The sequence below is a fragment of the Mycolicibacter senuensis genome (assembly GCF_002101885.1).
In the GTDB taxonomy this organism is placed as follows: domain Bacteria; phylum Actinomycetota; class Actinomycetes; order Mycobacteriales; family Mycobacteriaceae; genus Mycobacterium; species Mycobacterium senuense.
The window spans coordinates 1-94,934 of record NZ_LQPS01000051.1 but is presented as its reverse complement, the minus strand read 5'-3'; the positions used below and the strand labels follow the sequence as shown (position 1 = coordinate 94,934).

General features: G+C 68.7%; 86 protein-coding genes, 4 tRNA genes and 1 pseudogene. 25 read left to right on the top strand and 66 right to left on the bottom strand.

What is annotated here, in order from left to right; genetic code table 11:
• From AWC24_RS19760 to AWC24_RS19745, 4 genes and pseudogenes are all read left to right on the top strand, one after another.
• A pseudogene (locus AWC24_RS19760) lies at positions 1–438 on the top strand (transglycosylase family protein); the annotation flags it as partial.
• Positions 439–669: 231 nt separating this feature from the next.
• The gene (locus AWC24_RS19755; RefSeq protein ID WP_163705400.1) at positions 670–1,275 is read left to right on the top strand and encodes a TetR/AcrR family transcriptional regulator; all 606 of its coding nucleotides are present in this window, start codon (positions 670–672) and stop codon (positions 1,273–1,275) included.
• Positions 1,272–1,553, top strand: a complete 282-nt coding sequence (locus tag AWC24_RS19750; protein WP_085088430.1) for a hypothetical protein — start codon at positions 1,272–1,274, stop codon at positions 1,551–1,553. The genes AWC24_RS19755 and AWC24_RS19750 overlap by 4 nt, the downstream gene beginning before the upstream one ends.
• Positions 1,550–3,073, top strand: a complete 1,524-nt coding sequence (locus AWC24_RS19745) for an acyl-CoA dehydrogenase family protein (protein ID WP_085088427.1) — start codon at positions 1,550–1,552, stop codon at positions 3,071–3,073. The genes AWC24_RS19750 and AWC24_RS19745 overlap by 4 nt, the downstream gene beginning before the upstream one ends.
• Before the next feature lie 57 nt (positions 3,074–3,130).
• Here the strand turns inward: AWC24_RS19745 and AWC24_RS19740 are convergent, their stop codons facing one another.
• From AWC24_RS19740 to AWC24_RS19725, 4 genes are read right to left on the bottom strand one after another with little or no spacing between them, the layout of a single operon-like run.
• The gene (locus AWC24_RS19740) at positions 3,131–3,568 is read right to left on the bottom strand and encodes a molybdenum cofactor biosynthesis protein MoaE (RefSeq protein ID WP_085088424.1); all 438 of its coding nucleotides are present in this window, start codon (positions 3,566–3,568) and stop codon (positions 3,131–3,133) included.
• The gene (locus tag AWC24_RS19735) at positions 3,565–4,047 is read right to left on the bottom strand and encodes a MogA/MoaB family molybdenum cofactor biosynthesis protein (RefSeq protein WP_085088421.1); all 483 of its coding nucleotides are present in this window, start codon (positions 4,045–4,047) and stop codon (positions 3,565–3,567) included. Before AWC24_RS19735 ends, AWC24_RS19740 begins: the two co-directional genes overlap by 4 nt.
• A complete protein-coding gene (gene moaC, locus AWC24_RS19730) occupies positions 4,044–4,517 on the bottom strand; it encodes a cyclic pyranopterin monophosphate synthase MoaC (protein ID WP_085088418.1) in 474 nt (157 codons plus the stop codon). The genes AWC24_RS19735 and moaC overlap by 4 nt, the downstream gene beginning before the upstream one ends.
• A gap of 6 nt (positions 4,518–4,523) precedes the next feature.
• Positions 4,524–4,721, bottom strand: a complete 198-nt coding sequence (locus tag AWC24_RS19725) for a hypothetical protein (protein ID WP_041317158.1) — start codon at positions 4,719–4,721, stop codon at positions 4,524–4,526.
• Between the two features lie 54 nt (positions 4,722–4,775).
• On the opposite strand from AWC24_RS19725, the gene AWC24_RS19720 reads away from it, so the two are divergent.
• Positions 4,776–7,058, top strand: coding sequence for a helicase-associated domain-containing protein (locus tag AWC24_RS19720; RefSeq protein WP_085088415.1), 2,283 nt, complete (start codon positions 4,776–4,778; stop codon positions 7,056–7,058).
• 30 nt (positions 7,059–7,088) lie between these two features.
• Positions 7,089–8,741 (top strand): DNA repair helicase XPB, encoded by a 1,653-nt coding sequence (locus tag AWC24_RS19715; protein WP_085088412.1) that lies wholly within the window; start codon positions 7,089–7,091, stop codon positions 8,739–8,741.
• A 6-nt stretch (positions 8,742–8,747) separates the two neighbouring features.
• Here the strand turns inward: AWC24_RS19715 and AWC24_RS19710 are convergent, their stop codons facing one another.
• The 3 genes from AWC24_RS19710 to AWC24_RS19700 are packed head-to-tail and all read right to left on the bottom strand — an operon-like array spanning position 8,748 to position 12,411.
• Positions 8,748–9,038 carry a hypothetical protein gene (locus AWC24_RS19710; protein ID WP_085088455.1) on the bottom strand — a complete coding sequence of 97 codons (291 nt, stop codon included), beginning with the start codon at positions 9,036–9,038 and terminating at the stop codon, positions 8,748–8,750.
• 14 nt (positions 9,039–9,052) lie between these two features.
• The gene (locus AWC24_RS19705) at positions 9,053–11,185 is read right to left on the bottom strand and encodes a 3-hydroxyacyl-CoA dehydrogenase NAD-binding domain-containing protein (RefSeq protein WP_085088410.1); all 2,133 of its coding nucleotides are present in this window, start codon (positions 11,183–11,185) and stop codon (positions 9,053–9,055) included.
• Positions 11,186–11,199: 14 nt separating this feature from the next.
• The gene (locus AWC24_RS19700) at positions 11,200–12,411 is read right to left on the bottom strand and encodes an acetyl-CoA C-acetyltransferase (RefSeq protein WP_085088407.1); all 1,212 of its coding nucleotides are present in this window, start codon (positions 12,409–12,411) and stop codon (positions 11,200–11,202) included.
• 194 nt (positions 12,412–12,605) lie between these two features.
• Between AWC24_RS19700 and AWC24_RS19695 the strand changes: the two genes are divergently transcribed.
• Positions 12,606–13,808 (top strand): pyridoxal phosphate-dependent aminotransferase, encoded by a 1,203-nt coding sequence (locus AWC24_RS19695; RefSeq protein WP_085088403.1) that lies wholly within the window; start codon positions 12,606–12,608, stop codon positions 13,806–13,808.
• Here AWC24_RS19695 and AWC24_RS19690 read toward each other — a convergent pair.
• Together AWC24_RS19690 and AWC24_RS19685 are read right to left on the bottom strand one after the other, a co-directional pair.
• Entirely contained in the window at positions 13,795–14,247 is a 453-nt protein-coding gene (locus tag AWC24_RS19690; RefSeq protein ID WP_085088401.1) for an SRPBCC family protein, read from the bottom strand. The genes AWC24_RS19695 and AWC24_RS19690 overlap by 14 nt on opposite strands.
• A gap of 55 nt (positions 14,248–14,302) precedes the next feature.
• On the bottom strand, positions 14,303–14,746 hold the full coding sequence (locus AWC24_RS19685) for an SRPBCC family protein (protein ID WP_085088398.1): 444 nt from the start codon (positions 14,744–14,746) through the stop codon (positions 14,303–14,305).
• Between AWC24_RS19685 and AWC24_RS19680 the strand changes: the two genes are divergently transcribed.
• Positions 14,745–15,176: a DUF732 domain-containing protein gene (locus AWC24_RS19680; protein WP_234807446.1), complete on the top strand. Its 432-nt coding sequence runs from the start codon at positions 14,745–14,747 to the stop codon at positions 15,174–15,176. The two genes, AWC24_RS19685 and AWC24_RS19680, sit on opposite strands and share 2 nt — an antisense overlap.
• Positions 15,177–15,187: 11 nt before the next feature.
• On the opposite strand, the gene AWC24_RS19675 is transcribed toward AWC24_RS19680, so the two are convergent.
• The 4 genes from AWC24_RS19675 to AWC24_RS19660 form a co-directional block, all read right to left on the bottom strand.
• Positions 15,188–15,976, bottom strand: a complete 789-nt coding sequence (locus tag AWC24_RS19675) for a chymotrypsin family serine protease (RefSeq protein ID WP_085088392.1) — start codon at positions 15,974–15,976, stop codon at positions 15,188–15,190.
• Between the two features lie 81 nt (positions 15,977–16,057).
• A tRNA-Phe gene (locus AWC24_RS19670) sits at positions 16,058–16,131 on the bottom strand.
• Between the two features lie 29 nt (positions 16,132–16,160).
• Positions 16,161–16,234, bottom strand: a tRNA-Asp gene (locus AWC24_RS19665).
• Positions 16,235–16,266: 32 nt separating this feature from the next.
• A tRNA-Glu gene (locus AWC24_RS19660) sits at positions 16,267–16,339 on the bottom strand.
• Between the two features lie 134 nt (positions 16,340–16,473).
• Here AWC24_RS19660 and AWC24_RS19655 point away from each other — a divergent pair.
• Positions 16,474–16,546: transfer RNA gene (locus AWC24_RS19655), tRNA-Lys, on the top strand.
• A gap of 62 nt (positions 16,547–16,608) precedes the next feature.
• On the opposite strand, the gene AWC24_RS19650 is transcribed toward AWC24_RS19655, so the two are convergent.
• The 4 genes from AWC24_RS19650 to AWC24_RS19635 are packed head-to-tail and all read right to left on the bottom strand — an operon-like array spanning position 16,609 to position 21,065.
• Positions 16,609–17,523 carry a class I SAM-dependent methyltransferase gene (locus AWC24_RS19650; protein ID WP_085088389.1) on the bottom strand — a complete coding sequence of 305 codons (915 nt, stop codon included), beginning with the start codon at positions 17,521–17,523 and terminating at the stop codon, positions 16,609–16,611.
• Positions 17,524–17,566: 43 nt separating this feature from the next.
• Entirely contained in the window at positions 17,567–18,907 is a 1,341-nt protein-coding gene (locus AWC24_RS19645) for an amidohydrolase family protein (RefSeq protein ID WP_085088386.1), read from the bottom strand.
• On the bottom strand, positions 18,901–20,121 hold the full coding sequence (locus tag AWC24_RS19640; RefSeq protein ID WP_085088383.1) for a CoA transferase: 1,221 nt from the start codon (positions 20,119–20,121) through the stop codon (positions 18,901–18,903). Before AWC24_RS19640 ends, AWC24_RS19645 begins: the two co-directional genes overlap by 7 nt.
• A complete protein-coding gene (locus tag AWC24_RS19635; RefSeq protein ID WP_085088380.1) occupies positions 20,121–21,065 on the bottom strand; it encodes an enoyl-CoA hydratase/isomerase family protein in 945 nt (314 codons plus the stop codon). The genes AWC24_RS19640 and AWC24_RS19635 overlap by 1 nt, the downstream gene beginning before the upstream one ends.
• 112 nt (positions 21,066–21,177) lie before the next feature.
• Between AWC24_RS19635 and AWC24_RS19630 the strand changes: the two genes are divergently transcribed.
• A complete protein-coding gene (locus AWC24_RS19630; RefSeq protein WP_085088377.1) occupies positions 21,178–22,677 on the top strand; it encodes a class I adenylate-forming enzyme family protein in 1,500 nt (499 codons plus the stop codon).
• Positions 22,678–22,708: 31 nt separating this feature from the next.
• Complete coding sequence (locus AWC24_RS19625) at positions 22,709–23,011, top strand: hypothetical protein (RefSeq protein WP_085088374.1); 303 nt, start codon at positions 22,709–22,711, stop codon at positions 23,009–23,011.
• Positions 23,012–23,020: 9 nt separating this feature from the next.
• Here AWC24_RS19625 and AWC24_RS19620 read toward each other — a convergent pair whose 3' ends face one another.
• The 15 genes from AWC24_RS19620 to AWC24_RS19550 form a co-directional block, all read right to left on the bottom strand.
• Entirely contained in the window at positions 23,021–23,527 is a 507-nt protein-coding gene (locus AWC24_RS19620) for a DoxX family protein (RefSeq protein ID WP_085088372.1), read from the bottom strand.
• The gene (locus AWC24_RS19615; protein WP_085088369.1) at positions 23,524–24,222 is read right to left on the bottom strand and encodes a fatty-acid--CoA ligase; all 699 of its coding nucleotides are present in this window, start codon (positions 24,220–24,222) and stop codon (positions 23,524–23,526) included. The genes AWC24_RS19620 and AWC24_RS19615 overlap by 4 nt, the downstream gene beginning before the upstream one ends.
• A gap of 16 nt (positions 24,223–24,238) precedes the next feature.
• A complete protein-coding gene (locus tag AWC24_RS19610; protein ID WP_085088366.1) occupies positions 24,239–24,775 on the bottom strand; it encodes a hypothetical protein in 537 nt (178 codons plus the stop codon).
• Entirely contained in the window at positions 24,772–25,386 is a 615-nt protein-coding gene (locus tag AWC24_RS19605) for a TetR/AcrR family transcriptional regulator (protein WP_085088363.1), read from the bottom strand. The genes AWC24_RS19610 and AWC24_RS19605 overlap by 4 nt, the downstream gene beginning before the upstream one ends.
• A 118-nt stretch (positions 25,387–25,504) precedes the next feature.
• Positions 25,505–26,653 (bottom strand): acyl-CoA dehydrogenase family protein, encoded by a 1,149-nt coding sequence (locus AWC24_RS19600; RefSeq protein ID WP_085088359.1) that lies wholly within the window; start codon positions 26,651–26,653, stop codon positions 25,505–25,507.
• A gap of 30 nt (positions 26,654–26,683) precedes the next feature.
• Positions 26,684–27,829, bottom strand: a complete 1,146-nt coding sequence (locus tag AWC24_RS19595) for a thiolase family protein (protein ID WP_085088356.1) — start codon at positions 27,827–27,829, stop codon at positions 26,684–26,686.
• A 13-nt stretch (positions 27,830–27,842) separates the two neighbouring features.
• Complete coding sequence (locus tag AWC24_RS19590; RefSeq protein WP_085088354.1) at positions 27,843–28,631, bottom strand: enoyl-CoA hydratase/isomerase family protein; 789 nt, start codon at positions 28,629–28,631, stop codon at positions 27,843–27,845.
• Positions 28,631–29,845, bottom strand: a complete 1,215-nt coding sequence (locus AWC24_RS19585) for a CaiB/BaiF CoA transferase family protein (RefSeq protein WP_085088351.1) — start codon at positions 29,843–29,845, stop codon at positions 28,631–28,633. The genes AWC24_RS19590 and AWC24_RS19585 overlap by 1 nt, the downstream gene beginning before the upstream one ends.
• Positions 29,845–31,035 carry an acyl-CoA dehydrogenase family protein gene (locus tag AWC24_RS19580; RefSeq protein WP_085088348.1) on the bottom strand — a complete coding sequence of 397 codons (1,191 nt, stop codon included), beginning with the start codon at positions 31,033–31,035 and terminating at the stop codon, positions 29,845–29,847. The genes AWC24_RS19585 and AWC24_RS19580 overlap by 1 nt, the downstream gene beginning before the upstream one ends.
• 66 nt (positions 31,036–31,101) lie before the next feature.
• The gene (locus tag AWC24_RS19575; RefSeq protein ID WP_085088345.1) at positions 31,102–32,817 is read right to left on the bottom strand and encodes a thiamine pyrophosphate-binding protein; all 1,716 of its coding nucleotides are present in this window, start codon (positions 32,815–32,817) and stop codon (positions 31,102–31,104) included.
• A 24-nt stretch (positions 32,818–32,841) separates the two neighbouring features.
• A complete protein-coding gene (locus AWC24_RS19570; RefSeq protein ID WP_085088342.1) occupies positions 32,842–33,855 on the bottom strand; it encodes an acyl-CoA dehydrogenase family protein in 1,014 nt (337 codons plus the stop codon).
• Positions 33,852–35,075 (bottom strand): acyl-CoA dehydrogenase family protein, encoded by a 1,224-nt coding sequence (locus tag AWC24_RS19565; RefSeq protein WP_234807445.1) that lies wholly within the window; start codon positions 35,073–35,075, stop codon positions 33,852–33,854. The genes AWC24_RS19570 and AWC24_RS19565 overlap by 4 nt, the downstream gene beginning before the upstream one ends.
• Positions 35,072–35,989 carry an acyl-CoA dehydrogenase family protein gene (locus AWC24_RS19560; protein ID WP_085088339.1) on the bottom strand — a complete coding sequence of 306 codons (918 nt, stop codon included), beginning with the start codon at positions 35,987–35,989 and terminating at the stop codon, positions 35,072–35,074. Before AWC24_RS19560 ends, AWC24_RS19565 begins: the two co-directional genes overlap by 4 nt.
• A complete protein-coding gene (locus tag AWC24_RS19555; protein ID WP_085088336.1) occupies positions 35,986–37,158 on the bottom strand; it encodes an acyl-CoA dehydrogenase family protein in 1,173 nt (390 codons plus the stop codon). Before AWC24_RS19555 ends, AWC24_RS19560 begins: the two co-directional genes overlap by 4 nt.
• The gene (locus tag AWC24_RS19550; protein ID WP_085088453.1) at positions 37,155–38,285 is read right to left on the bottom strand and encodes a CaiB/BaiF CoA transferase family protein; all 1,131 of its coding nucleotides are present in this window, start codon (positions 38,283–38,285) and stop codon (positions 37,155–37,157) included. The genes AWC24_RS19555 and AWC24_RS19550 overlap by 4 nt, the downstream gene beginning before the upstream one ends.
• A 175-nt stretch (positions 38,286–38,460) precedes the next feature.
• On the opposite strand from AWC24_RS19550, the gene AWC24_RS19545 reads away from it, so the two are divergent.
• The 5 genes from AWC24_RS19545 to AWC24_RS19525 are packed head-to-tail and all read left to right on the top strand — an operon-like array spanning position 38,461 to position 44,618.
• Entirely contained in the window at positions 38,461–40,077 is a 1,617-nt protein-coding gene (locus AWC24_RS19545; protein ID WP_085088333.1) for an SMP-30/gluconolactonase/LRE family protein, read from the top strand.
• Entirely contained in the window at positions 40,074–40,811 is a 738-nt protein-coding gene (locus AWC24_RS19540) for a GntR family transcriptional regulator (protein ID WP_085088330.1), read from the top strand. Before AWC24_RS19545 ends, AWC24_RS19540 begins: the two co-directional genes overlap by 4 nt.
• Positions 40,808–42,358: an AMP-binding protein gene (locus AWC24_RS19535; RefSeq protein ID WP_085088326.1), complete on the top strand. Its 1,551-nt coding sequence runs from the start codon at positions 40,808–40,810 to the stop codon at positions 42,356–42,358. The genes AWC24_RS19540 and AWC24_RS19535 overlap by 4 nt, the downstream gene beginning before the upstream one ends.
• 2 nt (positions 42,359–42,360) lie before the next feature.
• Positions 42,361–43,134: an SDR family NAD(P)-dependent oxidoreductase gene (locus AWC24_RS19530; RefSeq protein ID WP_085088323.1), complete on the top strand. Its 774-nt coding sequence runs from the start codon at positions 42,361–42,363 to the stop codon at positions 43,132–43,134.
• Positions 43,131–44,618: an AMP-binding protein gene (locus tag AWC24_RS19525; protein ID WP_085088321.1), complete on the top strand. Its 1,488-nt coding sequence runs from the start codon at positions 43,131–43,133 to the stop codon at positions 44,616–44,618. Before AWC24_RS19530 ends, AWC24_RS19525 begins: the two co-directional genes overlap by 4 nt.
• A gap of 11 nt (positions 44,619–44,629) precedes the next feature.
• On the opposite strand, the gene AWC24_RS19520 is transcribed toward AWC24_RS19525, so the two are convergent.
• Together AWC24_RS19520 and AWC24_RS19515 are read right to left on the bottom strand one after the other, a co-directional pair.
• Positions 44,630–45,523: a macrolide 2'-phosphotransferase gene (locus tag AWC24_RS19520; RefSeq protein ID WP_085088318.1), complete on the bottom strand. Its 894-nt coding sequence runs from the start codon at positions 45,521–45,523 to the stop codon at positions 44,630–44,632.
• Positions 45,524–45,629: 106 nt separating this feature from the next.
• Positions 45,630–46,412 carry an enoyl-CoA hydratase gene (locus tag AWC24_RS19515; protein WP_013827663.1) on the bottom strand — a complete coding sequence of 261 codons (783 nt, stop codon included), beginning with the start codon at positions 46,410–46,412 and terminating at the stop codon, positions 45,630–45,632.
• Positions 46,413–46,587: 175 nt separating this feature from the next.
• On the opposite strand from AWC24_RS19515, the gene AWC24_RS19510 reads away from it, so the two are divergent.
• The 4 genes from AWC24_RS19510 to AWC24_RS19495 all read left to right on the top strand — a co-directional run bounded on the left by AWC24_RS19510 (position 46,588) and on the right by AWC24_RS19495 (position 49,259).
• Positions 46,588–47,238, top strand: coding sequence for a TetR/AcrR family transcriptional regulator (locus AWC24_RS19510; RefSeq protein WP_174813679.1), 651 nt, complete (start codon positions 46,588–46,590; stop codon positions 47,236–47,238).
• 126 nt (positions 47,239–47,364) lie between these two features.
• Positions 47,365–47,781 (top strand): Zn-ribbon domain-containing OB-fold protein, encoded by a 417-nt coding sequence (locus AWC24_RS19505; protein ID WP_085088311.1) that lies wholly within the window; start codon positions 47,365–47,367, stop codon positions 47,779–47,781.
• Positions 47,782–47,794: 13 nt separating this feature from the next.
• Positions 47,795–48,949, top strand: a complete 1,155-nt coding sequence (locus AWC24_RS19500) for a thiolase family protein (protein WP_085088308.1) — start codon at positions 47,795–47,797, stop codon at positions 48,947–48,949.
• A gap of 40 nt (positions 48,950–48,989) precedes the next feature.
• Positions 48,990–49,259 carry a type II toxin-antitoxin system VapC family toxin gene (locus AWC24_RS19495; RefSeq protein ID WP_133055741.1) on the top strand — a complete coding sequence of 90 codons (270 nt, stop codon included), beginning with the start codon at positions 48,990–48,992 and terminating at the stop codon, positions 49,257–49,259.
• A gap of 50 nt (positions 49,260–49,309) precedes the next feature.
• On the opposite strand, the gene AWC24_RS19490 is transcribed toward AWC24_RS19495, so the two are convergent.
• The 8 genes from AWC24_RS19490 to AWC24_RS19455 form a co-directional block, all read right to left on the bottom strand.
• The gene (locus AWC24_RS19490; protein WP_085088303.1) at positions 49,310–50,332 is read right to left on the bottom strand and encodes a CaiB/BaiF CoA transferase family protein; all 1,023 of its coding nucleotides are present in this window, start codon (positions 50,330–50,332) and stop codon (positions 49,310–49,312) included.
• Positions 50,329–51,285 (bottom strand): LLM class F420-dependent oxidoreductase, encoded by a 957-nt coding sequence (locus AWC24_RS19485; RefSeq protein ID WP_085088300.1) that lies wholly within the window; start codon positions 51,283–51,285, stop codon positions 50,329–50,331. The genes AWC24_RS19490 and AWC24_RS19485 overlap by 4 nt, the downstream gene beginning before the upstream one ends.
• 1 nt (position 51,286) lies before the next feature.
• Positions 51,287–51,718 (bottom strand): cobalamin B12-binding domain-containing protein, encoded by a 432-nt coding sequence (locus AWC24_RS19480; protein ID WP_085088298.1) that lies wholly within the window; start codon positions 51,716–51,718, stop codon positions 51,287–51,289.
• Positions 51,718–53,295 carry a methylmalonyl-CoA mutase family protein gene (locus tag AWC24_RS19475; RefSeq protein WP_085088295.1) on the bottom strand — a complete coding sequence of 526 codons (1,578 nt, stop codon included), beginning with the start codon at positions 53,293–53,295 and terminating at the stop codon, positions 51,718–51,720. Before AWC24_RS19475 ends, AWC24_RS19480 begins: the two co-directional genes overlap by 1 nt.
• Before the next feature lie 79 nt (positions 53,296–53,374).
• Positions 53,375–54,193: an MlaE family ABC transporter permease gene (locus AWC24_RS19470; protein ID WP_085088449.1), complete on the bottom strand. Its 819-nt coding sequence runs from the start codon at positions 54,191–54,193 to the stop codon at positions 53,375–53,377.
• Positions 54,194–54,235: 42 nt separating this feature from the next.
• Positions 54,236–55,042, bottom strand: coding sequence for an MlaE family ABC transporter permease (locus AWC24_RS19465; protein WP_085088292.1), 807 nt, complete (start codon positions 55,040–55,042; stop codon positions 54,236–54,238).
• A gap of 136 nt (positions 55,043–55,178) precedes the next feature.
• The gene (locus tag AWC24_RS19460; protein ID WP_085088289.1) at positions 55,179–55,997 is read right to left on the bottom strand and encodes an enoyl-CoA hydratase/isomerase family protein; all 819 of its coding nucleotides are present in this window, start codon (positions 55,995–55,997) and stop codon (positions 55,179–55,181) included.
• Positions 55,987–57,126 carry a phosphotransferase family protein gene (locus tag AWC24_RS19455; RefSeq protein ID WP_085088287.1) on the bottom strand — a complete coding sequence of 380 codons (1,140 nt, stop codon included), beginning with the start codon at positions 57,124–57,126 and terminating at the stop codon, positions 55,987–55,989. Before AWC24_RS19455 ends, AWC24_RS19460 begins: the two co-directional genes overlap by 11 nt.
• Positions 57,127–57,204: 78 nt before the next feature.
• Between AWC24_RS19455 and AWC24_RS19450 the strand changes: the two genes are divergently transcribed.
• Positions 57,205–58,701: an acyl-CoA carboxylase subunit beta gene (locus AWC24_RS19450; RefSeq protein WP_085088445.1), complete on the top strand. Its 1,497-nt coding sequence runs from the start codon at positions 57,205–57,207 to the stop codon at positions 58,699–58,701.
• Positions 58,701–59,090, top strand: a complete 390-nt coding sequence (locus AWC24_RS19445) for a lipocalin-like domain-containing protein (protein WP_085088284.1) — start codon at positions 58,701–58,703, stop codon at positions 59,088–59,090. Before AWC24_RS19450 ends, AWC24_RS19445 begins: the two co-directional genes overlap by 1 nt.
• On the opposite strand, the gene AWC24_RS19440 is transcribed toward AWC24_RS19445, so the two are convergent.
• From AWC24_RS19440 to AWC24_RS19385, 12 genes are all read right to left on the bottom strand, one after another.
• Positions 59,077–60,045 (bottom strand): NADPH:quinone oxidoreductase family protein, encoded by a 969-nt coding sequence (locus tag AWC24_RS19440; protein ID WP_085088281.1) that lies wholly within the window; start codon positions 60,043–60,045, stop codon positions 59,077–59,079. The two genes, AWC24_RS19445 and AWC24_RS19440, sit on opposite strands and share 14 nt — an antisense overlap.
• Positions 60,045–60,644: a TetR/AcrR family transcriptional regulator gene (locus AWC24_RS19435; RefSeq protein WP_085088279.1), complete on the bottom strand. Its 600-nt coding sequence runs from the start codon at positions 60,642–60,644 to the stop codon at positions 60,045–60,047. The genes AWC24_RS19440 and AWC24_RS19435 overlap by 1 nt, the downstream gene beginning before the upstream one ends.
• On the bottom strand, positions 60,641–61,945 hold the full coding sequence (locus tag AWC24_RS19430) for an acyl-CoA dehydrogenase family protein (RefSeq protein WP_085088276.1): 1,305 nt from the start codon (positions 61,943–61,945) through the stop codon (positions 60,641–60,643). The genes AWC24_RS19435 and AWC24_RS19430 overlap by 4 nt, the downstream gene beginning before the upstream one ends.
• 37 nt (positions 61,946–61,982) lie before the next feature.
• Complete coding sequence (locus AWC24_RS19425; RefSeq protein ID WP_085088273.1) at positions 61,983–62,741, bottom strand: SDR family NAD(P)-dependent oxidoreductase; 759 nt, start codon at positions 62,739–62,741, stop codon at positions 61,983–61,985.
• 1 nt (position 62,742) lies between these two features.
• A complete protein-coding gene (locus tag AWC24_RS19420) occupies positions 62,743–63,783 on the bottom strand; it encodes a phosphotransferase family protein (protein WP_085088270.1) in 1,041 nt (346 codons plus the stop codon).
• Positions 63,784–63,874: 91 nt separating this feature from the next.
• A complete protein-coding gene (locus AWC24_RS19415) occupies positions 63,875–65,050 on the bottom strand; it encodes an NAD(P)/FAD-dependent oxidoreductase (protein ID WP_085088267.1) in 1,176 nt (391 codons plus the stop codon).
• Positions 65,051–65,084: 34 nt separating this feature from the next.
• Entirely contained in the window at positions 65,085–65,915 is an 831-nt protein-coding gene (locus AWC24_RS19410) for a mycofactocin-coupled SDR family oxidoreductase (RefSeq protein WP_085088264.1), read from the bottom strand.
• Positions 65,916–66,101: 186 nt separating this feature from the next.
• A complete protein-coding gene (gene tuf, locus AWC24_RS19405) occupies positions 66,102–67,292 on the bottom strand; it encodes an elongation factor Tu (RefSeq protein ID WP_085088260.1) in 1,191 nt (396 codons plus the stop codon).
• A gap of 90 nt (positions 67,293–67,382) precedes the next feature.
• Positions 67,383–69,485: an elongation factor G gene (fusA, locus tag AWC24_RS19400; protein WP_085088257.1), complete on the bottom strand. Its 2,103-nt coding sequence runs from the start codon at positions 69,483–69,485 to the stop codon at positions 67,383–67,385.
• 81 nt (positions 69,486–69,566) lie between these two features.
• Entirely contained in the window at positions 69,567–70,037 is a 471-nt protein-coding gene (rpsG, locus tag AWC24_RS19395) for a 30S ribosomal protein S7 (RefSeq protein ID WP_085088254.1), read from the bottom strand.
• Positions 70,037–70,411 carry a 30S ribosomal protein S12 gene (gene rpsL / locus AWC24_RS19390; protein WP_013827636.1) on the bottom strand — a complete coding sequence of 125 codons (375 nt, stop codon included), beginning with the start codon at positions 70,409–70,411 and terminating at the stop codon, positions 70,037–70,039. The genes rpsG and rpsL overlap by 1 nt, the downstream gene beginning before the upstream one ends.
• A gap of 264 nt (positions 70,412–70,675) precedes the next feature.
• Positions 70,676–71,305, bottom strand: a complete 630-nt coding sequence (locus AWC24_RS19385) for a TetR/AcrR family transcriptional regulator (RefSeq protein WP_085088251.1) — start codon at positions 71,303–71,305, stop codon at positions 70,676–70,678.
• Positions 71,306–71,459: 154 nt separating this feature from the next.
• On the opposite strand from AWC24_RS19385, the gene AWC24_RS19380 reads away from it, so the two are divergent.
• Positions 71,460–71,837 carry a DUF3060 domain-containing protein gene (locus AWC24_RS19380; RefSeq protein ID WP_085088248.1) on the top strand — a complete coding sequence of 126 codons (378 nt, stop codon included), beginning with the start codon at positions 71,460–71,462 and terminating at the stop codon, positions 71,835–71,837.
• On the top strand, positions 71,834–72,232 hold the full coding sequence (locus AWC24_RS19375) for a DUF3060 domain-containing protein (protein ID WP_085088245.1): 399 nt from the start codon (positions 71,834–71,836) through the stop codon (positions 72,230–72,232). Before AWC24_RS19380 ends, AWC24_RS19375 begins: the two co-directional genes overlap by 4 nt.
• A 30-nt stretch (positions 72,233–72,262) precedes the next feature.
• On the opposite strand, the gene AWC24_RS19370 is transcribed toward AWC24_RS19375, so the two are convergent.
• From AWC24_RS19370 to AWC24_RS19325, 10 genes are all read right to left on the bottom strand, one after another.
• Positions 72,263–73,021 carry a crotonase/enoyl-CoA hydratase family protein gene (locus tag AWC24_RS19370; RefSeq protein ID WP_085088242.1) on the bottom strand — a complete coding sequence of 253 codons (759 nt, stop codon included), beginning with the start codon at positions 73,019–73,021 and terminating at the stop codon, positions 72,263–72,265.
• On the bottom strand, positions 73,018–73,752 hold the full coding sequence (locus AWC24_RS19365) for a PaaX family transcriptional regulator C-terminal domain-containing protein (RefSeq protein WP_085088238.1): 735 nt from the start codon (positions 73,750–73,752) through the stop codon (positions 73,018–73,020). The genes AWC24_RS19370 and AWC24_RS19365 overlap by 4 nt, the downstream gene beginning before the upstream one ends.
• A gap of 5 nt (positions 73,753–73,757) precedes the next feature.
• On the bottom strand, positions 73,758–74,693 hold the full coding sequence (locus AWC24_RS19360) for a crotonase/enoyl-CoA hydratase family protein (protein WP_085088234.1): 936 nt from the start codon (positions 74,691–74,693) through the stop codon (positions 73,758–73,760).
• A 15-nt stretch (positions 74,694–74,708) separates the two neighbouring features.
• On the bottom strand, positions 74,709–76,358 hold the full coding sequence (locus AWC24_RS19355) for an acyl-CoA dehydrogenase family protein (protein ID WP_085088231.1): 1,650 nt from the start codon (positions 76,356–76,358) through the stop codon (positions 74,709–74,711).
• A gap of 342 nt (positions 76,359–76,700) precedes the next feature.
• Entirely contained in the window at positions 76,701–77,459 is a 759-nt protein-coding gene (locus tag AWC24_RS19350; RefSeq protein WP_085088229.1) for a deoxyribonuclease IV, read from the bottom strand.
• Between the two features lie 125 nt (positions 77,460–77,584).
• A complete protein-coding gene (locus AWC24_RS19345; protein WP_085088442.1) occupies positions 77,585–79,054 on the bottom strand; it encodes a glutamate-cysteine ligase family protein in 1,470 nt (489 codons plus the stop codon).
• A gap of 134 nt (positions 79,055–79,188) precedes the next feature.
• Positions 79,189–83,139, bottom strand: a complete 3,951-nt coding sequence (locus AWC24_RS19340) for a DNA-directed RNA polymerase subunit beta' (protein ID WP_085088226.1) — start codon at positions 83,137–83,139, stop codon at positions 79,189–79,191.
• 38 nt (positions 83,140–83,177) lie between these two features.
• Positions 83,178–86,726 (bottom strand): DNA-directed RNA polymerase subunit beta, encoded by a 3,549-nt coding sequence (gene rpoB / locus AWC24_RS19335; protein WP_085088223.1) that lies wholly within the window; start codon positions 86,724–86,726, stop codon positions 83,178–83,180.
• A 379-nt stretch (positions 86,727–87,105) separates the two neighbouring features.
• Positions 87,106–88,158 (bottom strand): ABC transporter ATP-binding protein, encoded by a 1,053-nt coding sequence (locus tag AWC24_RS19330; protein ID WP_085088221.1) that lies wholly within the window; start codon positions 88,156–88,158, stop codon positions 87,106–87,108.
• Positions 88,159–88,252: 94 nt separating this feature from the next.
• The gene (locus AWC24_RS19325; protein ID WP_085088439.1) at positions 88,253–89,755 is read right to left on the bottom strand and encodes a carotenoid oxygenase family protein; all 1,503 of its coding nucleotides are present in this window, start codon (positions 89,753–89,755) and stop codon (positions 88,253–88,255) included.
• Positions 89,756–90,393: 638 nt separating this feature from the next.
• Here AWC24_RS19325 and AWC24_RS19320 point away from each other — a divergent pair.
• Positions 90,394–91,455, top strand: coding sequence for an IS110 family RNA-guided transposase (locus tag AWC24_RS19320; RefSeq protein WP_085088436.1), 1,062 nt, complete (start codon positions 90,394–90,396; stop codon positions 91,453–91,455).
• 38 nt (positions 91,456–91,493) lie between these two features.
• Here AWC24_RS19320 and AWC24_RS19315 read toward each other — a convergent pair.
• Positions 91,494–92,764 (bottom strand): IS3 family transposase gene (locus AWC24_RS19315; protein WP_109560572.1). Its coding sequence is split into 2 segments (ribosomal slippage): positions 91,494–92,491 and positions 92,491–92,764, totalling 1,272 coding nucleotides; the frame shifts between segments, so codons are not numbered across the junction.
• A 224-nt stretch (positions 92,765–92,988) separates the two neighbouring features.
• Positions 92,989–94,934: PE family protein (locus AWC24_RS22600; protein ID WP_165757769.1), on the bottom strand; the 1,946-nt coding region annotated here is incomplete at its 5' end.

Here is a 94,934-nt window from a genome sequence, read left to right as displayed (position 1 = left end):
CCCGCCGAGGACGCCCCTGCGGCGGCTCCCGCGGGATGGTTGCCGCCCGCTCCGGAGGCTCCCGCTCCCGAGGCCCCGGCACCCGAGGCTCCCCCGATCGCCGAGGACCTGCCGCCGGCACCCGAGGCACCGGCCCCCGAGGCGCCCGCCCCCGAGGCACCGGCACCCGAGGCCCCGGCACCCGAGGCTCCCCCGGTTGCCGAGGATGTCCCCCCGCCGGCACCCGAGGCACCCTGGTGGATGCCGCAACCGCCGGAGGCTCCCGCTCCCGAGGCGCCCGCGCCCGGCGACGAGCCGGGCCCGGCCCCCGAGGGTGAGAAGGCGCAGGCTGTCTCGGTCGGCTTCCACCAGCAGCTGTGGCAGGCCATCCGGGCGGAGAACGTCAGCGGCAACGAGGCGCTGGCCGCCTTCGCCCAGCAGCCCACGCGCGTCGTCTAGCGACTACACGACAAGAGGGGGCCGGTTCGCCGGCCTCCTCTTTCGTATCTGCGGGTCGCCCCCGTCTGACCGGCGCCCTGAGCGGCGCTGACCGATACACCGCTCAACAGTGCAATCAGCACTTCCCGGGTCACGATCGGTCGCAGGTTGAAAACCCGGCCAGCCGCGACGGTTGAAGAATGAGATTTGTATGGTAGACAAACAACTATGGTTAGAATCGACTCTGCTCGGGTGCCGCTTATTGATGCGCGTCACCGAGTACGAGCGACCCGAGAATCGGGCGCCCAGACCCGCGGGACGTTGCTCGACGCGGCTTGGCGTCTGTTCGAGGTACGCGGGTTTGCCGCCGTATCGCTCGGTGCGATCGCCGCTGCCGCTGATTGTTTCCCGAGTCAGATCACCTACTACTTCGGGACGAAGGATGCGTTGTTCGCCGAGGCGGCTTGCCGCGAGATCGTGCGCTTAGCCGAACGCATCGAGGAGGTGGGCGCCCAGGCGCGGTCGCCGCAGAGCTACTCCCGGGCGATGGCGACCGAGGCGCCGGCGTCACCGGCACTACCGGCGTTCTGCGAGACCCTGTTGATCGCACGGCGCAATCCCGATGTGCAGCAATTGGTGTCAGCCACGCTCGAGCAGCTCCGCCAGGAAGGCGCCCGCGCAATCGAGGAATTATGGTCGCGCAAGGGCTGGCGGCTGACCACACCTCCCCAGGCGATCTCCCGGGTCATGTGGGCGACCGCGCTGGGGCTCGCTCTCGAGCAGGCCGGTACCGGCATCCCCATTGATCCCGTCGCAGCCGAATCCGCGATCGCCGCTGCACTGGGGAGCGATCGATGATCCCTGGCACCGACCCGGGCGTGGCGCATATTCCCGATACCAAAGCCGACGACTGGTACGCCCCCGACAGGCACGCGCAGTTTTTACTTGGACGCAGCCTCCATGGCGCCGAGGCGGCCGTCGCCTCGGCCGCGCTGGCCGAACTGGGGCGGTTGGTGCCGACCGTCATCGAGCTGCTGGTGGTGGCGGCCGACCGTCATCCGCCGCGTCTGCATCAGTACAACCGGCGCGGCGAGCGGATCGACGAGGTCGAGTCCATCCTGCCTACCACGAGGTGATCCGCATTGTGCTCGGGTTCGGCGTCGTCCGGGCCGCGCACCTGCCAGGCTGGCGCGGGCTGGAGCGGCCGGTGTCGAAAACCCTGCTGCTGTTGATGTTCTACGAGTTGTTCCAATCCGACCTCGCGATCACCGGTTGCCCGATCGGCGCGATCAGCGGCCTGGCCGGCACCTTGAAACGCCACGACCCACAGCTGGCGGAGCGATTCGTGCCGGGTCTGTGCGACGAGACCGGCAAGCACCTCACCGCGGCAATGTTTCTCAGCGAGAAGGCCGGAGGTTCTGACGTCGGCGCAAACGAAACGATCGCCGTGGCAACCGGTGACGGAACCTGGCGCCTGTTCGGCGAGAAGTGGTTCGCCTCCTGTCCGCACAGCGATCTCGCACTGGTGTCGGCGCGACCCGAAGGTGCCGGACCCGGCAGCCGGGGGCTGGGGTTCTTCCTCGTGCCCCGCACGACACCGGACGGTGAGCGCAACGCGATCCGGATCCATCGCCTCAAGGACAAGTTCGCCAGTAGGTCCATGGCGACCGGCGAGGTCGGCCTCGACGGTGCGTTCGCCTGGCCGGTCGGCGACATCTCGCAAGGAATGAAGCAGGCACTGGACTTCGTGAACATGAACCGGGCAGGCGTCGTAGCCGCCTGCGCAGGCGCGATGCGCCGGGGAGTATTCGAAGCTCTCGAATACAGCAGGCACCGAATCGCGTTCGGTCGGCCGCTGATTGAGCAGCCCCTGATGTGTGACATGCTCGCCGAACTCGTCGTCGACAGCGTCGCCGGGCTCAGTTCGCTGGTCTACCTCGGCGAAATCCTCGACCGTGCCGAGACCGGCGACACTACTGCGGCGAGCCTGGCCCGAGTGCTCACGGGGCTGTTCAAGATGGACAGCTGCGAGCGGGCCCGCCGGCACGCCAGCGACGCCGCCGAGGTGCGCGGAGCCAACGGCCTGGTCGAGGACTGGCCCGACGCTCGCATGATCCGCGATGTCCACTACCACTCGATCGGTGAAGGCCCAGCAAACGTGATGGCGCTCAGCACGCTGGGGGCCATCGCAGGCGGTCACGCCGCGGCGTTCTTCGCAGACGTGACGACCCGCGCCGAAAACGCTTACGGCTCCATTCCGCTTGCGCCGCTGGCCGCATTCATCTTGGACGAATCACATCGGGTGGCCGCCGATATCGCCGCGCTTGCCGGTATCGATCCCGACGCGGCGCAACTGGGAGCGCGGCGCCTTACCCGGCGAATGGCCGAAATCGCGATCGGTGCGCGTCTGCTTGAGGAGGCACGAGCCCAGGCGGACGAGAACGGCAGCGGCCGATTGACCTGGATCGCCGCCCGCTACATCGCTCGGGTCGGTGGTGGCGAGGTGATCAGGGCCGTCGCCGACGACCCCGGCTGGCTGCCCCACGCTGAGGCACTGCTGGAAGGCAGGCACGTCCCGTTGCATGTCGGCGAGCAGGCCGCCACGCTGGTGGCCGACGCGTTGCGGCAGGTGCGTCGGACGCAACCAGCTGACTGATGCGCCCCGCGCTGCGGGAGCGAATCGCCACGGTATGTGCGAGATGCCCATCCGAGCTCAGGCCGAACCGACCCACTCCTCGGTGCCGTCGGCGAAGAACTGGTGCTTCCAGACCGGCAGCCGTTCCTTGACGGTGTCGACCAGTCGCGCGCAGGCCTCGAACGCCTCCCGGCGATGATCGGCGGCCACCGCGGCGACCAGCGCGGCATCGCCGATGTGCAGCACGCCGACCCGGTGGCTGGCCGCGACCGCGCGGATCCCACGGGCCTGTTCGGCGATCTCGCCGAGCACCTCGGCCATCACCTGTTGCGCCGACGGGTGCGCGGAATACTCCAGCCTCCTCACCTGCCGGCCGTGGTCGTGGTCGCGGATCATGCCGACGAACCCCACGATCGCGCCGGCGGCCCGGTGGCCCACCAGGTCCTCGTGTTCGCTCAGCACGATGGGCTCCTCGGTGACCGCCGCCCGCAGCACCAACACGCCGGTGGATGTCATCGGTCGTGGTCCCCGCCGGCGAGTTGGTCCAGGGCGTGGTCGAGCACGTCGGCGAGCACACCGAGCCCGTCGCGCACTCCCCCGGTCGATCCGGGCAGGTTGACGATCAGCGTCCGCCCGGCCACCCCGCACACGCCGCGGGACAACACCGACGTCGGCACTTTGGGCAGCCCGGACCGGCGGATGGCGTCGGACAGGCCGGGAATCTCGTAGTCGAGCACCGCGGCAGACTGCTCCGGGGTGTCGTCGGTCGGCGAGATACCGGTCCCCCCGGAGGTGATGACCAGATCGACCGGCGCTGCCACCGCGGCCCGCAATGCCGCGCCAACGGCTTCACCGTCGGGCACGACCTCCGGTTGCGCCGGCGCGAAGCCGCGCTGCGTCAGCCATTCGGCGATGATCGGCCCGGTGCGGTCGGTGTACACCCCGGCCGAGGCGCGGGTGGAGGCGATGATGACGTGGGCGGTCCGGGCGCTCATCCGCGTTCCCAGGAGCCGGTGCGGCCGCCGTCCTTGCTCAGCACCCGGATGTCGTCGATCACGGCGGCGCGATCGACGGCCTTGATCATGTCGTAGAGGGTCAGTGCCGCCACGCTCACCGCGGTCAGCGCCTCCATCTCGACCCCGGTGCGGTCGGTGGTGCGTACCGCGGCGGTGATGTCAATCCGGGATTCGCCGATGGTGAAGTCGACGTCGACCCCGGTGAGGGCCAGTTGGTGGCAGAGCGGGACGAGGTCACTGGTGCGTTTGGCCGCCATGATTCCCGCCACCCGGGCGGTGGCCAGCGCGTCACCTTTGGGCAGCCCCCCGGCCGAGATCAGCTGCACCACGTCGGCGGTGGTGCGCAACACGCCGCCGGCGACCGCAACGCGCTTGGTGGTCGCCTTGGCGCTGACGTCAACCATGTGGGCCGCGCCCCGTTCGTCGAGGTGTGAGAGCGGCCCGGTCATCCTCGCCTACCGGTTGACGACGGTGACCGGATGCAGGTAGGGCAGCTCCTCGGACGGGAGCGGGAAGACCAAGCTCCCGAACGGCGACAGGGCACCGGCCCGGTCGGTGCGCAGCTCGCTCACGGCGGGTTCCCCGTCGGTCTCGGGCCACCCGTTGTCGACGTACCGATTCTTCTTGTCCTGGTTTGCAGCCACGGCGTCCATTCTGACAGGTCGCGATCGGCGACGCTCACCGGTCGGGCCTTACGCTGGTCGTCGATGACCGAACACGCCCGGGGTGTGCCGCTGGGATCGTGGCTGGCCGACCTGCCCGACGAGGGTCTGATCCGGCTACTGGAGCTGCGGCCCGACCTCGCCCAACCGCCGCCGGGCAGTATCGCCGCCCTGGCGGCGCGAGCGCAGGCCCGCCAGTCGATGCGGGCGGCTACCGACGAGCTGGATTTTTTGCGGCTCGCGATCATCGACGCGCTGCTCGTGCTGGAGGCCGACACCGCCGCGGTGCCGGTGGCCGACCTGCTGGCGCTGATCCGCGACCGGGCACCCGCCGACAAGGTGCACGAGGCGTTGAACGACCTGATCGAGCGGGCATTGTGTTGGGGGTCGGGGCAGCCCGACGGTGCGCTGCGGGTGGCCGCCGAGGCCGGTGCGGGCCTGCCGTGGCACCCGGGCCAGGTCACCCAGGAAGATCCCACCCGACGCGGCGACCAGATCGCCGAGGCCGTCGCGGCCCTCGACGCACCGCAACGCGACCTGCTGGACAAGCTACTGGCGGGCTCTCCGATCGGCCGCACCCGCGACGCCGCCCCCGGGGCACCTCCGGAGCATCCGGTGCCGCGGCTGCTGGCGGCGGGCCTGCTGCGTCGTGTCGACGACGAAACGGTGATCCTGCCGCGGTTGGTCGGGCAGGTGCTGCGCGGCGAGCAACCCGGCCCGGCGGCTCTGCGAGCACCCGATCCGGTGGTGTCGCAGACCACCGCGGCCGACGTCGACGCGACCGCTGCCGGCGCGGTGATCGACCTACTGCGCGAGCTCGACGTCATCCTGGCCAGCCTGGGCGAGATGGCGGTGCCGGAGTTGCGCAGCGGCGGGTTGGGCGTCCGCGAGGTCAAGCGACTGGCCAAGACCACCGGCGTCGATGAGACCCGGCTGGGTCTGCTGCTCGAACTGGCGGCCACCGCCCGGCTGATCGCCTCCGACTACCCCGACCCGGCGACGGTCGACCAGCGGGAGTGGCCCGACGCCGACGGCCCCTACTGGGCGCCGACGGTGCTCGCCGACCGGTTCGCCGAACAACCGACCGCCGAGCGCTGGCAGCTGCTGGCCGCCACCTGGCTGGAGCTGCCGGCCCGGCCCGGCCTGATCGGCAGCCGCGGCGCGGACGGTAAGCCCCGGGCGGCACTGTCCACGCCGCTGTTCTCCACCGCCGCCCCGCTGGATCGCCGGCTGCTGCTGGACATGCTCGCCGAGCTGCCCGAAGGCGCCGGGGTCGACGCCGTCTCGGCATCGCAGGCACTGGTCTGGCGCCGGCCGCGCTGGGCCAACCGGCTGCAGCCCGGGCCGCTGGGGGAACTGCTCGATGAGGCCCACGCGCTGGGGGTGCTGGGCCGCGGCGCGATCAGCACTCCGGGACGGGTGCTGCTGGCGGGGCCGACCGACGACCCCGCACCCGCCGTCACCGCGATGACCCGAGCGCTGCCCGAGCCGATCGACCACTTCCTGGTACAGGCAGATCTGACCGTAGTGGTTCCCGGGCCGCTGAAACGGGGGCTCGCCGAGGAACTGGCCGTCGTCGCCACCGTCGAATCAGCCGGCGCCGCGATGGTGTACCGGGTCTCCGAACAGACCATCCGGGCCGCCATGGACGTGGGCCGGACCGGCGCAGGGCTGCAGGCGTTCTTCGAGAAGCACTCGAAGACGCCGGTGCCGCAAGGACTCCGCTATCTGATCGACGACGTCGCGCGTCGGCACGGTCAGCTGCGGATCGGGATGGCGGCGTCGTTCGTGCGCTGCGAGGATCCGGCCCTGCTGGCCCAGGCGGCCGCGGCCGCCGAGGCACTCGGTCTGCGGGTGCTGGCCCCGACGGTGGCGGTGGCCCAAGCCCCGATCGCCGACGTGCTGGCGGCATTGCGTGACGCCGGTTTCGCGCCGGCCGCCGAAGACGCCACCGGGGCCATCGTCGATATCCGGCCGCGCGGCGTGCGGGTGCCGACGCCGGCCGAGCGCCGCGGCCATCGGCCGGTAGCCGGGCCCAGCAGCGAAAGCCTCACGTCGCTGGTCCGGGTGCTGCGCACGGTGACGTCGGCGCCGTTCGACAACATCCGGCTGGAGCCGGTCACCGCGATGATCATGTTGAAGCGGGCCGCGTCGGAGGGCTCCACGGTGCTGATCGGCTACGTCGACGCCGCCGGGGTGGCCACCCAGCGGGAGGTCTCCCCCGTGCTGGTCCGCGGCGGCCAACTGGTGGCGTTCGATTCAACCTCCGGCCAGATGCGGGACTTCACCATCCACCGCATCACGTCGATCTCCTCGACCGAACAGTGAGTTTGTCGGGCCCTTCCGGATAATGGCCGCATGAGCACTAACGGGCCGTTGATCGTCCAATCCGACAAGACCGTGCTGCTCGAGGTCGACCATGAGCAGGCCGGCGCGGCCCGCGCCGCGATCGCGCCGTTCGCCGAACTGGAGCGAGCCCCCGAGCACATCCACACTTACCGCATCACCCCGCTGGCATTGTGGAACGCCCGCGCCGCCGGGCACGACGCCGAGCAGGTAGTCGACGCGCTGGTCTCCCACTCCCGCTACGCGGTCCCGCAGCCGCTGCTGGTCGACATCGTCGACACCATGGCCCGCTACGGGCGGCTGCAGCTGACGAAGAGTCCGGTGCACGGCCTGACCCTGGTGAGCCTGGACCGCGCGGTACTCGAGGAGGTGCTGCGCAACAAGAAGATCGCCCCGATGCTCGGCGCCCGCATCGATGACGACACCGTGGTCGTGCATCCCAGCGAGCGCGGCCGGGTCAAGCAGATGCTGCTCAAAATCGGTTGGCCCGCAGAGGATCTGGCCGGCTACGTCGACGGCGAGGCGCACTCGATCGAGCTGTGTCAGAACGGCTGGCAGCTGCGCGACTATCAGGAGATGGCGGCCGACTCGTTCTGGTCGGGTGGTTCGGGGGTGGTGGTGCTGCCGTGCGGCGCCGGCAAGACGCTGGTCGGCGCCGCCGCCATGGCCAAAGCGGGTGCGACCACCCTGATCCTGGTCACCAACACCGTCGCCGGCCGGCAGTGGAAACGCGAGCTGATCGCGCGGACCTCGCTGACCGAGGACGAGATCGGCGAGTACTCCGGCGAACGCAAGGAGATCCGGCCGGTCACCATCGCCACCTACCAGGTGATCACCCGGCGCACCAAGGGCGAATACCGGCATCTGGAGCTGTTCGACAGCCGCGACTGGGGGCTGATCATCTACGACGAGGTGCATCTGCTCCCGGCGCCGGTGTTCCGGATGACCGCCGACCTGCAGTCGCGGCGCCGGCTGGGGCTGACCGCCACACTGATCCGGGAGGACGGCCGCGAGGGTGACGTGTTCAGCCTGATCGGGCCCAAGCGCTACGACGCGCCGTGGAAGGACATCGAGGCCCAGGGCTGGATCGCGCCGGCCGAATGCATCGAGGTGCGGGTCACCATGACCGAGAGCGAGCGGATGACCTACGCGATCGCCGAGCCGGAGGAACGCTACAAACTGTGCTCGACGGTGCACTCCAAGATCGCGGTGGTGCGCTCGATCCTCAAACAGCATCCCGGCGAGCAGACCCTGGTGATCGGCGCCTACCTCGATCAGCTCGAAGAACTGGGCGAGCAGCTCGACGCCCCGGTGATCCAGGGCTCGACGCGCACCGCCGAGCGCGAGAAGCTGTTCGACGCGTTCCGCAAGGGCGAGGTCTCCACCCTGGTGGTGTCCAAGGTCGCCAATTTCTCCATCGACCTGCCCGAGGCCTCGGTGGCCGTGCAGGTCTCTGGCACCTTCGGGTCTCGACAGGAGGAGGCCCAGCGGCTGGGCCGGCTGCTGCGCCCCAAGGCCGACGGCGGTGGCGCGGTGTTCTATTCGGTGGTCGCCCGCGACAGCCTGGACGCCGAGTACGCCGCGCACCGGCAGCGGTTCCTGGCCGAGCAGGGCTACGGCTACATCATCCGCGACGCCGACGATCTATTGGGACCGGCGATCTAGTGTCCGTCAGCCCCCACAAGGGTTGGCCGGCAGCAACATCATCAGCGGCCACAGCAGCACTCCGGCCACCGTCGCCACCTCGTAGAGACTGTTGGGCGGTATGCCGAACTGGTCCTCGGCCCGTGTCTGCAGGATCTCCACACCGTCGGGGCGCAGGAACAGGCACACCACCCCGATGATCACGTAGACCAGGCCCAGCCACAGCGCCGTCTCCAGCAGCTTCCCGACGGTGATGCTCAGCCGGTAGTCCAACAGACGCGAAATCCCCCGAAGCCAAGAGGGTTCGGGGGATGTCACGACCAACAGACTAACTACAGCAGCGAGGACGGCGGGTTGAACCGGTCGCCGTAGCGGGCGGCCAGTTCCTTGGCCCGTGCCACGAAGCCGGCCTTGCCGCCGGGATAGCCGACGATGAACTGGTGGGTGCCGCCGGTCCACGGCGGGAACCCGATGCCCATGATCGCGCCGATGTTGGCGTCGGCGGTCGAGGTCAGCACACGTTCGTCAAGGCACTTCTGGGTCTCGAGCGCCTCGGCGAACAGCATCCGGTCGATCATGTCCTGCAGCGGCGGGGTGGAGCTGCCCGAGTTGAAGGTCTCCCGCAGCCCCGGCCACAGCCCGGTGCGCTTGCCGTCGACGTATTCGTAGAAGCCGGCACCCGACAGGCGCGACGGGCGACCGATCTCGATCATCTTGTCGACGACCTCTTCGTTGCGCTGCTTGTCGAGCGTGCCGCCGGCCGCCTCGATGCCCTCGCGGGTGGCGTTGGCGATCTTCTGCATGAGCTCCAGGTTGAGCTCGTCGCAGAGCTGCAGCGGAGCTGCCGGGTAGCCGGCCTGCAGACCGGCCTGCTCGATGCTGGCCGGCTCGACACCCTCACCGAGCATCATCAGCGCCTCGTTGACGAAGGTGCCGATGACGCGGCTGGTGTAGAAGCCGCGGCTGTCATTGACCACGATCGGGGTCTTCTTGATGGCCAGCACGTAGTCGAACACCCGGGCCAGTGCCTCGTCGGAGGTCTTCTCGCCCTTGATGATCTCCACCAGCGGCATCTTGTCGACCGGCGAGAAGAAGTGGATGCCGATGAAGTCCTCCTGGCGCTTCACGCCGGTCGCCAGACCGGTGATCGGCAGTGTGGAGGTGTTGGACCCCAGCAGCGCGTTCGGCTCGACGATGTCCTCGATCTCCTGGAATACCTTGTGCTTGAGGTCCTGGCTCTCGAACACCGCCTCGATCACGAAGTCGACGCCCTTGAGGTCGGCCGGGTCACCGGTCGGGGTGATCTTGTCCAGCAGCGCCTTCGAGCGCTCCGCAGTGGTGCGACCCCGCTCGACGGCCTTGGCCTCCAGCTTCTCCGAGTAGCCCTTGCCCTTCTGCGCTGCCTCCAGGGAGACGTCCTTGAGCACCACGTCGTAGCCGGCCTTGGCCGACACGTAGGCGATGCCGGCGCCCATCATCCCGGCGCCGAGCACACCGATCTTCTTGATCGGGGTCTGCCCGATGCCGTCGGGCCGGCTGCCGCCGCCGTTGATGTGCTGCAGGTCGAAGAAGAACGCCTGGATCATGTTCTTGGCGACGTGGCCGGTCACCAGCGACACGAAGTAGCGGGTCTCGATGCGGCTGGCGGTGTCGAAGTCCACCGCCGCACCTTCGACCGCGGCGGACAGGATGGCCCGCGGCGCGGGCATCGGAGCACCCTTGAGCTGCTTGCGCAGCAGCGCCGGGAACGACGGCAGGATTGCCGCCAGCGACGGGGTCGACGGGGTGCCGCCGGGCATCTTGTAACCCTTGACATCCCAGGGCTGCACACCGGCGTCGGGGTTGGCCTTGATCCACGCCTTGGCGGCGGGCACCAACTCCTCAACGGTCGGCAGCACCTCGTCCACCAGGCCGATCTCCTTGGCCTTGGCGGGTTTGAAGCGGGTGCCTTGGGCCAGCACGTTCATGAAGGCGTTCTGGATGCCCAGCATGCGCACCGTGCGGGCGACGCCGCCACCGCCGGGCAGCAGGCCCAGGGTGACCTCGGGCAGGCCGAGTTGGCTGCCCTTGGCGTCGGCGGCGATGCGCCTGTGACAGGCCAGCGCGATCTCCAGCCCGCCACCGAGAGCGGCGCCGTTGATGGCGGCGACAACCGGCTTGCCCAGGGTCTCCAGGGCTCGCAGGTCGGCCTTGATGCCCTCGCACTGCTCGAAGACCGCCTGGGCGTCGTCCGGGCCGACGTGGATCATCGCCTTGAGGTCGCCACCGGCGAAGAAGGTCTTCTTCGCGCTGGTGATGACCACACCGGTGACGGAGTCCTTCTCCGCGACAAGGCGTTCCACGGCGTTGTGCATGGATTCGCGGTAGTGCTCGTTCATCACGTTGGCCGACCCGGTCGGGTCGTCCAGGGTCAGCGTGACGATGCCGTCAGCGTCCTTGTCCCACTGGATGGTGTTCTCTGCCATTTTCAAAAACCCTCTCAGACGCGCTCGATGATGGTGGCGACGCCCATGCCACCGCCGATGCAGAGTGTGATCAGCGCGCGGCGGGCACCCCGGCGCTCCAGTTCGTCGACCATGGTGCCGGTGATCATCGCGCCGGTGGCGCCCAGCGGGTGGCCCATGGCGATCGCGCCGCCGTTGACGTTGAGCTTCTCGTCCGGGATGTTCAGGTCCTTCTGGAACTTCAGCACCACGGAGGCGAAGGCCTCGTTGAGCTCGAACAGGTCGATGTCATCGACGGTCAGCCCGGCGCGGTCGAGCACTCGCTGGGTGGCCGGGGTGGGGCCGGTGAGCATGATGACCGGGTCGGCGCCGCTGGTGGCGGCCGCCACGATGCGCGCCCGCGGGGTCAGCCCCTGCTCCTTGCCGACCTTCTCGGAACCGACGAGCACCAGGGCGGCGCCGTCGACGATTCCGGAGCTGTTGCCGCCGGTGTGCACGTGGTTGATCTTCTCGACGAAGTGGTACTTCTGCAGCGCCACGTCGTCGAAGCCGCCCATGGCGCCGACCCCGTCGAACGCGGTCTTCAGCTGACTCAGGCTCTCCACCGTGGTGCCGGGCCGCATGTGCTCGTCGTGGTCGAGGACGACCAGGCCGTTCTGGTCGCGCACCGGGACCACGGACTTGGCGAAGTAGCCACCCGACCAGGCCGCGGCCGCCAGCTCCTGGGAGCGCGCCGCGTAGCGGTCGACGTCCTCGCGGGAGAAGCCCTCGATGGTCGCGATCAGGTCGGCGCCGATGCCCTGCGGCACGAATCCGATCTCGTAGTTGGTGTCAGGGTCAGACGCCCAGGCGCCGCCGTCAGAACCCATCGGCACCCGGCTCATCGACTCCACACCGCCGGCCAGCACCAGGTCATCGAACCCGGCCTTGACCTTGGCGGCGGCGGTATTGATCGCCTCCAGACCCGACGCGCAGAACCGGTTGAGCTGTACGCCACCGGTGGTCTCGGGCATCCCGGCGGCCAGCATCGCGGTGCGGGCGATGCAACCGCCCTGGTCGCCGACCGGCGACACCACGCCGAACACGGAGTCGCTGATCTGGTTGACGTCCAGGTCGGGGTAGCGGCTACGCAGTTCGTTCACCAGGCCGACAGCCAGGCTGACCGGCTTGATCTCGTTCAGCGACCCGTTGCGCTGCTTACCGCGCGGAGTGCGAATGGCCTCGTAGATGAAGGCTTCTTCGGACATGGCTGGAATTCCTCTTCGGTTGGGATTCGACACGGATTTTCGATTGCGTCTGCTCGGAGCGTAGACCTCTGATCGCCACCCTAACAGGACGGCCTATCAACCGGATGGTTGGGCCGCGCGCGACGGTGGCGCACCGCGACGGCGACGTGCGGATACCGCGGCCGAACACACCGCGGCTTCTAAGCTGGCTGGTTATGACGGTGTCGCGGTTACGGCCCTATGCCACCACGATCTTCGCCGAGATGTCGGCGCTGGCCTCGCGGATCGGCGCGGTCAACCTCGGTCAGGGTTTCCCCGACGAGGACGGGCCGCCGGCCATGCTCGAGGCCGCCCGGTCCGCGATCGCCGACGGCGTCAACCAGTACCCTCCCGGCCCCGGCATCGCCGCCCTGCGGGACGCCGTCGCCGGCCAGCGCAAGCGGCACTTCGGCATCGACTACGACCCGGAGACCGAAGTCCTGGTGACCGTGGGAGCCACCGAGGCCATCGCGGCGGCGGTGTTCGGCCTGGTCGAGCCGGGCTCGGAGGTGCTGTTGATCGAGCCGTTCTACGACTCCTACTCACCGGTGGTGGCGATGGCCGGGGCGCGGCGGGTCAGTGTGCCGCTGGTTCCCGACGGCCGCGGCTTCGCCTTGGACGTCGACCGGTTGCGCCAGTCCATCACTCCGGCGACCCGGGCGCTGATCGTCAACTCGCCGCACAACCCGACCGGCGTGGTGTTCACCGAATCCGAGCTGGCCGCGATCGCACGCATCGCGGTGGAGGCCGATCTGCTGGTCATCGCCGACGAGGTCTACGAGCACCTGGTCTACCCGGGTTCTGAGGGCCGGACGCATCAGCCGCTGGCCGGTTTCGAGGGGATGGCCCAGCGCACCGTCACCATCTCCAGTGCGGCGAAGATGTTCAACTGCACCGGCTGGAAGATCGGCTGGGCCTGCGGGCCCGCGGAGCTGCTGGCCGGGGTGCGAGCCGCCAAACAATATCTGAGCTATGTCGGCGGTGCGCCGTTCCAGCCGGCGGTGGCGCTGGCGCTGAACACCGAGGACGCCTGGGTGGCGAACTTGCGCGCGACGATGCAGACCCGCCGGGACCGGCTCGCCGCCGGGTTGGCAGGGATCGGCTTCGAGGTGCACGACAGTTTCGGCACCTACTTCCTGTGCGCCGATCCGCGTCCGCTGGGCTATGACGACAGCACGGCGTTCTGCGCCGAACTGCCGCACCGGGCCGGGGTCGCGGCGATTCCACTGTCGGCGTTCTGCCCGCCCCCGGGCGAGGCGACCGCACCTGACGTGTGGAATCACTTGGTGCGGTTCACCTTTGTCAAGCGCGAGGACACCCTCGACGAGGCGCTGCGGCGTCTGGAGGTGCTGCGCGAGGGGCCGGTCAGGACTCGGTAGGCGCCCGGGCGCCCATCACCTGCTGCCGCAACCCCTCGGTCGCGGTATCCAATACCAGCTTGCTGGCGCGCCGGACCAGGAACGCCGGGATCGGCCCGGACGGTTCGACGGTGATGTCGAAGCGCACCCGGGTGGTGTCCGGGCCCTCCTTGGTGAGGGTGTACTCGACGTGCTGGGCGCGCTGCTGGATTGTCGCCTTGGCATCCCAGACCACCCAGTCCGGCCCCCAGTGGTATTCCAGGATTTCCTTGTCCACCAACCCCAGAACCTTGATGGTGGCGCGCACATGGTGCGGGCGGCCGTCCGCGTAGGTGTCGAGGATCTCCACCCGCTTGTGCACCGGTGACCACGCCACCAGGTCGGCAACATTGGCGAGCGCGTCGAGGATCTTCTCCGGCGGCGCGTCAATCACAATTTCCCGCGATGCTCGAACAGCCACTACATCGAGCCTAGCCCGGCAATCGATCCCGGGCGGGCTTTGGACGAAACGGGGGTCAGCCGCCCTTTTTGATCTTGAGCACCTGCGTGCGCAACCCGTCGGTGGCGGTCTTCATGCCGCCCTTGAGGGTGTTCTTGAGCAGGAAGCCCGGGATCGGGATCGACGGGTCGACCGCCATGTCGAACCGAACCTTGGTCGCCTCGCCCTGCGGCGTCAGGGTGTACTTGGCGTCCTGCGCCTTGAGCTGGCCGGCCGACACCAGCGTCCAGCCGACACTGTCGGCGGTCCAGCTGTATTCGACCACCTGCTCGTCGGTCAGACCGGCCGCCTTGATCCGCATCCGAACCCGGCGGGGCCGGCCGTCGTCATGGGTGTCGAGCACCTCGGCGCTTTGGTACTGCGGCGACCAGGACGGCACGGACTCGACGTCGGCGAGGACGTCGAAGATCTCCTCCGGGCTGGCTTCGATGACCACTTCGCGGGAATCCTTGACTGCCATGGCTGGCACGATAGCCAGCCGTGCGGTGGCGCGCGGGGATTTACGCCGTACCCGGATGTGTCTCGTCCGGCGAGCCCGCGGTGGCACCATGGAGGTCATGCATGTGACCGCGCGCGTCGCCGCGCCCCTGCTCGCCGCCACGGCGCTGGTCGCGGCGCCCGCCGCCCACGCCGACGACGCCAGTTATCTGGCGAAGGTCAACGCCTCGCCGGTGGCGATCCCGATCGCCGATGACGTCAAGGTGACGTCGGGCCACTACGTCTGCGCCCTATTGCGGATGTACGGGCACACCGGCACCTACCGGTCCGGGCTCTCGCCGGGAGACGTGGTGCGCCAGCTGACCAACACGTTCTATTACAGCCCCGAGGCGGCCGACGTCCAGATCGCCGCGGCGCAGTCCGAGCTCTGCCCGGAGACGTTGCGGCCCTGAGGTTTTGAGCGCTAGCCGAGGCCGAAACCGGCACCCGGGCCGCCCTTGGCATTGACGTCGTCGAGGATCTCCTTGAACATCACGACCCCCGGGCCGGACTGGTCCAGCGGTGCGACCGGGACGGATCCGTCGCGGACCATGCCGACGAGCAGGTTGTCGATGGTGATCGGTGAGCCGTCGTCACCGCGTTGCCACCACTCCTCGCCGACGGAATCCAGGCCGGCGGGAACGACGTCGAAGCAATTGAGCCCGGACCCCCGGCCGAGTTTGCAGGCCCGTTTGGCCGCGACGGCTTCGGGCACGGCGGGTTCCGGGCTCGCGGGTGCTGGGTCGGCAGGTTCCGGGCTCGCGGCTGCCGGGTCGGCAGGTTCCGGGTCGGCGGGCGGCGGCTCGGCAGGTTCCGGACCGGCGGGTTCCGGGTCTGGCTGCCAGAGACCGAAGATCCCGAAACCTTCGTAGTCGGCGATCGGCTTCACCTTGGCCGGCTCGAAGTCGATCACGGCATAGACGAGCGTGTCGTCGGCGGCCACGACCGTGCCGACAACCCCGCGCTCTTCTGCGCCCTCGGCGACCACCGGCGATCCGGGCCCGCCGCAGTGGGCCGAGGTGAAGCCGATCAGCCGGCCGGCGCTGTCGTGGCCGATGGCGGCCAGGGTGCACAGCGTGTCGTCGTTGAGCACGATCGCCGCGCCGCCGCCGAGCAGAATCTTCTCCCCCGCTGCGGCGCTCATCGGCGGTGCGGCCACGGCGATCAGTGCGGCGGCGACCGCGACGGTCAGCCGGGGGGATGCGCGGTGCACGGTGGCACAGTCTATGGCCCGGCGACTGTTCGGCCAGTAGTACCGCGGCGAGTCGGCTTAGTATGAGCAGCCAAACTGAAGTGGCCAGGGCCGGGATCGAACCGGCGACCTTCCGCTTTTCAGGCGGACGCTCGTACCAACTGAGCTACCTGGCCGGAAGGCACGTATGCCTCGCCGTATAAAGCGACCCTGACGGGACTTGAACCCGCGACCTCCGCCGTGACAGGGCGGCGCGCTAACCAACTGCGCCACAGGGCCTTGCTCTTCGCTCCGCGTCGCCGCGATACGAGTACCCCCTACGGGATTCGAACCCGCGCTACCGCCTTGAAAGGGCGGCGTCCTAGGCCGCTAGACGAAGGGGGCCAGAACCGAATCTCTCCGGGGACTCGCAACGTGGTCACGTTGGGAGCTTCGCTAGCTTAGGGCACGGTGGGTCCTTTCCTCAAACGCGGCCCCCATCGGCAACGGCCGGCAAGGCAGTATTCTGTTCCGGCACGGCCCCTATAGCTCAGTTGGTAGAGCTACGGACTTTTAATCCGCAGGTCGCAGGTTCGAGCCCTGCTGGGGGCACCGTCGCGCCGCTTGTCGGTGGCGTCACCGTCGTATCGCCGCGTCGTCCGCTGTGACGTTTTTCATACCCCCGCGCCGGGCAGCACGGCGCTCAGATAGGTCAGATCGCCGAACGCCACCGCAAGGGCGTCATCGCCGTACTCCAAGCCGGCCTCGGAGTAGAGCTCGGTGACCTGCCGGCCCGACACCGTCCAGCCGGCGTGGGTCAGGTAGTCGACGATGTGATTGCGCTCGCCGTGGTAGATCAACTCACCGAAATCCACGTCGCACCCCACGGTCTGCATCTTCTCCCGGTGCTCGCGCCACTCCGGGCCGGCGAACACCGAGGTGTCCCGGATGAACTCACAGGCCAGCCTGCTGCCCGGAGCACTGAGCGCGGTGACGGTGTCGAACAAGGCGTCCTGGGCCTCTGGCTGCAAATAGATCAGCAGGCCCTCAGCGCTCCACACGGTGGGCGCGGCCGGGTCGAATCCGGCGGCCTTGAGCGCGGCCGGCCAGTCCTCGCGTAGGTCGATGGCGACGGTGCGGCGCTCCGCGGTCGGTTCGGCACCCAGGCCGGCCAGGGTGTTGGTCTTGAAGTCGATCACCTGCGGCAGGTCGACCTCGTAGACCACGGTGCCCGCCGGCCAGTCCAGCCGGTAGGCACGCGAGTCCAGCCCGGCGGCGAGGATGACCGCCTGGCGGATGCCGCTCTGCGTCCCGGCCTGGAAGTGCTGGTCGAAGAACCGGGTCCGGATCCCCATGCCGTGTCCCATCCGGACCGGGTCGAAGTCGTCGCCTTCGGGCAGCGTGACGTCGCCGTCGATCAGCCGGGTGAAGAAGTCGATGCCGACGGCGCGCACCAGTGGCGCCGCGAACGGGTCGTTGATCAGCTTGTCGGGCCCGTCGGTGGCCAGCGCGCGCTGCGCCGCCACCATGGTCGCGGTCGCCCCCACACTGCTGGCCAGGTCCCAGCTGTCACTGTCCGTACGTGTCATCTCGTGCCTTCCGAATTCTCAACCGACAAACTATCTAGATAGGCTACCGAATGTTGTGGTGCGCGTGCACCACGGTGCCGGCGACGATCGTCGCCGCGACCAGGCCGGCGTCCAGCGCGGCCGGATCGCCGTCGAGCACACACAGGTCACCGGGCTCGCCCGGGCTGACCGTGCGCGGTATCGCGGGCCGGTCGGGACGACCGGTGAACATGGCCAGCGCGGCGCGAGCCGTGACGCGCTCGGCCGGACCCAACACGGCGCCGCCGGCAGTGGTCCGGTGCACCGCGGCCCGCATGGCCGCCCACGGGTCACCGTCGCCGAACGGGGTGTCGGTGGAGAGCGCCACCGGAATACCGTTGTCCCGCAACGACGCCAGCCGCCACAACTCATGGTGCCGGTCGGGTTCGATCTCGGCCAGGTAGTCGTCGCCGCGTTCGGCGATGAAGTTGGGCTGGGTGACCACGATGATGCCGAGCGCGGCGAGGTCGGCCAGCCGGTCGTCGGGCACCACCGCGGCGTGCTCGATCCGATCGTCGCGGTGGGCGCCGGCGGACTGCCATGCCGCGATCGCGACGGTGAGCTGGGCGTCGGTGACGCAGTGCAGCGCCACACCGTGATCGCGACCGTGGTAGTCGCACAAGGCTTTCACCAAGGCATCCAGGTTCAGCCGGGCGTCGTCGAGGATGATCTTGGCCGGCCCAAATGTGATGCCGGGCGCCGGGGCGGTTCCGGCCGGCGCCATGCAGTGCAGTCGCTGCAGCAGCTCCCCGCTGCGGTGGGCGGCGGCGAACGCGGCGATGTCGGCGTCGGTGTGACCCGGGGTGGCGTCGGTGATCCCGGTGACGCCGCGGGCGGCCAGCTGCCGGCTCAGTCGCCGCAGCGACGGCTCCCGGCGCAAAAGCTCCGGCCCCGGATCACCGTGGGCCCGCAGCAGCCTGCCGTCGGGGTGATCGGCCCGATCGATGCGGGCCAGCCCGGCGGAGTTGAGCACCCACAGCGCGCCGCTGCGATGCGCCACCCGCACCGGCACCTCGGGCGAGAGCCGGTCCAGCAGTGCGGCGTTGAGTTCTCCGGCCACCGATTCGTGGTAGCCGTAGCCACGCACCCAGCCGTCGCGATCGGCCGTCGCGGCCCGTAGCGCGGCGGCCAGCTCGTCGAGCGTGCTCACCTGCGGCGGACCCAGGCACACCGAGTCCAGCGCGGCGGCCGCCGACCGCAGATGCAGGTGGTGATCGTGCAGCCCGGGAATCACGGTGGCGTGGCGCGCGTCCAGCACGTCTTCACCGGGGCGGTCCGCCAGACCCGGCGCGACCTGTTCGATGGTGTCGCCGAGCCGGATGTCGACCAGCGAGCCGTCGAGCAGCACCGCCCGCTGGATCAGCACCGCGACGCCGCATTCACCAGTTCGCCGACCCGGGCGTTGTCGGCTCCCAGCCGGGGGCCGGGGCCGGCGATGCGCGGGCGGGCGGGCGGTGACACCGGGTGGTCGCCGGCGCGATGCAGCGGCAGCGCGGCGTAGCGGGCGGCGACGGCGGCCAGCGACAGCGTGATCACCTCGCCGCCGCCGCGGGCCAGCGAGTCGAGCACCGCGGCGGCGGCTTCGATGCCGGTCAGCGGGTCGGCGATGGCGTCGGCGCAGAACACCGGGTCCGCGGCCCCGTCGAAGCCCACCAGCCCGCCGGCGACCGCCGTGTCGTCGCCGAACCCCGGCGGTTCAGCGAGGCTCGACGAAGGAGAGGCGAAGCTGGGACCGCCGTATGAACCGGGCGCCTCGCCGCCGTGCGCGGTGGTCTGCAGCCACACCCGCCCCGGCCGGCCCGCCACGTCGAACGGCCCGAGACCCCGGCGGTTCAATGCCGCCGGACGTGAACCTTCCAGCACCACGTCGGCGGCCCCCAGTAAGCCGGCAAGAACAGCAGCATCGCGATCGAAATCGACTGCACAGGAAAGCTTTCCATGGTTCATCCAGTCGAAGAACGCACCCGGCCCCGCGCGGGTGCCGTCCGGGCGGGACGGGCTTTCCACCTTGATGACGGTGGCGCCGGCCTGCGCCAGCAGCTGCCCGCACAGCGGGCCGGCCCACAGTGAGGTCAGGTCGACGACCAGGGCACCGTGCGCGCCGCGGGCCGGACCGCTAGGTCCGACCCGGCGGATCAACGGCGGCGCGGGCGCGGTCTCCCCCAGTGCGGCGGCGGGCAGATCGAGCAACCGCGCCCGCTCGACGACCTCGGCCACCGGTCGCCGCGAAGCCCACCCGGCAACGGCCGCCCACGGCTCCGGGCACTCGGCCTCGACGAGGGCGGGTACGGCGTCGATGTCGTCGGCGCGCGACAGCGTGATCGCCCACCAGCCGTCGGCGGCGGCCAGCAACCGGGAGGCGCCCCCGGCCGAGACGCGCCCGGCGCGGCGGAAGCCCAGCAGCCCGGCGCGCCCGGCGAGCAGCGTCGCGGCGTCGGCGTCGACACCGGTGGCGTCGGTCAAGCGGCCCAGCACCTGCGTGGCGTGCTGCAGCACCGCGGCGCGGGAGAGATCCGGGGGGCCGTCGGGCTGCCCGGTCAGCCAGGCCAGTCCCGACGCAGCCCAGGCCGCGCCGCTCATCAGGGGCTCCCGACCTCGTCGACCAGCCCCCATCGCAGCGCGGTCGGCGCGTCGATGGTGCGTCCCGACAGGATCAGATAACCGGTGCGCCACCGTCCGATGCGGCGGGTGATGCTGACGGTGCCCCCGGCGCCCGGGATCAGCCCGAGGTTGAGTTCGGGCAGACCCAGCACCGTCTCGGGGTGTGCCCGCACTCGGCCGCAGAAGGCCGCCATCTCCAGTCCGCTGCCCAGCACCTGACCGTGCACCTGGGCGCGGCAGCGCGCGCCGAGCCGGGCGGTCAGCGCGTCCAGCGCCAGCGCCGGGCTGTAGCGGGTGCGGGCCAGGTGCGCACTGGCCACATCGGTGAAGCCGCCGAACTCCGCCAGGTCGCCGCCGCTGCAGAAGGAGCGGCCGGCCCCCGAGAGCACCACCTCGTCGATCGAGGTGTCGGCTTCGGCGACGGCCAGCCCGTCGAGCAACGCGGCGCGCATCGTGTTACTGAAGGCGTTGTGGCGCTGTGGCCGGTTGAACCGCAGCAGCAGCGTGTCGCCGTCCCGGTCGATCAGCACCGGCTCGCTGGTGTCGGGCACGGTGGCCGGGCCGCGCTCGGCCAGCCAGCCGGCGAACTCCGGGCCGGCCTGCAGCACCGAGTAGGCCAGTGATTCGGTGATCACGCCGGGCCGCGCCGGCGCCGCCGGGTCCACCGCGCGCAGCACGTCGTCGCAGATCGTGGCCGCGTGCGGCCGGCGCCGGCAGTGATCGGCGATGCCGGCGAGCGCCTCGGCCACCGATCCGACGGTGATGACCCGGCGATCCGTCGCCTCGGCCTCGGAGAGGGTGAAGGTGGCGCGCTGCAGCCAGTGTTCGGCGTGCGCGGTGTCGAAGCGGCTGCCCGTCGCGATGATGATCCCGGCGCCGGGCTCGGCGTCGGGGTTGCCATCGAGGTCGACCACGCTGATCATGACGCACGTCAGCGTACCGATGGCGGCACCCGATCCGGCTGCTGGCGGTAGCGCAACTACCAGAAAATGATAATGTCGTTCTCATTCACGACGGATTACGGGGAGCCGAGCGGTGAGCATTTCGTTGTTGCTGGAAATGGCGGTGTCGGCCGGCCCCGACCGGGTGACCGTCGTCTCGGAGACCACCCGCTACACCACCGCCGAACTCAACGCCCTCGCTGACGCCGGCGCCGGGGTGATCAGCGAGACCGGCGCCAACAGTGTGGCCTACATCGGGATGGGCGGCGACATGCTGCCCCTGCTGTTGTTCTCCGCGGCGCGGGCCGGCCGGCCCTTCGCCCCGCTCAACTACCGGCTCAGCGGCCCGGCGCTGCGCGAGCTGATCGGCCGGCTGCCGCAACCGCTGGTCGTCGTCGACAAGGAATACCTCGACCTGGTCGGCGAGGTGGGCGACATCGGGATCGGCCCGATCGATTCGGCCACCTTCTGCGCCCGGGCCCGCACCACCACCCCGGAGGTGCAGTGGCCCGACCCCGACGACGTGGCGGTGGTGCTGTTCACCTCGGGCACCACCTCGGCGCCCAAAGCCGTTGAGCTGACCCACAACAACCTGACCAGCTACATCACTCAGACCGTCGAGTTCGGTTCGGCGGACACCGCGGACGCGGCGCTGATCTGCGTTCCGCCGTATCACATCGCCGGTGTCGGAGCGGCGTTGAGCAATCTCTACGCCGGCCGCAAGGCGGTCTATCTGCGTCGCTTCAGCGCCCCCGAGTGGATCCGGTTGGTCAAAGACGAGGCGGTGACCACCGCGACCGTCGTCCCGACGATGCTGGAGCGCATCGTGACCGAACTGGAAGCCCACCCGGCTCCGCTGCCGACGCTGCGCAACCTGGCCTACGGCGGCTCCAAGGTTGCGCTGCCGTTGGTGCGCCGGGCGCTGGACCTGCTGCCCGACGTCGGCTTCGTCAACGCCTACGGCCTGACCGAGACCAGTTCGACGGTCGCGGTGCTCACCCCCGACGACCACCGCACGGCGTATGCGTCCACCGACGAAGCCGTCCGCAAGCGGTTGGGGTCGGTCGGCCGGCCGGTGCCCGGCATCGAGGTCGTCATCCGCGACGACGAGGGCCGGCCGGTGGCGGCCGGAGAGCCCGGCGAATTGTTCCTCCGGGGCGAGCAGGTCTCCGGCACCTACACCGGCATCGGGTCGGTGCTCGACGCCGACGGCTGGTTCCCGACCCGCGACCTCGCCGTGCTGGATGAGGAGGGCTACCTGTTCATCGTCGGTCGCTCCGACGACACCATCATCCGCGGCGGCGAGAACATCGCACCCGCCGAGATCGAGGACGTGCTGGTCGAGCACCCGCAGGTTCGCGAGGTCGCGGTGGTGGGCGCCCCGGATCCGGAGTGGGGCCAGATCATCGTCGCGTGCGTGGTTGCGGCGCCGGGTGCGTCACCGGAGCCGGAGGCGCTGCGCGAGTATGTTCGGGAACAGCTGCGAGGGTCGCGCACCCCGGACCGGATCGTCTTCCGCTCGGAGCTGCCGACCACCCCGACCGGCAAGGTGCTGCGCCGGGAACTCCTCAACGACCTGCAAACCGCGAAGTAGTCCACGTAGTTTTTCAAGCCGAAGGGGCGCAATGATCAAGTCCGGTACCCGTCTGAAGAGCCAGGTGTGCGACACCCAGGTCATCGTGGTGAAGACCGCCGACAGCCTCGATGACCTGCGCGCCGGTGGGGCCCCGATGGTGCCCCTGGAGGACAGCGCCTCGCCCGAGGCGACCCTGGATCCCGATTTCGCCGGCGGCGCGGTGATGGGCAAACGCTACGTCGACGAGGCCGGCGCCGAGGTCCTGGTGACCAAGGCCGGTGCCGGCGCGTTGAGCGTCGGCACCGTGCCGTTGGCCCTCAAAGAAGCCAAACCGCTGCCGGCCAGCGACTGACCGGCGCGGTCAGGCCGACTCGCGCACCGGCCGGTAGAACACCACCAGTTGGCCGATGCCGCCGGCGAGTCCGAGCCCGGCCGCGATCAGCAGCCCGGTCCATCCGTCGCACCAGTTCTGGCCGAACAGCAGGTGGTCCAGGCTGAGCCGTCCGGCGCCGAGCATGGCGACGCCGACCGCGACGGCGGCCAGCACCAGGTTGTACTCCCACCCGCTCTTGACGATGAAGAAGCCGTTGTCTCGGTGCACCGTCCAGGCCGCCACCAGCATCAGGGCGACGAAGCCCGCCGCGGGAATCGGCGTGAGCAGGCCGGCGGCCAGGCCCAGCCCGGCGGCGATCTCGGTTCCGGCGGCCACCCGGGCGTGGAAGAGGCCGGGCCGCATACCGATGCTGTCGAACCACCGTGCGGTGCCGGGTATCCGGCCGCCGGAGAAGATCTTGTTGTAGCCGTGCGCGGCCATGGTCAGGCCCAGGCACAGCCGCACGATCAACAGTCCCGCGTCGTAAGCGGTCATCGAATGGGTTCTCCTTCTGCTCGTTCTTGTTGGTCATCTTGCTGATCCGCCACGCGCATCAGGTGTGCCAGGCGGCCGACGAAAACCGGCGGGTAGACACCGACTCCGGCCCTGGTGACCCAGTCGGCGGCGAACTCGGGTTGGCTGATCCACTGTCCGGCGCCGGCCTCGCCCACTTCCTCAGCCGCCTCCTGCAGCATGAACACCTCGCGGGGATTGTCAAAGGCCTGGAATATCAATACCTTCCGGATTCCGGCCGCGGTGAAGGCGTCCGCGGTGTCATGGACGTGGGCGATGAGCGCCTCGGCATCGACGACCTCGGCCACCGCCGCTACCACTACGCCCGGCGGTTCGGCCGGCGGTTCAGTCAGGCTCGAACTGTCGGCCAGCTCGATGCGCTCCGCCAGCGCACCGGCGAAGACGGCGGGAATGTCATCGACGCCGACCGCGTCGAACCAGCCCATGAAGGCCTCGTCGCGGAGCAGGTCGGTCACCGGCTGCTCGGCGCGGATCGACATCAGTGCCAGCACCCGGCCGGGGTCTACCGACGAGGTGTAGACCAGCACATGACTGGCGCCCAGGTGAGCCAGGCTGTCGCGGTGGCGCTTAAGCAGCGGCCAGACCCTGGCCGGATCCGGGACTCGATAATCCGTCACCAGTACCAGGGAACGCGACAGTGGCACGTTCTCGGTCAACGTCCGATCGCGCCGCTCAACTCGCCGGGCTCAGGTCTGCCGCGACCGATGCACACGCCGGCCCGCAGCGGAACTTCTCGATGTGACCGGATCCGGCGACGCCTTTCGGGTCGATGCCCGCCGCTCGCAGCGCCTGGGCCTTGAACGCGCGGGCTGCCGCGCTGAGCCGGTGCTGGCGGGTGTCGACGTCGCGATGCAACTCGGCGGGCACGTCGCCCCACAGCGTCACCTCGGTGCTGCTGTGTTCCAGCGCGTCGAGTACGCCCTGGCGCACGCGTGCGTGGCCGTCGAACATCTGGGCGCAGACGGCGATGGTCTGCGGGTGCGGCCACTGCTCCCAGTGGGTGAGCACCGACGCCAGGTCCAGCACCCGGGCGCCGAGGATCTGCAGCGGGCGGGTGTCGGTGCCCTCGAAGGCATCGAGCATCATGACGCTGACGTCCCAGCCCGCCGTCGCGCGGTCGTAGAGCCAGCCGCCCGCCGCCGTGACGATGTCGACGACACTGTGGCCGACGATGTCGAACCGGTACCGCATGTCGGGGTCGGGGGTCATTGCGGGATGTCCTTTTCCAGTGGAGCGAAGTCGCGGGCCAGTGTTTCCGTGTAGGCCGTGAACACCTCGGCCAGCGGTATCGAGGGATCCAGTAGCCATGACATCTCCATTCCGTTGATAAAGGCGAGAATCTCTGCGGCCTTGATGGCCGGGTCGAAATCCGTGCGGTAGCGCCCGGCGTCCTGGCCGCGCCGGATCAGGTCGGCGACGATGTCGACCGCGGCGTGGTAGCGCTTCAGCATCCGATCGTGCAGCGGCGCCTCGGGCAGTACGTTCTCGGCGAGCAGCACGGTGAAGGTGCCGACCAACTCGGGTGCGCGGGTGAATCGCTCGGCCACCCGCTGGATCTCCTCGATGAGCTCGCCGCTGCGGTCGGCATGCGTGTCGTCGTCGGCGTCGCGGGCGTCGAGCACCGCGTGCAGCAGCTGTTCCTTGGACGCGAAGTGGTGCAGCAGACCGGCCGCGCTGACCCCGGCGTTGCGGGCGATCTGCGCCAGCGAGGTATTGCGCCAGCCGTTGCGGGCCAGCAGGTGCTCGGCTGCCAACAGAATCCGCTGCCTGCGGTCCTCGCCTTTGGCGAGCAGTGTGGCGTACGGCCGGGGTGAGGTCACCGGTCTCCTTCGATCAACCAACCAAGTGAACACACAGTAGGTTGGTTTGCACGCTGTGACAAGGGTCTCATCGAAGAATCTTTGATTACGGACTCACAACCGCGGCCCCGAGACCGTCTCAGAGCCCCAGCGACTTGGCGATGATCATCTTCATCACCTCACTGGTCCCGGCATAGATCCGGGCCACCCGCGCGTCGGTGTAGAGCCGCGCGATCGGGTATTCCATCATGTAGCCGTAGCCGCCGAACAACTGCAGGCAGCGATCGATGACTCGGGCCTGCATCTCGGTGCAGAACAGTTTCACCCGAGCGGCGTCGGCGCCCGAAAGCTTGCCATCGACGTGCTCGATGACTGCCCTATCGAGCATGCATTGGGCGGCTTCGATCTCGGTGGAGACCGCGGCCAGTTCGAACTTGGTGTTCTGGAACGACGCGACCGGTGAGCCGAACACGTTCCGGTTCTTGACGTAGTCGATGGTGGCGGCCAGCGCCGAACGGGACTGCGCCACCGAGCCGACCGCCACGGTGAGTCGTTCCTGGGCCAGGTTGTGGCCCAGGTAACTGAAGGCCTCGCCGTCGGCGCCCAGCCGGTTGGCCATCGGAACCCGGACATCGGCGAAGGACAACTCGGCGGTGTCCTGCACCTTGCAGCCCATCTTGTCCAGTTCGCGGCCCCGGGCGAAGCCGGGCATGCCGTCCTCCACCACCAGCAGCGTCAGCCCGGCGCGGCGGTTGTCGGGGTCGGTGGCGGTGCGGGCCACCACGATCACCAGATCCGCCTGAATGCCGCCGGTGATGAACGTCTTGGCCCCGTTGAGGATGTAGTCGTCGCCGTCCCGCACCGCGGTGGTGCGCATCCCGGCCAGATCCGATCCGGTGCCCGGCTCGGTCATCGCGATCGCCGTCAGCAGCGTGCCGGCGGCCAGCCCGGGGAACCAGCGGGCCCGCTGCTCGTCGTTGGCGTAGTGCAGGAAGTACGGCAGGATCACCTCGAGCTGGGTGCGCACCGTGGACAGTGTCACCAGCGCGCGGGCCGCCTCCTCCTGCAGCACCACGTTGTAGCGGTAGTCGTCGATGCCCGCGCCGCCGTACTCCTCGGGGATCGCCATGCCCAGCATCCCCAGCGAGCCCAGCTGCTCGAAGACCGCGCGCGGCATCCGGCCGGCCTTCTCCCAGTTGGGGTATTCGGGTACCACCTGCTTCTCGACGAAGTCACGGGCCAGGGCCCGGAACGCCTCGTGGTCTTCGGTGAACAGCACGCGCTGCATGACGGTGTCTCCTTAGCCGATCCGGCCGGCCTAGCCGACGAGCTCGACGATCGTGGCGTTGGCGGTTCCGCCGCCCTCGCACATGGTCTGCAATCCGTACCGAATGCCGTTGTCGCGCATGTGGTTGATCATCCGGGTCATCAGCACCGCGCCGGATGCGCCGAGCGGATGGCCCAGTGCGATCGCCCCGCCGACCGGGTTGAGCAGCTCCTCGTCGGCGCCGGTCTCGGCCAGCCACGCCAGCGGCACCGGGGCGAACGCCTCGTTGACCTCGAACACACCGATGTCGGCGATGCCCAACCCGGCGCGCTTGAGCACCTTCTCGGTGGCCGGGATGGGCCCGGTGAGCATCAGCACCGGGTCGGCTCCGGTGACCGCGCCGGCGGTGTAGCGCACCAGCGGGGTCAGCCCGCGCCGGGCGGCCTCGTCCTCGCTCATCACCAAAAGCGCTGCGGCGCCGTCGGATATCTGCGAGGAGTTGCCGGCGTGGATCATTCCGTCGTCGCGGAACGCCGGTTTGAGTCCGGCCAGCTTCTCGACGGTGGTGCCGCGGCGGATGCCCTCGTCGGCGTCCACCACCCCGCCGTCGGTGGCGACCGGGACGGTCTGGTCGCGAAACGCCCCGGCGTCCTGCGCGGCGGCGGCCCGCTCATGTGAGCGCGCCGCGTACTCGTCGACCCGGACGCGGTCGAATCCCCACCTCTGGCAGATCATCTCCGCGCCGATGCCCTGGTTGAACTGGAAACCGTCGTAGCGCGCAAGAGCTTTGGGGCCGTAAGGTTCACCGCTGGCCCGGGCCGCGCCGAGCGGCACCCGGCTCATGACCTCGACGCCGCCGGCGACGACGACGTCCTGCTGTCCCGACATCACCGCCTGCACCGCGAAGTCGAGTGCCTGCTGGCTGGAGCCGCACGCCCGGTTGACGGTGGTGCCCGGGATGTGCTCGGGCCAGCCGGCGGCCAGCACCGCGTACCGGCCGATGTTGGAGGACTGGTCGCCGACCTGCGACACACAGCCCCAGACCACGTCGTCGACGATGTCCGGGTCGACCCCGGTGCGGGCCATCAGCTCGTTGAGCACGATCGCGGACAGGTCCGCGGCGTGCGTGCCGGCCAGGCCGCCGTTGCGTTTGCCGACCGGGGTGCGTACCGCCCCGACGATCACCGTTGGTCGCATCTCTACTCCGATCTCACTTGGCGGGCCATCCACCGGTGAAGCGCGGTGTGCGCTTCTCGGCGAATGCCGCATAGGCTTCGGCGGCATCGGTGCCGGCGAAATTGACTAGCTGGGCCCGGGATTCGTTGGTCAGGGCCTCGGGCAGGGTGCAGTCGGCCCCCTGATTGAGCAGCGCCTTGGTCTGTGCCAGCGCCCGCGGCGGGCCGGCGGCCAGCCGGTCGGCGAGCTCGTCGACGAACCCGTCGATCTCACCGGCGTCCACCACCCAGGTCACCAGGTTCAGCCGGTGGGCTTCGGCGGCGTCGATGGTATCGGCCAGCAGCGCCAGCCGCTTGGCCTGCTGCAGGCCGACGATCTTGGGCAATAACCACGAACCGGCCAGGTCGATCGACAGGCCCCGCTTCGAGAAGATCTGGCAGAACGACGATTCCGGCGTGGCGACCACCAGATCGCAACCCAGCGCCAGGTTCCAGCCCGCCCCGACCGCCACCCCGGTCACCTTGGCGATGGTCGGGACCGTCAGCTCGTGCAGCGCCAGTGCCACATCGGTGAGCCGCTGCAGCTTGTGCACCGGGTGGGTGTCGTCGCCGGTGCCGATGTCGGCGCCCGAACAGAACGCGCCGCCGGCGCCGGCGATGACCAGGGCGCGCAGGTCGCGATCGTCGGCGGCATCGCGCAGCGCATCGCGCAGCTCCCGCCACAGTTCCGGGTTGATCGCGTTCTTGCGGGCGGGCCGGTTCAGGGTGAGAGTCCGTACCCCCTCGCGATCGGTGCGTAGCAGAACATCGGTGTCGGGGGCCATCAGCTGCCAGCCTGCCCGATCGCCCCCTGGCCGCGCAGCTCGGCGATCTCAGTGTCGGTGAAACCCAGTTCGCCCAGCACCGCCTCGGTGTGCTCGCCGAGGGCGGGCACCGGCCCCATCGGCGGCTCGAAGCCGGCGATGACCGGCGGCGGCAGCAACGATGGGATCGGCCCGGCGGGGGTGTCGATCGAGCGCCACCGGTCGCGCTCGGACAGCTGCGGGTGGGCCAGCACATCGGCGGCGGTGTTGTAGCGGGCGTTGCCGATTCCGGCGGCATCCGCGGCGTCCTGGATCTTGGCCAGGTCGTGGCGCGCACACCACTGGCCGATCGCCTCGTCCAGGATCGCCCGGTTGCCCACCCGGTCGGCGTTGCCGGTGAAACGCGGATCGTCGGCCAGGTCGTCGCGGCCCAGCAGCTCGCGGGCCAGCCGCTGCCATTCCCGGTCGTTGGTGGTGCCCAGCACCACGGTGTGGCCGTCGCCGGTCGCATACGCACCGTAGGGCGCCACCGCCGGAGAGCTCATGCCCAGCGGCTGCTGTTCGATGCCGGAGTGCCGCGCATAGGTCAGGTGATAGCCCATCATCTCGGCCATGGTGTCGAACAGGCTGACGCTCACCGACGGCGCCGGCTCATCGGTGCCCGCACCTTTGCGACCGATCAGCAGCGCCATGATCGACAGCGCCGAGTACAGGCCGCTGGTCACGTCCGCCACCGGCGGGCCGGGCTTGGCCGGCTCGCCCGGCCGGCCGGTCACCGAGCACACCCCGGACTCGGCCTGCACCAGCAGGTCGTAGGCCCGCTTGTGCGACAGCGGTCCGCCGCTGCCGTAGCCGTCGATCTCCACGGCGATCACGTTCGGGTGCCGGGCCGCCATGTCCCGTGCCGACAGTCCCAGCCGCGCGGTGGCGCCCGGTGCGAGATTGGAGACCAGCACGTCGGCGGTGTCCAGCAGCCGGTGCAGAACCTCGCGTCCCGCCTCGCTTTTCAGATCCAGCGTGACCGACTGTTTGCCGCGGTTGACCCAGACGAAGTGTGCCGCCTGGCCTCCGGGACCACCGACCACGTCGTCGTAGTAGCGGGCGAAGTCGCCGCCGTCGGGGTTCTCCACCTTGATCACCCGTGCACCGAAGTCGGCCAGCGCGCGGGTGCACATCGGGGCGGACACCGCCTGCTCCAGCGCCACCACCGTGACACCGGCCAGCGGTGCGGTCATCAGTAGCTCCTCGGCATCCCGAGCACATGCGAGCCGAGGAAGTTCAGGATCATCTCCTGGCTGACCGGGGCGATCTTCATCAGCCGGGATTCCCGGAAGAACCGGGAGATGTTGTACTCCTCCGAGTAGCCCATCCCGCCGTGAGTCTGCAGCGCGCGGTCGGCCGCCGCGAAACCGGCGTCGGCACACAAATATTTGGCCATGTTGGCTTCACGACCGCAGGACTTGCCGTTGTCGTAGAGCCAGGTGGCCTTGCGCAGGATCAACTCGGCGGCGTCCAGTCGGGCCAGCGAATCGGCGAGCGGGAACTGGATGCCCTGGTTCATGCCGATCGGCCGGTCGAACACCACGCGCTCGTTGGCGTAGCGGACCGCGCGGTCCAGCGCGACCCGGCCGATCCCGAGCGCCTCGGCGGCAATCAGCATGCGTTCCGGGTTGAGCCCGTGCAGGATGTAGGAAAAACCCTTGCCCTCTTCGCCGATCCGGTGTTCGGCCGGGATCCGCAGGTCGTCGATGAACACCTCGTTGGAGGACACCGCGTTTCGGCCCATCTTGGGGATCGGCCGGATGTCGACGTGGTCACGGTCGATATCGGTGAGGAACAGCGTGAGACCCTCGGTGGGTTTGCCACCGCGGCGTTCCACGTCGTCGCGGGATTCGGTGCGGGTCAGCAGCAGGATCTTCTCGGACTCCAAAGCTTTGGAGATCCACACCTTGCGGCCGTTGACCACATAGTCGCTGCCATCACGCTTGGCGAACGTGGTGATCCGTGACGTATCAAGTCCCGCAGTCGGTTCGGTGACACCGAAGCACACGTGCAGGTCACCGGTGACGATGCGCGGCAGGGTTTCGGCCTTCATCTCCTCGGAGCCGAACACCACCACCGGCTGCATCCCGAAGATCGACATGTGGATGGCGCTGGCGGCGTTCATGCCGCCGCCGGAACGCGCCACCTCCTCGGCCAGGATGGTGGCCTCGGTGATGCCCAACCCGTGGCCGCCGTACGCCTCGGGGATGGTCATGCCCAGCCAGCCGCCGCCGGCGATGGCGTCGTAGAACTCCTGCGGGAACTCGTGAGCTTGGTCCTTGCTCATCCAGTAGTGGTCGTCGAACTTCGCCGCCAGTTCGGCGACCGACTGCCGGATCAGCTGCTGGTCCTCGGTCAGCTCGAAGCTCATTCCGCCGGGCATGGTCTCCTCCAGCTCGTCGCTGCAATCACGGATATGCGTTAGCCGGAAATGAGAATAACATTCTCATCATTGGGTTCCTTCGGCATACCAGGTGCGGAACTCGGCGTAGTTGGGCATCTCCTCCGAGTTGGCCTTGGGGTCGATGCACACGTGAATCACCGCGGTGCCGCCGGCGGCGTAGGCCCGCTTGATCGCCGGCCCGATCTCGGCCTCGTCCTCGACGTACTCCCCGTGGCAGCCCATGCCCTCGGCGATCTTGTCGAACCGGACGTCCTTGCTCCAGTGCACGCCCGGCTGCGGCGAGGGCTGCTCAAACGTGCGCTTGTACACCCCGACCTCCAGCCCCCACTGGTGGTCCACCCCGACCACGCAGACCAGCGGCAGCTTGAGCCGGGCGGCGGTCTCCAGCTCGGCGATGTGGAACAGGAACGCCGAGTCGCTGGTCAGCAGCATCACCGGCCGCTTGCCGCCCTCGGCGACCGAAGCGCCCACCGCGTACGGCAGGCCGGTGCCCAGGTGGCCGAAGTTCTGATTCCACATCACGTCGTGCGGCTTGGCCTGTGAATAGGTCCACTGGAAGATGACGGTGGCGCCGCCGTCGCGCACCATGATGCCGTGCGCGGCGACGTCCGCAAAAGCCCGAGTGGCCTCGACCACGTAGCGCGCCGGGTGCACCGGGGTGCGTCCGGCCGGTGCGGTCTCGGCCAGCTCGGCGAGCTGCTCGGCGTCCTGTTTGATCCACCGGTCCAGCTCGGCCGGCTGCGTACGGGGGCTGTCCCGCAGTGCCTCCACCAGCTGCGGCACGACACCGCGCAGATCGCCCACCAGCGGCACGTCGACGGGCCGGTTCACCCCGATCGCCAGTGGATCCTGCTCGACGTAGATCCACTTGCGGTCGGTGTTCTTCTCGGCCCAGTGCCGGGTGGTGCCGTAGTGCACCGGCTCGCCCAGTTCGGTGCCCAGCGCCACACAGACGTCCGAGGCCACCACCGCCTCGACCGCCGATTGGGAGAAGCCGTAGGGGAAGGTGCGGTCTTCCAGCCCGGGGATGAACGCGGTGCCGCCGGAGGTCTGGATCACCGGGCACGCCATCAGTTCGGCCAGTTCGCGCACCGCCGCCGCGCTGCGCGAGGTGTGTACCCCGTGACCCACCAGCAGGATCGGGCTCGCCGCGTTGCGGATGATCTCGGCGGCTTCGGCGACCTCGGCCGCCCCGGCCCGCTGGTTGACCAGCCGGTAACGGTGCGGCTCCGGCGGACCGGCGACGTCGAGCTCTTCGAGGATCACGTGTGACGGGTACTCGATATAGGCCGGACCGGGGGTTCCGGACATGGCCCGGCGGATCGCCTCGTGCACGATCTCATCGGTCTGGTCGGCGTACTCGATCGACGCGCTGTACTTCACCGACGGCGCGAAAAGCTCTTCCTGGCGGACGAATTGGATACGCCCGCGCCGCACTCGCCGCTCGGTGATGCGGGCCCGTTGCCCGCCCAGGAACACCACCGGGGAGTTCTCCACCTTGGCGCACATCATCGCCCCGGCGATGTTGGCCACGCCGGGCCCCAGGGTGCCGATGCACAGCCCCGGCGCCCCGGTCATCCGCGACGCCGCCTCGGCCATGAACCCGGCGCTCTCCTCGTGGTGCGGCGCCACCACCGACCAGCCGCGCTGTTCGGCCTCGACGAACATGTGCACGAAGTTGGGGTCGGGGATACCGAACAGCGTGTTGACGCCCTCGGCCTCGAACAGTTCCAGGATCCGGCGATATACGGGCACACCCACAGTCGAAACTCCTTGCTTGACTTGTTAATACCGTTGAGCGAGATGTTGACGGTGCGCTGCCGGTGACCCAAACAGCGACCGGTTGAACACGGCGCGTTTCAGATAGACGTGGATGCCGCTCTCCCACGTGTAGCCGATCCCGCCGTGCAGCTGCAGCGCCTTGCCGACAACCTCGACCGCGGCACCGCAGGCATACGACTTCGCCATGGCCACGGCGACATCGGCCTCAGACGCTTCGGGTGCCGCGCCCGCGGCCACCGCATCGATGGCCTCGCGTACCAGGGCGCGAGCCACCGAGACCGTCACCAGCATGTCCGCGCAGGCGTGTTTGACGGCCTGGAAGGAGCCGATCGGACGGCCGAACTGGTGGCGGGTCTGCGCATACGACACGGTGGCGGCAAGCATGGCCTCGGCCAAACCGAGGCTGTCGCAGGCCACCGTGACCGCCGCCCGGTGCTGCACCGACCGCGGGTTCCCGATGAACCGCAACGGCTCGGACACCAGCACGCCCGCAGCGGTCACGGTGGCGACCCGGCGAGTCTGGTCGAGCACCGGCTGCGCAGTGACGGTGAGCAGGTCGGTGGCCACGGCGACCTGGGCGCCGGTGTGGTCGGTGGCCAGTACCAGCAGCCGATCGGCGCCGTCGGCGTCGGGGACGAAGTCGGCACGGCCGGACAGTCGCCCGTCGGCGGCCAGGGTGAAGTCACCCATCACCGTGGCGACCCGTGTCGTGCCGGCGGCGACATCGGTCAGCAAGTTGTCACGAACAACACTGTCCTGCAGGGTATTCAGCACGCCCACCGTCAGCACCGCACTGCCCAGGTAGTCGGTTGCCGCGGCGGCCCTTCCCAGTTCTTCGCAGACCACCGCGACCTCGGCGAACGTCGCGCCGGCCCCGCCGAAGGCCTCGGGGACCTCCAGCCCGACCCAGCCGGCGTTGGCCATGGTCGACCAGTCGACGACCCGGCCGCGGGACAGCACGTCGGCGGCGACGGCCCGAAGGTCGTCGTGCAGTTCGGCGAAATCTGTTGTGGTCACGGCAGGCTCGGTTCTCGCGGCAGACCCAGGCCGCGTTCGCCGATGATGGTGCGCTGGATCTCGCTGGAGCCGCCGGGGATGGTCCACTCCCAGGAGCCGATGAAATCCAGCACCCAGGAACCCGACTCCCAACCGCTGGACAGGGGTTTGGTCAGCGTCGTGTGCGCGGCCAAACCGCCGATCTCGGCGCCGAAGTCGGTGAGCCGCTGCAACAGCTCGCTGTAGTAGAGCTTCACGATCGAGGCGTCGGCGGGCCCGGCCGTGCCGGCCTCGACGTCGGCCACCAGCTGCCGGCACATCGCCCGCAGGCCGGTGATCTCGGTTTCGAGCTGGGCTAACTTGTCGGCCACCACCGCGTCGTCGGTCGGCGCGGCCTGCACCAGCCAGCGAAAGCCCGCGCAGCCCAGCCGCTCGGCCAACTCGAGCATGGTCATGCCGCGTTCGGCGCCCAGCGTCGCCTGCGCCACCTGCCAGCCGGTGTTCTCGGCCCCGATCAGGTTCGCCGCCGGGATCACCACGTCGTCGAGGAAGATCTCGCAGAAGTGCTGATCGCCGACGGCGTTGCGGATCGGCCGCACCTGCACCCCGGGGGTAGCCATATCCAGCAGGAAATAGGAGATGCCCTTGCGTTTGGGGGCGTCCGGGTCGGTGCGGGCCAGCAGCAGACACCATTGGGCGTGGCTCGCGCCGCTGGCCCAGAGCTTCTGGCCGTTGATCACATAGGTGTCCCCCACCCGGCGCGCGGTGGTGCGCAGCGATGCCAGGTCGGAGCCGGCCTCGGGCTCGGAGAAGCCCTGCACCCAGATCTCGCCGTCGAGGATCCCCGGCAGGTGCCGACGGCGCTGCTCCTCGGTGCCCGCTGCCAGCAGGGTGGCCGCCGCGTGGTGGATGCCGACAAAGGCCAGCACCAGCCGCGGCGCGTCATGGGCGGCCAACTCCTGGTACAGCACCGCCTGATCGGCCACCGACATGCCGCCGCCCCATTCGCGCGGCCAGTGCGGCACCGCGAACCCGGCACGGTGCAGCGTGGCGAACCAGCGGCGCTGGAAGTCGACGAACTCGGCCTCGTCGACCCCGGTCTGGGTGCGGCGCCAGTCCGCCGGGATGTTGTCGGCGCACCACTGGCGTACCTGGGCGCGGAAGTCAGCAGGTTCATCCGGCGGTTCCAGCTTCGCTTCTCCTGCGTCGAACCTCGCTGAACCACCGGTGCCGGCCATCATGCGTAGAGTCCCGTCAGCCCGGTGCGGCCGGCGCGCTCGACCAGCAGCTCGCGGGTGCCCGAGAGCCCCCACGGCAGCCGGCGCAGCGGCTGGCTGTAGCGCGACAGCCAGGACAGTGCCGTCTCGTCGCAGAACCCGACGGCGCCGTGCAGTTGGTGACAGACGCGGAACACCACGTCGGCGGCTTCCAGCGCCGCCGATCGCAGCGCCAGCGCGTCGTCGACCGCTTCGGGACGTGCGGTCGCGATGCTCCACAGCGCGTACTTGGCCAGCATGTCCAGCCCGGCGCGCTCCACCTCGGCGTCGGTCAGCTGGAACTGCACGCCCTGGAACTTCGCCAGCGGTTGGCCGAACTGTTCACGCAGCCGCACATGGGCTTTCGTGAGATCCAGCGCCCGGTCCAGCATTCCCAGCAGCGTCCAGCATCCCAGCGTCAACCCCAGTGCCACGTCATCGGCGCCATCAGCGTCGATCTCGGTCAGCGTCAGCCCGGCGACCAGCCCCGGCCCGGCCGACGGTTGCGCCACCGCCGTGCTGCGCACCCCGGCCAGCGTGACCGCGGCCCACCGCTTCGACAACCCGGCCACCGCCCCGGCGGGCGCGTGCTCGGCGACCACGATCAGCCCGTCCGCGTCGAGATCGGCGGGCACCGAAAGACATTCGGCCACCGGGTAGGGCAGCGCCCAGTAGCCGGCGCTGCGGCACAGCGCCGCGGCGGCCTCCAGCTCGTCGGCGTCGGCGCGGGGCTTGAGGTCGAATGCGCCGAGTCCACGCAGCACCGGGGAGACCAGCTCGTCGCGCACCGCGGGGTCGGCGTCGGCGCGCACCACCAGCTCGTCGCCACCGGCCGCGTCGAACGCCCGCAGTGCCGCCCGCCCGTATTCTTCGGCGTCCGCGCCGAGTTCGAGGATCATCGCGGCCCCGCCAACAGCGCGCGGGAGAGCAGGATGCGCTGCATCTCGATGCTGCCCGACGAGACGGTGGCAGCCTGCGAGTAGCGCCAGTGGTCGTCGACCTCGGCGCGAAACCACTGCCCCTGCGGTCCGGCCGGGGCTTCGGCGGCGATCTCCATCAGCACCTCCGCACTCTCCTGGTCCAGCCGGGTGACCGCGATCCGGTAGGCGGCGGCGTCTCCGGGCGCGATCCGCCCGCTGGCCTGCAGCGAGACCACCCGGTAGGCCATCAGCCGGGCGCGCCGGCAATGCGTGAGCATCCGCACCCACCGCGCCGTCAATTCGGCGGGCAACGTCTCCCACCGGTCGCCGAGCGCGTCCGGCGCGGCGGCCAGCAGTCGTTCGCAGCGCGCATAGCGGGCGATGCCCACCCGCTCGTAGGACATCACGTCGGCCACGATCGACCAGCCCGCGCCGACCTCGCCCAGCACGTCGGCGTCGGTCACCCGCAGGTCGTCGAAGAACACCTCGTTGAGATGGTGCGGGCCCATCATGGTGCGGATCGGCCGGACCTGGATGGCGGGGTTGTCCATCGGGACCAGGAACACCGTGAGGCCCTGCTGTTTCTTGGTGACCGATCCTTCCCCCACGCGGGTGGTGCGCACCAGCAGGAAGCACCACTGCGCCATGGTCGCGTAGGAGGTCCAGATCTTCTGGCCGTTGATCACCCAGCCGGCCGAGTCGTAGCGGCGCGCCGTGGTGCGCAGCGAGGCCAGGTCCGAGCCGGCTTCGGGCTCGGAGAAACCCTGACACCAGATCACCTCGCCGGCGGCGATCGGCGGCAGATGCCGGCGCTGCTGCTCAGGTGTGCCGTGCCGCATGATGATCGGCCCGACCCAGTTGACCCCCATGTACTGCGCCCCGCGCGGTTCGTGGTGGGCCCACATCTCCTCGCGCACCACGGTCTGCTCCCACACCGAGGCGTCTGCTCCGCCGAACTCCTTCGGCCAGGACAGGCACAGCAGGTCGCGCTCGGCGAGTACCCGGCAGAACCGTTGGGCCGCGGCCAGATCGGCCGGATCGTCGGTGAACGCGCCCGGGAAGTGCTCCGGCAGCTCGTGTTCGATCAGCTCGCGCAGCTCTCCTCGCAGTGCGCCGGCGCGTGGCCCCATGTCGAAGTCGAGGCTCATGCGCCGCCGATCCCGAGTTCGGCGAGCACCGCCGCGGTGTGGGCTCCCAGCTCCGGCGCCGGGCCGGCGACCCGGCCGGGGGTACGCGACAACCAGGTGGGCACGCCGGGAAAGCGCACCGGCCCGGCCGGGGTGTCGACGGTCTCGAACAGGCCGACCGCGTTGAGATGCGGATCGTCGAAGAGGTCGCCCGGGGTGTTCAGCGGGGCGGCCGGTATCTCCAACTCGTGCAACAGCTTCAGCCATTCGGCGGTGCTGCGTTCCTTCATGGTCTCGGCCAGCAGCCCGTAGACGGTGTCGATCTGCCGGGCGCGCTGCGCCAGGGTGGCGTATTGCTCGGATGCCCAGGGGGGCTGCACCGCGTCGATGAAGGCGTTCCAGTGCTTGTCGTTGTAGATCAGCGCGGCAATCTGTCCGTCGCTGGTCTGATATGGGCGCCGGTTGGGCGCCACCGTGCGCGGGTAGACCGCCGGCCCCAGCGGCGGGTCGAACATCGCGCCGTTGGCGTGTTCGACGAGCATGAACGAGGCCATGGTCTCGAACATCGCGACCTCGACCTCCTGGCCCTGCCCGGTGCGCTCCCGGTGGAACAGCGCCATCATCGTGGCGTACAGGGCGGTCAGCCCGGCGATCTTGTCGGCCATGATGGTGCCCACGTAGTCGGCCCGGCCGGTGAGCTGCTGTTGCACCGCGGGTAGTCCGCATTCGGCTTGGATGGTGTCGTCGTAGGCCGGGCGGTCGCCGTCGGGTCCGCGGCGGGAGTAGCCGTAGCAGTTGGTGTAGACGATCGCGGGGTTGATCGCGGCGACCTCGTCGTAGCCCAGGCCCAGCTTGGTGATCGCCTTGGCGCGCATCGAGTGGATGAACACATCGGCGCCGGCGATCAGCGCGGTCATCGCCGCCTTGCCCTCGGCGGTGCGCAGGTCCAGCACGATGCCGCGTTTGCCGCGGTTGACGTTGACGAACACCCCGCTCATGTCCGGCGCGGGGCCCGCCGAGATGTAGCGGGTGGCATCGCCCTCGGGCGGCTCGACTTTGATGACGTCGGCGCCCATGTCGGCCATGATCTGCGTGCAGTAGGGGCCCATCACCATCGTCGTCAGGTCGACCACGCGGACACCGTGCAGCGGTCCGCTCGCCGGAGCGCCCCCGGCAACGCCAGCCGTGATTTGTTCGGACAAAATACTCCGTTCTGCGTATTGCAGAACACTATTCCGCAGTGCTTATTTGCGCGTCAAGGCCTTGATGCGCATCGCCGACGGCTATTGTCTGGACTAACTGCGCTTGATAACGTCCGAAGTCATGACGGCACCCTCCCCGCTTCTTCCGCGCGACGGGCGGACCGATCCGACGGTCACGCCCGGCTGGCGACTGGAGCGGGTCACCGCACCGAGCCGGCTGTTCGGCGCCAACGGCCTGCGCACCGGCCCGGATGGCCGGGTCTACGTCGCCCAGGTCACCGGCAGCCAGATCAGTGCGCTGGACGTGAGCACCGGCGAGCTGGCGGTCATCAGCGCCCGCGGCGGCGACGTCGTCGCTCCCGACGACGTGGCCTTCGACTCCGCCGGCACGCTGTATGCCACCGAGGTGATGGACGCCCGGGTCAGTGCGCTCGACAACGGGCGCGCCCGGGTGCTGCGCGACGACCTGCCGTGTGCGAACGGGATCACCGTGCATCAAGACCGGCTGTTCGTCGGGGAGTGCCGCGACGGCGGCCGGCTGATGGAGTTGGACCGTGCCACCGGGGCGCAGCGCATCCTGGCCGAGAACCTGCCGTCACCCAACGCCATGGAGGTCGGCCCCGACGGGCTGCTGTACTTCCCGGTGATGACCGCCAACGAGATCTGGCGCATCGACCCCTTCGCGACCGACGCCCTGCCGCAGCGGGTTGTAGGGGATCTCGGCGTTCCCGACTCGGTGAAATTCGACGCCGACGGATTCATCGTCTCGACCCAGGCGGCCAGCGGCCAGGTGTTGCACATCGACCCGCGCAGCGGTGATCACACCGTGCTGGCACAGCTGAATCCCGGACTGGACAACTGCACGTTCGTCGGCGAGCGGCTGTTCGCCTCCAACTTCAGCGGCGAGATCGCCGAGGTCACCGGCGGTGCGGTGACCACGGTGCTGCCCGGCGGACTGAACTGGCCGCTGGATCTCACCGTCGACGCCACCGGAACGCTCTACGTCGCCGATGGCACCTACTTCTACGCGGTCGGCGACGCTCCCGGATCTCAAGGCCGGCTGCAGACGCTGGGCATGCTGTTCAGCCCCGGCTATCCCGGCTTCGTCCGGGGGGTGGCCGCGGTCGGCGCCGGCGAGTTCGTCGTCACCACCTCCGGCGGGCAGGTCAGCCGCTACCGGCCGGCGCAGTCGGCCTGCGAGGTGCTCGCCGACGGTCTCGACCAGCTCTACGGGGTCACGGCGGGACCCGCCGGGGTGGTGGTCACCGAGTTCGGCACCGGCCGGGTGCTGCGCGTCGGCGCCGGTGAGGTCGACGTGCTCGCCGCGGGACTGGCCGGCCCGGTGGGCGTCGCCGCCGCCGGCGACGGCTCGCACCTGGTGGCCGAATCCGGCGCCGGGCGGGTGGTGCGGGTCGGCGCGTCGGGGACCGAGACGGTGGTCGACGGCCTGGCCCGGCCGCAGGGCATTCTGCCGGCCGACGGCCGGCTCTACATCGTGGACGCGGGCAGCCGCGAGGTGCTCGCCGTCGACCTCGCCACCGGATCGCGACACACCATCGCCGCCGGCCTGCCGATCGGACCGCCGCCGGGCGTGGTGCCCAAGCCGCTGAAGGGCATGCCGCCGTTCTCCGGTCCGCAAGGCCCGTTCGCCGGCATCGCACGCGGCCCGGACGGCACACTGTTCGTCGCCGCCGACGGGGAGGGCAGCGTGCTGGCACTACGCCCGGTCGGCCCGTGACCGACCACCGCTACCTCAAGGTGGCACGGGCGCTGCGCAAGGAGATCGCCGACGGGGTGTATCCGGTGGGCTCGCAGTTGCCCACCGAACACGAACTGTGCGAACGGTTCTCGGTCAGCCGTTACACCGTCCGGGAGGCGCTGCGGCGGCTGCGGGAGGACAACCTCGTGGTCTCGCGCCCGCGTGCGGGCACCGTGGTGATCCCTCGCGCCGCGACCAACTGCTACGCCCAGGATGTGGTGTCGATCGACGACCTGGTCGCCTTCGCCGCCGGCTCATCCTTCGAGATCGACTCCAACGCCATGGTCACCGTCGACGACGGCATCGCCGCGCGCACCGGGCTGCCGGCGGGCACCGAGTGGCTGGCGGTGCGCGGCTACCGGCGAGCCGACGGCCAGAGCGCGCCGATCTGCCGGACCGAGTACTACATCAATCGCGCGTTCGCGCGCGTCGGCCGATTGCTGCAGCGGCACACCGGTCCGATCTTCCCGCTGATCGAGGACGTGTTCGGGGTCAGCGTGGTCGAGGTGCGCCAGCACATCCGCGCGGTGATCATCACCGCGGAACTCGCCGGCGAACTGGCCGTGGAACCCGGAACCGCCGCGCTGCAGATGCAACGCAGCTACACCACCTCCGAGGGCGAGGTCGCCCAGGTGACGGTGAACACCCATGCCGGCGAGGACTACCGGTACTCGATGACGCTGCACCGGGTGATGGGACAGCCCGGCCCGTGAGGCGGCACACGCTGGCCGACGCCCTGGCGCAGGAAGCCGGTCGGACTCCCGACCGAGTCCTGCTGGTCGACGGCGACACCCGGCTGACCTGCCGGGAACTGCACGCCGCGGCGCACGCGCTGGCCGGGACGATGGCGGAGAAGATGCCGGCCGGCAGCGTGGTGTCGTTCATGCTGCCGAACTGGCACGAGGCCGCCGTGATCTACCTGGCCGCGGCACTGGCTCAGATGGTGGTCAACCCGATCCTGCCGTCACTGCGGGACGCCGAACTGACGTTCATCCTGGCCGATTCGGGCAGCCGAATGTTGTTCGCCCCGCAACGCTTCCGCGGTCACGACTACTCCGCCATGGTGGCCCGGGTGACCGCTGCGCTCGCCGAGCCACCGGAGGTGGTGTCGGTGCGTGCCGCCGCCCCGGTCGCCGGCACCGATTACCGCGCGCTGACCGACCACCCGCGCGAACCGGTGTCGCTGCCGCCGGTGGACCCCGACGCGGTGTTGTTGCTGTTGTATACCTCCGGCACCACCGGCCGATCGAAAGGGGTGCTGCACAGCCACAACTCGATCAATGCGCTGATCGCTCAGCTCGGGCGGCACTGGCTGCTGGAGACCGGTGCCACGTTTCTGGTGCCGTCCCCGATCGCCCATATCGGCGGGTCGATCTATGCGTTCGAGGCTCCGCTGCTGCTGGGCGCCACCGCGGTGCTGATGGACACCTGGGATGCCGACGCGGCCGTGGCGCTGATGCTGGCCGAACACTGCACCCACGTGGCGGGCGCGACACCGTTTCTGGTCCAGCTGCTGGCCGCCGCCCGCCGCGCCGGCACCCGGCTGCCCGACCTGAAGCTCTTCGTCTGCGGCGGCGCCTCCGTTCCGGCGTCGTTGATCCGCCAGGCGGCCGACTACTTCGGCACCGCCGCCGTCACCCGGGTGTACGGGTCCAGCGAGGTCCCGGTGACCACGGTCGGCGCGGTCGGCGCCCACGAGCGCGCCTACGCCGCGGACACCGACGGCCGGGCCGGGATCGCCGACATCAAGTTGGTCGCCCACCAGGGCGCCCCGCCCGGCGAGGGCGAGATCTACGTCCGGGGGCCGCAGATGCTGGTGGGATACCGGCGCAGCGAGGACGAGCAGGGCTGCTTCGACGCCGACGGCTACTTCGCGACCGGCGATCTGGGCCGCTGGGTCGACGAGGACTATCTGCTGGTCACCGGCCGGCTCAAGGACGTCATCATCCGCAACGGCGAGAACATCTCCGCGCGGGAGGTGGAGGACATCCTGATCGGCCATCCCGGCATCGCCGAAATCGCCGTGGTCGGCGTGCCCGACGAGCGCACCGGGGAACGCGCCTGCGCGGTGATCGTCCCGGCCGGCGGCACCGGCCCCGACGTGGCCGAGTTGCGCGAACTGCTGACCGCGCACGGTGTCGCGGTGTTCAAAGCTCCCGAACAGGTGGAGATCTGGGACGAATTGCCCAAGAACGATGCCGGCAAGGTTGTCAAACAGCACATCCGGGCAGTGCTGGCCCGGGCTAAGGGAGGTGACTGAGCATGCAGGTGGCGATCGTCACGGGCGCCAGCAGCGGAATCGGATTCGGTTGCGCCACAAAATTTGCCGCGGACGGCCTGGCGGTGCTGGGGACCGGCCGCGACGCCGATCGGCTGGCCGGTCTCGCCGCCGAGATCGGCGACCCGGACCGCATCGCCACCTTGGCCGTCGACCTCACCGCGGCCGATGCCCCGCAACAGATCGTCGACGCCGCGCTGGCCCGGTGGGGCCGGGTGGACTATCTGATCAACAATGCCGGGGTCGGCAGCCCGAAGCCGCTGCACGACACCGACGACGACACCCTCGACCACTTCCTGAACCTGATGCTGCGGGCGCCGTTCCGGCTGGCCCGCGACGTGCTGCCGCACCTGCGGCCCGGGTCGGCGATCATCAACGTCACCTCCACCTTCGCGGTGGTCGGCGGCTTGCGGGGCGGGGCCTACTCCGCCGCCAAGGGCGGGATGACCGCGCTGACCACCCACATCGCCTGCCAGTACGGGGCACAGGGCATCCGGTGCAACGCGGTGGCCCCGGGCGTCACCGTCACGCCGATGGTCGAGAAGCGCCTCGACGACCCGCGCTTCCGCAAGATCAACACCGAGATGACGCCGTATCCGCGGCTGGGCCGGATCGACGACATCGCCAACACCGTCGCCTTCTTGTGTTCGGAGGCGGGCGCATTCATCAACGGCCAGACCATCGTGGTCGACGGCGGTTGGAGTTCGACCAAGTACCTCTCGGACTTCGGGCTCGACTCGCACTGGGTGCAGCCGTGAACCTGTTCACGCTGCTGGATCAGGCCGCGGCCCGATTCGGCGAGCGGGGGGCGGTGTACCACGGCGAGCGCCTGCTGCACACCTGGCGAGAGCTGGCCGATCGCGCGCTGCGTTTGGCGGGGTCGCTGCGCCGGGCGGGCGGGCCCGGCGCCCGGATCGTGATCGCCAGCGAGAACCGGCCCGAGATCATCGAGCTGATGTTCGCCACCTGGGCGGCGGACTGCGTCGTCGTCCCGGTCAACTACAAGCTGCACCCGCGCGAGATGGCCCAGATCATCGCCGACGCCGGCGCCGACCTGGTCTTCGCGTCGCCGACGCTCGCCGCCGGGCTGACCGGTGCCGTACCCATCGAGATCATCGGCAGCACAGCGTATCTGGAGCGATTTCAGGGTGAGCCGACCGCACCGCCGGATCCGGACCCGACCCGGCTGGCATGGCTGTTCTACACCAGCGGCACCACCGGACGCTCGAAGGGCGCGATGCTGACCCACCGCAACCTGACGGCGATGACGGTGGCGCATCTGGCCGACCTCGACGACCCGGATGCCGACTGCAGTCTGATCCACGGCGCCCCGATGTCGCACGGCTCCGGGCTGTACATCGCACCCTACGTGCTGCGCGGGGCCCGGCAGGTGGTGCCGGCGTCGGGGGCGTTCGACGCCGGCGAATTCCTCGACCTGTGCGGGCATCATCCGGGCGCCACCGCGTTTCTGGCGCCGACCATGGTCGCGCGACTGGTGGACACCGGACGCGAGCGCCCGGCCAACCTGCGCACCATCATCTACGGCGGCGGCCCGATGTACCTCGGGAACCTCAAACGCGCACTGGCCGCGTTCGGCCCGGTGTTCGCCCAGCTCTACGGCCAGGGCGAAGCCCCGATGACGATCACCGGCCTGACCCGCGCCGACCACCTCGGTGACGACGCGGTCCTGGCCTCGGTGGGCTATCCGCGCTCCGGGGTGGAAGTCGCGGTGCTGCGCGACGACGGCACACCCGCGCCGGTCGGCGAGGTCGGCGAGATCGTCTGCCGCGGCGACGTGGTGATGGCCGGCTACTGGGACAACCCGGACGGCACCGCCGAGGCCCTCAGCGCCGACGGCTGGCTGTTCACCGGCGACAAGGGCTGCTTCGACGAACGCGGTTTCCTGACCTTGCGCGACCGTTCCAAGGACGTGGTGATCAGCGGGGGCAGCAACATCTATCCGCGCGAGGTCGAGGAGGCGCTGCTGGACCACCCGGGTGTCATCGAGGCCGGCGTGGTGGGCACACCGGATGCCGAATGGGGCGAGATCGTGGTGGCCTTCATCGTCGGCGAAGCCTCGGCGGCCGAACTGGATACCCATCTGCTGGAACGCATCGCCCGGTTCAAGCGCCCCAAGCGCTACGAGTTCGTCGACGCGCTGCCCAAGAACAGCTACGGCAAGGTGCTCAAACGCGAGCTGCGGGCGCTGGCCGGCGAAATGGCAGCCATGCAAGGAAATTAGCGCCGGCAGCGTCAAGGGTTCAGCATCGCCGCGGCGGCCGCGACATCGCCCTCGGCTCGGGTGGTCAGCGCGTACCGGGCAAAACCGATCGACGAGGCGTGCCACAGCCGGCGGGTTTGGGCCGCCAGACCCGGGCGCAGCTGCCCGCCGGCCCGCGCGTAGGCCTCCAGCGTCGCCTGCAGCATCTCTTCGCCCGCGGCACCGTACTGGGCGGCCAGGTCGCGGGCGGGGTCGTCGACGCGCGCGGTGGTCCAGTCCAGCACCCCGACAAAGGTGCCGTCCTCGGCGAGTAGGACGTGTGCGGGGTAGATCTCGCCATGGGTCATCACGGTCTGGTCGGGCCAGCAGGTGTCGTCGGCCAGCCAGCCCTGCCAGGCCTCGGCGAGCTCGGGCGCGACGGTGAACTCCGAGCACACCTCCGTGATGTCGTCGCGCCAGGATTGCCGGACCCGCCCGGGGGTGCGCACTTCGACGCCCGCGGCCTCGGCCTGCTCGGCGGTGATGGCGTGCAGCCGCGCCAGCAGGCGGCCGAGGCGGATCGCGTAGTCGGGACTGGCGGGCTCCATATGCCAGTCCGGGCCGCCGTCGTCGTTCAGGGTCAGGCCCGGTGTACCGGCCAGCGCCGGGTAGGCGACCAGCTCCGGGGAACGAATCCGCCAGTCCGGGACGGCGATCCCGTCGGCGGCGAGAACCGGGCGCACCAGGTCGAGGACGCGGGCCTCGGCGGCCATCCCTGCAGCGACGTCCGCACGCCGCGGCAGCCGCAGCACCCAGCGGCGCCCGCCCTCGTCGGAAGCCATCACGACCCGATAGTCCAGGCCGGCATCAGTTGCCCGGGCATCTCCGGGGGCGAGGTACAACCCGTGGGAGGCCGCCAGGGCGATGGCATCGTGGATCGTGCTCATGGCCCCAGGTTTTCACCGGAAGTCGCACAGATCCAGCTATGTGACCGTCTGCTGGCCGGTCGTCTCGGGGCGCGGCGCCCGCTACGGCGCGAACATCGTTGGACGGCTACTTCACCTGCGACTTCATCTCGTCGAGGTTGACCAGCACCGGCCAGCCGCATACCGAGAGCGCGTTGCCGTGGCCGGTCTCGTGGATGTCGAAGGCGGACTGGACCGCCGAGTAGAAGCCTTGGACGTCCAGGGTCTGGTTGACCGCCCGCTTGGCCTGCCGCAGCGCGAACGAGGGCATGGTGGCGATGTGCTCGGCGAGCCGGCGGGTCTCGGCGTCGAGTTCGTCGCGTGGCACCACCTTGTTGACCATGCCGGTCTGCTCGACTTCCTGGGCGGTCATCGCGCGGCCGGTGAACAGGATCTCCTTGGCTTTACGCGGGCCCAGTTCCCAGGTGTGCCCGTGGTACTCGACGCCGCCGATGCCCATCAGCACGACCGGGTCGGAGAACTGGGCGTCGTCGGCCGCGATGATCAGGTCGCACGGCCAGCACAGCATCAGCCCGCCGGAGATGCAGCGGCCCTGCACCGCGGCGATCGACGGCTTGGGCACGTTGCGCCACCGCAGCGTGTACTCCAGGTAGCGCTTGCACTCGTGTTTGTAGATGAACTCCAGGGTGATCTTGTCCGGCACCGGGCCGCCGCCCTTGAGGTCGTGGCCGGCCGAGAAGTGTTTGCCGTTGGCGCGCAACACGATCACGGCGACGTCATCGTCGTCGGCCGCGCGGGTCCACGCCGCGTCGAGTTCATCGAGCAGCTCGGGGTTCTGGGCGTTGGCGGCCTCGGGCCGGTTCAGCGTGATCGTCGCGATCCGGTCGGCGACCTCGTAATCGATGTACATGGGTGTCCTTGTCGTTGCGGGATCGGCCAATCGATGAGAAGCCGCTTCTCATTCTCGGCAAGTTACCATCTTCGCTTCCGGGACGGCACGGCCTCGATCAGCGACCCCGCTGTGGCGGCATTCTCCGGTAAGGTGCATTCGTGTTCTCCCAAAAAGGCAACAATCGGAGCCGCTGGTGAGCAACCCCGAAGAAGAGCCCGTCTGGAAGCAGCGGGCGGTCGAGCGATCGATCAAGACCGCGCGACTGCGGGCCGCCCAGCGCGTTCAGCGATTCCTGGACGCCGCCCAGGCCATCATCATCGAAAAGGGCAGCACCGACTTCACCGTCCAGGAGGTCGTGGAGCGCTCACGGCAGTCGCTGCGCAGCTTCTACCTGCAATTCAACGGCAAGCACGAGTTGCTGCTGGCGCTGTTCGAGGACGCCCTGAGCCGCACCGCCGACCAGATCCGCGCGGCCACCGAAGACCAGGCCAAACCACTGCAGCGGCTGAAGGTCGCCGTCGAGTTGCTCTTCGAGCTGTCCCGGCCGGACCCCTCGGCCAGGCGCCCGCTGTTCACCGATTTCGCACCGCGGCTGCTGGTTTCGCATCCCACCGAGGTCAGGGTCGCCTTCACCCCGCTGCTGAGTCTGCTCACCGAGTTGATGGAGGCCGCCGAGCAGGCCGGCGAGCTGCGCAAGGACGTCAACGCGCGGCGAATGGCGGCGATGACCATGCAGACCGTCATGTTCGTGGCGCAGTCCAGCGGCGATCCCGACGACCCGGACGTCCATCCCATCACCGCCGACGAGGTGTGGGACTTCTGCGCCCACGGCCTCGCCAACTGACTCGCCTTTATAGCGCGACCGCCGCCGCGACACCCGATGCCGGCGTCGGCTTCCCTCCCGTATCGGCATATGCTCTAATTGAGAATGTGATTTCCACACTGCGTCGTCACGGGGCCGGTACCGCCCATGCGTAAAGTCCTGGCCCCCGAGGTCACCAACTGGCCCGACGAGAACCCCGCCCTGGTCGGCAGTCAATGCGACGACTGCGAGGCGACGGTGTGGCCGCGCCAAGACCACTGCCCGCGCTGCAGCGGCCCGCGGATGCAGGATCTGCTGCTGCCCCGGCAGGGGACGTTGGAGGCCTGGACGACCCAGGGCTTCGTGCCGAAGCTGCCCTACGCCGGCGGCGAGACCGCCAAGGACTTCGTCCCCTTCGGCGTCGGACTGATCCGGCTCGGCGACGTGATCCAGGTGGAGGCCCGCCTGACCGAATCCGATCCCGCCAAGCTGAAGTTCGGAATGGACGTCGAACTGACCATGGTGCCGTTCTACGTCGACGACGACGGAACCGAGATTCTCACCTGGGCCTTCCAGCCCGTCTAAGGAGACCTGCGACATGACGGTAACCAACAACGATGTGGCGATCATCGGCGTCGGCCTGCACCCGTTCGGCCGGTTCGACAAATCGGCGATGCAGATGGGCGCCGAGGCGATCCACACCGCGCTGGCCGACGCCGGTCTCGAGTGGAAGGACATCCAGTTCGGGGTCGGCGGCAGCTACGAGATCTCCAACCCCGACGCGGTGACCCGACTGGTCGGGCTCACCGGCATCCCGTTCACCAACGTGTTCAACGCCTGCGCGACGGCGGCCACCGCCACCCAGGTCTGCGCCGACAACATCCGATCCGGCAAGTACGACATCGGTATCGCGATCGGCATGGACAAGCACCCCCGCGGAGCGTTCACCGATGACCCGGCCAAGCTGGCGCTGCCGGCCTGGTATGCCGAGAACGGGCAGTTCGTCACCACCAAGTTCTTCGGCATGAAGGCCAACCGCTACCTGCACGACCACAACATCTCCCAGGCGACGCTGGCCAAGGTCGCCGCCAAGAACTTCCGCAACGGCGCGTTGAACCCGAATGCCTTCCGGCGCAAGCCGATGTCAGAGGACGCCATCCTCAACTCGACGGTGCTGAACTACCCGCTGACGCAGTACATGTTCTGCGCTCCGGACGAGGGCGCCGCCGCCATCGTGATGTGCCGCGCCGACATCGCTCACCGCTACACCGACAAGCCGGTGTATCTGAAGGCCACCGAGATCCGCACCCGCACCTTCGGCGCCTATGAGGTGCACGGGACGTCGGCTCCGATCGAAGAAGACGTCGCACCCACCGTGTATGCGGCCCGCGCCGCGTTCGAAACGGCCGGTGTGGCACCCGACGACGTCGACGTGGTCCAGCTGCAGGACACCGACGCCGGCGCCGAGGTCATCCACATGGCCGAATGCGGTTTCTGCGCCGACGGCGACCAGGAGAAGCTGCTGGCCGACGGTGCGACCGAGATCTCCGGCTCGCTGCCGGTCAACACCGACGGCGGCCTGATCGCCAACGGCGAGCCGATCGGGGCGTCCGGGCTTCGCCAGTTGCATGAGCTGGTGCTGCAGCTACGGGGCCAGGCCGGTGACCGCCAGGTGCCGGGCGAGCCCAAGGTCGGGTTCGCGCAGGTCTACGGTGCACCCGGCACTGCGTCCGCGACCATCGTCACGATCTGAGCACCCACAGCTAAGCCCAGGCATGGGGCTTGCGCATGCCATGCACAAGGCCGTCCTGCGCGGCCAATTGGAGTTCGAGGACGCCGAGGCCGCTGCCGAGACCGCGACCGCACTCGCCATCGAATACGTGCTTCCCGACGCACTGCTGCTGCGCACCGCCCGGGCCTGGCGGCACAACATCTCGATCTACGACGGCCTGTATGTCGCTGCCGCGGTGGAACGCTCCGCGGCCGTGATCACCGTCGACAGCCGCTTGGTCGATGCTATCGACCAGCTCGGCGTCCCGGTGGAGATCAATCTGCTCCGATAGCGCAGCAGTGCCCCGTCGAGCTGCATCCCGGAGTCTGAACCACCGCCCGGCTAATCCAGCGTCGGCGGCGGTGAGTAGGACGGTTCATACCCGGCGATGCGAATCGGGCTGCCCACCAACCGGAAATCCCCGGCCGTGACGATCGCATGGTGGTATTCCTTGAGCGCTTCGGGCATCGTGCGCACCGCGGCCGCCGGGATGCCCAGTGGCCGCAGCCGCGCTTCCCAGCCCGCCGCGGTGTCGCCGGCCAGTGCGGCGGTGACCACGGCCAGCACTTCCTCGCGGCGAGCCGCCCGCTCCTCCATGGTCGCGAAGCCGTCGATACCCGCTTCGGCGGCAAAGCTCTTCCAGAATCCGTCATGGGTGACGAACAGCGCCAGATAGCCCGCTGCCGTCGGAAAAAGCTGAGCCGGAACGTAATAGGAGTGTGCGCCGTGCGGATGGCGCTGCGGCTCGACGCCGTCGTTGAGGTAGGCCGACGCCCGGTAGTTCAGCTGGGACAGCATCACGTCCAGCAGTGACACCTCGACCTGGCCGCCGCGGCCGCTGACGATCTGGGCCAACAAACCCAGTGCGGCCGCCAGGCCGGTGGAGTTGTCCGCCGACGAATAGCCCGGCAGCGTCGGCGGGCCGTTCGGGTCGCCGGTCATCGCGGCGATACCGGTGGCCGCCTGGATCACGTAGTCGAACGCCGGTTCGTCGCCGCCGTCCAGCCCGAAACCGGTCAGCGCCACGCACACGATGCGCTCGTTGTGGCGCCGCAGGGCATCGTAGGTCAACCCCAACCGCTTGATCACCGACGGCTTCATATTCACCAGCAGCGCATGGGAATCCGCGACGAGTTCGGCCAGTCGCGCCTGCCCGGCCTCCGACGTCAGGTCCAGCCGGACGCTGCGCTTGTTGCGGTTGAGGCTGGCGAAGTAGCTCGGGCCGACTTGGCGGGAGATCTCCCCGCTCGGCGGTTCGATCTTGATGACCTCGGCCCCGAGATCGGCCAGCAGCATCGTCGCATACGGACCGGCCAGCATCACTCCCACTTCGAGGATGCGGATCCCCGACAGCGGTCCGCTCACGAAATCTCCTTGGCCAGTTCGGCGATCACCTCGCGGGTGCGGTACTTGGAGGCGATCAGCTCGTCGCGGTTGTCGCCGATGGGCAGCAGCCGCACCGACAGGTCGGTCACGCCGGCGTCGGCGAACTGCTTGAACCGCTTCAGGATCGACTCCTCGTCGCCGGCCGCGCACAGGTCGCCGACGTCACGGGCCGAGCCGCGGTCGAGCAGACGCTGGTAGTTCGGCGATGTCTCGGCCTCGGCCAGGATCCGGTTGGCGCGCTCTTTGGCGGTCTCGATCTCGGAGTTGGCGCACAGCGTGACCGGGATACCTGCGACAATGCGCGGTGCGGGCTTGCCCGCCTCGGCCGCGGCCTTGTTGATCTTCGGCGCGATGTGCTCGCCGATCGCCTTCTCGTCGGCCATCCACAGCGACGTGCCGTCGGCGTGCTCCCCGGCGATCTGCAACATCACCGGACCGAGTGCGGCCACCAGCACCGGCATCTTGGTGTCGGCACCCAGCGCGGTCGGGTTGTGCACGCTGAAGTGGTCGTTCTCGACGTCCACCGGTCCCGGGCCGGCAAGGGCGGCGTTGAGCACCTGCAGGTAGTCGCGGGTATAGGCGGCCGGCTTGTCATAGGGCAGGCCGAGCATGTCCCGGATGATCCAGTGGTGCGAGGGCCCCACGCCCAGCGCCAGCCGGCCGCCGGAAATGGCGTGCACCGAAAGCGCTTGGCGCGCCAACGCGATCGGGTGCTGGGCCTGCAACGGCACCACCGCGGTGCCGAGTTCGATCCGGGTGCTGTGGCCGGCCATCAGCGCCACCATGGTCAGCAGATCGAAATCGTCGGGCACCTGCGGCATCCACGCGGTGGACAACCCCGCCGAGTCGGCCCACTCGATGTCGGAGATCAGCTTTTTGACCTTGCGCGCCATGTCGCCGCGCTCGGCCCCGATCATCACCCCAAGTCGCATGTCAGGAGGCCTCCATGTGGCCGATGACCTGGCGAACACCGGTCACCAGGTCGTCCAACGACGTTCCGGTGGGAAAGACGGCCGCCGCGCCCAGCGACAACAGCTTGTCCACGTCGGACTGCGGGATGGTTCCGCCGACCACCACCGCGATGTCACCGCCGTCGGCGGCGCGCAACGCCTCGACGATGCGGGCGGTCAGCGCGACGTGGGCGCCGGACAGAATGCTCAGGCCCACCACCGCGACGTCTTCTTGCAGCGCCGTCGCGACGATGTCCTCGACACGTTGCCGGATGCCGGTGTAGATGACCTCGAAGCCGGCGTCACGCAGTGTCCGCGCGACGATCTTGGCGCCGCGGTCGTGGCCGTCGAGGCCGGGCTTGGCGACCAGGACCCGCCGTGGACCGGGCAGGTGAGCGGAGAGCGGAGCAGTCATCAGTACACCACCGGTTGCTGGAACTCGCCCCAGACCGCCTTGAGCGCCGAGACCATCTCACCCACGGTGCAGTAGGCGTTGGCGCAGTCGATCAGGGAATGCATCAGGTTGTCGTCGCCTTCCGCGGCGCGCGACAGCGCGGCCAGTTTAGCGGCGACGTCGTCGGCGTCCCGCTCGGCTTTGACCCGGGCCAGCCGCTTGAGTTGGACGTCGCGGCCCTCGGCGTCGAGCTCGTAGGTGGCGATCTCCGGTGGCGGCTCGTCGGAGGTGAACTTGTTGACGCCGACGACCGGCCGTTCCCCCGACTCGATTTCGTGGTGGATCTTGAACGCCTCGTCGGCGATCAGCCCCTGCAGATAGCCGTCCTCGATGGCGCGCACCATGCCGCCGTGCCGCTCCAGGTCGTCCATGATCTCGATGATGCGCTCCTCGGTGGCGTCGGTGAGCGCCTCGACGAAGTAGGAGCCGCCGAGCGGATCGGCCACCCGCGTCACCCCGGTCTCATACGCCAGGATCTGCTGGGTGCGCAGCGCCAGTGTGGCGGACTCCTCGCTGGGTAGCGCGAACGGCTCGTCCCAGGCCGCGGTGAACATCGACTGGACCCCGCCCAGTACCGCCGCCATCGACTCGTAGGCCACCCGCACCAGGTTGTTCTGGGCCTGCGGCGCGAACAGCGAGGCCCCGCCGGCCACACAGCCGAACCGGAACATCGACGCCTTGTCGGCCTCGGCGCCGTAGCGCTCGCGGACGATGGTGGCCCAGCGGCGCCGTCCGGCCCGGTATTTGGCGACCTCCTCGAAGAAGTCGCCGTGGGTGTAGAAGAAGAACGACACCTGCGGGGCGAACTGGTCGATCGTCATCCGCCCCCGCTCCACCACGGTGTCGCAGTAGGTGACGCCGTCGGCCAGGGTGAACGCCATCTCTTGCACCGCGTTGGCGCCGGCGTCGCGGAAGTGCGCACCGGCCACCGAGATCGCGTTGAAGCGCGGCACTTCGGCGGCGCAGAACTCGATGGTGTCAGCGATCAGGCGCAGCGACGGCTCCGGTGGCCAGATCCAGGTACCGCGGGACGCGTACTCCTTGAGGATGTCGTTCTGGATGGTGCCTGTGAGCTTGGCTCGCGGGACGCCCTTGCGCTCGGCGGCGGCCACGTAGAACGCGAGCAGGATCGCGGCGGTCCCGTTGATGGTGAAGCTGGTGCTGATCTTGTCCAGCGGGATCGAGTCGAACAGGATCTCGGCGTCGGCGAGGGTGTCGACGGCCACCCCGACGCGGCCGACCTCCTCGCCGACCTCGGGGTCATCGGAGTCATACCCGCATTGGGTGGGCAGGTCCAGCGCGACCGACAGGCCGGTGCCGCCCTGGTCCAGCAGGTAGCGGTAGCGCCGGTTGGACTCCTCGGCGGTGCCGAAACCGGAGTACTGCCGGAAGGTCCAGAGCCGGCCGCGGTAGCCGGACTCGAAGTTGCCCCGGGTGAACGGGTAGGTCCCCGGCGCGGCCGGTTCGACGCGACGGTCGTCCGGCCCATACACCGGTTTCAGCGGGATTCCCGAGGAGGTCTGCACTGGGTCGTTCATCGATGGATACGGTACTTGCAAAAAATGAGAATGCCAATACCATGACCGCCGCGTGGCCGACTGACGGCTGCGGCGACGGCTATCCGGCCAGGTTGAAGTTGCCGCTGGCGCCGTAGACCGACAGTGACACCAGCAGCGTCACCGACACGACCACGACCAGCGACGTCCGCACGGCATTGCCCACCGCGACGCCGACCCCGGCGGGGCCGCCCGCGGCGAAATAGCCGAAATAGGTGTGGATCAGCAAGATGGTGACCGCCATCAGGAAGGCCTGCAGGAACGACCACAGCAGGTCGATGGGGTTCAGGAAGGTCCGGAAGTAGTGGTCGTAGAGGCCTGCCGACTGCCCGAACAGAAAGACCGTGGTGAAGCGGCTGGCGATGAACGACAGGATCACCGCGATGGAGTACAGCGGGGTGATGGCGACCAGTCCGGCGACGATGCGGGTGCTGACCAGGTACGCGATGGGGCGGATCGCCATCGACTCCAGCGCGTCGATCTCCTCGTTGATGCGCATCGCGCCCAGCTGCGCCGTCACCCCGGCGCCGAAGGTGGCCGCCAGCCCGATGCCGGCGACCACCGGGGCCGAGATGCGGACGTTGATGAACGCCGCCAGGAACCCGGTCAGTGCCTCGATGCCGATGTTGCCCAGCGAGCTGTAGCCCTGCACCGCCAGGGTGCCGCCGGCCGCCAGGGTCAAAAAGCCGACGATCACCACGGTGCCGCCGATCATCGCCAGGGTCCCGGTGCCCATGCTGATCTCGGCGATCAGCCGGATGACCTCCCGGCGGTAATGAGTGAACGCGAACGGCGCCGTGGCGATCGCCCTGCCGTAGAACAGCGTGTGGTCACCGAGCCGGCTCAGTGCCGCGATCGGTCGCCGGACCTGCCGGGTCATGCCCGGATAGACCGCCTGCAGTGCCCGCAGCGACGCCACGGCTCAGCGCGCCGTCATCTTGATGCCGATCGCGGTGACCACCACGTTGACGACGAACAACGACATGAACGCGTACACCACCGTCTCGTTGACGGCGTTGCCGACGGCCTTGGCGCCGCCGCCGGAGATCGTCAGGCCGCGGTAGCAGGCGACCATGCCGGCGATCAGGCCGAACAGCGCCGCCTTGATGCAGGAGATGATCAGCTCGGGCACCCCGGTCAGCAAGGTGATGCCGGCCGCGAACGCGCCGGGGTTGACGTCTTGGACGAAGACCGAGAACACGTAGCCGCCGAGGATGCCGATGATCACCACCAGGCTGTTGAGCAGCAGCGCCACCAGCCCGGCGGCCAGCATGCGCGGCGTCACCAGTCGCTGCACCGGGTTGATGCCCAGCACCTCCATGGCGTCGATCTCTTCGCGGATGGTGCGCGAGCCCAGGTCGGCACACATGGCGGTGGCGCCCGCCCCGGCCACGATCAACACCGTGACCATCGGCCCGACCTGGGTGACCGCCCCGAACGCCGCGCCGGCACCGGAGAGGTCCGCCGCGCCGAGCTCACGCAGCAGGATGTTCAGGATGAAGCTGACCAGCACCGTGAAGGGAATCGCCACCAGCAATGTGGGCGCCAGCGACACCCGGGCGACGAACCAGGACTGCTCGAGGAACTCCCGCGCCTGAAACGGGCGCTTGAACAGGAACCGCACCGCGTCCACGGTCATGGCGAAAAGCCCCCCGACCGCCTGCATCGGCTCCGACAGTCGCCCGATCGCCAGCTGCGGGGACCACGAGGTCAGGTCCTTGATCCCCATAGCGGCAGACCCCCTCTGAGAACGCTCGCGGCACGATGCGAGTGGATACTATCGGATTCAAGGATTGTGCGATAGCTGCTTCTAGTTTTTTTGCACACCCATTCTCATTTAGAGCAAACGGCTCATCTTTACTCGTCTACAGTCGGCCTTCGACGCGCAAATCCGGATGCACCCAGTCCGGCGACCGGCGCTCCTTGAACGACCGGAAGCCCTCGACGGCCTCCGGCGCGCGCAGGCTGGCGCTCATCCCGATCCGGTCGTAAAGCCCGAGGTAGGCATCCAGGCTCGACTTGACCACGGTCCGAGCGGCCGGCGCCGTCCGGCAGCACTGCGCCAGCACCTCGCGCGCGGCCTCGGCCAGGTCGTCATGCGGGACCACCCGAGCCACCATCCCCCAGTCCAGTGCCTCCTGGGCGCCGAACGTGCGGCCGGTGAACATCAGATCGCGGGTCCGGACCGGTCCGACCACCCGCGCCAGCATCTGGCTGTAATAGGTGTCGGCGATGCCGCGGAACAGCTCGGGAACCCGGAACGTCGCCCGGTCGCTGACCACCGCGACGTCGCTGCACAACGCGATCTGCAGCCCGCCGCCCTGACAGAGCCCGTTGACCGCGGAGACGACCGGTTTGACCGAGGTGCGCACGGCATCGAACGGGGTGACGTCCATGCCCAGTGCGGACCCGAAGGTGATCCAGTCGTCCGCCCCGCCGCCGCCCATGTCCCCGCCCGGTGCGAACACGTCGCCGGTGCCGGTGATCAACAACCCGGCCAGCTCGGGGTCCTCGTTGACCCGGCCGACCGCGTACCGAATCCCGAAGTACATCGCAGGCGTCATCGCGTTGCGGGCCTCGGGGCGGTCCAGGGTGCAGACCGCGATCGGCCCCTCGCGCCGAAACGACAGGAACGGCGTTCCGAGCCAATCACCCTCGGGGGGTCGCGGCGATTCAGCCGTCATGTGCACAGACCTCTCCCACCAGTTCCAGCGTGTCCAGGTCGCGGATCGCCTGACAGGCCCGCCGCAACATGGTGACGAACATGTCGTCGCCGCGGTCGGTGCCGGTCGCGAAGACCAGCCCGAACGCGCAGATCAACGGGGCCTGCAACATTCCGAACCGGTAGTCCTGCCAACAGGTTTCCCAGTCATAACCGGTCACCCCGTGGCCGAGCAGCGCGTCGTGGTAGGCGGTGACCAGATCCTTTTCGATCGCCGACCGCAGCTCGGGCCGCAGGCTCGTCGCGGTGAAGTAGGCCAGATCCCGGGCCGCCAGCCCGACGCCCAGCGTCTGCCAATCGACCACCCAGATCTGCTTCTCATCCCGACTGAACAGCATGTTGTCGAGCCGGTAATCGCCGTGGATCAGCGCGAACCGGCCGAGCGGCGCCGACACCCACGGCGTGATCAGTCCCAGTGCGGCCGTCAACGTCTCACAGTCGGCGTCGCCGAGTTGGCCGCCGAGCCGCTCCACGGTGGTCTCGGCGCACATCCGGGCGATGTCGCCCATGCCCTTGGCGCCGGCCTCGTCCAACTGGGCCATCGCCAGACCGGGGAACGTCAGCCACTCCTGGCCGCACCAGGTGGGCGCGTGCAGTCCGGCCAGCGCGGTCACCGCCAACCGCGCCTGCCGCTCATCGCAACCCGCGATCTGATCGCCCTGTACCGCGGGCGCGCGATCTGCGAGCAGCAACGCATACTCGGTTGCATCAGCATTGATTTCGCAGTGGAAGCACTCCGGAATCGGTATCCGGACGCGGTCGGCGACGTCTTGGTAGAAGGCGCACTCACTGCGGTATCCCAGCACGACGCGATCGCGGACGGCATCGTCGCCGGCCGGGAGTTTGATGACGAAGGTGCCGGGCAGCTCGCCGGGGTCGTCGGTATAGCGAGCCGTCACCCGGTAGGTGGCCCCGGTCTGACCGGTGCCGACCGGGACGACGTCGACCGAAGCCACCTCGACCGGTTCCCCCCGGGCACTCAATACCGCCGAGAGCCAGTCGCTGGTCACGTCGTCCGGATACCGCGGAATCGGCCTGCCCGAAGTCACCGGCCACACTCCGGCGCAACGGAACTCATACCGCAAGTCCATTCGGGCAGCCACTTCCAGCCATGCCGGGAGACGTTACAGTAAGAATTTCAGTATGGTCAACGAATGGAGACTCCGCAGATGACGAACGCCCAGGGCTGGCAGGAGACGCTGGAGGATCTGGACCGGCGGCGGCAGCACACGCAGGCCATGGGCGGCGCCGAGCGGGTGGCCAAACACCGCGGGAAGGGCAAGCTCGACGCACGGGCCCGGATCGCGCACCTGCTCGACCCGGGAACATTCCGTGAGTTGGGCACCATGGTCGGCGCCGAGATCGCCGCCGACGGGATCGTGGTCGGGTCCGGGGAGATCAACGGCTCCCCGGTGATGGTCGGCGCGGAGGACTTCACCACGCTGGCGGGCAGCATCGGCCCCGGCGGCAACGCCAAGCGGTACCGCATCGCCGAACTGGCGCTGCGCGACAAGATCCCGCTGGTGATGCTGCTGGAGGGCGCCGGATTCCGCCCCACCGGCGAGCACTACGGACGCACCCCGACCGACCTGCTGGCCCAGGCGCACTGCTCGGGCCGGGTGCCGACCGTCGCCGCGGTGCTGGGCCCCTCGGCCGGACATGGCGCCCTGGTCGGTCCGGTCTGCGATTTCCGGATCATGAGCCCACACGGCGCGATCTTCACCGCCGGGCCCCCGGTGGTCAAAGAGTCGACAGGCGAAGAGATCTCGAAGGAGGACCTGGGCGGCCCCGAGGTCGCTTTGAACAGCGGCGTCATCCACAACCTCGCCGACGACGACGCGGCGGTGCTCGACGACATCCGCCGTTATCTGTCCTACTTCCCGCCGAGTGCCTGGTCGTACCCGGCGGCGCTGCCCGGCGACCCGGCCGGCGAATCGAGGCCCACACCCGAACTGCTCGACATCGTGTCGCGGGATAATCGCCGCGTCTACGACATGCGCTCGGTGCTCGACGTCGTCTTCGACCGGCCCGACTGGTTCGAGGTGCAGCCCCGGTTCGGCCGCGCCATCATCTGCGCGCTGGCCCACCTCGGCGGCCATCCGGTGGCGGTGGTCGCCAACCAGCCGCAGGTGCTGGCCGGCTCCATCGACACCGACGCCGCCGACAAGGCCGCCCACTTCATCACGGTGGCCGATTCGTTCCACCTGCCGATCGTGTTCCTGGCCGACAACCCCGGCATGCTGCCCGGCAGCCGATCCGAGCGTGCCGGGGTGCTGCGGGCCGGCGCCCGGATGTTCGCCGCCCAGACCGCGGCCACCACCCTGAAACTGCATCTGACCCTGCGCAAGGCCTACGGTTTCGGCTCGATGGTGATGTCACTGCTCGGATTCGACTCGCAGGTGGCCACATTCGCCTACCCGGGCGCGACGATGGGGGCGATGAGCGCCGCCGCTTTGAGCGCAGCGTCGCACGCCGGCGAGGACCTGGCGGCCAAGCTGCGCGACACCGAGCTGCAGGCGTCCTATCACTCGGCCAAGCAACTCGGCTTCGACGAACTGATCGACCCACGCGAGACCCGCGATGCGCTGCTCAGTGCCCTGCGGCGCGGTCTTTCCAGCCGGCAGGCCGTCGCCGAACCGGTGACCCGAACCGTCATCATGCCCTGATGGGCACCTTGCGCGACGCGATCCTGGGCGGCTGGGAGTTGTCGTCGATGGAATCCCGCGACGTCGACACCGGGGCGGTATCGCACCCGATGGGCTCGGCGCCGCGCGGCCTGATCCTCTACACCGGCGACGGCTATATGTCCGCGCAGCTCGTTTCGGGCGACGATGCGGCGCTGCGCCAGTACATCGCCTACGGCGGCCGGTTCCGGGTCGACGAGGACACCGCCACCGTGCACCATCTGGTGAGTATGTCGATACTGCCGGAGTTGCTGGCGGCGCCGCAGTTGCGTCAGGCCACCGTCGACTGCGACCGGCTCACCTTGTCGGCGACCACCACCAGCGACGGTGTGACGAGCCACAACACGCTGGTGTGGGTCAGACGTCGATGATGATCTTGCCCACGGCCTTGCGGTCGGCCACGTAGCGCAGCGCCGCCGCGGTCTCGGTCAGGTCGAAGCGGGCGCCGATGTAGGGGCTGACCTTGCCCTCGGCGAACAGCTGCCGCAGTTCGGCCAGGTCGCGCTCGTTCTCCGCCGGGAAGTCGTCGGCGAACGTCCGGATCTCCATGCCCTGCACCGTGATCCCCTTGAGCATCACCAGGTTCAGCGGGATGGCCGGGATCGAACCGGCGGCGTAACCGAGCGTGACGAAGCGGCCGCCGCGGGCCAGGCTGCGCAGCGCCGGTTCGGCATAGGGCCCGCCGACCGGGTCGAGCACCGCCTGCGCGCCGTCGCCGGTGATCTCCCGGATCCGGACCTTGAGATCCTCCCGGTCGTAGTCGATCACGGCTTTCGCGCCGCGTTCGGTGCACACCGCGAGCTTCTCCGGGCTGGATGCGGCGGCCAGCACCCGCGCGCCCAGCGTCACTGCCAGGTCGACCGCCGCGAGCCCGACACCGCCGGCCGCGCCGAGCACCACCACCCAATCCCCTTCGCCCACTTGGGCGACCGAGCGCAGCGCGTGATACGCGGTGCGATAGGTGACGCCGAATCCGGCCGCGGCCGCGTAGTCGATGCCGTCGGGGATCGCGGTCACCGCCGCGGCGGGCAGCAACGCCTGCTCGGCGAAGGCGCCCACGAACGAGGTGCCGACCACCCGGTCGCCGGGGCCGAACGGCACCCCGTCACCGGCCGCGATCACGTCGCCGGCCAGTTCGCTGCCGGGCGTGAACGGGGTAGGGATCTTCAGCTGGTACTTGCCGTCGATCATCAGCACGTCGGGGAAGTTGACCGCCGCGGCCCGCACCCGCACCACCATCGTGCCGGGCCCGGGCGTGGGGTCCGGAAGCTCTTGGAGCACCAGGTTTTCCGGCGGTCCGTACTGTTGGCAAACGATTGCGCGCATCAAACTCCCAGTCCCCGTAGACAGAACGCCACCAGATGGTCGACATCGGCCCGCTTGGGCTGGGCGATGCCGCCCAGGTAGCGGCGCATGGCGGCCAGTGTGCAGGTGAAAACGATATCCGCGTCCCGGCTCGGGTCGCGGCCCCCGAGTGCCGCTACCGGTTCGGTGAGCAGATCGCGCAGCGGCGCCAGGATCTCGTCATCGGAGACACCGGTGGCCGTCAGCTGGGAACTGGCTGCGCGACTCAGGCTCAGCAGATGCGGGTCGGACACCTGCGCCACCGTACCGCGGATCCACCGGGCCACCTTGCCGGCCGGCGTGGCCTCCTTGGCCAGTTGGTGTTCCAGATAGGAGACGACGATCGCGACGCCGCGCTCCATCACCGCCTGGAAGAGTTCGTCCTTGCCGGTGAAGTACCGGTAGAACGCCTTGTTCGACGATCCGGCCTCCGCGACGATGTCCGACACCCGCGGCTCGTCGGGCGCCACCCGTGCCAGCACCGTCACCGCGGCCGCCAGGATGCGTTCCACCTCGGCGGTCGCCTGCCGCTGGCGGTCGTCGAGCGCGCGGTGAACAGCCGCGTCGACCCGGGTGCTCACGTCCGGGGCACCGCGGGAATCCGGTCGACCAGGTCGCCGTACTTGGCGCGGGCGGCCTCGATGCGGTTGTCCAGGAATTCGCTGGGCCACTCCGGATCCTCGGCCTCGTAGCCTTTGAGCAGGAGCCGGGCCAGGTTGACCTTGTGCGCCTCGGTGGGCCCGTCGGCCAGCCCGAGTGCCACCCCGCCCAAAAGCACGTTCACCAGCGGCAGCTGCTCGGTCAGCCCCATCGCGCCGTGAACCTGGATGGCGCGCAACCCGATCGATTTGAGGAGCTGCGAGGCCAGGATCTTGCACACCCCGATCTCGGCGCGGGCGGCATGCTCTCCCGCGGTGTCGATCAGCCACGCGGCGTGCAGCACCGTCAACCGGAAGGGCACCAGCTCGGCATAGGAGTCGGCGATGAATTCCTGCACCAGCTGCTTGTCTGCCAGCGAACTACCCTGGGTGAAGCGGCTTTTCGCGCGCCGCGCCATCATGTCGACGGCGCGTTGCGCGACCCCGATCGAGCGCATGGCGTGATGCAGCCGCCCCCCGGCCAGCCGGTTCTGCAGGATCAGGAACCCCTGGCCCGGCTCACCGAGGATCGCCTCGGCCGGTACCCGCACGTCGTCGTAGCGCACCAGCGAGTGCCCGGCCTCATGCGGATGGGAGCCCACCAGGTGGTGGGTGGCCTCGACGACCAGGCCCGGCGTGCCGGCCGGGATCAGGAACGTCGACGCGCCGCGGTGCACCGGCACGTCCGGGTCGGTGATGGCCACCACGATGAAGAACGAGGCCACCGAAGCGTTGGAGGAGAAGTACTTCCGCCCGCTGATCACCCACTGATCACCGTCGCGCACCGCCTTGGTGGTGAACACCCGCGGGTCGGCGCCGCCCTGCGGTTCGGTCATCGAGAAGCAGGAGAAGATCTCCCCGGACAGCAACCCGGCCAGATATTCGTCCTTCTGCTCAGTGGTGCCGAAGCGGGCCAGGATCTCGGCGTTACCGGTGTCGGGAGCCTGGGTGCCGAACACGATCGGTGCCCAACTCGACCGGCCCAGGATCTCGTTGATCAGGGTCAGCTTGACCGCCCCGAAGCCCTGGCCGCCGAGTTCGGGACCCAGGTGCGGCGCCCACAGCCCCTGCTCGCGCACCCGGTCTTTGAGCGGGTCGACGATGCGGCGCCGTTCGTCGTTCAGCGGCAGATACTCGCAGCCGGGGAACAGCACCTCGAGCGGTTCCACCTCGTCGCGCACGAACGCCCGGATCCAGTCGAGCTTGGCCTCGAATTCCGGTTCGGTCGAGAAATCCCACGCCATCTTTTCGCTCCTCTCAGCGGTGGTCAGGTTTGAGTGATCAGGAGCCGCCGTCGGCCCGCACGATCGAACCGGTGGTGAAACTCGACGCGTCCGACATCAAAAACAGTGCGGCGCCGACGATCTCCGGTGGGTTTCCGGCGCGTTGCAACGACGCTGACCCGAACGGATTGTCGGCTTCGGTGAAGTTCCACGCCTTGGAGATGTCGGTCAGGAACGGCCCGGGCATCAAGGTGTTGACCCGCACCGTCGGGCCGAACGCCTGGGCCAGCGCTTCGGTCATCACGTTGAGTCCGGCCTTGGAGGCGGCGTAGGGGATGAACGACGGGTGCGGGCGCAGCGAGCCGTGCGTGCTGACGTTGATGATCGAGCCCCGGCCGGCGGCCACCATGCGTTCACCGACCAGGGCCGAGAGCCGGAACGGGCCCTTGAGGTTGAGGTTGACCACCGCGTCGAACATCTTCTCGGTGACGTCGGTCTGTTTGGCGTAGACCGGGGACATGCCCGCGTTGTTGACCAGTACGTCGACCCGCCCGAACCGTTCATAGGCCGCGTCGACCAGCCCGTCGAGCTGATCCCAGCGCCCGACGTGCGCGGCGTAGGGCATGGCGGTGCGCCCGGTCTGGGCCTCGATCTCGGCGGCGGTGGCCTGGCATGCGTCGAGTTTGCGGCTGGCGATCACCACGTCGGCGCCGCAGCGGGCGGCTGCCAGCGCCATCTCGCGGCCCAGCCCGCGGCTGCCGCCGGTGACCAGTACCACCCGGTCGGTCAGGTCGAACAGTTCGTCGGCATACCCCATGTCAGGCTCCCGTCGACGAGCGGGCCAGTTCGGCCGCGGTGGCGATCAACTGCGGGATCATCGGGCCCATCGCGGCCGCGATCTTCGGGTCGACCCGATCACCGGTGACCGAGGCGGCGTAGGTCTTCTCCAGCACGATCCCGAGTTTCCAGTTGGCCAGCACCAGGTAGTAGTCGATGTTCTCCGTCGACAGCCCGCTCACCTGCTCGTAGCGGTCCAGCAGTTCGCTGCGGGTCGGCATTCCGGCGAGATCGGCGTAATAGCCCTGGGTGCGCGGGTTCTCGCCGTCGTAGCCCAGCAGCGCCCAGGCCAGGTCGAGCAGCGGATCGCCGATGGTGGTCATCTCCCAGTCGATGATCGCGGCGAGTTTCGCCGGGGCGCCGTGGGCGTACATCACGTTGGCGAACTGGTAGTCGCCGTGCATGATGCCCGGGGTGTAGTGAGCGGGACGGTTGCGACGCAACCAGTTCGACGCGTCGTCGAGGCCGGGCAGCTCGCGCACCCGGTAGCTGTCCAGGAAGGCCAGCCAACGGTCCACCTGGCGCTCGTGAAATCCGTCCGGTCGGCCGAACCCTTCCAGCCCCTGCGCTCGCCAGTCCACCCGGCCGAGCCGGGCGGCGCCCTCGACGAGTTCGAAGGCCAGACCGCGACGGGCGGTCAGGTCCGCATCGAACGGGGCCGGCCAGGCGTTGCCGGTCGAGTTCCAGCCGTCCACCTCGGCCATGACGTAGAACGGTACGCCGAGCAGGTCGCCGGCGTCGTCGGCGGCGATCAGCTCCGCGTGCGGGACGTCGGTGCCCGCCAGGGCGCGCACCAGCCGGATCTCGCGCCGCAACCCGTCGATGCGGGCTGCGTCGGCGCGGGCGCCCGGCATCCGCAGCACCATGGTGGCCTCGGCCCGGTGCAGTCGGAACAGGGTGTTCTGCGAGCCGCCGGTCAGCGGTTCCAGCGTCGGGGTCTCGCCGTCACCGGGGGCGCCGTTGGCGTCGAGCCAACGTCCCAGCGCCACCGCGTCGAGCCGGGTTCCCTGTCCACCGTCCATCGGCCGCACCTTTCACTCTCCATACGGAGAATACCGTTCTCCATGGAAAAGGGAAGGGCTGCCCGTGGCTGCGCTGGGACCGCTGCCCCGGTTACGGGTTGAGGATCTCGGAGATCGGGGCGCCGTCGGCGATCTTGGCCCGCGCCCCCATCACCTTGGCGGGGCGGCCGGCGCCCACCACCCCGGAAAGCGCGCCGTCGCGCTCGTAGTAGGCCAAGAACTTGTGGCCGTCGTCCTCGACCAGGTGCACGGTGTCGGTGGCCTTCGGCTCACCCAGGCACTGGATCTTGACGTCGTACTGGTCGCTCCAGAAGTACGGCGGCACCGCCACGTCGTGCAACGACTCCCGGCCCAGCATCGTCGGCACCATCACCCGCACCTGGGTGACCACGTTGCTCCAGTGCTCCACCCGGACCTCATGCCCGTCGCCGCGCCAGAACGCCACGTCGCCGACGGCCCACACGTTGGGTGTGCTGGTGCGCCCGGTCAAGTCGCACAGCACCCCGTTGTCGATCTCGATACCGCTGCCGTCCAGCCAGCCGGTCGCCGGATGCGAGCCGACGCCGAGCACCACCAGGTCGGCGGGCAACTCCGTGCCGTCGGCGAGCACGACCGTCTCGACGCGCCCATCACCGCGTACCTCCGCGACCCCGATGCCGCCGCGGACGTCGACGCCGTTGGCCCGGTGCAGTCGTGCCACCAGTTCGCCGATCTGCTCACCCAGCACCGCGGCCAGCGGGGTGGGCTGCGGCTCGACGAGCACCACCTCGACGCCCAGCTTGCGCAGGCTGGCCGCCGCCTCACAGCCGATGAAACCGGCGCCGATCACCACCGCGCGCCGTGCCGCGGCCGCGTCACCGCGCAGCACCAGGCTGTCCTCGAAAGACCGGACCACCCGGATGCCGTCCAGGTCGCCCAGGCTGGGGATGCGCCGCGGCACCAGGCCGGTGGCGATGACGAGCTGGTCGTAGCCGAGCACGGTGCCTTCGGCCAGGGTCACCGTCTGCGCCGCGATGTCCACTCCACGCGCGCCGCAGCCCAGTCGCAGGCCGATGTCGTGGCCGGCGTAGAACTCCGGCGGTTCCAGGGTGGTGTCGTCGCGTTCGCCGCGCAGCACGTCTTTGGTCAGTGGCGGCCGGTCATACGGCGCGCGGGTCTCGTCGGAGACGATGGTGATCGGCCCCGAATAGTCCTCGCGCCGCAGTTCCTCGGCGGTGCGCACGGCGGCCAGGCCGCCGCCGACGATGACGATCCCGTGTTCGGGCACGTCGCTCCCCCTAGTTGTGGTCCCAGCAGAGCGCTCAGTATTTCAAAGCGCCCTTGTCGACCGGGATCTGCACACCCGTCAGGACTCCGGAGCCCTCACCGGCCAGCCAGACGACCACCTCGGCGACCTCTTCGGAGCTCATGAAACCGTTGGGATGCAACGGCATCGGGGGGAAGGCGTGCAGGAAGTCGGGGTGCGCGCCGAAGATCTCGGCCATCACCTGCGGCTCGATCATCGGGGTGTCCACCGAGTAGGGGTGAATGGAATTGACCCGGATCCCGTGTGCGCCGACCTCCAGCGCCAGGGTGTTGGTCAAGGCCACCAGGCCGTACTTGGACGCCGCGTAGTGGCCGTTGCCCGGCGTGGCCTTCAACCCGGCCGAGGAGCTGACGATCACGATCGACCCGCCGTTGCCGGCCTCGATCATCGCCGGCACCGAGGCGCGGATGGTGCGCCAGGTGCCGGTCAGGTTGACGTCGATGACGGTGTTCCACTGCTCGTCGGTGAGCTCCCACAGCCGGCCCCAGCTCAGCACCCCGGCGTTGGCCACCACGACGTCGAGCCGGCCGAACTGCTCCACCCCGTCGGCGACCAGGCCGCGCAGCGCGGCGTCGTCGCGGACGTCGAGCGTGCGGGCCAGCACCTTGCGGCCCTGCGCCTCGACCCCGCGGACCGTCTCGGCGAGTTCGTCGGGCGTGGCGGCCGGATAGGTGATGCACTCCGATGCCGGCGCGCAGATGTCGGCGGCGATGATGTCGGCGCCGGCGGCCGCCAACCGGATCGCGTGCGCCCGACCCTGGCCGCGCGCCGCGCCGGTGACCAAAGCCACTTTGCCCTGCAGGTTGTGCTTCTCGTTCTCACTCACGCGACGAGGCTAGCAGCTGAAAATGGAACCTGTTCTAGGCGGCTGCCGCGCCCGACGTATTCGGGGCCGCCGTTCGCCGACTGTGCGGTTTGGACGGGGAAAAGCCGCTTTTGCCGACCAAACCGCCCACTCGAGACACGCAAAAGCCCCCGACCTGAGTCGAGGGCTTCTGCGTCGAGCCGAAAACTACTTGATGATCTTGATGACCCGGCCGGCGCCGACGGTGCGGCCACCCTCACGGATCGCGAACCGCAGACCCTCGTCCATGGCGACGGGCTGGATCAGCTTCACGCTCATCTCGGTGTTGTCACCGGGCATCACCATCTCGGTGCCCTCCGGCAGGCTCACCACACCGGTCACGTCGGTGGTGCGGAAGTAGAACTGCGGACGGTAGTTGGTGAAGAACGGCGTGTGCCGGCCGCCCTCGTCCTTGGACAGGATGTAGGCCTGGCCCTCGAACTCGGTGTGCGGGGTGGTGGTGCCGGGCTTGACCACAACCTGGCCACGCTCGACGTCCTCGCGCTTGATACCACGGATCAGCAGACCGACGTTGTCACCGGCCTGACCCTGGTCCAGCAGCTTGCGGAACATCTCCACACCGGTGACGGTGGTCTTGGTGGTGGTGGTCTTGATACCGACGATCTCGACGTCCTCGTTGACGTTGATCACGCCACGCTCGACACGACCGGTGACCACGGTGCCACGACCGGTGATGGTGAACACGTCCTCAACCGGCATCAGGAACGGCTTGTCGGTGTCGCGGACCGGGTCCGGGATGGACTCGTCGACGGCCTCCATCAGGTCCTGAACGGACTTGACCCACTTCTCGTCGCCCTCGAGCGCCTTCAGCGCCGACACCCGGACCACCGGGGCCTCCTCGTCGAACTCCTGGGCGGCCAGCAGTTCGCGGACCTCCAGCTCGACGAGCTCGAGCAGCTCCTCGTCGTCGACCATGTCGGACTTGTTCAGCGCCACCAGGATGTAGGGCACACCGACCTGACGGGCCAGCAGCACGTGCTCGCGGGTCTGCGGCATCGGGCCGTCGGTGGCCGCGACCACCAGGATCGCGCCGTCCATCTGGGCGGCACCGGTGATCATGTTCTTGATGTAGTCGGCGTGGCCCGGGGCGTCGACGTGGGCGTAGTGCCGCTTCTCGGTCTGGTACTCCACGTGGGAGATGTTGATCGTGATGCCACGCTGCCGCTCCTCGGGAGCGTTGTCGATCTGGTCGAACGCGCGCGACTCGTTCAGTTCCGGGTACTTGTCGTGCAGAACCTTGGTGATAGCCGCGGTCAGCGTGGTCTTGCCGTGGTCAACGTGACCGATGGTCCCGATGTTGACGTGCGGCTTCGTCCGCTCGAACTTCGCCTTCGCCACTTCATGTCCTCCTGGACTTGTTGGTGCTGGGTTACAGCAGGTTTGATGTTTTCCAGTTTGTGCCACCGTAGCGGCATGGGCGGGTGGTGCTTATTCGCCCGTCGCCTTGGCGATAATCTCCTTCGCCACCTGCGCCGGCACTTCGGCGTAGGAGTCGAACACCATGGAGTAGTTCGCCCGGCCCTGGGTCTTCGACCGGAGGTCTCCGACGTAGCCGAACATCTCCGACAACGGCACCTGCGCCTTGACGACACGCGCACCGCTGCGCTCCTCCATGGCCTGGATCTGACCACGGCGGGAGTTCAGGTCGCCGATCACATCGCCCATGTAGTCCTCGGGCGTGGTGACCTCGACGGCCATGATCGGTTCCAGGATCACCGGCTGCGCGGCGGCGGCAGCCTTCTTCAGCGCCTGCGAGCCGGCCACCTTGAAGGCCATCTCGGAGGAGTCGACGTCGTGATATTGACCGTCGAGCAGGGTGACCTTCAGGTTGACCAGCGGGTAACCGGCCAGCACGCCGTACTGCATGGCGTCCTGGGCGCCGGCGTCCACCGCAGGAATGTACTCGCGCGGGACGCGGCCACCGGTGACCTTGTTCTCGAACTCGTAGGTCGCACCGTCTTCGCCGGTGAACGGCTCCAGGGTGATGATGACCTTCGCGAACTGACCCGAGCCACCCGTCTGCTTCTTGTGGGTGTACTCGACCTTCTCCACCGTCCGCTTGATGGTCTCCTTGTAGGCCACCTGCGGTTTGCCGACGTTGGCCTCGACCTTGAACTCCCGGCGCATCCGGTCCACCAGGATGTCCAGGTGCAGCTCGCCCATGCCGCCGATCACGGTCTGGCCGGTCTCCTGGTCCAGGTGCACCTTGAAGGTCGGGTCCTCCTCGGCCAGCTTCTGGATCGCCAGACCCAGCTTCTCCTGGTCGCTCTTGGTCTTGGGCTCGATGGCGACCTCGATGACCGGCGCCGGGAAGGTCATCGACTCCAGCACGATCTGGTTGTTCGAGTCGCACAGCGTGTCACCGGTGGTGGTGTCCTTCAGCCCGATCATCGCGTAGATGTGCCCCGCCGACGCCGAGTCGACCGGGTTCTCCTTGTTGGAGTGCATCTGGAACAGCTTGCCCAGCCGCTCCTTCTTGCCCTTGGTCGAGTTGACCACCTGCGTGCCGGACTCCACCTTGCCGGAGTACACCCGCACGTAGGTGAGCTTGCCGAAGAACGGGTGGACCGCGATCTTGAACGCCAGCGCCGAGAACGGCTCGTCGATGCTGGGCTTGCGGCTGATGACCTCGTCTTCCTTGCCGGGCACGTGGCCCTGCACCGACTCGACGTCCAGCGGCGACGGCAGGTAGTCGATCACCGCGTCCAGCATCGGCTGCACGCCTTTGTTCTTGAACGCGCTGCCGCACAGCACCGGGTAGAGCTCCGAGGAAACCGTCAGCTTGCGGATACCGGCCTTGATCTCCTCGACCGAGAGCTCCTCACCGCCGAAATACTTCTCCAGCAGTGCCTCGTCCGTCTCGGCGACGGCTTCCAGCAGGGCGGTCCGGTACTCGTCCACCTTGTCGGCCAGGTCGGCCGGGATCTCGACGGTCTCGTAGGTCTCACCGAGCTTGGTCTCGCCGCGCCAGACCTTGGCCTTCATCTCGACCAGGTCGACGATGCCCTCGAAGTCGTTCTCCGCGCCGATCGGCAGCTGGATGACCAGCGGGCGCGCGCCGAGGCGCTCTTCGATGGTGCGCACGGTGAAGTAGAAGTCCGCGCCCAGCTTGTCCATCTTGTTGACGAAGCAGATCCGCGGCACGTCGTACTTATCGGCCTGCCGCCACACCTGCTCGGACTGCGGCTCGACGCCCTCTTTGCCGTCGAACACCGCAACGGCGCCGTCGAGGACACGCAGCGAGCGCTCCACCTCGACGGTGAAGTCGACGTGGCCCGGGGTGTCGATGATGTTGATCTGGTTGTTGTTCCAGAAGCACGTCACCGCGGCCGAGGTGATGGTGATGCCGCGCTCCTGCTCCTGCTCCATCCAGTCCGTCGTGGAGGCACCGTCGTGCGTCTCACCGATCTTGTAGTTGACACCGGTGTAGTACAGGATCCGCTCGGTCGTCGTCGTCTTACCGGCATCGATGTGCGCCATGATGCCGATGTTGCGGACCTTGTTCAGGTCGGTGAGCACGTCCTGTGCCACAGCAGTCTTCCCACTCTTTCGATAACTTCGATTGCTTGTTGTCGCCGGGCCCGCCCCGTCAATCGGGGTGCCGGCCCCCGTCTACCAGCGGTAGTGCGCGAAGGCCCGGTTCGCCTCGGCCATCTTGTGGGTGTCTTCCCGCCGCTTGACGGCCGCACCCAGGCCATTGCTGGCATCCAGGATCTCGTTGGCCAACCGCTCGACCATGGTCTTCTCCCGGCGGGCCTTGGAAAAGCTGACCAACCAACGCAGTGCCAGCGTGGTCGAGCGTTCCGGACGCACCTCGACCGGCACCTGGTAGGTGGCACCACCGACGCGGCGGCTGCGTACCTCGAGGGCCGGCTTGACGTTGTCCAGCGCGCGCTTGAGCGTGACGACCGGGTCGGTGCCGGTCTTGTCCCGCGCCTGCTCCAGCGCGCCGTAGACGATGCGCTCGGCCAGCGACTTCTTGCCGTCCATCAGGATCTTGTTGACCAGTTGGGTGACCAGCTGGGACCCGTAGACGGGGTCGGAAACCAGCGGACGCTTGGGAGCGGGACCCTTGCGCGGCATCAGCTCTTCTCCTTCTTGGCGCCGTAGCGGCTGCGGGCCTGCTTGCGGTTCTTGACCCCCTGGGTGTCCAGCGAGCCGCGGATGATCTTGTAGCGCACACCCGGCAGGTCCTTCACCCGGCCACCACGCACCAGCACCATCGAGTGCTCCTGCAGGTTGTGGCCCTCGCCCGGGATGTAGGCGGTTACCTCGACCTGGCTGGTCAGCCTGACGCGGGCCACCTTGCGAAGCGCCGAGTTCGGCTTCTTCGGGGTGGTGGTGTACACGCGAGTGCACACGCCACGACGCTGCGGGCTGCCCTTGAGGGCCGCGGTCTTGACCTTGCCGATCTTGTCGCGGCGGCCTTTGCGGACCAGCTGCTGAATGGTTGGCATCTACCGGCTTCCTGTATCGCTGTTCAAAACTCTCTAAATCCTGCTGTCCTGTGCCCTACCGCTACCCCGCGGTCGGGCGTGTCGCATGGGCCGGCTTCGGATTTCTCCGTTGCATAATGGACATGCGAATTAGGCCAGGCGCGCGCGTTATGTCACCAAACGCGCCTCGGTGGCCAGGCACGAGCTACCACAATACCCGCCAGCACTCCGGCAGGTCAAAGCGCGTGGACGCAGGCCCCGGACCCCGCTGGTCCCCTGCCGCCGCTACCCGGTGCGGCTGCCCATCCCCGAGGCCAGCCGGCGCACCATATCGGCGAAGACCGCGTCGGTGTCGACATTGTCCATCACCCCGGTCATCTCCAGCAGCACGAAACCGTGCATGGCCGCCCAGAACTCCAGGGCGGCGTGAAACGCCCGGTCGCCGTCGAGCCCGTAGGACATCAACACCTCGATCACCGGGGCCGCGGCGCGGGTGGCCGCCGCGGTGTACTCCGGGTCCTCACCGCCCAACGGCATCCGGGTGAACGCCGAATAGCGGCCCGGGTGGTGGTGGGCGTAGCTGCGGTAAGCGCCCGCCATCACCAGCACCGCGTCGTCGCGGGCGCGGCCCTGGCCGACCTGGGTCAGCATCTCGAGGATGTCGTCGATGACCCGCATCCGCATCGCGCGGCGCAGGTCACCCAGGCTGTGGACGTGGTTGTACAGCGACGGCCCCTTGGTGCCCAGCTGGGTGGCCAGCGCATTGATGGTCAGGGCGTCCCAGCCCTCGCGGTCGAGGAAGTTCAGTGCGGCGTTGACGATCACGTCCCGGCTCAGCCTGACCGGCCGCGCCGCCGACCTGCCGTTGGCGCGCGAGCGACCACCCGTCGACGACGGGTCTGGTCGAGCTGACATGGTGTTCGCCCTTCGTAGCGTGCGTGCCGGACGGGAGACGGACGTGAGATCAGCACAAAACTCTAATCGACGGGTAGTTGGGGGAACTCGCCTACGGCCGAGCCGGCTCGACGTAAGCTTTGCCGGGATCGCGTCCGTCGAGAGGGGCACGCAGATGAAATGGACCACGGTGGGTGCTGCACTGCTGTGCTTCGCGGCCGGTATGGCGGGCGGCTTGGCCGGCGGCGCCCCGAGTGCGCACGCCGTGCCCGGCGACATCCACGTCTACGGGGTGCACGAGACGCGCACGCTGGACTGCAACGGCGGCACGCTGTTCATCAACGGAGTCAACAACACCGTTCACGCGATGGGCAACTGCTGGGCAGTGACCATGCAGGGCTCGCAGAACACCGTCATCGCAGAGACCATCGTCAACGACGTCACCGTCTACGGCTACGACCAGACCGTCTACTACCACAACGGCGACCCGTTGCTGTTCGACCGCGGGCGTGAGCTGGGGATGACCAACCGGCTGCAACGCGTAGCGGCGTGACCCGCGGGTCGCCACCGCTACGGCGCGCCGCGATCACGACTCTGGTTCTCGGTCTGGTTCTCGGTCTGGCCGGCTGCGACGACGCCACGGATGCGGCCCCGCCGAAGCGGCTGTCGATGAGTTCGAACATCGACACCATCGATTACGGCTCGTTCGGAACGACCTCGGCGGTGGACTGCGCCGACGGCAAATCGCTCAACGTGGCCGGGTCCAACAACCGGTTGACGGTCCGGGGCCGCTGCGAGGCGGTGAACGTCGCGGGCGCCGACAACCGGATCACCGTCGAGCGGGTCGACAGGTCGCTGACGATCACCGGGCTCAACAACTCCATCACCTACCGCGCCGGCGAGCCGACGGTGGACGATCGCGGGTCGGGCAACACCATCGCTCGCTGACCGGCGGCGGTCCGGTCGGGCGCGCGGCGCTCAGGCGTTGGCGCCGTGCCGGCCGGCGCCACCGGCAAACCGGCCCGCCCCCCGCCGCGCCTCGTCGGCCACCCGGGCAAGGCTGCCGAATTCCACATCCATCGCATGAGGTTCGGTCATGCCCCATTGATGCAGCGCCGAGAGCCGATCCGAGCGCAGGCAGCGTTGCGGGAACTCGGCGAGTTCGCCGGCCAGCTGCTCGGCTGCGGCGCGGGCCTGTCCGTTGGGCACCACCCGGTTGGCCAGCCCGATCGCGTGCGCCTCGGCGGCGTCCACGGCCCGTCCGGTCAGAATCATGTCCATGGCCCGACTGTGACCGATCAGCCGGGGCAACCGCACCGTGCCACCGTCGATGAGCGGCACCCCCCAACGCCGGCAGAACACCCCGAACACCGCGTCGGCCTCGGCGACCCGCAGGTCGCACCAGAGCGCCAGCTCCAGGCCACCGGCCACCGCGTAGCCACTCACCGCCGCGATCACCGGCTTGGTCAGCGTCATCCGGGTCGGCCCCATCGGCCCCGGCCCGCTGCGATGGGTCTGATTGGTCTTCTCAGTGCCGAACGCCTTGAGATCGGCTCCGGCGCAGAAGGTTCCGTGGTCCCCCCACAGCACCGCCACGGCGGCGGAGTCGTCGCGGTCGAAGTCGGCGAAGGCCTGGTACAGCGCGGCGGCGGTCGGCCCGTCGACGGCGTTGCGCGCCTGGGGCCGGTCCAGGATCACCGTGGTCACCGCGCCGCTGCGCTCCACCCGGACGTTCATGGCACCTCCACTGTTCGGCCGGCGTCACGCTGCGCGGCCACCTCGTCGACGAACTCCGCGTAACGGCTGCGGATCCGCTCTCCCGGCCAGTCCGGCGGGAGCAGTTCGGCGGGCAGTACCGGATCACGGCGCAGATGGCGGACCATGGCCGCGGCGACGATGAAGCGGCCGGCCGCGTCGGGGGCGGCGGCGATCGCGGCGAGCAGTTCATTGCCGGTCGCCGCCCACCCGGTCAGGTCCCACAGCCTGGCGGCGAGTTCGGCCGGCTGGTCGTCGCGCGCGGTGAGCAGCCTGGTGTGTGCGGTCAGTTCAGCGCCCAGGTCGACGGCGATATTGTCGGGGCGCATCCAGATCCCTTCTCGCAGTTCGGCGAATCGCCGCTCTGCCAGACCGGATCGCAAGGCGGCCCGGGTTCGGGCGTCGCAGCCGATGCTGGTGATCACCGCCGCGAGCCAGCCACCGCCCCAGTGCCGGGTCTGTGGATTCAGCGCCTCGTCCTGCCGGCGCTGGCGCTCGAGCAGCCGTTCGGAGAGCCCGTAGCCCCCGGCGGAGCGGACCAGGTCCCCGGCGGCGACCAGCCGGGTGAGCGCCACCCGCATAGCGGTCTCCTTGATGCCGAATCCCGCTGTGAGATTGAGTAGTTCAGCAGAGGTAGCCGAGGCGGGGTGCGCTCCCAGCAGCACCGACAGCACCACCGAGCGGGCCGTCATGCGCACAGCTGGGTCAGTCATGGCCGCTACACATCCGAGGTCCGCCGGCCGTGGTCCCCGAACGGCTCGTCGCGGTGGCGCACCGCCTCGCGAAACCCGTGTGCCACCGCGTCGGCGACGAACGCATGCCCCTCGGGAGTGTGCCGCGCCACCCCGTCGAACACGGTGCTGACCATCCGGCTGGTCGCCACGCCTTGTTGCTGCAGCGCGGTGTTGAGCGCGAGCTTGGCCATGATGAGCTGGTTGACCGGCATCGCGGCGATGCGCGCCACCAGGTGTTCGGTGCGCTCGTCGAGATCCGCCGGATCGGGGGCCTCGATGGCCAGGCCCCATTCGGCGGCTTGGGCCCCGGTGATGCAATCCCCGGTCAGCAGTAGGCGTTTGGCGCGCTGGTCGCCGAGCCGGTGCGCCCACAACCCGGCCGCGGGCACCCCCCACACCCGGGTCGGCGGGTAGCCGATCTTGGCGTCGGACGCGGCGATCACCTGGTCGGCGTGCAAGGCGATGTCGGTGCCGCCGGCCACGCAGTAGCCGTGAATCTTGACCACAATCGGTTTGTCGGCATACATCAGCGAGGCGAAGCCGCGGACGAACCGGCTCATCATCTGGTAGTCGACCATCGGATCCCACGGCTGATCGGCACGGTGATTGGCCGCCTGGACCTTGCCGTCCAGCACGCTGCCCCGGTAGCCCTCGCCGCCGGCCGACGACGACCCCTCGGCGTAGGCACTCAGGTCGAAACCGGCGCAGAAGCCCTCGCCGCGACCGGACACCAGGATCACGTGCACGTTGGGATCCAGGTCGGCCCGTTCCACCAGCGCCGACAGTTCCAGCGGGGTGTCGGCGGTGATGGCGTTGCCCTTCTCCGGGCGGTCGAAGGTGATCCGGGCGACGCGGTCGGTGACCTCGTAGGTCATCGTCCGCAGGTTGTCGTACTCAACCGGGGCGATGTGGTGTCGCATGAATTCGCCTGTCCCTCAGTCTTTCACCAACGAACGCTCGAGGATCGGCCCCAGATCCAGACCGGCCGGCAGGGTGCCGAACGCCCCGCCCCACTGTTCGTCGAGGCGCGTCGCCAGGAATGCCTCGGCGACGGCCGGGTGGCCGTGGCGTACCAGCAGCGCACCCTGCAGTGCCAAGCAGATGTCCTCGGCGATCTTGCGGGCCCGATACTGCGCCGCGTGAAGGTCACCGCCGAGGTCGCCCAGTTGGGCCTTGAGTGCGTCGATGTGTTCGTCGAGCCGGCGGTCCTGACCGGCCGAGGCGGCCAGCTCGTCGAAGAGTACTGCCACCGAGTCGGGCTGGGTCGCCAACGCGCGCAGGGTGTCCAGGGCGCTGACGTTGCCCGACCCCTCCCAGATGCCCATCAGCGGCGCCTCACGGTACAGCCGCGGCATCATCGAGTCCTCGATGTAGCCGTTGCCGCCCAGGCACTCCATCGCCTCGGCGGCGTGGCCGGTGGCGCGCTTGCATACCCAGTACTTAGTGGCCGCCAGGCCGATCCGGCGCAGCAGCGCCTCGCGGTCCCCTTCAGGTCCGCCCTGGATCGCCTTGTCGGTGGCGCCGGCCATTCGCATGGTCACCATGGTGGCCGCCTCGGCCTCGACCGCCAGGTCGGCCAGCACGTTGCGCATCAGCGGCTGGTCGATCAGGTAGTCGCCGAACGCCTTTCGGTGCTGCGTGTGATAGATGGCGCGAGCCAGCCCCATCCGCATGCTGGTGGCGCTGCCCAGCGCGCAGTCCAGCCGGGTCAGGTTGACCATCTCGATGATGACCGAGACGCCGCGCCCCTCCTCGCCGACCAGCCACGCGGTGGCGCCTTCGTACTCGATCTCACTGGAGGCGTTGGCGTGGTTGCCGAGCTTGTCCTTGAGCCGTTGCAGCCGCATCCGGTTGCGTGTTCCGTCGGGCAGCACCCTCGGCAGGAAGAAACAACTCAGGCCGCCGGGCGCCTGGGCGAGCACCAGGAAGACGTCGCACATCGGCGCGGAGGTGAACCACTTGTGGCCGGTCAGGGTGTAGCTGCCGTCCGCGTTCGGCGCCGCCTGGGTGGTGCCGGCGCGCACATCGGAGCCGCCCTGCTTCTCGGTCATCGACATCCCCGCGGTGATGCCGGCCTTGGTCTCGGGCACCTTGAGCACCGGGTCGTAGACCCGACTGGTCAGCAACGGCTCGTAGGTCTTGGACAGTTCTTGGTTGTAGCGCAGCGCCGGGATGACCGCATAGGTCATCGAGATCGGACAGACGTGGCCGGGCTCGGCCGTCCACACCCCGGTCTGGGCCGCGCGCACCACGTGGGCGCCCGGTCGCGGGTCGGCCCACGGGGCGGCATGCAGGCCGTGGGCGATCGCGGTGCGCATCAACTCGTGGTAGGCGGGGTCGTATTCGACTTCGTCGATGCGGTTGCCGACGACGTCGTGGGTATGCAGGACCGGCCGGTTGCGATCGGCGAGTTCACCCCAGCGCTGCACCTGCCGGGAGCCGGAGAGGGCGCCGAGCTCAGCGACTTCGTCGGCCCCCCATTGGCCGCCCTCACGAATCAGCGCCTCCATGAGGACAGGTGAGGAGGCCGGATTGTAGCCCTGCAGGGGCGGTACCTGATTGGTTACTATATGCGTATCGGCCATGACCGAGTATTACAGTTTTTCTGCGTTTGCACAACGGATGTAATCCCAGCTGGCCGGCAAACAAAACGGCGATCACGGCCCGAGGTCGGGAGGTTCCGGGCCGTGACCGCCGCGCCTATGGGGCGCCGCGCTAAGTGCTGCTCATTCCTGCCGCACCGCAGTCGCGCCGCCAGTCATGGGGATCCTTCCCGCGAAATAAGACGTGTGAGCCACCCTTACCGACGGGGCCTAGCAAATTAATAGCACATTACCAACCGTTTGTCATAGTCTTCAAGGGAAATCAGTCAATACGGATGTGTTTTTGGGTTAGAAGATGACGTGCGGTACCACGCGTCGCCGCGGTCAGCCGAGGCGCTCCCGCAGGAAAGCGATGTCGGCCTTGCGGCCCTCCTCGGCGGTCTCGCAGATGACCGGGGCACCGGCAGCCTTGACGAGGGCGACCAACAGGTCTGGGTCGATCTGCCCGGTGCCGAAGTTGGCATGGCGGTCCCGGCCCGAGCCGGCGGCGTCCTTGGAGTCATTGCAATGCACCAGGTCGATGCGCCCGGTGATGGCCTTGATCCGCTCCACCGCGTCGGGCAGCGACTCACCCGCCGCCCAGGTGTGGCAGGTGTCCAGGCAGAACCCGACCCCGGTCTCGCCGATGTGATCCCACAGCCTGGCGATGGTGTCGAAGCGGCGGGCCATCGCGTGGTCCCCACCGGCGGTGTTCTCCAGGTAGACCGGGACGGTCGTCTCGAGCTGGTCCAGCGCCGTGCGCCAGCGGACGAACCCGGCCAGTGGGTCATCGTCGTCGGCGGTGACATGCCCGCCGTGCACGATCACCGCGACTGCGCCGATGTCGGCGGCAGCGTCGCAGGTCTGCTGCAACACCTTGCGCGACGGGATGCGCACCCGATTGTTCGGGGAGGCGACGTTGATCAGATACGGCGCGTGCACATAGATCGGCAAGCCGGCCTCCCGCAGCTGTGCTGCGTCCGCACGCGGCTTGGGGGCCTTCCAGCTCTGCGGGTTGCCGAGGAAGATCTGCACCGTGTCGGCGCCGTCGGCCGCCGCAGCGGACAACGGATCGGCCGGGCGCACATGGGAACCGATCAACACGGTGGTCAGCCTAGTTCGGCGACGATGCGGGCGAGGGACGAGCCCGCTGAGAAGCCGGACCGTCAGCCCAGTTCGGCGACGATGCGGGCGAGGGACGAGCCCGCTGAGAAGCCGGACCGTCAGGCCTAGTCCCAGGTGTGCACCGGCTCGTTGGTGTGCATCTTCGCGCAGTATCGCCGCAACATCTCCGTCAGCGCGTCCGGCCGGCTCATCCCCTGCGCCTGTAGATCCCGGACCGTCGACACCTGCCAGGTGGCGCCGTTGCGCCCGGTGGCCAGCCGGCCCTCGATGATGCCGAGGAACCGGTCGGACACGTCGGCGGCCACCCCCCAGTCGTCGAGGCCCCGGCGGGCCATCGGCAGCAGTTCGCGCCGGGTCAGCTCCGCGACGCTCACCTCCCCCAGCTCCGGCCAGTACAGCCGGGCATCCATGCCGTGGCGGGCGGCCGCCCGAAAGTTGGTGTGCGCGGCGGCAAAGCTCATCTGGGACCACAGCGGCCGCCGCTGATGCGCCAGGCTGCGCAGCAGCCCGTAGTAGAACACCGCGTTGGCCAGCATGTCGGCCACCGTCGGCCCGGACGGCAGCACCCGGTTCTCCACGCGCAGATGCGGCCGTCCGTCGACGACGTCATAGACCGGCCGATTCCACCGGTAGACCGTCCCGTTGTGCAGTCGCAACTCGGCGAGTTGCGGGGTGCGGCCCTGCGCCAGTTCGGCGGCCGGGTCCTCGTCGGACAGCTCCGGCAGCAGCGACGGGAAGTAGCGCACGTTCTCCTCGAACAGATCGAAGATCGAGGTGATCCACCGCTCGCCGAACCACACCCGCGGCCGCACCCCCTGGTTCTTCAGTTCGTCGGGGCGAGTGTCGGTGGACTGGGCGAACAACTCGACCCGGGTCTCGGCCCACAGCCGGTGGCCGAAGACGTACGGCGAGTTGGCGCCCAACGCCAACTGCGGGCCGGCCAGCACCTGTGCCGCGTTCCAGTGGTCGGCGAACTGCGCCGGCGACACCTGCAGGTGCAACTGCATGCTGGTGCACGCCGACTCCGGTGCGATCGTCGCCGCGTACAGACTCAGCGGTTCCGGCCCGTCGATCTCGATCGCGAGCTCCTCACCGCGGGCGGCGAAGATCGAATCGTTGAGTGCCGCATACCTGGCCGAGTCGCTCATCCAGCCCTTGGCCAGGTGCTCGGGCATCAGTGTGGGCAGGATGCCGATCATCACGATGCGCGCGCCGTCGGCGCGGGCCTTGGCCTCGGCGGCATTGAGACTCGCGCGCACCTCGGCTTCCCAGTCCAGCCCCGATCGTCCGGACAGTGGCCGCGGCGGGACGTTGAATTCGATGTTGTAGGCGCCCAATTCGCGTTGATATGCCGGATCGTCGATCGTGGCGAGCACATCGGAGTTCGACATCGCCGGCCGGTAGTCGCCGTCGATCAGGTTCCCCTCGATCTCCATGCCGGTCAGCGGCTGGGCGCAGTCGAAGTCCGACTGCGCCAACATCGCCTCGAAGACGTCGAGGCACTGCTGGATCTTGCGTCGGTAGAGCTGGCGTCGGGTGCGACCGTAGGGGATGTGGTTCACCTGCTCACCCATACCCACCATCGTGGCTGCGCACGCTTGTGCACGCTGTCGAGTGGGGACCTCACGACGTGACGCCGGATTCCCACTCGGCGTCGCGACCACGAGAAAAGCCCCGGGGCGCACCCCGAGGCTTTTCTCGTCGCTGACTACCGGTAGTCGCTGTACCCGTAGTCGTCCAGCGGAACCGCGGCACCGGTGGCGGCGCCGAAGTCCGGGCTGTAGTACTGATCCTCATACGACGGGATCGTGTACGCGGCGGCCCGGGCCTCCTCGGTCGGCTGCACCGCGATGTTGCGGTAGCGGTTGATTCCGGTGCCGGCCGGGATCAGCTTGCCGATGATCACGTTCTCCTTCAGACCCTGCAGCTTGTCGCTGCGGCAGTTGATCGCCGCATCGGTCAGCACGCGGGTGGTCTCCTGGAACGACGCCGCACTCAGCCACGAATCGGTGGCGAGGCTCGCCTTGGTGATACCCATCAGCACCGGGCGCCCGGCCGCCGGCTCGCCGCCCTCGGCCACCACCCGACGGTTCTCGGTCTCGAACTCGGCACGCTCGGTCAGCGAACCGGGCAGGAACTCCGTGGCGCCCGAGTCGATGATGGTCACCCGGCGCAGCATCTGCCGGACGATCACCTCGATGTGCTTGTCGTGGATCGACACACCCTGGGCCCGGTAGACCTGCTGGACCTCCTTGACGAGGTGGATCTGCACCTCGCGGGGGCCCTGCACGCGCAGCACCTCGTGCGGGTCGGCCGAGCCCTCCATGAGCTGCTGCCCGACCTCGACGTGGTCACCGTCGGCCAGCAACCGCTCGGAGCCGTCCTCGTGCCTGAACACCCGCAGCCGCTGACGCTTGGGCAACTTGTCGTAGACCACTTCCTCGCCACCGTCGTCCGGCACGATCGTGATCTTGTAGAACTTGTCGCCCTCCTCGAGTTGCACCCGTCCGGCGACATCGGCGATCGGCGCCTTGCCGCGCGGGATCCGTGCCTCGAACAGCTCCTGCACCCGCGGCAGACCACCGGTGATGTCCTCACCGACACCACCCTGGTGGAAGGTGCGCATGGTCAGCTGGGTACCGGGCTCACCGATGGACTGCGCCGCGACGATGCCGACGGCCTCGCCGATGTCGACCAGCTTGCCGGTGGCCATCGACCGGCCGTAACAGGTCGCGCACACGCCGGTTCCGGTGGCACAGGTCAGTACCGACCGCACCTTCACCTGCGAGATTCCCGCGCCCAGCAGCGCCTCGATCGACGGGTCGCCGAGGTCGTGGCCGCGCTCGACGACGACATTGCCCTTCTCGTCGGCCGCGTCGACCGCCAACGTGCGCGCGTACGCCGAGGTCTCGATGAACGGGTCGCGGATCAGCGATCCGTCGGCAGCCACCTCGGCCAGTTCCACCAGGACGCCGCGTTCGGTGCCGCAGTCGTGCTCGCGCACGATCACGTCCTGCGACACGTCCACCAGGCGACGGGTCAGGTAGCCCGAGTCGGCGGTACGCAACGCGGTGTCCGCCAAACCCTTTCGGGCGCCGTGGGTGTTGATGAAGTACTCCAGCACCGTCAGGCCCTCACGGAACGAGGACTTGATCGGGCGCGGGATGAACTCACCCTTGGGGTTGGTCACCAGGCCCTTCATGCCCGCCAGCGTCCGGGTCTGGGTGAAGTTACCCGTCGCACCGGAGTCGACGATGGTGATGATCGGGTTGTCGGCCGGGTAGTGGTCACGCAGCGCCTGACCCACCTCCTCGGTGGCTTCCTTCCAGATCTCCACCAGCGCCTCGTTGCGCTCGTCGTGGTTGAGAGCGCCACGCTGGAACTGCTTTTCGACCTTGTCGGCGCGCTCCTCGTAGGAGTCCAGGATCTCCTTCTTGCGCGGCGGCACCAACACATCAGCCATGGAGACCGTCACTCCGCTTCGGGTGGCCCAGTAGAAGCCGGCGTCCTTGAGCTTGTCCACCGTCTGAGCGACCACGATCATCGGGTAGCGCTCGGCCAGGTCGTTGATGATGACGGCCTGAACCTTCTTGTGCATCTGGTTGTTCACGAACGGGTAGCCGGTCGGCAGCAGCTCGTTGAACATCACCCGGCCCAGCGTGGTCTCGGCCATCCAGGCACCGCCGGGACGCCAGCCGTTCTCGCCGAACAACTCGGTCTCGATCTCGGCCGGCGGCCGCAGCTGGTCGAGACGCACCCGGATCTTGGCGCGCACCGAGAGGGCACCGCGGTCGACGGCCATGATCGCCTCGGCGGGCGAGGAGTAGACGCCGGACTCCGGGCGGTCCTTGGCAGCCGGGGTGTATTCGCCTGCGTCACCTTCGATCTCGGTGGTCAGGTAATACAGACCGGTCACCATGTCCAGTCGCGGCATGGCCAACGGACGACCCGAGGCCGGCGACAGGATGTTGTTGCTCGACAGCATCAGGATGCGGGCCTCGGCCTGCGCCTCGGCGCTCAACGGCAGGTGCACCGCCATCTGGTCACCGTCGAAGTCGGCGTTGAAGGCCTCACACACCAGTGGGTGCAGCTGAATGGCCTTGCCCTCCACCAGCTGCGGCTCGAAGGCCTGGATGCCCAGGCGGTGCAGCGTGGGGGCACGGTTGAGCAGCACCGGGTGTTCGGCGATGACCTCTTCGAGGACGTCCCACACCTGGGGACGCTGCCGCTCCACCATCCGCTTGGCGCTCTTGATGTTCTGCGCGTGGTTGAGGTCGACCAGCCGCTTCATCACGAACGGCTTGAACAGCTCGAGTGCCATCAGCTTCGGCAGACCGCACTGGTGCAGCTTGAGCTGGGGACCCACGACAATAACGGAGCGACCGGAGTAATCCACACGCTTGCCCAGCAGGTTCTGCCGGAACCGGCCCTGCTTGCCCTTGAGCAGGTCCGACAGCGACTTCAGCGGGCGGTTGCCCGGCCCGGTCACCGGCCGGCCGCGACGGCCGTTGTCAAACAGCGCGTCGACGGACTCCTGCAGCATCCGCTTCTCGTTGTTGACGATGATCTCGGGCGCACCGAGGTCGATCAGTCGCTTCAACCGGTTGTTGCGGTTGATGACCCGGCGGTACAGGTCATTGAGGTCGGACGTGGCGAACCGGCCACCGTCGAGCTGCACCATCGGGCGCAGCTCCGGCGGGATCACCGGCACCGCGTCGAGCACCATGCCCATCGGGGAGTTGCCCGACTGCTGGAACGCCGCAACCACCTTGAGCCGCTTGAGGGCACGAAGCTTCTTCTGCCCCTTGCCGTTCTTGATGGTGTCGCGCAGCGACTCGGCCTCGGCGTCGATGTCGAAGGTCTCGATCAGCTTCTGGATCGACTCGGCACCCATCGCTCCGGTGAAGTACTCGCCGTAGCGGTCGACCAGCTCGCGGTAGACGGTCTCGTCGACGATCAGCTGCTTGGGAGCCAGCTTGACGAAGGTGTCCCAGATGTTGTCGAGCCGGTCCAGCTCACGCTGGGCGCGGTCGCGCAACTGACGCATCTCGCGCTCGCCGCCGTCGCGAACCTTGCGCCGCACATCGGCTTTCGCACCCTCAGCCTCCAGCTCGGCCAGGTCGGCTTCCAGCTTCTGGGCGCGGGCCTCCAGGTCGGCGTCGCGCTGGTCCTCGACGGCCTTCTTCTCGACGACCATCTCGGCTTCCAGCGTGGACAGCTCGTTGTGGCGCATCTCGGTGTCGACGCTGGTGATGACGTAGGCCGCGAAGTAGATGATCTTCTCGAGGTCCTTGGGCGCCAGGTCGAGCAGGTAGCCCAACCGGGACGGCACGCCCTTGAAGTACCAGATGTGGGTGACCGGCGCGGCCAGTTCGATGTGGCCCATCCGCTCACGGCGCACCTTGGCGCGGGTCACCTCGACGCCACAGCGCTCACAGATGATGCCCTTGAAGCGCACGCGCTTGTACTTGCCGCAGTAGCACTCCCAGTCGCGAGTCGGTCCGAAGATCTTCTCGCAGAACAGGCCGTCCTTCTCGGGCTTGAGCGTGCGGTAGTTGATGGTCTCCGGCTTCTTGACCTCACCGTAGGACCATTGCCGGATGTCCTCCGCGGTCGCCAAGCCGATGCGGAGCTCATCGAAGAAGTTGACGTCGAGCACGTAACTCCCTTTCCCCTTGCGGGTTTAGTGACTAGTAATTAAGCGAGATCCTCAACGGAGGCGGATTCGTTGCGGGACAAGTTGATTCCCAGGTTGGCAGCAGCCCGCTCCAGGTCCTCGTCCTCGCCTTCGCGCAGCTCGATCGCCGCGCCGTCCTTCGCCAGCACCTCGACGTTGAGGCACAGTGACTGCAGCTCTTTGAGCAGCACCTTGAAGGACTCCGGAATACCGGGTTCGGGGATGTTCTCGCCCTTGACGATCGCCTCGTAGACCTTGACACGACCAACGGTGTCGTCGGACTTGATCGTCAACAGTTCCTGCAGCGTGTACGCCGCGCCGTAGGCCTGCATGGCCCAGCACTCCATCTCACCGAAGCGCTGACCACCGAACTGCGCCTTACCGCCCAGCGGCTGCTGGGTGATCATCGAGTACGGACCGGTGGAGCGGGCGTGGATCTTGTCATCCACCAGGTGGTGCAGCTTCATGATGTACATGTAGCCGACGGTCACCGGGTACGGGAACGGCTCACCGGAGCGGCCGTCGAACAGCATCGCCTTGCCGTCGCCGTTGACCATGACCTCGCCGTCGCGGTTGGCCAGCGTCGAGGAGAGCAGGCCCTGCAGCTCGTTCTCCTGGGCGCCGTCGAACACCGGGGTCGCGGTGCGGGTGTCCGGGTCGGCGGAGTACAGCTCCTCGGGGAGCTTGTCCGCCCAGTCGGGCACGCCGGCAGCAACATCGATGTTCCAGCCGGTCTTGGCGATCCAGCCCAGGTGGGTCTCCAGGATCTGACCGATGTTCATACGACGGGGCACACCGTGGGTGTTCAAGATGATGTCGACCGGCGTGCCGTCCGGCAGGAACGGCATGTCCTCGGCCGGCAGGATCTTGCCGATGACGCCCTTGTTGCCGTGGCGGCCGGCCAGCTTGTCACCGTCGGAGATCTTGCGCTTCTGCGCGACGTAGACGCGCACCAGCTCATTGACCCCGGCGGGCAACTCGTCGTCGTCCTCGCGGGAGAACACCCGGATGCCGATGACCTTGCCGGACTCGCCGTGCGGCACCTTCAGCGAAGTGTCGCGGACTTCGCGGGCCTTCTCACCGAAGATGGCACGCAGCAGCCGCTCTTCGGGGGTCAGCTCGGTCTCGCCCTTCGGGGTGACCTTGCCGACCAGGATGTCGCCGTCGCGGACCTCGGCGCCGATGCGGACGATGCCGCGCTCGTCGAGGTCTGCCAGCACCTCATCGGAGACGTTCGGGATGTCCCGGGTGATCTCCTCGGCGCCCAGCTTGGTGTCGCGGGCGTCGATCTCGTGCTCCTCGATGTGAATCGAGGTCAGCGTGTCCTCCTCGACCAGCCTGTTGGACAGGATGATCGCGTCCTCGTAGTTGTGCCCCTCCCACGGCATGATCGCCACGAGCAGGTTCTTGCCCAGTGCCATCTCGCCGTTGTCGGTGCACGGACCGTCGGCGATCACCTGGCCGTTCTCGACACGCTGGCCGGCGTCGACGATCGGACGCTGGTTGGCGCAGGTGCCGTGGTTGGACCGGTTGAACTTGCGCATCCGGTAGGTCTGCCGGGTGCCGTCGTCGGCCATCACCGTGACGTAGTCGGCGGAGACCTCCTCGATGACACCGGCCTTGTCGGCGACGATCACGTCACCGGCATCGATCGCGGCCCGCAACTCCATGCCGGTGCCCACCAACGGCGCCTCGCTGCGCACCAGCGGAACCGCCTGGCGCTGCATGTTGGCGCCCATCAGGGCGCGGTTGGCGTCGTCGTGCTCCAGGAACGGGATCATGGCGGTGGCCACCGAGACCATCTGGCGCGGCGAGACGTCCATGTAGTCGACCTCGGCCGACGACACGTACTCGACCTCACCGCCCTTCCGGCGGACCAGAACGCGCTCCTCGGTGAACCGACCGTCGCCCTCCAGCGGCGAGTTGGCCTGCGCCACGATGTAGCGGTCCTCCTCGTCGGCGGTCAGGTAGACGATCTCGTCGGTGACCACACCGTCGACGACCTTGCGGTACGGGGTCTCGATGAAGCCGAACGGGTTGACCCGCGCGTAGGTGGCCAGCGAGCCGATCAGACCGATGTTGGGGCCTTCGGGGGTCTCGATCGGGCACATCCGGCCGTAGTGGGACGGGTGCACGTCACGAACTTCCAGGCCGGCCCGCTCACGCGACAGACCGCCCGGACCCAGCGCCGACAGCCGGCGCTTGTGGGTCAGACCCGACAACGGGTTGTTCTGGTCCATGAATTGCGAGAGCTGGCTGGTGCCGAAGAACTCCTTGATCGCGGCGACCACCGGGCGGATGTTGATCAGGGTCTGCGGCGTGATGGCCTCGACGTCCTGGGTGGTCATCCGCTCGCGGACCACGCGCTCCATCCGCGACAGCCCGACCCGGATCTGGTTCTGGATGAGCTCGCCGACGGTGCGCAGCCGCCGGTTGCCGAAGTGGTCGATGTCGTCGACCTCGACCGGCACCTCGACGCCGCCGGGCACCGTCATGGTTCCGGAGACCCCGTCCTGAGCTGCCTGGTGCAGCCGCACCAGGTACTCGATGGTGGCCACGATGTCCTCTTCGGTCAGCGTGGTCGGCAGCGCCTCACCCAGGTCGGAGGTCAGACCCAGCTTCTTGTTGATCTTGTAGCGGCCCACCCGGGCCAGGTCGTAGCGCTTCTCCTTGAAGAACAGGTTCTCCAGCAGGGTCTGCGCGGACTCCTTGGTGGGGGGCTCGCCCGGACGCAGCTTGCGGTAGATGTCCAGCAGCGCCTCGTCGGGGTTGGCCGCGCTGTCCTTCTCCAGCGTCGACATCATGATCTCGGAGAAGCCGAACCGCTCGCGGATCGCCTCGCTGGTCCAGCCCAGCGCCTTGAGCAGGATGGTCACCGGCTGGCGGCGCTTGCGGTCGATGCGGACGCCGACCAGGTCGCGCTTGTCGACGTCGAACTCCAGCCAGGCACCCCGGCCGGGGATCACCTTGACTGAGTGCAGCGTCTTCTCGGTGGATTTGTCGATGTTGGCGTCGAAGTACACGCCCGGGGACCGCACCAGCTGGGAGACGACGACACGCTCGGTGCCGTTGATGATGAAGGTGCCCTTCTCGGTCATCATCGGGAAGTCGCCCATGAACACCGTCTGGCTCTTGATCTCACCGGTGTTGTTGTTGATGAACTCCGCGGTGACGAACAGCGGCGCCGCGTAGGTCATGTCCTTGTCGCGGCACTCCTCGACCGGGGCCTTGACGTCGTCGAACCGCGGGTCGGAGAACGACAGCGACATCGAGCCCGAGAAGTCCTCGATCGGCGACAGTTCCTCGAGCACTTCCTCGAGGCCGCCCCGGGGCGCGGTGCCGGTCAGGCTCTCGATCTTCTCGCGCCACTCCGGCGCCCCGATCAGCCACTGGAACGAGTCGGTCTGCACGTCGAGCAGACCCGGAACCTCGAGCGGTTCGCGCAGCTTGGCGAAGGAGATCCGGTTGGGAGCTCCGGGAACGGAACTGTTCGGAGAATTTTGAGTGGTAGTACCTGAAGCGTTCTTTTTGCTCTGGCGGGAGACTGCCAAGATGCATCCTTCCAGCACCTAATGCGGCCAGCGGGTCCCAGCTCTCGCCAGACCCCGTTCGCTGCGAATATCAACCGTTGGTTCGGCTGGCGGACGCTCTGTCCGGTCTCACGCACAACCAAACCACCAGGTCACAAGCCTTATACGAGCCGACTGACGCGACTCAGGCTGGTACTGCGGGTTCGGGTGCGGGTAAGGGTGGGCAGGAGGAAGCCAGCGCAACGTCCAACAATAGCGCAGGCTCACGCAATCCTCAACTGCCGCGTCCCGGGGACCCTATCGGTGCTGGCTGGCCTCCGCCGGAGCCTCCACACAAACGCTGGGAACAGATTGGACCGTTTACGTCCGTCCGTCAAGAGCTGACACGGTGTGGGCCGGCGGCGAGGACGGCGAGGACTCAGCCCGGCGGGGACGGGATCGACGCGGTCGGGGCGTCGTCGTCGGCAGGGAACTCGTGGACTGCGTACTTGTGGGTGCCCTCGAGGTCGTCGCGGATGGCGGCCTGGGCGTTGGGCGGCAGGGTGTGCAGGATCTCGCGCACCCGTGCCTGACGCCGGGCCACACCCTTGCGCTCCGGCAGGCCGGGGGTCGCGCTGAGCTGAGGCGGCACGCCCTCGACCTCTTCGACACCACCGTCGCTCTGGCCGGCGGCCATCATGGCCTCCTCGGCCGCAGCGGTCGCCTGGTCCTTCTCCTCGGACATGCCGATGGGCCCGATGCGCCGGCCGTTGAGGAACTGGCGCACCACCGGCTCATCAGAGGTCAACAGCACCTCGCGGGGCCCGAACATCACCAGCTGCTTGCGGAACAGCATGCCGATGTTGTCCGGCACGGTGCGGGCGATGTTGATGTTGTGCGTGACGATCAGGATGGTGGCATCGATCTGGGCGTTGATGTCGATCAGCAGCTGGCTCAGGTACGCGGTACGGACCGGGTCCAGACCGGAGTCGGGCTCGTCGCAGAGGATGATCTGCGGGTCCAGCACCAGGGCGCGGGCCAGACCGGCACGCTTGCGCATACCGCCGGAGATCTCGCCCGGGAACTTGTAGCCGTCGTTGGGCATACCGACCAGCTCGAGCTTCTCCATGACGATGTCACGGATCTCCTTCTCGGACTTCTTGGTGTGCTCACGCAGCGGGAACGCGGTGTTGTCGTAGATGTTCATCGACCCGAACAGCGCGCCGTCCTGGAACAACACCCCGAACAGCGTGCGGATCTCGTATAGCTCCTTGGCCGAACACTGCAGGATGTCGGTGCCGTCGATGACGATCGAGCCGCGCTCGGGCCGCAACAGGCCGATCAGCGACTTCAGGAACACCGACTTGCCGGTACCCGACGGACCCAGCAGGACGCTGACCTCACCCTCGGGAATAGTCATCGAGACGTCTTCCCAGATTCGGGCCGATCCGAAGGACTTCGTCAGCCCCTGCACCTCGATGGCGACACCCATTGGTGGTCCTTCCGCAACGTCTGGTCATAGCCACGTCTCCCCTGTGGCTTGGGCCACTGTAGCGCACCGGTGCGTCCCGCAACGCCGGTCCGCCTCACTCCGCGGGTGTCCAATTTCCGTGAAAACCCATCGGCACCCGCTGGGGCAAGTGCACGGTGGCCACCTGCTCACAGGTTGCGGCGTCCAGGATCAGCAATTGGCCCTCGTCAGCGCCGCGATGGTGGCCCATTCCCAGCAGGATGCCGTCGTCCTCGCCGGAACCGCCGGGGCGCGGCACGAACGACATCTCCCCGAGTACCAGCTGCGGGTCGAGCGGTGCGGTGATGCTCGAGCCGGTGGCGTAGTCGTGTTTGTACAGCGCGGTCGACATCTCCGACCGGCTGCCGCCGACGAACCCACCGTTGAGTCCGACGGTGTAGCCGAAGCGGTGTTTGGCTCCCAGCAGCTCCTCGTTGATCCGGGGGAACTCCTGCGGGCGATCGTCGCGCACCTCGGTGCTCACCGCGCCGGTGTCGAGGTTGATCGTCCAGCGGTGCAGGAGGGGCGGGGTGTCGCCCGGCCCGCGCCGGTCGGCGTCGAAGATCTTCGGGTAGCGCACCACGTCGAGCACCAGCAGTTCCTGACCGGTCGGCGAGACGTCGGAGTAGGCGTTGACCGGGTGGAAGACGTAGCACGGTTCGATGTCGAACCATCGCACCGTCGGCTCGCCCTCGCGCGGCATCACCCCGATGCGCGCCGGGTAGCCGGGGTTCCACGCGTACGGCAGCCCGGCCGGCGGGCGGCTGTCGCGGTTGACCATCGCGGTGATGGGATTCGGCAGCCGGACCTTGCCGAGCAGGCTGCCCAGCACCAGTCGGGCCGGCGCTTGGAGCCGGCGGGGCAGGTTCACCGGCAGCACCTGGATCGGGTCGAACGTGACCGGCAGGTCGTAGACCACCACGTATTTCTCAGTCAGCGAGAAGTCGTGCATCATCGGCGCGCCGGTCACCTCGATGTCGACGGTGCGCCGAGCCCGCCCGGCGTTGTCGATCACCGAGTACTGGACACGGTTGCCCCGGGCGAAGGAATAGGACACGGCGTGCAGTTCGCCGGTGGCCGGGTCGCGGTGCGGGTGGGCGGTGTAGCCGCCGGTCAAGGTACCGTCGAAGTCGCAGGTGCCCACCGTGTCGAGATCGTCGGTGAGTTCGTAGTTGGCGACGCCGCCCTCCACCAGCGCCAGTGTCTTGCCGGCATGGCCGAGCACGTTGGTGTTGGGCCCGACGGACAGCATCCCCACCCGCGCGTCGATCCGGACCGGTCGCCGCTCCCCCAGCGCGGCGCAGACCGCCGGGGTGCGCACCCAGCGGTTGCGGTACCAGTGCGCCCGGCCATCCCCCAGCGCCACGCCGTGCACCATCGGGTCGCCGGTGAACCAGTGGTAGGTGGCCGGATCGACCTCGGCGACGGGATTGGGGCCGTTGCGCAGATAACGGCCGTCGAGGTAGTCCGGGATCTGGCCGGTGACCCGCAGGTCGGTGGCGGTGATCTCGGCGTCCACCGGCGCCAGAAAGCCGGTCAGATAGGGATTGGAGTCGGTGGTGGCATCGGCAGCAGTCATGTTCGGCTCCTGAATCATCGTGAGCCCGACTATGCGCGAGATTCCGGTGGCCGGCGTTGAGTTCGATGAAATGCGTGTCCAGCGGGCTCGAGCATCCAGCGGGAAGGCACCTTCTAGCTGACCGGTAGAGGCGCTCGGTGAGAGCTTACTCTCAAGCCGGTCCTCTGGCACCCTCCTCGCCGGTCGCGCCGGTGGCGCCGGTGGCGGCCCGGCCGCGCTCGCCGTCCGCCCCGCAACGACACATACAACGACTCATTGAGATCATCGAGCCACCCACCCGCATCGGCCTCAGCCACACCGGGCAACGCCGAACCGCCGACAACTCCTGCCACCACACCCCGGCACTGAACCGCCTGTAAGTGTTGGGGTGGCTGGCCCGGTGCTGGCTGACAGGATCGGTGTCGTCGTCTCGGCGGGGTGTGACTCGTGAATCGCCTGGCCCCGAGAGGGTGCTCTTCCCGGGATCTGTCCACTCGGTCGAGGCGGCGGCGCCGGCCCGGTTTTGCTTCGGTGGCTTGATTAGAAGCCTGCCCGACTCGTTGCCGCGAGTCGTGGCCCGTTACAGGCCTGCCTCGAAGTGCTCCTTCCGGGCCGACGCCGAAACGACGTCGCCTACAGCAAAGGAGTTCAACGTCGCCATGTCCATCGTTGCAGAGCATTACGAGATTGTCATAGCCGCCGACACCCACGCCGCTACACACACATTGGCACTGGTCAACGCGGTAAACGGAGCTGTGGATTCGCAGGAGGTGTTCCCGAACACGCCGGCAGGGCTTGATCGGGCATGCCGCTGGATTACGCGCATGGCCGTAGGCAAGTCAACGTTAGTTGTCGTCGAAGGTATCGGCTCGTACGGTGCCGGCCTTGCCGACCGAGTCGCCGATGCGGGCCTGTTGGTGGTCGAGCCGTCAGCGATGCCGGCTGCCCAGCGCCGCGGGATCGGTAAGACCGATGGGTTGGACGCGGTGCGTATCGCGCGCTCGGTACTGGGAGTCGAGACATCACGGTTGCGGTTTCCCCGCTCCACTGGCCCGCGCGTGGCGTTGCGCGTTCTGGCCGTAGCCCGTGAGCAAATGGTCGCTGAACGTACTCGCGTGATCAACGCGCTGACCGCGCTGCTACGCACAGTAGACCTCGGTGTAGACACGCGTAAGCCGCTGGCACACAGTCAATTCAAGGTGATCGTCGCCTGGCGGAACCGCAACGAGGATCCCGTCACCGGCATCTGTCGGCAGGAGGCCATTCGGCTGGCCAAGCGCATCACCGACCTCGACGCCGAGCTCGCCGACAACCGCAAGAGGCTCGACGTCACAGTCGCCGATGTTGCTCCGGAGCTCTGCGAGCTGCCCGGCGTAGGTTCGGTAGTCGCCGCATCTGTCCTGACAGCCTGGTCACACCCAGGGCGGGTGCGATCCGAAGCCGCCTTCGCTGCCCTTGCAGGGACGTGTCCAATCCCCGCATCATCCGGAAACACCGTGCGCCACAGGCTCAACCGTGGTGGAGATCGACGCCTCAACCGGGCCTTGACCACCATAGTCATCGTCCGCATGCGTATACACGCACCGACTCGGGCCTATGTCGCCCGGCGCCGCGCCGAGGGACGCACGACCAAGGAGATCATGCGCTCCTTAAAGCGCTACATCACCCGCCAGCTCTACCGAACCCTCGCCGCCGCACATCCGCGCGCAGTGGCCACTTGACACGATATAGAAGCATCCCGGGTTTGGTGCACACCCGGTTACTGGTGTGCCACCGGTTGAGCGTCGGCTTGTTGATCGTAGTAGGCGGTTTCGTACTCCGCTGGTGGGATTCGGCCGAGGCGGTGCATGAGCCGGCTGGTGTTGTACCAGTGCACCCAGTCGGCGGTGAGTAGCTCGACGTCGGCCAGCCGGTGCAGGGGGCCACGCCGAAATGGTGCGTCATCACGGACGGCTTCGGTCTTGTAGAGGCCGATGGTGGTCTCGGCCAGCGCGTTGTCGTAGGCGTCGCCGACCGAGCCAATCGATGCCACCAGTCCGGACAACGACAGGGTCTCCCCGAACCGAACCGACGTGTATTGCGAACCCGCATCCGAATGATGAATCGTTCTGCCCGACAATGGATTGCCCTCACGATTACGCAGTTCGGCGGCATGGCGGATCGCTCGCCGCACGAACGCATCGGTCTTGGATGTTGAGCAGGTCCAGCCCACGATCCGCCCGGCGTAGGCATCGATGGCGAACGCGGCGTAGACGAACACCCCGCTGGCCAGGCGCACGTAGGTGAAGTCGGCGACCAGCAGCACGTTGGGGGCATCCACCCGAAACTTGCGGTCGACCAGGTCGGGGGCTCGGCCCGCGGCCGGGTCGGCGATCGTGGTGCGGACCTTCTTGCGCCGCGTCACCCCGCGCCAGCCGTTGGCGCGCATGAGGCGTTCCACGGTGCAGCGGGCCACTTCGATGCCCTGGCGTTGCAGGTGAGCCCACATTTTGGCGGCCCCATACAGCGACTCCGGAGCGCGCCGGCCCGTCGGGTCGGGCTCGTAGTAGCCGGCCAGCACCGCGGTGATGGTCATATCCCACAAGGCCCGCGCCGACGGTGGGCGGGCCAGCCAGGCATAGAAGGTTCTCGGGGCGATTGCACAGCCGTGCTCGGTGAGCACGCGGCAGATCGGAGCAACCCCGAACCGAGCACGATGCTCGGCGATGAACGCACAGATCAGCGGTGTCGCGGGTCGCTCTCCCGCGCGAAGAAACTTGTCACGGCCTTGAGGATCTCGATCGTCTGCTCAAGCTCACGGTTCTTGCGCTTGAGTTCCCGGTTCTCGCGTGCGATGTCGCTGGAGACCCCATCGCGCTGCCCGGCGTCAACCTCGGCCTGTGTCACCCACCGGCGCAGCGTCTCCACCGACACGCTCAACCGTTTGGCGACCGCAGCGATGCAGGCCGTCCTGGTGTCGTAGTCCTGCTCATGGTCGGCGACCAACCGCACCGCTCGGAACCTGAACTCCGCGTCGTATTTCTTCGGCATGATGCGCCTTACCTTCCCTCGAAAGAAGGTGTGCATCAAAGCCGGGGTGGTTCAAAGTCCACCGAGCCCACACCGGTATCGGCGGCCAGACCCCTATCGAACGCCTACGCGTTCACAACCTCCCCGGGAATTACAGCTAGCGCACCTCGGCTTTGCCGTCCTTGCCCGAGGCGCTCGTTGCTCCTTCGAAACGGAACCTCCATCGAGCATTCCCCAGTGACTGCTCATGGCGCCGGTTCGCCATCCTCGCCCATGGCACCACGGCCCCCTGTTGCGCCGCCGCTTCCCGTCGAGCCCTGGCTGCCGTTGTCGCCAGAGGGGGTGCCGTCGGCGTTGTTGCCGCCGGCGCCTCCTTGACCGCCTGCACCGCCGGTACCGCCGTCCCCACCGTGCCCACCAGGACCCCCCTGGCCGCGGCTTAAGTTCTGAAAGCCAGTGCCGCGGGTGGCATCACCACCGTCGCCACCCTTACCGCCCGTGCCACCCTTACCTCCGGCGCCGCCGTCACCACCGTCACCACCGGAACCCGCGGTGCCGTCCTGACCGTCGCCCTGGGCGACACCGGCATCACCCCCAGCACCCCCCTGGCCGCCAGCACCAGCGTCGCCACCGGTACCACCGTCGCCACCCCAACCACCGCCACCACCAAAGATAACGTAACCAGCCCAGGTGCTGACCTGGGTGCGACCTTCCCCGCCGTCGCCGCCTGCACCGCCAGTGGCCCCGGTTGCACCCTTGCCGCCAGTACCGCCGGCACCACCGGCACCGCCGTTGCCACCGTCACCGCGGATCGCCCCGCCGGCACCACCGGACCCACCGGCCCCGCCAGCACCGCCAGTCCGGCCATCGACCCCGTCACCGCCCTGGCCACCGTCACCGCCCCTACCACCTGAACCAGCTCCGCAGCAGGTCGACGTTCCATCTCCACCAGCACCACCTTTACCGCCCGCCGCCCCCATACCACCTTTACCGCCGGTACCCCCGCCACCTCCGTACGCGTCGCTGTCGGCGCGGTGATCTTCGTAACCGGTGCCGCCGGTGCCGCCGACCTGACCAGCCTTGCCGCCGGCCTTGCCGTCACCCCCGTCGGGAGAATTGCTGGTGCCTGCTGAGCCGGTGGCCGCCTGACCGTTTGGTGCCGGGTTGACGCCGTTGGCCCCGCGGTAACCGTCACCGCCGTCGCCGCCGTTTCCGCCGTTGCCGATGTTGCCGCCGTTGCCGCCTTTACCGCCGGCAAATCCGGTGCCGCCGAGTGTGGTGGCATCAGCACCGCGGCCGCCGTTGCCCCCGTTGCCGTGAATCCCCTCGGGTAGCTGGCCGTGGGCACCATCGCTACCGGGGGTGGAACCGGCACCGCCGGTACCGCCGGCCCCGCCGGCCCCGGCATTGCCACCGTTGCCACCGTGACCGCCGGCCCCGGATGTGCTGTCGTGGCCGTCGGTGCCGTCACCGGGGATACCACCGGTACCCCCGGTGCCTCCGTTGCCACCGGCCCCCTGGTTGCCACTGTCTCCGCCGCCGGCCCCGCCGTCACCACCATGCCCACCCTGGCCGCCAGTGCCACCGTGACCGCCGTCGGTGCCAGCCGACGTCGTCCAGGTGTGCCCGGTGCCGCCCTGGCCACCGGTGCCCCCGGTGCCCCCGTCACCACCGTCCCCGTCTACTCCTGCCACCCCGCTATCACCGAAACCACCCTCGGCGACCCCGCCACCGGCCCCGCCGGCACCACCGGCCCCACCGTGGCCACCGTCCCCACCGGTATAGCCCGTACCACCATCCCGAGAGCTGCCAACAGCGCCCGCAGAACCCCGTGCGCCGGTTCCAGCATCACCACCGTCGCCACCGGTGCCTGCGGCACCCCCGCCACCGCCATCACCACTAACCGATCCGCCCAGCCCACCCTGGCCGCCGTCACCACCGGCACCGCCATACCCACCTTCATGACCCGGCCCGCCGATCCAACTCCCAAAAATGAAGAGGGCAATACCGTTACCACCGGTGGCCCCGCCCCCACCGTCACCACCGGCACCGCCGACTCCGCCGTTGCCGTAGTCACCACCGTTTCCGCCATTACCGCCCAGTCCACCGGCCCCGCCGCCACCACCGCGCCCTAGTGCCGGATCAAAACTGTCGCTACCGGCCGCCCCGGCCCCACCATGACCACCGGCCC

Bases quoted from the DNA above. Each gene is read 5' to 3' on its own strand.
- AWC24_RS19750 (WP_085088430.1), top strand. From the start codon at position 1,272: ATGATCCCTGGCACCGACCCGGGCGTGGCGCATATTCCCGATACCAAA.
- AWC24_RS19740 (WP_085088424.1), bottom strand. From the start codon at position 3,568: ATGACATCCACCGGCGTGTTGGTGCTGCGGGCGGCGGTCACCGAGGAG.
- AWC24_RS19735 (WP_085088421.1), bottom strand. From the start codon at position 4,047: ATGAGCGCCCGGACCGCCCACGTCATCATCGCCTCCACCCGCGCCTCG.
- moaC (WP_085088418.1), bottom strand. From the start codon at position 4,517: ATGACCGGGCCGCTCTCACACCTCGACGAACGGGGCGCGGCCCACATG.
- AWC24_RS19725 (WP_041317158.1), bottom strand. From the start codon at position 4,721: ATGGACGCCGTGGCTGCAAACCAGGACAAGAAGAATCGGTACGTCGAC.
- AWC24_RS19720 (WP_085088415.1), top strand. From the start codon at position 4,776: ATGACCGAACACGCCCGGGGTGTGCCGCTGGGATCGTGGCTGGCCGAC.
- AWC24_RS19715 (WP_085088412.1), top strand. From the start codon at position 7,089: ATGAGCACTAACGGGCCGTTGATCGTCCAATCCGACAAGACCGTGCTG.
- AWC24_RS19705 (WP_085088410.1), bottom strand. From the start codon at position 11,185: ATGGCAGAGAACACCATCCAGTGGGACAAGGACGCTGACGGCATCGTC.
- AWC24_RS19700 (WP_085088407.1), bottom strand. From the start codon at position 12,411: ATGTCCGAAGAAGCCTTCATCTACGAGGCCATTCGCACTCCGCGCGGT.
- AWC24_RS19695 (WP_085088403.1), top strand. From the start codon at position 12,606: ATGACGGTGTCGCGGTTACGGCCCTATGCCACCACGATCTTCGCCGAG.
- AWC24_RS19680 (WP_234807446.1), top strand. From the start codon at position 14,745: ATGGCTGGCACGATAGCCAGCCGTGCGGTGGCGCGCGGGGATTTACGC.
- AWC24_RS19685 (WP_085088398.1), bottom strand. From the start codon at position 14,746: ATGGCAGTCAAGGATTCCCGCGAAGTGGTCATCGAAGCCAGCCCGGAG.
- AWC24_RS19650 (WP_085088389.1), bottom strand. From the start codon at position 17,523: ATGACACGTACGGACAGTGACAGCTGGGACCTGGCCAGCAGTGTGGGG.
- AWC24_RS19640 (WP_085088383.1), bottom strand. From the start codon at position 20,121: ATGAGCGGCGCGGCCTGGGCTGCGTCGGGACTGGCCTGGCTGACCGGG.
- AWC24_RS19635 (WP_085088380.1), bottom strand. From the start codon at position 21,065: ATGATCAGCGTGGTCGACCTCGATGGCAACCCCGACGCCGAGCCCGGC.
- AWC24_RS19625 (WP_085088374.1), top strand. From the start codon at position 22,709: ATGATCAAGTCCGGTACCCGTCTGAAGAGCCAGGTGTGCGACACCCAG.
- AWC24_RS19620 (WP_085088372.1), bottom strand. From the start codon at position 23,527: ATGACCGCTTACGACGCGGGACTGTTGATCGTGCGGCTGTGCCTGGGC.
- AWC24_RS19610 (WP_085088366.1), bottom strand. From the start codon at position 24,775: ATGACCCCCGACCCCGACATGCGGTACCGGTTCGACATCGTCGGCCAC.
- AWC24_RS19600 (WP_085088359.1), bottom strand. From the start codon at position 26,653: ATGCAGCGCGTGCTGTTCACCGAAGACCACGAGGCGTTCCGGGCCCTG.
- AWC24_RS19595 (WP_085088356.1), bottom strand. From the start codon at position 27,829: ATGCGACCAACGGTGATCGTCGGGGCGGTACGCACCCCGGTCGGCAAA.
- AWC24_RS19590 (WP_085088354.1), bottom strand. From the start codon at position 28,631: ATGGCCCCCGACACCGATGTTCTGCTACGCACCGATCGCGAGGGGGTA.
- AWC24_RS19585 (WP_085088351.1), bottom strand. From the start codon at position 29,845: ATGACCGCACCGCTGGCCGGTGTCACGGTGGTGGCGCTGGAGCAGGCG.
- AWC24_RS19580 (WP_085088348.1), bottom strand. From the start codon at position 31,035: ATGCCCGGCGGAATGAGCTTCGAGCTGACCGAGGACCAGCAGCTGATC.
- AWC24_RS19565 (WP_234807445.1), bottom strand. From the start codon at position 35,075: ATGATGGCCGGCACCGGTGGTTCAGCGAGGTTCGACGCAGGAGAAGCG.
- AWC24_RS19560 (WP_085088339.1), bottom strand. From the start codon at position 35,989: ATGATCCTCGAACTCGGCGCGGACGCCGAAGAATACGGGCGGGCGGCA.
- AWC24_RS19555 (WP_085088336.1), bottom strand. From the start codon at position 37,158: ATGAGCCTCGACTTCGACATGGGGCCACGCGCCGGCGCACTGCGAGGA.
- AWC24_RS19545 (WP_085088333.1), top strand. From the start codon at position 38,461: ATGACGGCACCCTCCCCGCTTCTTCCGCGCGACGGGCGGACCGATCCG.
- AWC24_RS19530 (WP_085088323.1), top strand. From the start codon at position 42,361: ATGCAGGTGGCGATCGTCACGGGCGCCAGCAGCGGAATCGGATTCGGT.
- AWC24_RS19520 (WP_085088318.1), bottom strand. From the start codon at position 45,523: ATGAGCACGATCCACGATGCCATCGCCCTGGCGGCCTCCCACGGGTTG.
- AWC24_RS19515 (WP_013827663.1), bottom strand. From the start codon at position 46,412: ATGTACATCGATTACGAGGTCGCCGACCGGATCGCGACGATCACGCTG.
- AWC24_RS19505 (WP_085088311.1), top strand. From the start codon at position 47,365: ATGCGTAAAGTCCTGGCCCCCGAGGTCACCAACTGGCCCGACGAGAAC.
- AWC24_RS19500 (WP_085088308.1), top strand. From the start codon at position 47,795: ATGACGGTAACCAACAACGATGTGGCGATCATCGGCGTCGGCCTGCAC.
- AWC24_RS19495 (WP_133055741.1), top strand. From the start codon at position 48,990: ATGCACAAGGCCGTCCTGCGCGGCCAATTGGAGTTCGAGGACGCCGAG.
- AWC24_RS19485 (WP_085088300.1), bottom strand. From the start codon at position 51,285: ATGCGACTTGGGGTGATGATCGGGGCCGAGCGCGGCGACATGGCGCGC.
- AWC24_RS19480 (WP_085088298.1), bottom strand. From the start codon at position 51,718: ATGACTGCTCCGCTCTCCGCTCACCTGCCCGGTCCACGGCGGGTCCTG.
- AWC24_RS19475 (WP_085088295.1), bottom strand. From the start codon at position 53,295: ATGAACGACCCAGTGCAGACCTCCTCGGGAATCCCGCTGAAACCGGTG.
- AWC24_RS19470 (WP_085088449.1), bottom strand. From the start codon at position 54,193: ATGACCCGGCAGGTCCGGCGACCGATCGCGGCACTGAGCCGGCTCGGT.
- AWC24_RS19465 (WP_085088292.1), bottom strand. From the start codon at position 55,042: ATGGGGATCAAGGACCTGACCTCGTGGTCCCCGCAGCTGGCGATCGGG.
- AWC24_RS19460 (WP_085088289.1), bottom strand. From the start codon at position 55,997: ATGACGGCTGAATCGCCGCGACCCCCCGAGGGTGATTGGCTCGGAACG.
- AWC24_RS19455 (WP_085088287.1), bottom strand. From the start codon at position 57,126: ATGGACTTGCGGTATGAGTTCCGTTGCGCCGGAGTGTGGCCGGTGACT.
- AWC24_RS19450 (WP_085088445.1), top strand. From the start codon at position 57,205: ATGACGAACGCCCAGGGCTGGCAGGAGACGCTGGAGGATCTGGACCGG.
- AWC24_RS19445 (WP_085088284.1), top strand. From the start codon at position 58,701: ATGGGCACCTTGCGCGACGCGATCCTGGGCGGCTGGGAGTTGTCGTCG.
- AWC24_RS19440 (WP_085088281.1), bottom strand. From the start codon at position 60,045: ATGCGCGCAATCGTTTGCCAACAGTACGGACCGCCGGAAAACCTGGTG.
- AWC24_RS19430 (WP_085088276.1), bottom strand. From the start codon at position 61,945: ATGGCGTGGGATTTCTCGACCGAACCGGAATTCGAGGCCAAGCTCGAC.
- AWC24_RS19425 (WP_085088273.1), bottom strand. From the start codon at position 62,741: ATGGGGTATGCCGACGAACTGTTCGACCTGACCGACCGGGTGGTACTG.
- AWC24_RS19420 (WP_085088270.1), bottom strand. From the start codon at position 63,783: ATGGACGGTGGACAGGGAACCCGGCTCGACGCGGTGGCGCTGGGACGT.
- rpsG (WP_085088254.1), bottom strand. From the start codon at position 70,037: ATGCCGCGCAAGGGTCCCGCTCCCAAGCGTCCGCTGGTTTCCGACCCC.
- rpsL (WP_013827636.1), bottom strand. From the start codon at position 70,411: ATGCCAACCATTCAGCAGCTGGTCCGCAAAGGCCGCCGCGACAAGATC.
- AWC24_RS19385 (WP_085088251.1), bottom strand. From the start codon at position 71,305: ATGTCAGCTCGACCAGACCCGTCGTCGACGGGTGGTCGCTCGCGCGCC.
- AWC24_RS19380 (WP_085088248.1), top strand. From the start codon at position 71,460: ATGAAATGGACCACGGTGGGTGCTGCACTGCTGTGCTTCGCGGCCGGT.
- AWC24_RS19370 (WP_085088242.1), bottom strand. From the start codon at position 73,021: ATGAACGTCCGGGTGGAGCGCAGCGGCGCGGTGACCACGGTGATCCTG.
- AWC24_RS19365 (WP_085088238.1), bottom strand. From the start codon at position 73,752: ATGACTGACCCAGCTGTGCGCATGACGGCCCGCTCGGTGGTGCTGTCG.
- AWC24_RS19360 (WP_085088234.1), bottom strand. From the start codon at position 74,693: ATGCGACACCACATCGCCCCGGTTGAGTACGACAACCTGCGGACGATG.
- AWC24_RS19355 (WP_085088231.1), bottom strand. From the start codon at position 76,358: ATGGCCGATACGCATATAGTAACCAATCAGGTACCGCCCCTGCAGGGC.
- AWC24_RS19345 (WP_085088442.1), bottom strand. From the start codon at position 79,054: ATGGGTGAGCAGGTGAACCACATCCCCTACGGTCGCACCCGACGCCAG.
- AWC24_RS19330 (WP_085088221.1), bottom strand. From the start codon at position 88,158: ATGGGTGTCGCCATCGAGGTGCAGGGGCTGACGAAGTCCTTCGGATCG.
- AWC24_RS19325 (WP_085088439.1), bottom strand. From the start codon at position 89,755: ATGACTGCTGCCGATGCCACCACCGACTCCAATCCCTATCTGACCGGC.
- AWC24_RS19320 (WP_085088436.1), top strand. From the start codon at position 90,394: ATGTCCATCGTTGCAGAGCATTACGAGATTGTCATAGCCGCCGACACC.